General features: G+C 73.5%; 104 protein-coding genes and 2 pseudogenes (1 of these 106 only partly in view). 48 read left to right on the forward strand and 58 right to left on the reverse strand.

All coding sequences use genetic code 11. From position 1 onward, the window contains the following. From ACF08B_RS02750 to ACF08B_RS02765, 4 genes are all read right to left on the reverse strand, one after another. Positions 1–163, reverse strand: the 5' end (the start) of a protein-coding gene (locus tag ACF08B_RS02750; protein ID WP_392315712.1) for a class I SAM-dependent methyltransferase. 620 nt of this gene lie to the left of the window's left edge; the window shows 163 of its 783 coding nt (coding positions 1–163); its start codon is at positions 161–163; its stop codon lies off the left edge, out of view. Further along, positions 163–303, reverse strand: a complete 141-nt coding sequence (locus ACF08B_RS02755) for a hypothetical protein (protein WP_392315713.1) — start codon at positions 301–303, stop codon at positions 163–165. Before ACF08B_RS02755 ends, ACF08B_RS02750 begins: the two co-directional genes overlap by 1 nt. A 312-nt stretch (positions 304–615) precedes the next feature. Further along, positions 616–3,537, reverse strand: coding sequence for a BTAD domain-containing putative transcriptional regulator (locus tag ACF08B_RS02760; protein ID WP_392315714.1), 2,922 nt, complete (start codon positions 3,535–3,537; stop codon positions 616–618). A gap of 300 nt (positions 3,538–3,837) precedes the next feature. Continuing rightward, positions 3,838–4,806, reverse strand: coding sequence for a GlxA family transcriptional regulator (locus ACF08B_RS02765; protein ID WP_392315715.1), 969 nt, complete (start codon positions 4,804–4,806; stop codon positions 3,838–3,840). Between the two features lie 636 nt (positions 4,807–5,442). Between ACF08B_RS02765 and ACF08B_RS02770 the strand changes: the two genes are divergently transcribed. Beyond that, positions 5,443–8,202, forward strand: a complete 2,760-nt coding sequence (locus ACF08B_RS02770; protein WP_392315716.1) for an AAA family ATPase — start codon at positions 5,443–5,445, stop codon at positions 8,200–8,202. A 100-nt stretch (positions 8,203–8,302) separates the two neighbouring features. On the opposite strand, the gene ACF08B_RS02775 is transcribed toward ACF08B_RS02770, so the two are convergent. The 5 genes from ACF08B_RS02775 to ACF08B_RS02795 form a co-directional block, all read right to left on the reverse strand. After that, positions 8,303–9,268 (reverse strand): pirin family protein, encoded by a 966-nt coding sequence (locus ACF08B_RS02775; protein WP_392315717.1) that lies wholly within the window; start codon positions 9,266–9,268, stop codon positions 8,303–8,305. 132 nt (positions 9,269–9,400) lie between these two features. Continuing rightward, complete coding sequence (locus ACF08B_RS02780) at positions 9,401–9,751, reverse strand: hypothetical protein (RefSeq protein ID WP_392315718.1); 351 nt, start codon at positions 9,749–9,751, stop codon at positions 9,401–9,403. After that, a complete protein-coding gene (locus ACF08B_RS02785; RefSeq protein ID WP_392315719.1) occupies positions 9,748–10,425 on the reverse strand; it encodes an RNA polymerase sigma factor in 678 nt (225 codons plus the stop codon). Before ACF08B_RS02785 ends, ACF08B_RS02780 begins: the two co-directional genes overlap by 4 nt. A 63-nt stretch (positions 10,426–10,488) precedes the next feature. Then, positions 10,489–10,986 carry a hypothetical protein gene (locus ACF08B_RS02790; RefSeq protein WP_392315720.1) on the reverse strand — a complete coding sequence of 166 codons (498 nt, stop codon included), beginning with the start codon at positions 10,984–10,986 and terminating at the stop codon, positions 10,489–10,491. 117 nt (positions 10,987–11,103) lie between these two features. After that, on the reverse strand, positions 11,104–11,799 hold the full coding sequence (locus tag ACF08B_RS02795; RefSeq protein ID WP_392315721.1) for a type 1 glutamine amidotransferase domain-containing protein: 696 nt from the start codon (positions 11,797–11,799) through the stop codon (positions 11,104–11,106). Between the two features lie 145 nt (positions 11,800–11,944). Here ACF08B_RS02795 and ACF08B_RS02800 point away from each other — a divergent pair, with 145 nt between their 5' ends. Further along, positions 11,945–12,850, forward strand: coding sequence for a LysR family transcriptional regulator (locus ACF08B_RS02800; RefSeq protein WP_392315722.1), 906 nt, complete (start codon positions 11,945–11,947; stop codon positions 12,848–12,850). Between the two features lie 25 nt (positions 12,851–12,875). Here ACF08B_RS02800 and ACF08B_RS02805 read toward each other — a convergent pair. Both ACF08B_RS02805 and ACF08B_RS02810 read right to left on the reverse strand, forming a co-directional pair. Next, positions 12,876–13,232: pseudogene (locus ACF08B_RS02805) on the reverse strand (GNAT family N-acetyltransferase); the annotation flags it as partial. A gap of 14 nt (positions 13,233–13,246) precedes the next feature. Then, positions 13,247–13,462 carry a hypothetical protein gene (locus ACF08B_RS02810; RefSeq protein ID WP_392315723.1) on the reverse strand — a complete coding sequence of 72 codons (216 nt, stop codon included), beginning with the start codon at positions 13,460–13,462 and terminating at the stop codon, positions 13,247–13,249. Between the two features lie 139 nt (positions 13,463–13,601). On the opposite strand from ACF08B_RS02810, the gene ACF08B_RS02815 reads away from it, so the two are divergent. After that, entirely contained in the window at positions 13,602–14,264 is a 663-nt protein-coding gene (locus tag ACF08B_RS02815) for a hypothetical protein (protein ID WP_392315724.1), read from the forward strand. Between the two features lie 196 nt (positions 14,265–14,460). Next, complete coding sequence (locus ACF08B_RS02820; RefSeq protein WP_392316025.1) at positions 14,461–14,817, forward strand: cupin domain-containing protein; 357 nt, start codon at positions 14,461–14,463, stop codon at positions 14,815–14,817. A gap of 60 nt (positions 14,818–14,877) precedes the next feature. Here the strand turns inward: ACF08B_RS02820 and ACF08B_RS02825 are convergent, their stop codons facing one another. The 5 genes from ACF08B_RS02825 to ACF08B_RS02845 all read right to left on the reverse strand — a co-directional run bounded on the left by ACF08B_RS02825 (position 14,878) and on the right by ACF08B_RS02845 (position 20,222). After that, positions 14,878–15,849 (reverse strand): NAD(P)-dependent alcohol dehydrogenase, encoded by a 972-nt coding sequence (locus tag ACF08B_RS02825; protein ID WP_392315725.1) that lies wholly within the window; start codon positions 15,847–15,849, stop codon positions 14,878–14,880. A 119-nt stretch (positions 15,850–15,968) separates the two neighbouring features. Continuing rightward, positions 15,969–16,943, reverse strand: coding sequence for a pyridoxal-phosphate dependent enzyme (locus ACF08B_RS02830; protein WP_392315726.1), 975 nt, complete (start codon positions 16,941–16,943; stop codon positions 15,969–15,971). A 79-nt stretch (positions 16,944–17,022) separates the two neighbouring features. Further along, positions 17,023–17,856 (reverse strand): class II glutamine amidotransferase, encoded by an 834-nt coding sequence (locus ACF08B_RS02835; RefSeq protein ID WP_392315727.1) that lies wholly within the window; start codon positions 17,854–17,856, stop codon positions 17,023–17,025. A 159-nt stretch (positions 17,857–18,015) separates the two neighbouring features. Beyond that, positions 18,016–19,311, reverse strand: coding sequence for a VWA domain-containing protein (locus tag ACF08B_RS02840; protein ID WP_392316026.1), 1,296 nt, complete (start codon positions 19,309–19,311; stop codon positions 18,016–18,018). A 53-nt stretch (positions 19,312–19,364) separates the two neighbouring features. After that, entirely contained in the window at positions 19,365–20,222 is an 858-nt protein-coding gene (locus ACF08B_RS02845) for a MoxR family ATPase (RefSeq protein ID WP_263279403.1), read from the reverse strand. Positions 20,223–20,419: 197 nt separating this feature from the next. Between ACF08B_RS02845 and ACF08B_RS02850 the strand changes: the two genes are divergently transcribed. The 4 genes from ACF08B_RS02850 (at position 20,420) to ACF08B_RS02865 (ending at position 23,446) form a co-directional block, all read left to right on the forward strand. Beyond that, the gene (locus tag ACF08B_RS02850; protein WP_392315728.1) at positions 20,420–20,992 is read left to right on the forward strand and encodes a TetR/AcrR family transcriptional regulator; all 573 of its coding nucleotides are present in this window, start codon (positions 20,420–20,422) and stop codon (positions 20,990–20,992) included. A 170-nt stretch (positions 20,993–21,162) separates the two neighbouring features. Continuing rightward, entirely contained in the window at positions 21,163–21,843 is a 681-nt protein-coding gene (locus ACF08B_RS02855; protein ID WP_392315729.1) for an ABC transporter permease, read from the forward strand. After that, on the forward strand, positions 21,840–22,511 hold the full coding sequence (locus ACF08B_RS02860) for an ABC transporter permease (RefSeq protein WP_392315730.1): 672 nt from the start codon (positions 21,840–21,842) through the stop codon (positions 22,509–22,511). The genes ACF08B_RS02855 and ACF08B_RS02860 overlap by 4 nt, the downstream gene beginning before the upstream one ends. Continuing rightward, positions 22,508–23,446, forward strand: coding sequence for an ABC transporter substrate-binding protein (locus tag ACF08B_RS02865; protein WP_392315731.1), 939 nt, complete (start codon positions 22,508–22,510; stop codon positions 23,444–23,446). The genes ACF08B_RS02860 and ACF08B_RS02865 overlap by 4 nt, the downstream gene beginning before the upstream one ends. Before the next feature lie 6 nt (positions 23,447–23,452). On the opposite strand, the gene ACF08B_RS02870 is transcribed toward ACF08B_RS02865, so the two are convergent. The 7 genes from ACF08B_RS02870 to rhaI form a co-directional block, all read right to left on the reverse strand. Then, a complete protein-coding gene (locus ACF08B_RS02870) occupies positions 23,453–24,607 on the reverse strand; it encodes an ATP-binding cassette domain-containing protein (RefSeq protein WP_392315732.1) in 1,155 nt (384 codons plus the stop codon). Positions 24,608–24,696: 89 nt separating this feature from the next. Continuing rightward, positions 24,697–25,338: a lactate utilization protein C gene (locus tag ACF08B_RS02875; protein ID WP_392315733.1), complete on the reverse strand. Its 642-nt coding sequence runs from the start codon at positions 25,336–25,338 to the stop codon at positions 24,697–24,699. After that, positions 25,335–26,822: a LutB/LldF family L-lactate oxidation iron-sulfur protein gene (locus tag ACF08B_RS02880; RefSeq protein ID WP_392315734.1), complete on the reverse strand. Its 1,488-nt coding sequence runs from the start codon at positions 26,820–26,822 to the stop codon at positions 25,335–25,337. The genes ACF08B_RS02875 and ACF08B_RS02880 overlap by 4 nt, the downstream gene beginning before the upstream one ends. After that, a complete protein-coding gene (locus ACF08B_RS02885; protein ID WP_392315735.1) occupies positions 26,819–27,574 on the reverse strand; it encodes a (Fe-S)-binding protein in 756 nt (251 codons plus the stop codon). The genes ACF08B_RS02880 and ACF08B_RS02885 overlap by 4 nt, the downstream gene beginning before the upstream one ends. Before the next feature lie 71 nt (positions 27,575–27,645). Next, entirely contained in the window at positions 27,646–29,115 is a 1,470-nt protein-coding gene (locus ACF08B_RS02890) for a rhamnulokinase family protein (RefSeq protein WP_392315736.1), read from the reverse strand. Next, on the reverse strand, positions 29,112–31,151 hold the full coding sequence (locus ACF08B_RS02895) for a bifunctional aldolase/short-chain dehydrogenase (protein ID WP_392315737.1): 2,040 nt from the start codon (positions 31,149–31,151) through the stop codon (positions 29,112–29,114). The genes ACF08B_RS02890 and ACF08B_RS02895 overlap by 4 nt, the downstream gene beginning before the upstream one ends. Positions 31,152–31,265: 114 nt before the next feature. Next, positions 31,266–32,426 (reverse strand): L-rhamnose isomerase, encoded by a 1,161-nt coding sequence (gene rhaI, locus ACF08B_RS02900; RefSeq protein WP_392315738.1) that lies wholly within the window; start codon positions 32,424–32,426, stop codon positions 31,266–31,268. Positions 32,427–32,694: 268 nt separating this feature from the next. On the opposite strand from rhaI, the gene ACF08B_RS02905 reads away from it, so the two are divergent. The 8 genes from ACF08B_RS02905 (at position 32,695) to ACF08B_RS02940 (ending at position 42,144) form a co-directional block, all read left to right on the forward strand. After that, positions 32,695–34,212 (forward strand): sugar ABC transporter ATP-binding protein, encoded by a 1,518-nt coding sequence (locus ACF08B_RS02905; RefSeq protein WP_392315739.1) that lies wholly within the window; start codon positions 32,695–32,697, stop codon positions 34,210–34,212. Between the two features lie 742 nt (positions 34,213–34,954). Further along, on the forward strand, positions 34,955–36,025 hold the full coding sequence (locus ACF08B_RS02910; protein ID WP_392315740.1) for an ABC transporter permease: 1,071 nt from the start codon (positions 34,955–34,957) through the stop codon (positions 36,023–36,025). Continuing rightward, positions 36,018–36,992 carry an ABC transporter permease gene (locus ACF08B_RS02915; RefSeq protein WP_392315741.1) on the forward strand — a complete coding sequence of 325 codons (975 nt, stop codon included), beginning with the start codon at positions 36,018–36,020 and terminating at the stop codon, positions 36,990–36,992. The genes ACF08B_RS02910 and ACF08B_RS02915 overlap by 8 nt, the downstream gene beginning before the upstream one ends. A gap of 123 nt (positions 36,993–37,115) precedes the next feature. Next, positions 37,116–38,195, forward strand: coding sequence for a rhamnose ABC transporter substrate-binding protein (gene rhaS / locus ACF08B_RS02920; RefSeq protein WP_392315742.1), 1,080 nt, complete (start codon positions 37,116–37,118; stop codon positions 38,193–38,195). A 17-nt stretch (positions 38,196–38,212) separates the two neighbouring features. Then, positions 38,213–38,533 carry an L-rhamnose mutarotase gene (locus tag ACF08B_RS02925; RefSeq protein WP_392315743.1) on the forward strand — a complete coding sequence of 107 codons (321 nt, stop codon included), beginning with the start codon at positions 38,213–38,215 and terminating at the stop codon, positions 38,531–38,533. Between the two features lie 273 nt (positions 38,534–38,806). Continuing rightward, complete coding sequence (locus tag ACF08B_RS02930) at positions 38,807–39,832, forward strand: LacI family DNA-binding transcriptional regulator (protein WP_392315744.1); 1,026 nt, start codon at positions 38,807–38,809, stop codon at positions 39,830–39,832. Positions 39,833–39,930: 98 nt separating this feature from the next. Beyond that, on the forward strand, positions 39,931–41,232 hold the full coding sequence (locus ACF08B_RS02935; protein WP_392315745.1) for an alpha/beta fold hydrolase: 1,302 nt from the start codon (positions 39,931–39,933) through the stop codon (positions 41,230–41,232). Positions 41,233–41,301: 69 nt separating this feature from the next. After that, entirely contained in the window at positions 41,302–42,144 is an 843-nt protein-coding gene (locus tag ACF08B_RS02940) for a pentapeptide repeat-containing protein (protein WP_392315746.1), read from the forward strand. Between the two features lie 280 nt (positions 42,145–42,424). On the opposite strand, the gene ACF08B_RS02945 is transcribed toward ACF08B_RS02940, so the two are convergent. Next, the gene (locus ACF08B_RS02945) at positions 42,425–43,951 is read right to left on the reverse strand and encodes a cytochrome P450 (RefSeq protein WP_392315747.1); all 1,527 of its coding nucleotides are present in this window, start codon (positions 43,949–43,951) and stop codon (positions 42,425–42,427) included. A gap of 118 nt (positions 43,952–44,069) precedes the next feature. Here ACF08B_RS02945 and ACF08B_RS02950 point away from each other — a divergent pair, with 118 nt between their 5' ends. Both ACF08B_RS02950 and ACF08B_RS02955 read left to right on the forward strand, forming a co-directional pair. Beyond that, positions 44,070–44,675 carry a TetR/AcrR family transcriptional regulator gene (locus tag ACF08B_RS02950; RefSeq protein ID WP_392315748.1) on the forward strand — a complete coding sequence of 202 codons (606 nt, stop codon included), beginning with the start codon at positions 44,070–44,072 and terminating at the stop codon, positions 44,673–44,675. 92 nt (positions 44,676–44,767) lie between these two features. Further along, positions 44,768–45,493, forward strand: coding sequence for a DUF2470 domain-containing protein (locus tag ACF08B_RS02955; protein ID WP_392315749.1), 726 nt, complete (start codon positions 44,768–44,770; stop codon positions 45,491–45,493). On the opposite strand, the gene ACF08B_RS02960 is transcribed toward ACF08B_RS02955, so the two are convergent. From ACF08B_RS02960 to ACF08B_RS02980, 5 genes are all read right to left on the reverse strand, one after another. Then, positions 45,461–46,690, reverse strand: coding sequence for a lactonase family protein (locus tag ACF08B_RS02960; RefSeq protein ID WP_392316027.1), 1,230 nt, complete (start codon positions 46,688–46,690; stop codon positions 45,461–45,463). The genes ACF08B_RS02955 and ACF08B_RS02960 overlap by 33 nt on opposite strands. Positions 46,691–46,823: 133 nt before the next feature. Continuing rightward, positions 46,824–47,903 carry a hypothetical protein gene (locus ACF08B_RS02965; protein ID WP_392315750.1) on the reverse strand — a complete coding sequence of 360 codons (1,080 nt, stop codon included), beginning with the start codon at positions 47,901–47,903 and terminating at the stop codon, positions 46,824–46,826. Positions 47,904–47,952: 49 nt separating this feature from the next. Continuing rightward, on the reverse strand, positions 47,953–49,203 hold the full coding sequence (locus ACF08B_RS02970; RefSeq protein ID WP_176985480.1) for an aromatic acid exporter family protein: 1,251 nt from the start codon (positions 49,201–49,203) through the stop codon (positions 47,953–47,955). Positions 49,204–49,393: 190 nt separating this feature from the next. Further along, positions 49,394–49,888: an FBP domain-containing protein gene (locus tag ACF08B_RS02975; RefSeq protein WP_392315751.1), complete on the reverse strand. Its 495-nt coding sequence runs from the start codon at positions 49,886–49,888 to the stop codon at positions 49,394–49,396. Positions 49,889–50,028: 140 nt separating this feature from the next. After that, positions 50,029–50,676, reverse strand: coding sequence for a PAS domain-containing protein (locus ACF08B_RS02980; protein ID WP_392315752.1), 648 nt, complete (start codon positions 50,674–50,676; stop codon positions 50,029–50,031). Positions 50,677–50,953: 277 nt separating this feature from the next. Between ACF08B_RS02980 and ACF08B_RS02985 the strand changes: the two genes are divergently transcribed. Both ACF08B_RS02985 and ACF08B_RS02990 read left to right on the forward strand, forming a co-directional pair. After that, positions 50,954–54,133, forward strand: a complete 3,180-nt coding sequence (locus ACF08B_RS02985) for a cytochrome P450 (protein ID WP_392315753.1) — start codon at positions 50,954–50,956, stop codon at positions 54,131–54,133. A 205-nt stretch (positions 54,134–54,338) separates the two neighbouring features. Next, a complete protein-coding gene (locus ACF08B_RS02990; protein ID WP_392315754.1) occupies positions 54,339–55,628 on the forward strand; it encodes an ROK family protein in 1,290 nt (429 codons plus the stop codon). A 31-nt stretch (positions 55,629–55,659) separates the two neighbouring features. Here ACF08B_RS02990 and ACF08B_RS02995 read toward each other — a convergent pair whose 3' ends face one another. Beyond that, entirely contained in the window at positions 55,660–55,908 is a 249-nt protein-coding gene (locus tag ACF08B_RS02995) for a hypothetical protein (protein ID WP_392315755.1), read from the reverse strand. 30 nt (positions 55,909–55,938) lie between these two features. After that, positions 55,939–56,970 carry an SDR family oxidoreductase gene (locus ACF08B_RS03000; protein ID WP_392315756.1) on the reverse strand — a complete coding sequence of 344 codons (1,032 nt, stop codon included), beginning with the start codon at positions 56,968–56,970 and terminating at the stop codon, positions 55,939–55,941. A gap of 182 nt (positions 56,971–57,152) precedes the next feature. Between ACF08B_RS03000 and ACF08B_RS03005 the strand changes: the two genes are divergently transcribed. Next, positions 57,153–58,025, forward strand: a complete 873-nt coding sequence (locus tag ACF08B_RS03005; protein ID WP_392315757.1) for an alpha/beta fold hydrolase — start codon at positions 57,153–57,155, stop codon at positions 58,023–58,025. A 255-nt stretch (positions 58,026–58,280) separates the two neighbouring features. Here the strand turns inward: ACF08B_RS03005 and ACF08B_RS03010 are convergent, their stop codons facing one another. After that, the gene (locus ACF08B_RS03010; protein ID WP_392315758.1) at positions 58,281–58,937 is read right to left on the reverse strand and encodes an HAD family hydrolase; all 657 of its coding nucleotides are present in this window, start codon (positions 58,935–58,937) and stop codon (positions 58,281–58,283) included. A gap of 15 nt (positions 58,938–58,952) precedes the next feature. Continuing rightward, entirely contained in the window at positions 58,953–60,020 is a 1,068-nt protein-coding gene (locus ACF08B_RS03015) for a PHP domain-containing protein (RefSeq protein ID WP_392315759.1), read from the reverse strand. Between the two features lie 159 nt (positions 60,021–60,179). Here ACF08B_RS03015 and ACF08B_RS03020 point away from each other — a divergent pair, with 159 nt between their 5' ends. From ACF08B_RS03020 to ACF08B_RS03030, 3 genes are read left to right on the forward strand one after another with little or no spacing between them, the layout of a single operon-like run. Further along, complete coding sequence (locus ACF08B_RS03020; RefSeq protein WP_392315760.1) at positions 60,180–60,983, forward strand: SDR family oxidoreductase; 804 nt, start codon at positions 60,180–60,182, stop codon at positions 60,981–60,983. A gap of 4 nt (positions 60,984–60,987) precedes the next feature. Beyond that, positions 60,988–62,013, forward strand: coding sequence for a DNA topoisomerase IB (locus tag ACF08B_RS03025; RefSeq protein ID WP_392315761.1), 1,026 nt, complete (start codon positions 60,988–60,990; stop codon positions 62,011–62,013). A 35-nt stretch (positions 62,014–62,048) separates the two neighbouring features. Beyond that, positions 62,049–62,297, forward strand: coding sequence for a hypothetical protein (locus tag ACF08B_RS03030; protein ID WP_392315762.1), 249 nt, complete (start codon positions 62,049–62,051; stop codon positions 62,295–62,297). A gap of 9 nt (positions 62,298–62,306) precedes the next feature. On the opposite strand, the gene ACF08B_RS03035 is transcribed toward ACF08B_RS03030, so the two are convergent. Next, the gene (locus ACF08B_RS03035) at positions 62,307–63,539 is read right to left on the reverse strand and encodes an RICIN domain-containing protein (protein WP_392315763.1); all 1,233 of its coding nucleotides are present in this window, start codon (positions 63,537–63,539) and stop codon (positions 62,307–62,309) included. 94 nt (positions 63,540–63,633) lie between these two features. Then, positions 63,634–64,191 (reverse strand): VanZ family protein, encoded by a 558-nt coding sequence (locus ACF08B_RS03040; RefSeq protein WP_392315764.1) that lies wholly within the window; start codon positions 64,189–64,191, stop codon positions 63,634–63,636. Between the two features lie 244 nt (positions 64,192–64,435). On the opposite strand from ACF08B_RS03040, the gene ACF08B_RS03045 reads away from it, so the two are divergent. From ACF08B_RS03045 to ACF08B_RS03070, 6 genes are read left to right on the forward strand one after another with little or no spacing between them, the layout of a single operon-like run. Beyond that, positions 64,436–64,630, forward strand: coding sequence for a hypothetical protein (locus ACF08B_RS03045; protein ID WP_392315765.1), 195 nt, complete (start codon positions 64,436–64,438; stop codon positions 64,628–64,630). Then, positions 64,627–65,079, forward strand: coding sequence for an MrpF/PhaF family protein (locus tag ACF08B_RS03050; protein ID WP_392316028.1), 453 nt, complete (start codon positions 64,627–64,629; stop codon positions 65,077–65,079). Before ACF08B_RS03045 ends, ACF08B_RS03050 begins: the two co-directional genes overlap by 4 nt. 48 nt (positions 65,080–65,127) lie before the next feature. Then, a complete protein-coding gene (locus tag ACF08B_RS03055; RefSeq protein ID WP_392315766.1) occupies positions 65,128–65,391 on the forward strand; it encodes a hydrogenase subunit MbhD domain-containing protein in 264 nt (87 codons plus the stop codon). After that, complete coding sequence (locus ACF08B_RS03060) at positions 65,388–66,125, forward strand: MnhB domain-containing protein (protein WP_392315767.1); 738 nt, start codon at positions 65,388–65,390, stop codon at positions 66,123–66,125. The genes ACF08B_RS03055 and ACF08B_RS03060 overlap by 4 nt, the downstream gene beginning before the upstream one ends. A 10-nt stretch (positions 66,126–66,135) precedes the next feature. Further along, positions 66,136–66,483: a sodium:proton antiporter gene (locus ACF08B_RS03065; protein WP_392316029.1), complete on the forward strand. Its 348-nt coding sequence runs from the start codon at positions 66,136–66,138 to the stop codon at positions 66,481–66,483. Next, positions 66,483–68,249 (forward strand): complex I subunit 5 family protein, encoded by a 1,767-nt coding sequence (locus ACF08B_RS03070; RefSeq protein WP_392315768.1) that lies wholly within the window; start codon positions 66,483–66,485, stop codon positions 68,247–68,249. Before ACF08B_RS03065 ends, ACF08B_RS03070 begins: the two co-directional genes overlap by 1 nt. On the opposite strand, the gene ACF08B_RS03075 is transcribed toward ACF08B_RS03070, so the two are convergent. Further along, the gene (locus tag ACF08B_RS03075; RefSeq protein ID WP_392315769.1) at positions 68,250–68,909 is read right to left on the reverse strand and encodes a DUF4230 domain-containing protein; all 660 of its coding nucleotides are present in this window, start codon (positions 68,907–68,909) and stop codon (positions 68,250–68,252) included. It abuts the gene before it with no gap. Positions 68,910–69,097: 188 nt separating this feature from the next. On the opposite strand from ACF08B_RS03075, the gene ACF08B_RS03080 reads away from it, so the two are divergent. Beyond that, the gene (locus ACF08B_RS03080; protein WP_392315770.1) at positions 69,098–70,042 is read left to right on the forward strand and encodes a ribose-phosphate diphosphokinase; all 945 of its coding nucleotides are present in this window, start codon (positions 69,098–69,100) and stop codon (positions 70,040–70,042) included. 6 nt (positions 70,043–70,048) lie between these two features. Here ACF08B_RS03080 and ACF08B_RS03085 read toward each other — a convergent pair whose 3' ends face one another. Beyond that, positions 70,049–70,429 carry an anti-sigma factor antagonist gene (locus ACF08B_RS03085; RefSeq protein WP_392315771.1) on the reverse strand — a complete coding sequence of 127 codons (381 nt, stop codon included), beginning with the start codon at positions 70,427–70,429 and terminating at the stop codon, positions 70,049–70,051. A gap of 119 nt (positions 70,430–70,548) precedes the next feature. Next, positions 70,549–71,499: an NADP-dependent oxidoreductase gene (locus ACF08B_RS03090; RefSeq protein WP_392315772.1), complete on the reverse strand. Its 951-nt coding sequence runs from the start codon at positions 71,497–71,499 to the stop codon at positions 70,549–70,551. Positions 71,500–71,621: 122 nt separating this feature from the next. Here ACF08B_RS03090 and ACF08B_RS03095 point away from each other — a divergent pair, with 122 nt between their 5' ends. Continuing rightward, positions 71,622–72,467, forward strand: a complete 846-nt coding sequence (locus ACF08B_RS03095; protein WP_392315773.1) for a hypothetical protein — start codon at positions 71,622–71,624, stop codon at positions 72,465–72,467. A gap of 4 nt (positions 72,468–72,471) precedes the next feature. Here ACF08B_RS03095 and ACF08B_RS03100 read toward each other — a convergent pair whose 3' ends face one another. Both ACF08B_RS03100 and ACF08B_RS03105 read right to left on the reverse strand, forming a co-directional pair. Next, on the reverse strand, positions 72,472–74,097 hold the full coding sequence (locus tag ACF08B_RS03100; RefSeq protein ID WP_392315774.1) for an amidohydrolase: 1,626 nt from the start codon (positions 74,095–74,097) through the stop codon (positions 72,472–72,474). A gap of 16 nt (positions 74,098–74,113) precedes the next feature. Next, complete coding sequence (locus ACF08B_RS03105; RefSeq protein WP_392315775.1) at positions 74,114–75,616, reverse strand: APC family permease; 1,503 nt, start codon at positions 75,614–75,616, stop codon at positions 74,114–74,116. 126 nt (positions 75,617–75,742) lie between these two features. Between ACF08B_RS03105 and ACF08B_RS03110 the strand changes: the two genes are divergently transcribed. The 3 genes from ACF08B_RS03110 to ACF08B_RS03120 are packed head-to-tail and all read left to right on the forward strand — an operon-like array spanning position 75,743 to position 77,414. Continuing rightward, positions 75,743–76,462 (forward strand): TetR/AcrR family transcriptional regulator, encoded by a 720-nt coding sequence (locus tag ACF08B_RS03110; protein ID WP_392315776.1) that lies wholly within the window; start codon positions 75,743–75,745, stop codon positions 76,460–76,462. A gap of 43 nt (positions 76,463–76,505) precedes the next feature. Beyond that, positions 76,506–76,970 carry a pyridoxamine 5'-phosphate oxidase family protein gene (locus ACF08B_RS03115; RefSeq protein ID WP_093472630.1) on the forward strand — a complete coding sequence of 155 codons (465 nt, stop codon included), beginning with the start codon at positions 76,506–76,508 and terminating at the stop codon, positions 76,968–76,970. Between the two features lie 51 nt (positions 76,971–77,021). Beyond that, complete coding sequence (locus tag ACF08B_RS03120; protein WP_093472629.1) at positions 77,022–77,414, forward strand: VOC family protein; 393 nt, start codon at positions 77,022–77,024, stop codon at positions 77,412–77,414. Between the two features lie 103 nt (positions 77,415–77,517). Here the strand turns inward: ACF08B_RS03120 and ACF08B_RS03125 are convergent, their stop codons facing one another. Continuing rightward, a complete protein-coding gene (locus ACF08B_RS03125) occupies positions 77,518–77,820 on the reverse strand; it encodes a DUF4235 domain-containing protein (protein WP_392315777.1) in 303 nt (100 codons plus the stop codon). Between the two features lie 51 nt (positions 77,821–77,871). Continuing rightward, positions 77,872–78,888, reverse strand: coding sequence for a glutathione S-transferase family protein (locus ACF08B_RS03130; protein WP_392315778.1), 1,017 nt, complete (start codon positions 78,886–78,888; stop codon positions 77,872–77,874). 219 nt (positions 78,889–79,107) lie between these two features. Between ACF08B_RS03130 and ACF08B_RS03135 the strand changes: the two genes are divergently transcribed. Continuing rightward, positions 79,108–80,121: a cation diffusion facilitator family transporter gene (locus ACF08B_RS03135; RefSeq protein ID WP_392316030.1), complete on the forward strand. Its 1,014-nt coding sequence runs from the start codon at positions 79,108–79,110 to the stop codon at positions 80,119–80,121. A gap of 81 nt (positions 80,122–80,202) precedes the next feature. On the opposite strand, the gene ACF08B_RS03140 is transcribed toward ACF08B_RS03135, so the two are convergent. Further along, positions 80,203–80,652, reverse strand: coding sequence for a nitroreductase family deazaflavin-dependent oxidoreductase (locus ACF08B_RS03140; protein WP_392315779.1), 450 nt, complete (start codon positions 80,650–80,652; stop codon positions 80,203–80,205). Positions 80,653–80,954: 302 nt separating this feature from the next. On the opposite strand from ACF08B_RS03140, the gene ACF08B_RS03145 reads away from it, so the two are divergent. Genes ACF08B_RS03145 through ACF08B_RS03155 form a run of 3 tightly spaced genes read left to right on the forward strand, consistent with a single transcriptional unit; the run spans position 80,955 to position 82,976 of the window. Beyond that, on the forward strand, positions 80,955–82,184 hold the full coding sequence (locus ACF08B_RS03145) for a cytochrome P450 (protein ID WP_392315780.1): 1,230 nt from the start codon (positions 80,955–80,957) through the stop codon (positions 82,182–82,184). Positions 82,185–82,196: 12 nt separating this feature from the next. Beyond that, the gene (locus ACF08B_RS03150; RefSeq protein WP_392315781.1) at positions 82,197–82,397 is read left to right on the forward strand and encodes a ferredoxin; all 201 of its coding nucleotides are present in this window, start codon (positions 82,197–82,199) and stop codon (positions 82,395–82,397) included. Positions 82,398–82,442: 45 nt separating this feature from the next. Beyond that, positions 82,443–82,976: a flavoprotein gene (locus ACF08B_RS03155; protein WP_392315782.1), complete on the forward strand. Its 534-nt coding sequence runs from the start codon at positions 82,443–82,445 to the stop codon at positions 82,974–82,976. A 43-nt stretch (positions 82,977–83,019) separates the two neighbouring features. Here the strand turns inward: ACF08B_RS03155 and ACF08B_RS03160 are convergent, their stop codons facing one another. After that, on the reverse strand, positions 83,020–83,826 hold the full coding sequence (locus ACF08B_RS03160) for an endo alpha-1,4 polygalactosaminidase (RefSeq protein ID WP_392315783.1): 807 nt from the start codon (positions 83,824–83,826) through the stop codon (positions 83,020–83,022). A 184-nt stretch (positions 83,827–84,010) separates the two neighbouring features. Here ACF08B_RS03160 and ACF08B_RS03165 point away from each other — a divergent pair, with 184 nt between their 5' ends. Continuing rightward, complete coding sequence (locus tag ACF08B_RS03165) at positions 84,011–84,979, forward strand: aldo/keto reductase (RefSeq protein ID WP_392315784.1); 969 nt, start codon at positions 84,011–84,013, stop codon at positions 84,977–84,979. Positions 84,980–84,983: 4 nt separating this feature from the next. Here ACF08B_RS03165 and ACF08B_RS03170 read toward each other — a convergent pair whose 3' ends face one another. Then, positions 84,984–85,805, reverse strand: coding sequence for a phytanoyl-CoA dioxygenase family protein (locus ACF08B_RS03170; protein ID WP_392315785.1), 822 nt, complete (start codon positions 85,803–85,805; stop codon positions 84,984–84,986). A gap of 63 nt (positions 85,806–85,868) precedes the next feature. Between ACF08B_RS03170 and ACF08B_RS03175 the strand changes: the two genes are divergently transcribed. Next, positions 85,869–86,768, forward strand: a complete 900-nt coding sequence (locus ACF08B_RS03175) for a helix-turn-helix domain-containing protein (RefSeq protein ID WP_392315786.1) — start codon at positions 85,869–85,871, stop codon at positions 86,766–86,768. A 240-nt stretch (positions 86,769–87,008) separates the two neighbouring features. Beyond that, a complete protein-coding gene (locus ACF08B_RS03180) occupies positions 87,009–88,916 on the forward strand; it encodes an RICIN domain-containing protein (RefSeq protein WP_392315787.1) in 1,908 nt (635 codons plus the stop codon). Position 88,917: 1 nt separating this feature from the next. Here ACF08B_RS03180 and ACF08B_RS03185 read toward each other — a convergent pair whose 3' ends face one another. From ACF08B_RS03185 to ACF08B_RS03205, 5 genes and pseudogenes are all read right to left on the reverse strand, one after another. Next, positions 88,918–89,412 (reverse strand): universal stress protein, encoded by a 495-nt coding sequence (locus ACF08B_RS03185; RefSeq protein WP_093472613.1) that lies wholly within the window; start codon positions 89,410–89,412, stop codon positions 88,918–88,920. 43 nt (positions 89,413–89,455) lie between these two features. Further along, positions 89,456–90,747, reverse strand: a pseudogene (locus ACF08B_RS03190) (SLC13 family permease). Between the two features lie 23 nt (positions 90,748–90,770). After that, positions 90,771–92,012 (reverse strand): hypothetical protein, encoded by a 1,242-nt coding sequence (locus ACF08B_RS03195; protein ID WP_392315788.1) that lies wholly within the window; start codon positions 92,010–92,012, stop codon positions 90,771–90,773. Positions 92,013–92,209: 197 nt separating this feature from the next. Then, positions 92,210–92,908, reverse strand: a complete 699-nt coding sequence (locus ACF08B_RS03200) for a DUF4232 domain-containing protein (RefSeq protein WP_392315789.1) — start codon at positions 92,906–92,908, stop codon at positions 92,210–92,212. A gap of 152 nt (positions 92,909–93,060) precedes the next feature. After that, a complete protein-coding gene (locus ACF08B_RS03205; protein ID WP_392315790.1) occupies positions 93,061–94,458 on the reverse strand; it encodes a serine/threonine-protein kinase in 1,398 nt (465 codons plus the stop codon). 47 nt (positions 94,459–94,505) lie between these two features. Here ACF08B_RS03205 and ACF08B_RS03210 point away from each other — a divergent pair, with 47 nt between their 5' ends. After that, entirely contained in the window at positions 94,506–95,054 is a 549-nt protein-coding gene (locus tag ACF08B_RS03210) for an RNA polymerase sigma factor (protein ID WP_093472605.1), read from the forward strand. Between the two features lie 49 nt (positions 95,055–95,103). Here ACF08B_RS03210 and ACF08B_RS03215 read toward each other — a convergent pair whose 3' ends face one another. After that, positions 95,104–97,485: a SpoIIE family protein phosphatase gene (locus ACF08B_RS03215; protein ID WP_392315791.1), complete on the reverse strand. Its 2,382-nt coding sequence runs from the start codon at positions 97,483–97,485 to the stop codon at positions 95,104–95,106. A 265-nt stretch (positions 97,486–97,750) separates the two neighbouring features. On the opposite strand from ACF08B_RS03215, the gene ACF08B_RS03220 reads away from it, so the two are divergent. Then, positions 97,751–100,843: a glycoside hydrolase family 2 TIM barrel-domain containing protein gene (locus tag ACF08B_RS03220; protein ID WP_392315792.1), complete on the forward strand. Its 3,093-nt coding sequence runs from the start codon at positions 97,751–97,753 to the stop codon at positions 100,841–100,843. 59 nt (positions 100,844–100,902) lie between these two features. On the opposite strand, the gene ACF08B_RS03225 is transcribed toward ACF08B_RS03220, so the two are convergent. After that, positions 100,903–101,625, reverse strand: coding sequence for a 2OG-Fe(II) oxygenase (locus ACF08B_RS03225; RefSeq protein WP_392315793.1), 723 nt, complete (start codon positions 101,623–101,625; stop codon positions 100,903–100,905). Between the two features lie 20 nt (positions 101,626–101,645). Continuing rightward, complete coding sequence (locus ACF08B_RS03230; RefSeq protein ID WP_392315794.1) at positions 101,646–102,155, reverse strand: methylated-DNA--[protein]-cysteine S-methyltransferase; 510 nt, start codon at positions 102,153–102,155, stop codon at positions 101,646–101,648. 188 nt (positions 102,156–102,343) lie between these two features. Here ACF08B_RS03230 and ACF08B_RS03235 point away from each other — a divergent pair, with 188 nt between their 5' ends. The 3 genes from ACF08B_RS03235 to ACF08B_RS03245 all read left to right on the forward strand — a co-directional run bounded on the left by ACF08B_RS03235 (position 102,344) and on the right by ACF08B_RS03245 (position 105,240). Next, the gene (locus ACF08B_RS03235; protein ID WP_073890979.1) at positions 102,344–102,583 is read left to right on the forward strand and encodes a hypothetical protein; all 240 of its coding nucleotides are present in this window, start codon (positions 102,344–102,346) and stop codon (positions 102,581–102,583) included. A 3-nt stretch (positions 102,584–102,586) separates the two neighbouring features. Next, the gene (locus tag ACF08B_RS03240; RefSeq protein WP_392315795.1) at positions 102,587–102,964 is read left to right on the forward strand and encodes a toxin Doc; all 378 of its coding nucleotides are present in this window, start codon (positions 102,587–102,589) and stop codon (positions 102,962–102,964) included. A 539-nt stretch (positions 102,965–103,503) separates the two neighbouring features. Continuing rightward, positions 103,504–105,240, forward strand: a complete 1,737-nt coding sequence (locus ACF08B_RS03245; protein ID WP_392315796.1) for a ricin-type beta-trefoil lectin domain protein — start codon at positions 103,504–103,506, stop codon at positions 105,238–105,240. Between the two features lie 49 nt (positions 105,241–105,289). Here ACF08B_RS03245 and ACF08B_RS03250 read toward each other — a convergent pair whose 3' ends face one another. Then, positions 105,290–106,459 carry a lactate 2-monooxygenase gene (locus ACF08B_RS03250; RefSeq protein ID WP_392315797.1) on the reverse strand — a complete coding sequence of 390 codons (1,170 nt, stop codon included), beginning with the start codon at positions 106,457–106,459 and terminating at the stop codon, positions 105,290–105,292. 221 nt (positions 106,460–106,680) lie between these two features. After that, complete coding sequence (locus tag ACF08B_RS03255) at positions 106,681–107,256, reverse strand: hypothetical protein (RefSeq protein ID WP_392315798.1); 576 nt, start codon at positions 107,254–107,256, stop codon at positions 106,681–106,683. A 325-nt stretch (positions 107,257–107,581) separates the two neighbouring features. Here ACF08B_RS03255 and ACF08B_RS03260 point away from each other — a divergent pair, with 325 nt between their 5' ends. Next, complete coding sequence (locus ACF08B_RS03260; protein WP_392315799.1) at positions 107,582–108,016, forward strand: protease inhibitor; 435 nt, start codon at positions 107,582–107,584, stop codon at positions 108,014–108,016. A gap of 206 nt (positions 108,017–108,222) precedes the next feature. Here the strand turns inward: ACF08B_RS03260 and ACF08B_RS03265 are convergent, their stop codons facing one another. Genes ACF08B_RS03265 through ACF08B_RS03275 form a run of 3 tightly spaced genes read right to left on the reverse strand, consistent with a single transcriptional unit; the run spans position 108,223 to position 110,092 of the window. Continuing rightward, positions 108,223–108,381 (reverse strand): CDGSH iron-sulfur domain-containing protein, encoded by a 159-nt coding sequence (locus ACF08B_RS03265; RefSeq protein WP_371127846.1) that lies wholly within the window; start codon positions 108,379–108,381, stop codon positions 108,223–108,225. Positions 108,382–108,403: 22 nt separating this feature from the next. Next, complete coding sequence (locus ACF08B_RS03270; RefSeq protein WP_392315800.1) at positions 108,404–109,078, reverse strand: HemK2/MTQ2 family protein methyltransferase; 675 nt, start codon at positions 109,076–109,078, stop codon at positions 108,404–108,406. Further along, entirely contained in the window at positions 109,079–110,092 is a 1,014-nt protein-coding gene (locus ACF08B_RS03275; RefSeq protein WP_392315801.1) for an iron-containing redox enzyme family protein, read from the reverse strand. Positions 110,093–110,148: the final 56 nt, after the last annotated feature.

Genomic DNA, 110,148 nt, shown 5'->3' on the forward strand with positions numbered 1-110,148 from the left:
CGACATCCAGCAGCCGGGCCTGTGGCGTTCCCAGTGCGGTCGCCAGTTCGTCGAAGACGGCGTCCGGGCGGCCGTCGGCGAACACGTCGGTGCTGCGCGCATCGCTGAAGTAGCCGCCGAACCGCTCGGCCACCCGGGAGTAGAACTCCGCGTCCATCGTCATCAGTCGTGCACCTCCTCCTGGGCCACGGTCGAGAAGAGGCTCCGGTGCGCACGCACCGCTTCTCTCGTGCCGCGCCGCGATTCGGTATTCGGGACGCCGAACGCGGCGGGTGTCGCCGCGTCCCGGGTCACTACGGTCATTCGGACCACTCCTTGAGGGCTGTCCCCCCGAAGGGGCGCCGAGGTCGGCAGGACCCACTTTCCGGTGTCGCCCTATCGGCACGGCATCACGGCGCATCCACGGCCCGGACAGGGCCGGGATAGGGCGGTGATAGCGCGGTCATGCGGCCGCGATGGGCACCTGGTTCACGCTGGTGTCAGCGACCGCCCGGACCGACCGCCGAACGGGTCGCGGAGCAAGGAGAACCGAGATGGCCATCAGGAAGTCGCCGGCCGGCGAGACACCCGCCCCCAACACGCCGTGGACGTGACGGACCCGTCCGCCTCCCGGTGTCAGCCGACGGACGTCATGGGCCTGCCCAGGACGGCAACGATGTCGGACCGCACGGCGGCAGCCCCGCTGTGGTCCAGGATCCGCTCCCGGATCTTGGCCGACAGCGAGTAGTACTGGACGGCCTGTTCCCTTCGGTGCAGGTGGGCATTGACCCGGCCGAGGTCGTGCAGCACATACCCCTCGCCGACCAGGTCGCCGCTCGCCCTGACCATGGCGAGGACCTCGAGCAGGGTGTGTTCCGCGGCCTCGTAACGTTGCTGGTACGTCAGCATCTGGCCCAGCCGCCGCAGTACGAGGGCCTGGCCCCGGTCGAAGCCGGCCGACCGGCAGATGCCGAGGGCTTCGTCGAGATGGGAACGGGTTCGCGTGAAGTCCGCGCGCCGCATCGTGATGTGTGCCATCTCGCCGAGCACGTACGCCCGTCCGATCACGTCCCGCGCCCGCAGGAAGCCGCGCTCGGCGCGCGTGTAGAGCGCCAGTGCCCGATCGTCGTCACCACGGTGTCGCTCGATGCGCGCCAGGTCACGCAGGCACAGCGCCTGACCGCGTACCTCACCGATCCGCTCGAAGATCTCCAGAGCGGTGCTGAGGTAGGGGCCCGCCGCCTCGTGTTCGCCGCGGTACAGGTGCAAGGTCCCGAGCGAGCCGAGCACCGCCGCCTGGCCCCGTTCGTTGCCCGCTTCCTGCACCGCGGTCAGCGCCACCTGATGGGTGCGCTCCCACAGGTCGGGATAGCCGCGGGCCTCGAAGAGTGTCACGAGGGTCGTGGCCAGCTCCCAGCATAATTCGTCCAGGCCCGACCTGGCCGCCAGCTCGACCGCGTTCAACAGGTTGGTCTGCTCGCTCTCCAGCCACCCGAGCGGGTCGCGCACGCACCGCTGGACATGGCTTTCCGACGGATGCCATCGCTCGCCCCGGCCCGTCACGATGGTGCACGTACCGCCGTAGACCTCTCTGTGCGCCCTCTCCGCGAGCGCCATCCAGCCGCCGACCATGCGCCGCACCGCGCCGGCGCGATCCGCCTCGGTGATTTCCGCCGGGAGCCGTTCGTGCGCGAACATCCTGACGATCTGGGACAGTCCGCATCGGAAGTCCCCGCCCTGATCCATGGCGGTGATGCCGAGGAGCCGCATGTCGATGAGGGGTTCCAGCAGGTCGGTGGAGTGCGGCGTGCGGTCGTCGACGAGGGCGGCACCCAGCCAGCTCGGGACCTCCGTCCCCTCGGCCAGGCTGAGCAGGCACAACAGGCGACGGTCGGCCGCCGCCAGGCCGTCGTAGCTGAGGGAGAGACTTGCCCGGATCGACAGTTCGCCGTGCGCCAGCTCGTCCAGTCGGCGGTGCTCGTTCTCCAGCCGCTCCCCCATGGAGGCCAGCGACCAGTGCGGCCGCGCGGCCAGGCGGGCGCCGATGATCCGCAGAGCGAGGGGCAGCCCGCCCACCAGATGCCCGAGGACCCGCGCCGCCTCCGGCTCGCTCTCCACCCGGTGCTCTCCGATGATCCGCCCCAGGAGCTGGACGGCCTGTTCCGGGTTCAGCGGTGCCACGCCGAATCGGCGTGTGCCCGGCAACGCCGTGAGCTGGCCGCGGCTGGTGACCAGCACGCCGCTGCTGCTGGTTCCCGGCAGCAGCGGCATCACCTGCGACTCGCTCACCGCGTCGTCCAGCAGCACCAGGGTCCGGCGACCGGCCAGCAGACTTCGGTACATCTCCGCGCGCTCGTCGAGCGCGTCGGGTATGGCCTGGCCCGGCACGCCCAGCGCCCGCAGGAAGCGCCCCAACGCCTCTGCGGGGCCGACCGGTTGTCCGCCCGGCCCGCGAAGGTCGCAGTAGAGCTGTCCGTCCGGGAAGCGCTCGGTCGCCACCCGGTGCGCCACATGCCTGGCCAACGTGCTCTTTCCGACACCAGGTCCGCCGAGCACCAGGACCACGTTCAGTCGCCCCTTGTCCTGGCCCTCGGCGACGGCGTCGCAGACCGCTGCAACGAACCGGCCGTCCGCCACCAGGTCGCCGGTGTCCGCGGGAAGTTGCCTCGGGGTCACGACCGGGTCGGGATCGGCGCTTCGTTCTTGAGCCGCCTCGGAGAACGGCGTCGCCACGACAGGACGTGGTTCGGCCGGCTCGGCCAGGGCCAGGGCCAGGTCGGGGTCGTGGGTCAGGATCGCCTGCGCCAGGTCGCGCAGCTCCCGCCCCGGGTCCAGGCCCAGTTCCTCGGTGAGGATCGCGCGGCCCTGGTGGTAGACGTCCAGCGCCTCCGCCTGCCGGCCCGAACGGTACAACGCCACCATGAGGTGACTCCGCAGCCGCTCACGCAACGGATGGCAGGCGACAAGCTGCATCAGTTCGCCGACCAGGTGCTCGTGACGGCCGAGTTCCAGCAACAGCCCCATGCAGGTCTCCACCGCCTCCAGGCGCCTCTCGTCCCACTGCGCCGCCATGCCGGCCAGGACCTCGCTGGGTACACCGGCCAGGCACCGCCCTCGCCACAGGCCCGTCGCCGCGCGAAGCTTCTCCACCGCGGGCATCTTCAGACCGTCACGGGCCAGGGCATGCGCCTCGGCCACCAGGCGACGGAAATCGCCGATGTCGGTCGCGTCCTGCGGCGCCCTCAGCACGTATCCGCGGGGACGGGTCTCGATGGTGGCGTCCACGCCTCCCAACGTAAGTGCCTTCCGGAGCCGGGAGATGCAGATCTGCACCTGGGCCCGTGCGGTCTTCGGCGGACCGTGATCCCAGATGAAGTCGATCAGACGGCTCGTTTCCACCACCCGGTTCAGTTCGAGCACCAGCGCCCCGAGGACGATCTCCTGACGCCCCGGAGCCACGGGGACGAACCCCTGCTCGCCGCTCACCTCGATCGGACCGAGCACCCGGAAGGGAGCTGCCGCCCCGACGGTGCTGTTGCTGTCTGAAGAGACTGTCATGCCTATCCTGCTTCTGTGGTGTCAGCCAGGCGGTGCGTCCGGCTTGCGAGGGGGACGGAACTCGTACCGGCCTGACTGCTCAACCGACACCGGGGCCGTGGTGTGCCGCGTCGTTGATCGGGAACGTGCGCTCCAAGTGCTGTGTCTGGTGCCGATGCCTGCCGAGGACCTGCCGTCACACGACCGGGGCGGTGGTCGGCGGGGACGGTTCCAGCCAACCCGCGATGCCCGAAGGCGTCCAAGGGGACGCGCCGGTTGCGCTCGGGCTCGTCACTGCGGCGGCCAGGTGCGAGCGCTGCTTCACCCTGTTCTGGAGAAGTGGTGGCGGTACTGCCCCGGTGTGACGCCCAGGGTGTGCTTGAAGCGGCGGTGCAGGGTCTCGGCGAAGCCGAAGCCGCACAGCCGGGCGATCGCGTCGATGGTGGTGTCCGTCGTCTCCAGCAGAGCCCGGGCGGCCTCGATGCGTACGGTCTCCACATAGGCGGCCGGAGTGAGTCCGGTCTCGGCGCGGAAGACCCGGGTGAAGTTCCGCTCGCTCATGCCGGCCCGATCGGCGAGCATCCGGACGGTCAGATCGTCGGCGAGGTGGTCGGCGACCCACGCCTGCACGTCCCGCAGCGGCTTGCGCGTGGGCCGCTGCGCGGCGAGCTGGATGCTGAACTGTGCTTGACCGCCCGGACGTTGGACGAACATCACCAGCATCCGTGCCACGGCTCGGGAGACCTCGGGCCCGTGGTCCTCCTCGACCATGGCGAGCGCCAGGTCCATCCCCGCCGTGATGCCTGCCGAGGTCCACACCGACCCGTCGTGTACGAAGATCTGGTCCGGGGTGACCGTGACGTCCGGGTGCGCCCGGGCCAGCCTTTCGCAGGCCACCCAGTGCGTCACCGCGCGCCGCCCGTCGAGCAGCCCGGCCCGCGCGAGCAGGAACGCGCCCGTACACACGGAGGCGACCCGCCGGGCCCGGCCGGCCGCCTCCCTGAGCCAGCCGACGAGCTCTTCGTCGTCAGCCGCCTCCCGATCGCCCGGTCCGCCCACGACCACGAGCGTGTCCAGCGGACCCTCGCACTGCTGGACGCCGCTGCCGGCCGCCACGTCCATTCCGTTGCAGGCGCGCACCGCTCCGGCCCGGCCCGCGACGATCTCGACGGCGTAGCCCTCACCCTCGGGCACCCACCGTTCCGTCTGCGCGAACACCTCGTGCGGTCCCGCCAGGTCGAGCACCTGAAACTGCGGAAAGACGAGGAAGACGACGCGCCGTTGTGTCATCCGATCATCCTTGTCCGCCCTGCCGTTTGGCGGCAAGGACACAGAGCTGACGATCTCCGCCACATGGCCGGTTCCAGGCTTCGCCTTCGGCGGGTACGGCTGCCGGCGGGTCACCGCCCTGCGGTGAGGGTCATCGCCCAGCGCCTGTGTCCGCGCCTTCGGTTCCCGCGGTTCGTCGTCGGCGTGCGTCGTCCACGCCGCTCGGAGGCACGACACATCGGTCCGGCATCTCGGCTGACGCGTTTTCACCACTCGGGCGAGCCCCGTCACGGGAACCCGGGCCCGCGGCACGGCGGTGCCGTGTGGCGTACCGGCGTGCGTCATCCGGATTGAGTTGAGCACCCTGTCTCCCTGTCTGCGAACCCGCCACTTCTGTGGGGCCAGAGGCGGGTGGCGCCTCTTCACCCTCTTGCGACCCTCGTGACCAGCACAATCGTGGAGTACCACGACACGGACCACGAGATCGGCAGGCAAGATCCACGACACTGGGAACGTGATGGCGTACGCGACATTCCGGTTCCGCCGCACCGGTGCGCGATCATGGTGGTTCTTCTCACGGTGCGGGTCACGCCACCGAGGCAGGGCGCACGCCGTCCTCGTCCATGAGGACGCCCACGTCCACACGAGGAGGCAGGAATGTCCCGAACGGCACGTGCACCACGGGATGCGGCACGGCTGCTGGCCGCAGCGGCCGAGCGCGCCCGTGCGGGCACCGGTCGTCTGGTCCTGCTGCGCGGTGCCACCGGCACGGGCCGCACCACCGTTCTGGAGGCCGCCGCCGAGGACGCCGCCGCCCGTGGCATGCAGGTGATGCGTGCCCGTTGCTCCGCCGGCGACTCCGCGTTCCCCTTCGCCGCGATCCTTCAACTCTGCTGCTCCGGCGCCGATTTACCCGATCCTTCTGGGGACGGCGATGAACGCAGGACCGGCGCCGGGCTGCGGAAGGTGCTGCGCTCGCACGCCGAGCGGTCACCGCTGCTGATCACCGTGGACGATGTACACCTGGCCGACGCGGCGTCCCGCCGCTGGCTGGTGGAGTCCGCCCGGCTCATGGACCGTCTGCCGATCATTCTGGCGGTCACCGAGCGCAGCCAGTACGACGTCGACCCGCCCGCACAGAGCCTCGCCCACGGTCTTTCTCCTGCCCTGGTCACCACTCACACCCTGACCCCGCTGTCCCGCGGTTCGGCTGTGGCAGAGGTCCGTTCGGCCTTCCCCGAGGCGGACGACTCCTGGATCGAGGACTGTGCGCGGGCCGGGGCGGGCAACCCCCTGCTGCTGCGCGCCCTGCTGGACGACCTCTCCGACGGCAGTCACCCGGTCGTGCCGGACACCTCGGCCGCGCTGTACCCCGGAGCGTTCTCGGCGGCCGTCCAATGGTGGCTGGACTGCGCCGGGCCGGGTACCGCGGAGGTGGCACGGACACTGGCGATCCTGGACGAGGGCTGGGACCACGGCCCCGCCCCCAGCACGGGGTTCCCGGTCCTCCACATCCCCTCGCTCCTCTCCGAACTCACCGGCGCCGACCCGACCCGGATCTCGGGCTGGATCACCGCGATGACCGGCCTCGGCCTGCTTCGCCTCGACGGCATGGGCCGCGCCCGCTACGCCCATCCGCTGCTGAGGGACGCGATACTCATCGGCGTGCCCGCGGCCCGGCGGCGCGCCGCGCACCGGACGACCGCCGAGTCGATGCTGCACCGTGGTGTCGCGAGCGAGATCGTCGCCCGTCAACTGCTGCTCACCGACGCGGTGGACGCGCCCTGGGTGCTGCCGGTGTTCCAGGAGGCCGCGTCGCTGGCACTGCGTGAGGGGCAGAACGAGGACGCGGTGGCCTTCCTGCGCCGCGCTCTGGAGGAACCCCTCTCCGATGAGGGCAGACAACGCCTGCTGACCGAACTGGGTTCCCTGGAGTACGCGATACCCGGCTCCTCGGCCGCGATCCTGAGGCTCACCGAGGCACTGCGGCTGCCGGGGCCGCCACAGGAACGCGTGCGCGCCGCAGTCGCTCTCGGGACGGCGCTGACCGGCCGTGGCAGAACCCGTGCGGGCGTCGAGGTGCTGCGCTCGCTGTACGACGCGCTCGCCGACCGACCCGACCTGATACGCATCCTGCGGCAGGCGTTCCTGCAACTGTCCGACAAGGAACTGCTGGTGCGGCAGGAGGCGTACAAACGGCTGGTGGAGACTGCCGAGCGCTCGCCGGAGTCGATCAGCCCGGCCGGTCACGCGTTCCTGGTCAAATACGCGGTCATGGCGGGTCGGAGCTCGGCGAAGGACGCGATGCTGCGCCTGCGGGGACTGCTGTCGGAGCCGGCCGACCCGCTGTCCGAGCCCTACCTGCTGGGGACGGCCGCCGCGGTCGCCCAGTGGGCCGACGAACTCGACGAAGCCGAACGGCTGGTGGAGCGCGGCCTGGCGGGGCAGCGCCCCGACGTTCTGCACCCCATGCAGGAAGCGCTGCTCGACACCCGTTTGGACATCATCGCGGCACGAGGCGACTTCACGCGCCTTCTGGCCCACCCGCTGCCCGCCACCGCGACGCCGAGGAACGCCCATGCCCACGCGTTGACGGCACTCGTGGAGACGGGCCGTGTCACCGACGCCGAACGTCTTGCCGAAGCCTTCGACCTGCGGACGGCGCCGGAGTCCTGGGAGCTGAACCGGTTCCTGTACGCGCGCGGGCGACTGCGCGCCGCGAACGGTGACCTGGCGGGCGCCCTGCACGACTTCCTGGAGTGCGGCCGCCGCCAGTCGGCCCGGGAGGTGTTCAGCCCGGTCGTCACGCCCTGGCGCACTGCCGCCGCCGAGTGCCATCTGGCCATGGGGGTGCCGCGCGAGGCGCTCGCCCTGGCGGAGGAGGAGCTGCGCCTGGCCGGGGTGTGGAACACACCCCGCACGATGGGCCGGGCACTGCGTGTCCTCGGCACCGCGACCGGCGGACGCCGGGGTCTGGACCTGGCCGAGGAGGCCGTACGGCTGCTGCGCTCCGGCCCGGCCGGACCGGAGCTCGTGTCAGCGCTGCTGGCCGTGGGCCGCCAGTTGACCGCCTCGGGCGAGTCCTCGCGCGCCCGAGGCATCCTGCGGGAGGCGGCCGGGCTCGCCGAACGCCTGGGCGCAGTACGGCTGCGGGACCTGGCGGAGGAGGCGCTGCGTGCGAGCGGCGCCCGCCGTCCGACGACGCGCATCGGCGCCGCCTCGCTCACCGACAGCGAGCGCCGGATCGCCGAACTGGCCGCGGAGGGACGCACCAACGCGGAGATCGCGGATCTGCTGCATCTGGCCCGCCGCACCGTGGAGACCCATTTGACGCACAGCTACCGCAAGTTGGGCATCCGACGGCGCAGCGCCCTGAGCACGGCCCTGACCGGCGGCACCCGGCGCACGGAGTCCTGACAGGCGGCAGGGACACGTAGGGCGAGCACGGATCTTCGGAGCGCGTTTCCGGAATCGGAGGTGCCAAGGGGAACCGCTCGCGGCTGAGGCTGCTGGAAGGTCAGCGCACCCTTCCGCGTGGTTTCAACGGCATCGGCGGCAGCTCGGGTGCGGCCAACGGAGCCCCGTCGTACCCCTTGACCTCACCGAAGCGGCTGCCGGACAGCCAGTCCGCGCGGGCCTGTTCGATGTCCTGCTGGGTGCGGCCGACGAAGTTCCACCACATGATCAGCTCCTCGGCGAACGGTTCGCCGCCCAGCAGCATGATTCCCGCGTCCGACTCCGCGCGCAGCGGCAGTTCGGTCCGCCCGCAGCCCAGATAGAGCATCGAGCCCGGCAGCACCGGCACCCCGTCCACGTGCACCTCGCCGGACATCGCCAGCACGCCGTACTCGAAGTCGGGCTCCAGGGGCAGGCGGACCTCGGTGCCCCGCGCGAGGGCGAGGTCGGCGCCGACGATCGGGCTGTACGTCGTACCGGGGGAGCGGGCGCCGTCCAGTTCGCCCAGGATCACCGTGGCCGTCAGACCGGGTGCGCCGGTGGACGGCAGTTCCGGGTGGAACTCGAAGTCCGGCTCGGTGTGGCGGTGTTCGTCAGGCAGCGCCACCCACAGCTGGGCGCCGTGCAGGAAGCGCGCGTGCGGGCGCGGGCTCTCCTCGGAGTGGCTGATCGCGCGGCCGGACGTCATCAGACCCAGCTGGCGGGGCCGGATCGTCTGCAGGCTGCCCGTGGAGTCGCGGTGCAGCACCTCGCCCTCGTGCAGCCAGCTGACCGTCTGCAACCCGGTGTGCGGATGCGGCGGGACCTGCATGCCGGGCTCGTCGGCGATGTCGTCCGGACCGTAGTGGTCCACGAACGCCCACGCGCCGATCATGCGGCGACCCAGGTTGGGCAGCAGCCGGCGCACCTCCGTCGACTCGCCCAGCTTCACGTGACGGGGGCTCAGCAGCTCGCGGACCGGCTCGGCGACGACGAATCCGCGGCCACCGCAGACGCTGGGCACGGGCGCGCGGTCAAGGTTGCTCATGCTGCTCAACCTAGCGGTGCCGGCACCGGGGGGTGAGCACGGAAACCCGGCATTTTCCCGGACCGGGTCAACCGGCCGACGCCACCGCTCCACCCCCGGGTGAGGGGCGCGCGTCCCCGTTGCCGGCCGGCGTCACGGCTGCGGCGTGCTCGGAGACGGCCGGACGGCGGAGGGGGTCGCCGAACTCGGCACCGGCGACGGGGTCCCGACGGCCGGCCCGGGCGGCCGGGGCGGGCGGGCCGGTTCGGCCGGGCGGTCCGGTCCGCCGCGTACGGTGAAGAACACCAGCGCCGCCACGGCCGCCAGGGCCAGGATCCCGACCGCGGCCCGGCGCAGCAGCACCCTGGTGGACCGCACCGCCCGGGGCGGCGGGGCGAGGGGGCGCAGGTCGGCCGGGCCGACGGACTGCGCCCGAGCGGCCAGGGCGGCCCGCAGCCGTTCCTCGACCCGCGTGCCGGCGGTCCCGGTACCGGACTCGTTCATCGCAGCCCCTCCAGACGTCGGCCGAGCGCGTCCAGGGCCCGGCTGGCCGTGGACTTGACGGCACCCCGCGACAGGCCGAGCGTCGCCGCTATCTCGGCCTCGGTCAGATGCGACCAGTAGCGCAGCACCAGCACCTCCCGCTGACGCCTGGTCAGCGTGCGCAGCGCGGCCAGCACTTCCCGGTGGTCCTCGTGCAGCAGTACGTCCTCCTCGGGAGCGGGCGCGTGCCCCTCGGCGTGGGGTACGTGGGCCCGTACGGTCCTGCGCCGCCGCAGCACCGAGCGGGCGCCGTTGACGACACTCGTCCTCAGGTACGCCTCCGGGTCGTCGAGTGAGGCGAGACGGCTCCCGTGCCGGCGGAACAGCGCGGTGAAGGCGTCCTGCACGACGTCCTCGGCGGTGGGCAGGTCGTCCACCAGCAGCAACGCCAGCCGCACCAGGGACAGCCGGCGGTGGTGGTACAACGCCTCGATGTCCGGCGGCCGGACGGGCTCGGCGAGGCCGGGGGCGTCGGTGCCGGCCCGGTTGCCGGGCGTCGCGGCCGACGTGCCGGTGCGCGCGAGGACCCGGTCCCGCAGGGTCTGCGCCAAGCGCCGCCAGGGTGCGGCGCGCCGGGGAACGCGGGGCCGGTAGTCCCAGGGCAGGGCCGCCGCCGGTGGTGTCGCTGTCGTCATGGGTCTCCCGGGCCGGGAGCGGGGGAGCAGCCGCGCGACGGCTCCCCCGCTCCCGGCCTTGCCTCAGTGGTGCCGCGGAGCCGGCGCGGGTGCGGGGTGGCCGTGGTGCGGGGCCGGCGCGGGCCTGGCCGTGCGGGCCTGCGAGGGTACGGCCGACGGGGTGGCCGAGCGCGGCACCGGGGAGGGCTCGGCCGTCGAAGGGACGGGCGAGGGTGTCGCCGTGCGGGACACCGGCGAGGGCACGGGGGAGGGGGTGGCCGAACGCGACACCGGCGAGGGGACCGGGGAGGGGGTGGCCGAACGCGACACCGGCGAGGGGACCGGGGAGGGGGTCGCGGAGCGGGGCGGTGAGGGCACCGGGGAGGGGGTCGCGCTGTCGTGCGCTGAGGCCGGGGCCGGTGCGGTGGCGGTGCCGGGGTGGGCCGGGGAGTGGCCGCCGTCCTGGGCGGCCCGGGCGGTCATCGTGCCGGCAACGGCCAGCGCCGCGCCGACGGCGGAGACCCCCAGGACTGCACGCAGCCTGCGGGCGCGGTTCGGGCGGGGGGAATGCTGTGCGGACATGGGTTCCTTCGGTGGTTCGGGGTCGGACATCTGGTCGAAGTGGAGGCCTCCACCCCGACAGACGTCCGGCCCCGGCCGAGGTTGCAGGTGATGCCCGGGAATTTTTCCCCCGGCCGCTCAGCCCAGCTGCTTCAGGAGTTCCTCGGCGACCGTGGCCGAGGAGGCCGGGTTCTGGCCGGTGACGAGGTTGCGGTCGACCACCACGTGCGGTGCCCACGGCTCGGCCGCGCGGACGTCGACGCCGGCCTCGGTGAGCCGGTCCTGCAGCAGCCACGCGGCCCGGCCGGCCAGACCGCCCTGGATCTCCTCCTCATTGGTGAAGGCCGCCGCCCGGTAACCGGCGAAGGCGTTGGTGCCGTCGGCGCGCACCGCCGCCAGCAGCGCGGCCGGTCCGTGGCAGACCACGGCGAGCGGCCTGCCCGAGTCGAGGGCGGCCACGAGCAGCCGGCCGGACTCGGCGTCCACCGCCAGGTCCTCCATGGGCCCGTGTCCACCGGGGTAGAAGACGGCCGCGAAGTCGGCGAGGTCCACCTCCGCGAGCTTCACCGGCGTGCCCAGCTCGGTCATCTCCTCCAGTGCGCGGGCCAGCTCGTCGGCCTTCTCCTGGCCGCCGTTGACCTCGGCGGCCAGGCTCGCCCGGTCCACCGGCGGCACGACACCGCCCGGCGTGGCCACGACGACCTCGTGACCGGCGGCCTTGAGCGCCCGGTAGGGGACCACGGCCTCCTCCGCCCAGAAGCCGGTCGGGTGCGGGGTGCCGTCGGCGAGCGTCCACCGGTCGGCGCCGGTCATCACGAAAAGGATCTTCGACATGGGGTATCTCTTCCTCTCCCGGAAGGGTGGGTCTGCCTGGTGAACGTAGGCGAGCCGACCCATAGGCAGCCAATGAAACGACGCATGGCCGGTATAGGGCTGCCTATGGGTGACCGGGAATAGCGGAGCGGTGATACTCGGACGCGTGGAGACCGCTTCCCTGGACCTGAACCTGCTGCGCACCTTCCTGGCCGTGTACCGCTCCGGCTCCTTCACGGGCGCCGCCCGCCTGCTGGGCCTGTCGCAGCCGACCGTGACGACGCAGATGCGCGCGCTGGAGCGCCAGACAGGCCGTGAACTGTTCGAACGGCTGCCCCGCGGTGTCGCGCCGACCCCGGTGGCCGACGAACTCGCCGTACGGATCGCCGCGCCGCTGGACGAACTGGCAGCCGTCGCGGGTCCCACCCCACCTGCCGGCGCCCGCGCGGAGCCCGTCCATCTGGCCGGCCCGGCCGAACTGCTCTGCACCACCGTCCTGCCCGCCCTCGCCCCGCTGGTCGCCGAGGGCGTACGGCTGCGCGTGGCGACCGGGCTGACCGATCCGCTGCTGGAGGAGCTGCGCGCCGGACGGCACGATCTGGTGATCGCCACCACCCGCCCCCGCGGCCGTACCGTGCACGCCGTGCCCCTCGCCGACGAGGAGTTCGTCCTGGTCGCCGCACCGGTCTGGGCCGGGCGGGTGGCGGACCGGACGGCCGTCGAGGGGCCGGCCGCCCTGCAGGATGTACCGCTGATCACCTACGCGGAGGATCTGCCGATCACCCGCCGCTACTGGCGCCACGTCTTCGGCCGGCGGCTGTCCCGTACCGCCGACATGACCGTGCCCGACCTGCGCGGGGTCCTCGCCGCGGTGGCCGCGGGCGCCGGTTTCGGCGTGCTGCCCCGCTACCTCTGCCAGGAACTGCTCGACTCCGGCGCGCTGGTGGCCCTGCTGGAGCCGGAGGACCCGCCGATCAACACCGGCTTCCTGGTCCAGCGGCCCGGCGCCCCGGACAATCCCGACGTGGCCCGGGTCCGGACGTCGCTGCTGCGAGCGGCACGCACCTGGTGACACGAGCGGCACGCGCGCCCAGGACTCAACTCCCTTGCACCGCCCCGGCCGTGCCGCCCGTCCACTCCGGGGCCAGGACCGACCAGATCTCCTCGTCGTGCCGTTCGCCCCGGTACAGATGACTCTCCCGCAGGACGGCGTCCTTGCGCATGCCGAGGCGCCGGGCGACCGCGATGCTGGGGGCGTTGCCCGCCGACACCCACCACTCCACGCGGTGGACGCCCCGCTCCCGGACCGCCCAGTCGATCAGCACCCGCACCGCCCGCGTCACCAGTCCGCGGCCCACCGCGGCGGGTTCCAGCCAGCAGCCGGCCTCCGCCGTGCCCCGGGCCGCGTCGAACCGCCGCAGGATCACCGCCCCGGCCAGGGTGCCGTCGAGCGAGCTCGCGTACATGGTCACCTTCGGGTGCGGGGGTGGGACACCTGGTACGCCGGCCTACGGTCGGCGCCCTCCCCGATCCGCGTGAGGGTCTCGTCCAGTTCCAGGAACGACTCCCACGGCGTCCGCCCGTCGACGGCGGCCAGCCGGGCCATCACCAGGTCCTCCACACCGATGCCGGGTGCCGTCCACGACGCGTGGGTGCCGGCGAAGCGGGCGAGGTGGGCCGGCACGCCGCGCGGCGGCGGCCCGCCCGGGGGCGCAGATCCGGATCCCCGGTGTCGCCCGTCGCGATGGAGGCTGTGTCGACGGCTGTCACCGTGCCAGAGTAATCACCCAGGCAGACAAGGCAGTTGAGTGGCGGAGGTGGGGATGGAGACGGTGCACACGGCGTTTCTGCTCGGCACGGGCGGCTTCTGGACCGTGGCCTACGTGCTGCTGATCCGCACGGGCCTGCGGGAGCGGACCTTCGGCATGCCCGTCGTCGCGTTCGCCACCAACATCAGCTGGGAGTTCATGTTCGCCTTCGTGCGGCCGCCGACGGGGGTGATGCACGTCGTCAACATCGTCTGGTTCTGCTTCGACGTCGCCATCGGCTACACGCTCGTACGTTTCGGGCGGGCCGAATTCCCCTACCTCCCCCGGTCGTTGTTCCTGCCCGCGCTCCTCGCGCTCCTCGCCCTCGCCTATCCGGGGATGAACTACGCGTCCGAGCGGTTCGACGAGGGCGCCGGCGCCGTCACGGCGTTCGGCAGCAACCTGGCGATGTCCGGCATGTTCCTCGCGATGCTCGCCGCCCGCCGCGGTACCCGCGGCCAGTCCCCGGGCATCGCGCTGGCCAAGCTGCTGGGCACGGTCTGCGCGTCCCTGTCGATGCTCACCGATCCCGGCCTGGAGCCCCGCCACGACAACGCCCTCATGTACTACCTCTACGTCGGCTGCCTCCTGCTGGACGCCGCGTATCTCGGCGCCGTGCTCGCCGTGCGCCGTGCGGAGCGGGCGGTCGCACCGGTCACGGTGACCGTCCCCGCCTGACCGCCCCCCGGTCCGCCGCGGCACCGGTGATCACCCGTCCGTCCCCGGGTTGCGGCTGGCGCCCCCGAGTCGCGGGATCCACCATGAAGTGGTGGGGCGCGGCCGCCGCCGGAACACCGGTGCCGTCCGATGCCACCGGGGACGGAGGCCGGCCCCTGGCCGCGGTCGGCGGCCGGGAAGGGAGGACACCGTCATGATGCTGGAAGTGAAGACGGTCGAGAAGCCGGACGAGCGGCGCGACTTCCCTCGCGGTCATCTCGAAGCGGTCCACCTGACGGGGCTCGACTTCGCCGTGGGCACCTTCGAGCCGGGCTGGCGCTGGTCGGAGTCGGTGGCGCCGATCGCGGGCACCGCGAGCTGCCGGTTCCCGCACAGCGCCTACGTCGTCCAGGGACGGATGCACTTCCGGATGGACGACGGAGGAGAGGGCGAAGTGGGCCCCGGTGACGTGTTCATGTGCCCGCCCGGGCACGACGCCTGGGTCGTGGGCGACGAACAGGTCGTCGTGTACGACTTCGCCGGACCCACCGCGCAGGACTACGCGAAGGCCTGAGGGAGCCGCCTCGCCCGTCCCCCGCCCCGCGGCGCCCGTCGCCGCGGGGCTCTCACCCGGCTACACGGTGACGACGATCTTCCCCCGCGCGTGCTCCTCCTCCAGGTGCCGAATGGCCTCCGGCGCCTCGGCCAGCGGATACGTCCGGTCGATCACCGGGGCGAGCTTCCCGGACTCGGCCAGGTCCCGCAGATCGGCCAGCATCGCCTTGCTGGGCGCCGGTCCGATGAGCGGGCGCAGCCGCTGGCGCACGAACGGGGACAGCGCCGCGCCCTTCAGGATGAGGACGGGCGCCCCGAGGAACTGCCCCGAGCGGCCACCGCTGCCGAGGACCAGAGTCCCGGTGGGGGTGAGGGCGCGCCGGAGGGCGGAGATCCCGTGGCCGGCCACGAGGTCGAGGACGACGTCGTACCGCCGCCCGGCGCGGGTGAAGTCCTCCCGCGTGTAGTCCACGACGTGGTCCGCGCCCAGCGTCCGGACCAGATCGGTGTTCCGCGTGCTGCACACTCCGGTCACCTCCGCGCCGAGCGCCTTGGCGATCTGCACGGCGAAGGTGCCCACTCCGCCGGAGGCGCCGTTGACCAGTACGTGCCGGCCCGGCCGCAGCCCGGCCACGTCCCGCAGTCCGCGCAGGGCCGTGGCCCCGGCCAGCGGCAGCGCCGCCGCCTGCTCGAAGGTCAGGGCGGCGGGCTTGCGCTCCACCCAGGCGTCCGGGACGCACACGTACTCCGCGAACGTGCCGTCGACCTCGCCGAACACCTCGTCGCCCGGCCCGAGGCCCCGCACGTTCCGGCCGGCCGCCGTCACCACGCCGGCGAAGTCCCGGCCGCGGATCCGGGCGCGGGGACCGCGCACCCCCAGCGCGAGCCGGGCCACGTACGGGTCGCCGCGCATGAGGTGCCAGTCGTACGCGTTCAGCGACGCCGCCCGCACCCGCACCAGCACCTGGCCGTCGGCCGGTACCGGTTCGTCCACGTCCCTCAGCTCCAGCACGTCCGGTGAGCCGTACCGGTCCTGGACGACCGCCTTCATGGCCCTCTCCCCCCTGCCGTCTACGGGCAGGTTACGGCGGCACCTCCCGGCCGGACATCGGGGAAGAGCCGTAGTCCCGGGGAACGACGACGGCCCTTGTGTGTAAGGGGCCGACGCCGTCAGCCGTCGTGGCCGACGGCGCCGTCCTCGGCGAACGCGACGGCGTCCGCGTGGCCGAAGAGACCGGGGAGTCCGCCGGTGTGCACGAACACGGTCTTCTCGCCCGGCCGTACACCGCCGTCCCGGACGGCGGCGGCCAGCCCGGCCAGGGCACGTCCCGTGTAGGTGGGGTCGAGGACGATCCCCTCGGTGCGGGCGGCCAGCCGCAGCGCCTCGGCCACCGGACCGGTCAGCGCCGCGTACCCGCTGCCCACCTGGTCCCGGCGCACCCGCAGCCGGTCCGCGGTGACCTCCTCGCCGGTGTGCGCGCCCGCGAACTCCACTACGGCCGCCGCCGGGTCGGCCAGCGCGCCGACGTCCACGCCCAGCACCGACCCGGTACCCAGGGCCGCGACCAGCCCCGCCATGGTGCCGCCCGAGCCGAGCGCCACCACCGCGGTCCGCAGCCCGGGCACCTGCTCGCGCAGTTCCTCGCCGCAGCGCACATAGCCGCGGGCGCCCAGCACGCTGGAACCGCCGAACGGGATCAGTGCGGGGCGGGCACCGGCCGTCCGCAGCCCGGCGCAGACCTCCGCGGCCGCCGCGTCCAGCCCTGCCTGGTCCACGTCCCCGGCCCAGACGAGCCGCGCCCCGAACAGCCCGTCCAGGGCGAGGTTCCCCGACCGTGAGACGCCGGGCGAGCCGCGCAGCACGAGGACGACGTCCCGCCCGAGACGGGCGGCGGCCGCGGCGGTCAGCCGGGCGTGGTTGCTCTGCGGGGCACCGGTCGTCACGACCGTGTCCGCGTCCTCGGCGAGGGCCGCGCCGAGCGTCCACTCCAGCTTGCGGATCTTGTTCCCGCCGCCGCCGAGGCCGGTCAGGTCGTCCCGTTTGATCCACAGGTCGTCCGGGCCGAGCCCGAGCGCGGCGGCGAGCCGGGGTGCCGGTTCGACGGGGGTGGGGAACGTGCCGAGTGGCACGGGCAGCTGGCTCATCCGGAAGGTCCTCGTCAGCGGGCGAACGGGAGACCAGTCGATCACACCGGCGGTCCCGCGTCACACCCCCGGAGGGCGGTCACACGTCCCGCGGGGCGAACTCGCTCAGATAGTCCCCCTGCGGCCGGATGACGCCGTAGCTGCTCTCCGGCACCTCGTTCCAGGCACCGGGCAGGTCGCCCAGGGGTTCCGACACGACCAGGCGGGTGTCGTCGGAGACGTCCCGCAGGAAGTCGACGTCCGGGTGCAGCGCGCGCAGATCACCGATCCTGGAGCTGTAGTAGAGCGAGCGCGCCGGGCCCCGGCTGGCGTACCGGAACGCCCACAGTCCCTCGCCATCGGCCACGGCGACCGTCATCTGGACGGGATCGGGCACCCCGTGCTCGCGTCCGACGCGTTCCACGAGGCCCGTCATCCGGGCGACGGCGCCCGGAGGGTCGTCGTCGAGCCCGAAGGTGAGCGCCAGATAGAACATCACCTCGGAGTCCGTGGAGCCCTCGATCGACAGGAACAGGCCCGGATCGACCGCGAGGACGAGGTCGCGGCGCAGCTCGTGGAACCCGGCGATCGCGCCGTTGTGCATCCACATCCAGCGGCCGTGACGGAAGGGGTGGCAGTTCGTCTGCTGCACGGCCGTCCCGGTGGACGCCCGGACATGGGCGAAGAACAGCGGCGAGCGGACGTGACCGGCGATCTCCCGCAGGTTGCGGTTGCTCCAGGCCGGGCCGATGTCGTGGAACACGGCCGGGGTGTCGGTGTGCTCCTCGTACCAGCCGATGCCGAAGCCGTCCCCGTTGGTCGTCTCCACACCCATGCGCGCGTGCAGGCTCTGGTCGATCAGGGAGTGCTTCGGCCGGTACAGGACCTCGTCGAGGAGGACGGACGTACCCGAGTAGGCGAGCCATCGGCACATGAGACCGCCTTCCGGTGCGGGACGGGCGCTGCCCCGCCACCGTAGGGCGCCGGGCGGCCGGTGTGCTCACCCGCCGGGGGTGAGGCCGCCGGTACCGGCCCCGGTCCGGCCGCCGGCCGGTGTGCGCCGACGAGGTGTCCGCGCGCCGAGCCCGCCGCCCTAGGCCGGCAGCAGCCGCTCCGCCAGCGTGCCCAGTTGCCGGGCCGTGCGGCACTCGTGCATCTCGACCAGCTCGGCGTACGCCGGTGCCGCCGAGTCGCCGGTGCCCCACTGGGCCCGCGACTCCGGGTTCAGCCAGCACACGCGCCGGGCCCGGCCTGCCAGCTCGCGCACGGCGGCCAGGTTGGGATCGCTCATGTTCGTCCGGGCGTCCCCGAGGACGAACACCGTCGTGCGCGGGCCGACCGCGTCGCCGTACCGTTCGGTGAACTCGCCCAGGGCCACGCCGTAGTCGCTGCTGCCGTGCCAGCCGGTGAGCGTGGCCTCCGCGCGGATGCGGGCGCCGAGCCCGTCGGGGTCGGCGCGGCCGTGGTCGAGGAGGTCGGTCACCTCGTCGAGCCGGTTGACGAAGGCGAACACCCGGACCTTGCTGAACTGGTCGTGCAGCGCCTGCACCAGCAGCATCGTGAAGTCGGAGAAGCCCGACACCGAGCCCGACACGTCGCAGAGCAGGACCAGTTCGGGCCGGCCCGGACGCCGCCGGCGCAGCACGGGCCGCATCGGCACCCCGCCGGTGGACAGCGAGGAGCGCAGGGTGCGGCGCAGGTCGATCGTGCCGCGCGCGGCCCTGCGGCGGCGGGCGGCGAGCCGGGTGGCCAGCTTGCGCGCGAGCGGCCGTACGGCCCGGCGCAGCTCGGCGAGTTGGTCCCGGTTCGCGAACAGGAAGTCCACCCGGTCCGCGGTCGGCCGGACGCCGCGCCGCGCGATCTCCTCGCGGCCGCGCCGCTCGGCGACCCGGCGCCGCGCCTCCGCGCCGACCATCCGCCGGAACTCCTCGATGCGCTGCCGGATCTCGTCGTCCAGCAGCCGGTCCGCGAACCCCGACCCGTTCCCGTCACGGCCCCGGACATCGGCCCGCACCCGCGCCAACAGGGTCTGCGGACGCAGCCGTTCCAGGGTCTGGTACGCCGACCAGCCGTCCGACTCCGGCGAACTGCCGTATCCGCCCAGTCCGTCGACCGCCTCCGCCGCCAGCCGGGCCAGCAGCGCCCGGTCGTCCGCGGCCAGCGCCTCGGCCAGCCGGTCGCGCAGCGCCTCGCGGTCCGTGGGGGCGCCGTCCGGGCCGCCGACACCGCGCGGGAAGTACAGGTCGAAGACCGGGTCGAACACCGCCCGTTGCCCCGGGCCGTGCAGCAGTGTCGCGGCCAGTCCCTCGCGCAGCAGCTCCCGGTCCGCGAACCCCAGCGCCTCGGCCGCGCGGGCCGCGTCCACGGTCTCGCCGGTGCCGATCCGCATCCCGTGCCCGCGCAGCGCGCCGACCAGCCCGGTGATCCGCTCGGCGGCACCGGTCACAGCGCGTCCAGGTCGAGCTTCGCGGCCGCCTTCAGGATGTCGTCCTGATGCTTGAGGATCACTCCGAGGCTGTCCCGTACGACCGTCTCGTCCAGGGTGCCGGCGCCCAGGGCCAGCAGGGTCCGCGCCCAGTCCACGGTCTCGGCGACGGACGGCGGCTTGCGCAGGTCCATGGCGCGCAGCGCCCCCACGACCCGGACCACCGACGCGGTCAGCGCCTCGCCGAGGCCAGGCACCTTCAGCCGGACGATCCGCCGCTCCAGCTCCTCCTCCGGGAACCCGATGTGCAGGAACAGGCAGCGGCGGCGCAGCGCCTCGGACAGTTCGCGGCCGGCGTTGGAGGTGAGGACGACGAAGGGGCGGCGGGTCGCGGTGACCGTACCCAGCTCCGGGACCGTGATCTGGAAGTCGCTGAGCACCTCCAGCAGCAGGCCCTCCATCTCGACGTCGGCCTTGTCGGTCTCGTCGATGAGCAGCACCGTCGGCTCGTCGCCGCGGATGGCGGTCAGCAGCGGGCGGGGGAGCAGGAACTCCTCGCTGAAGATGTCCGTCCGGGTCTCGTCCCAGCTCTCGTCGCGGCCGGCGCTGATCCGCAGCAGCTGCTTGGCGTGGTTCCACTCGTACAGCGCCCGGGACTCGTCCACGCCCTCGTAGCACTGGAGGCGCACCAGCCGGGCGGCGGCCACCTGGGCGACGGCCTTGGCCAGCTCGGTCTTGCCCACCCCGGCGGGCCCCTCCACCAGCAGCGGCTTGCCCAGGCGGTCGGCGAGGAAGACGGTCGTGGCCACGGCGGGGGAGGCGAGGTAGCCGGTCTCGGCGAGGCGGGCGGCGACGTCGTCGACGGACGTGAACAACGGGGCCTCCGGCGGGGTCGGGGGTACGGGTCCGCACTGCTCCGGCCGTCCGTTCCGACGGCCGCCTCACTATCTAAGCGCTTGTTCAGTCCTCCTGTCACGCGGAAACGGGGGACGGGGGCGGCCGGTCGACCACGGTGCCGAGCGGAATACACCGATCGGTTTCCTTTCGTCCGCGGCGCGGTTATCCTCGCCGCATGGCCTCCACCGACAAGCTCTCCCCGCGGGACCGGCTGCTCGACGCCGCGGCCCGGCTGTCCTACCGCGACGGCGTCTCCGTCGGCGTCGAGGCCCTGTGCCGGGAGGCCGGCGTCTCCAAGCGGTCCATGTACCAGCTCTTCGACAGCAAGGACGAGATGCTGGCCGCGAGCCTGGAGCGGCGGATCCCCTGGTACGAGGCCCGCTTCAGCCACCCCGACGCGGCGGCGGCGTCCCCCCGCGAGCGCATCCTGTACGTGTTCCGGCGGCTGGAGAAGGCCTCCGTCGAGACGGACTACCACGGCTGCCCGTATCTGGCGGCCCTGGTCGAGCTGAAGGACCCCGGGCACCCGGCGAGCCTGGTGGCCCGCGGGGTCAAGGACCGCCTGGCGCGGACCTTCCGCGCCGAGGCCGAGCGCGGCGGCGCCCGCGACCCCGAACGGCTCGCCCGGCAGCTGGTCCTCGTCTTCGACGGCGCCAGCGCGCGGGCCGGCGCCGGCGTCGAGAGCCTGGAGGACGGCCTCGCGACCTCCACGGCGACCGCCCTGCTCGACGCGGCCGGCCTGACGTGAACCGCCCGCGGGCCTGACACGAGCCGCCGGGGACCCCGCGGTGAAGCGCCCTGGCGCCCGACGTGAGCCGCGCGGGCCACCGACGTGAACCGCCCGCGGGCCTGGGGTGACCCACCTGTACGGGTCACCACAACGCGACGAGCCGGCCGGCCGGCCGGTGCAATGGTGGCGTGACCGCGCCTCCCGACGACTGCCTCGCGCGCAACGAGTGGATCTGCGGCGCCTACCTGCGGACCCGCCGGGAGGTCCTGCTCGACGCGGTCCTCCAGCACCTCCAGCTGACCGTGGTGTCCGTCCTCCTCGCCCTGGTCGTCGCCGTGCCGCTCGCGGTGCTGGCCCGCCGCTGGGGCTGGGCGGCCGGACCGGTGCTCGCGGTGACGACGATCCTCTACACCATCCCCTCCCTGGCGATGTTCTCCCTGCTCCTGCCCCTCTACGGCCTCTCCGCCGGCCTCGTCGTCGCCGGGCTGGTGCTGTACTCGCTCACCCTGCTCGTCCGGAACCTCCTCGCCGGCCTGCGCGCGGTCCCGGAGGAGACCCGGCAGGCCGCCCGCGGCCTCGGCTTCGGCCCCGTCCGGCTCCTGCTCACCGTCGAACTGCCCCTCGCGCTGCCCGCCGCGATGGCCGGGCTGCGCATCGCGACCGTCTCCGCGGTGTCCCTGGTCACCGTCGGCGCGATCGTCGGCTTCGGGGGCCTGGGCAACCTGATCTACTCCGGAATGAACACCTACTTCAAGGCGCAGGTCCTCACCGCGTCCGTGCTGTGCGTGGTGATCGCCGTCGCCGCCGACCTGCTCCTGCTGGGCGTGCAGTGGCTGATCACCCCCTGGGCGAGAGCGGCCCGCGGATGAGCACCCTCGGCGCCACCTGGGACTGGCTCACGGACCCCGCACACTGGTCCGGCGCCGACGGCATCCGGCACCGGCTGCTCCAGCACCTGCTGCTGACCGTCGTGTGCCTGCTCGTCAGCTGCCTGATCGCGCTGCCCGTCGCCCTGGTCCTCGGCCACCTCGGCAGGGGCGGCCCGCTCGCCGTGAACATCTCCAACGTCGGCCGCGCCGTTCCCACCTTCGCCGTCCTCGTCCTGCTGCTCCTCACCCCGGTCGGGAACTGGGGCGAAGGCCCCACGGTCGTCGCCCTCGTGCTGTTCGCCGTGCCACCGCTGCTCACCAACGCCTACGTCGGCATGCGCGAGGTCGACCGCGACGTCGTCCGCGCCGCCCGCGGCATGGGGATGACCGGCCGGCAGACGCTGCTTCGGGTGGAACTCCCCCTCGCGCTGCCCATGGTCATGAACGGCGTGCGGATCGCCGCCGTCCAGCTCGTCGCCACCGCCACCATCGCGGCGCTCGCGGGCGGCGGCGGCCTCGGCCGGATCATCACGGCGGGCTTCAACCTCGCCAGCACCCCCCAGGTGGTGGCCGGCGCCCTGCTCGTCGCCGCCCTCGCCCTGGTCGTCGAAGGAGTCTTCGAGATCGCGGAACGGACGGCACCGGCGTGGGCCAGGGGCGGCCGGTGAGAGGCCGCGCCGCCCTGACGGCCGTCCTGCTCACCCTCACCGCCTGCACCACCGGCCCCTCCCTGGAGGACCGGGGCCAGGTCACCGCACCGCCCGGCGACAGCCGCCACCTGACCATCGGCTCGGCCGGCTTCACCGAGAGCGACCTGCTCGCCCAGATGTACGCCCAGCTGCTGAACCGGGCGGGCTACCGCACGTCCGTCCTGACGGTCGCCAACCGGGAGCTGTACGAACCGGCCCTGGAATCCGGCCAGATCGACGTCGTCCCCGAGCACGCGGCCACCTTCGCCGACTGGCTGGCCGCCAAGACCCACGGCGCCGACGCGCCACCGGCCGGCTCGCCCGACCTCGGCGCCACCATGAAGGCGCTGCGCGCCCTCGCCGCACCCCGCGACCTCACCGTGCTGCCCGCGGGCCGGGCCGTGGACCAGAACGCCTTCGCGGTCAGTGCCGACTACGCCCGCGAGCACCGGCTGAAGACTCTCAGCGACCTCGGCGCCTCGGGCCTGAAGGTACGGCTCGCGGCCGGTGACGAATGCGTGCAGCGGCCGTACTGCGCACCGGGACTCGAGAAGGTGTACGGCATCGACGTCACCGGGGTCGATCCCAAGGGCGTCGGCACCACCCAGGCCAAGCGCGCCGTGCAGGACGGCCGGGACCAGATGGTGCTGACCACCACCACCGACGCCACGCTCGACCAGTTCGGGCTGGTCCTGCTCGCCGACGACAGGCATCTGCAGAACGCCGACTACGTGGTCCCGGTCGTCAACCGCTCCCGCGCGGGCGGCACCGGCGTCGCCAAGGCGCTGGGCAGGCTCGACGACGTCCTGACCACGGCCGACCTGGCCCGCCTGAACGAACAGGTCGACAGCTGGCGGCGGCTGCCCGCCGACGTGGCGCGCGGCTACCTGACGGACAAGGGTCTGCTGAAGTAGCCGGCGTCAGGCGTCCGACACCGAGTCGAACGCCACCTGCCCCCGCGCCACGCCCCGGGCGTCCGCGTCCACCGAACGACGCAGCGCCTCGTGCAGCTTCGCCGGGGTCAGCACCCCCAGGAAACGCGCGCCGTCCAGCACCGCCACCCACCCGGCGTCGTGCTGGAGCATCACCCCGAACGCCTGCTTCAGCGGCGCGCCCACCGGCACCCAGGCGGTCATCCGGTGCGCGAGGTCCCCGACTGTCCCGCCCGCCGCCAGCTCGTCGATGCCGGCCCAGCCGTGCAGGTCGCCCCGCCCGTCCAGGACGACCGCCCACCGGGCGCCCTCCGCCCGCAGCCGCTCCGCCGCCCGCCCGGCGGGCTCGTCCGGACGGGCCACCGGGGGCTGCTGCAGATCGTCCGGCTCGATCGCGGTGACCGACAGCCGCTTCAGGCCCCGGTCCGCGCCCACGAAGGAGGCGACGAACGGCGTCGCCGGCGTCCCCAGGACCGCACCGGGGGTGTCGAACTGCTCGATGCGGCCCTGCCCGTACACGGCGATGCGGTCGCCGAGCCGCACCGCCTCCTCGATGTCGTGCGTGACCAGCAGGACCGTCTTGCGCACGGCGGACTGCATCCGCAGGAACTCGTCCTGCAACTGCTCGCGCACCACCGGGTCCACCGCGCCGAACGGCTCGTCCATCAGCAGCACCGGCGGATCCGCCGCCAGCGCCCGTGCCACCCCGACCCGCTGCCGCTGCCCGCCGGAGAGCTGCTCCGGGTAGCGCGGCCCGTACGTCCTCGGGTCGAGCCCGACCAGATCGAGCAGCTCCGCCGCGCGGGCCCGGGCCCGCGTCCGCTTCCAGCCGAGCAGCGCGGGCACGGTCGCGGTGTTGTCCAGTACCGTGCGGTGCGGGAACAGGCCGACCTGCTGGATGACGTACCCGATGCGGCGGCGCAGCCGCACCGGGTCGACGGCCGCGATGTCCTCGCCGCCGACGAGGATCCGGCCCGAGGTCGGCTCGACGAGCCGGTTCACCATCATCATGGTGGTCGTCTTGCCGCAGCCCGAGGGGCCCACGAGAGTGACGAGTTCGCCCTCCGCAACCTCGAAGGAGAGGTCGTCCACGGCCGTCGTACCGTCCGGGTACCGCTTGGTGACCTGCTCGAACCGGATCATCCCCTCACGCTACGGCGGGGCCGTCCGGGCGTCATCCGCCGTGGCCCGAGTGGCGGACACCGGCACCGGGCCGGGGACGGCCCGTCCGGTCAGCCGAGCAGGATCACCTCCAGGGTGCGCGGCCCGTGCACGCCCTCGACCCGGTCCAGCTCGATGTCGCTGGTGGCCGACGGGCCGGAGATCCACGTCAACGGGCGGGCCGGGTCGAGCCGTTCGAGGGCCTGCGGAACGGAGGCGACGACCTGGTCGGGCACCCGGACCACACAGATGTGGTGGTCCGGGATCAGCGAGATCCGGCGCCGGCCCTGGTCGGGGGAGCCGTCCAGGACGATCGTGCCGGTCTCGGCGACGGCCACGGCACACCCCGTCACCACGCTGCCCACCCGGTCCAGCCGGTGCGGCGTGCTCTCCGCCCGGTCGTGGATCCGCACCGGGTCCGCCGCCGCCAGCCACCCGGGCGGCAGCCCCGGCGGCACCAGCACCTCCTCGGAGCCGCGCGCGGCCAGCAGCCGCATCACCAGCAGCGGCAGCTCCTCCGCGTCACAGCGGTGCACGATCGCGCGGTAGTCCGCCAGGTTCTCCGCGAGCAGCTCCACCGTCTCCTCGGCCGTGCGCTCCCCGTGCTCGCGCGCGTAGTCCCGCGCCACGGCCCTCTCGTACGGCTCCTCGTCGGGCGTGACATCGGCGAGCGCCCGCCGCACCCGGCCCAGGATCCTCTCCCTGCTGCTCACTTGACGTCGTCCTTTCCCCCGCGGGTCCGCTGCCACCAGTCCCGGAACGGCTCGGCCGGCACCGCCGGCAGATCCCGGCTGCCGCTCCACGCCCGGCCCGGGCCCGGCAGGGTACGGGGGTGCAGCCGGCGGGTGCGGGAGGCGAGCCGCTGGCCGGTGCGCAGGGCGCCGGGGTGGGCGAACGCCCAGCGCGCGGCCCGCATGGCCGCCCGTTCGGCCGCGTGCCCCCTGGCGGGCTTGAGCACGACCCGGTTGCCCTCCCGGACCGCCGGTCCGCCCTCCACCACCCGCTCCCGCAGGTGCACCAGCACCTCGGGGATGTCGATGGCGACCGGGCAGACCTCGTAGCAGGCCCCGCACAGGGACGAGGCGTAGGGCAGCGAGGCGTCGATCTCACTGGCCGTGCCCCGCAGTTGAGGGCTGAGGATGGCACCGATCGGGCCCGGGTAGACCGAACCGTAGGCGTGCCCGCCGGCCCGCTCGTAGACCGGGCAGACGTTGAGGCAGGCCGAGCAGCGGATGCAGCGCAGGGCCTGGCGGCCGACGGTGTCGGCGAGGGTGTCGGTGCGCCCGTTGTCGAGGAGCACCAGGTGGAAGGTGTCCGGCCCGTCTCCGTCGGTGGTGCCGGTCCACATGCTCGTGTACGGGTTCATGCGCTCGGCGGTGGAGGAGCGGGGCAGCGTCTGGAGGAAGACCTCCAGGTCCCGCCAGGTGGGCACCACCTTCTCGATGCCGACGACCGAGATCAGCGTCTTCGGCAGGGTCAGGCACATCCGGCCGTTGCCCTCGGACTCCACCACGACGAGCGTGCCGGTCTCGGCGACCATGAAGTTCGCGCCGGAGACGCCGACCTTCGCGCGCAGGAACTTCTCCCGCAGGTGCAACCTTGCGGCCTCGGCGAGTTCGGCGGGTGTGTCCGTCAGACCCTCGGGCGCCGGGCGGCCCCACGCCTCCATCTCACTCGCGAAGATGTCCCGGATCTCGCCCCGGTTGCGGTGGATGGCCGGCACCAGGATGTGCGAGGGACGGTCCTTGCCCAACTGGACGATCAGCTCGGCGAGATCGGTCTCGTAGGCGCGGATGCCCTCGGCCTCCAGGGCCTCGTTCAGCCCGATCTCCTGCGTGGCCATCGACTTGACCTTGACGACCTCCGACTCGCCGGTCGCCCTGACCAGTTCGGCCACGATCCGGTTGGCCTCCTCGGCGTCGGCGGCCCAGTGGACCGTACCGCCCGCCGCCGTCACGGACTCCTCCAACCGCACCAGATACCGGTCGAGATGGCGCAGCGTGTGGTCCTTGATCCGGCGGCCCGCCTCCCGCAGCTCGGCCCAGTCGGACAACTCGCCGACCGCCCGAGCACGTTTGGTCCGGATGGTGTGGGTGGCGTGTCGCAGATTGGCCCGCAGGGTGGCGTCGTGCACGGCCTCGCGCGCGGCCTCGGGAAAGGCCGGAAACGCGGGCATGCCGACGAACGTGGCGCTCATACGGCCGGTTCCTCCTTCGTGCTCGCCAGGATCTCCGCGATGTGGACCGGCCGCATGCCGGTCCGCAGCCGGCTCATCGTGCCGCCGATGTGCATCAGACAGGAGTTGTCGGCCGCGCACAGCACGTCCGCGCCCGTCGACTCGGCGTTGCGCACCTTGTCCGCGCCCATCGCCGCCGACACCTCCGCGTTCTTCACCGCGAACGTGCCGCCGAACCCGCAGCACTCCTCCGCTCCCGGCAGCTCCACCAGTTCCAGACCCCCGACCGCCGTCAGCAGCCGCCGGGGCCGGTCGCCGAGCCCGAGCCCGCGCAGCCCGTGGCAGGTGGGGTGGTAGGTCACCCGGTGCGGGTAGTACGCCCCCACGTCCGTCACCCCCAGCACGTCCACCAGGAACTCCGTCAGCTCGTACGTCTTCGGCACCACCGGCGCCAGGGTCGCGGCCAGCGAGCCCCCGCGGCCCTCCGCGCGTGCCCGCTCGCCCATCCGCGGGTACAGCTCCCGCACCATCGCCCCGCAGGACCCCGAGGGGGTCACGATCGCCTCGTAGTCCCCGAAGACCTCGGCGAAGTGCCGGGCGAGCGGCTCCGCCCCGTGCCGGTAGCCGGTGTTGTAGTGCGCCTGCCCGCAGCAGGTCTGGCCCATCGGGAAGTCGACGTCGACGCCCAGCCTGGTCAGCAGTCTCACCACGGCGCGGCCGGTGTCCGGATAGAGCGTGTCGTTGACACAGGTCAGGAACAGGGCGACACGCATCGCGGCTCCTAGGGTTCGGTCGTCGGACGAGTGCAGGGTAGTGGGCGGGTACCGTCCGTCGGAGAGCGCTGTCACCGTGCGGCGAGCCGCGCCTCGGCCTCGCGCCAGCGGGCGCCGTTCCCGCGCGGCCTGTACCGGGTCGGCGGCTGGGTGCGGACGAGCAGCCGGCGCATGTCGGCGAGATCGCCGACCAGACCGTGCGCGCGGGCCTGGACGAGGACGTTGCCGAGGGCGGCCGCCTCCGTCGGGCCCGCCACCACGGGCAGTCCGCAGGCGTCGGCCGTCAGCTGGCAGAGCAGCGCGTTGCGGGTGCCACCGCCCACCACGTGCACCACGTCCACCAGATGCCCGGCGAGCCGCTGCGCGTCCTCGACGGCCCGCCGGTGCGCCAGCGCCAGCGAGTCGAGGATGCACCGCGTGGTCTCCGCGCGGGTGCCGGGCACGGGCTGCCCCGTCGCCCGGCAGGCCTCGGCGATCCGCTGCGGCATCCGCCCCGGCGCCAGGAACGCCTCGTCCCCCGCGTCCACCACCGAGCGCAGCGGCGGCACGTCGGCGGCCTCCCTCAGCAGCACGTCCAGATCCGGCTCGCCCCAGGCCCGTACGCACTCCTGGAGCAGCCAGAGGCCCATGATGTTGCGCAGGTAGCGGACGGTGCCGTCCAGCCCCAGCTCGTTGGTGAAGTTGGCGGCCCGGCTCTCCTCGGTGAGCACCGGCGCGGTCAGCTCCAGCCCGGCCAGCGACCAGGTGCCGGTGCAGATGTAGGCGAAACGCTCGCCGGTGGCGGGGACGGCGGCCACCGCGGAGGCGGTGTCGTGCGAGGCGACGGCCGTCACCGGCACCGGACCGGCGAGGCCCGTCTCCTCCAGCACCTCCGGGCGCAGCTGCCCCGCCGGATCGCCCGGCTGCCGCAGCGGCGGGAACAGGCCGAGGTCGATGCCCAGCCGCTCGGCGACCTCGTACGCCCACGTCCGCGTCCGGGGATCGATCAGCTGGGTGGTCGAGGCATTGGTCAGCTCGGTCCCCTGCTCCCCGGTCAGCCAGTACGTGAGCAGGTCGGGGACGAGCAACGCCCGTGCCGCCCGGGCGAACTGGACGGTCGGGCGGGCGGCCACCAGCTGGTACAGGGTGTTGAAGGGCGCGTACTGCAGACCGGTGGCCGCGTACAGCTCCGCGGCCGGCACGGTAGCCCACACCTTCTCGGCGACGCCCTCCGTGCGGGCGTCGCGGTAGTGCACCGGGTTGCCCAGCAGCGCCCCGTCGGCGTCCAGCAGGCCGTGGTCGACGGCCCAGCCGTCGATGCCGACGGAAGCGAGCCGTCCACCGCTGCGGGTCCCCGCCGCCCGCAGCCCGTCGAGCACCCCCCGGTGGAGAGCGAGGATGTCCCAGCGCAGCCCCTCCGGGAGGCGCACCGGCCGGTTCGGGAACCGGTGCGCCTCGCTCAGCTCCAGCGAGTCCGGGCCCACCCGGCCGACCATCACCCGGCCGCTGGAGGCCCCGAGGTCGACCGCGGCGTACGACCGTACGCCCGCGTCCGCGCTCATCGCAGGAACGCGGCCGCCACACCCGCGTCGACCGGGATGTGCAGACCGGTGGTGTGCGTGAGCTCGCCGCCCGTGAGCGCGAACACCGCGTTGGCGACGTGCTCGGGCAGCACCTCCCGCTTGAGGAGCGTGCGCTGGGCGTAGAACTCGCCGAGCCTCTCCTCCGGCACCCCGTACACCGCGGCCCGCTGGGCGCCCCAGCCGCCCGCGAAGATCCCGGAACCGCGCACCACACCGTCCGGGTTGACGCCGTTGACGCGGATGCCGTGCTCGCCCAGCTCCGCGGCGAGGAGCCGCACCTGATGGGCCTGGTCGGCCTTGGTGGCCGAGTAGGCGATGTTGTCGGGCCCGGCGAACACGGCGTTCTTGGAGGCGATGTAGACGATGTCGCCGCCCAGTCCCTGCGCGGTCATCACCCGGGCCGCCTCCCGCGACACGAGGAAGGACCCGCGGGCCATGACGTCGTGCTGGAGGTCCCAGTCCCGGGCGGTGGTCTCCAGCAGCGGCTTGGAGATCGAGATCCCGGCGTTGTTCACGACGAGGTCGACCCCGCCGAAGGCGAGCACGGCCGCCCGGAACGCCTCGGCGATCCGCTCCTCCGACGTGACGTCCACCTGCACAGCGACCGCCCTGTCCGGCCCGCCGAGCTCCTCGGCGACCCGGGCCGCGCCTTCCGCGTCGAGGTCCGCGACCACCACGCAGGCGCCCTCACCGGCCAGCCGGTGCGCGACGGCCCGCCCGATCCCGCTGCCCGCGCCCGTCACCAGGGCCACCCGGGTCGCCAGCGGCCGGGGCCTCGGCATCCGCCGCAGCTTGGCCTCCTCCAGCGCCCAGTACTCGATGCGGAACTTCTCCGACTCCTCGATCGGCGCGTACGACGACACCGCCTCCGCCCCGCGCATCACGTTGATCGCGTTGACGTAGAACTCGCCGGCCACGCGCGCGGTCTGCTTGTCCTTGCCGAAGGAGAACATGCCCACGCCGGGGACCAACACGATCGCCGGGTCGGCGCCGCGCATGCCGGGGGAGTCGGGCAGGGCGTGCCGCCGGTAGTAGGCGGCGTACTCCTCGCGGTAGGCGCCGTGCAGTTCCGTCAGCCGTGCGAGGGCCTCCTCCAGCGACGCCGTGGGCGGCAGGTCGAGCACGAGCGGCCGGACCTTGGTGCGCAGGAAGTGGTCGGGGCAGGAGGTGCCCAGCGCGGCCAGGCGCGGGTGCCCGGCACGGGCCGTGAAGTCGAGGACGGCCTGCGAGTCGTCGAAATGCCCGACCTGCGGCCGGTCCCGGGAGGCGAGGGCGCGGACGTACGGCGCCAGCGCGGCGGCGCGCTCGCGCCGCTCGGCCTCGGGCAGCGCCTCGTACCCCGCGATCACCGGTCCGAAGGGCTCCGCCTTCCCGCGCTCCGCCAGGAACGCCTCGGCGGTGCGGATGATGTCCAGGGAGTTGCGCTCGCACTCCTCGGAGCTGTCGCCCCAGGCGGTGATACCGTGCCCGCCGAGGATGCACCCGACGGCCCGCGGGTTGGCCTTGCGGACGGCGGCGATGTCCAGCCCGAGCTGGAAGCCGGGCCGGCGCCACGGCACCCACACCACGCGCTCCCCGAAGCACTCGGCGGTCAGCTTCTCCCCGTCGGCGGCGCAGGCGAGGGCGATGCCGGAGTCCGGGTGCAGATGGTCCACGTGCGGGGCGTCCACCAGTCCGTGCATCGCGGTGTCGATGGAGGGCGCGGCCCCGCCCTTGCCGTGCAGGCAGTAGTCGAACGCTTCGACCATCTCGTCCTCGCGCTCGACACCGGGGTACACGTCCACCAGGGCCCGCAGCCGGTCCAGCCGCAGCACGGCCAGCCCGGCCCCGGTCAGCGTGCCCAGGTCGCCGCCGGACCCCTTGACCCACATCAGCTCCACGCCACCACCGGTGACGGGGTCGGTGCCGGTGCCCTTGGCGGAGGCGTTCCCGCCGGCGTAGTTCGTGTTGCGGGGATCGGAACCGAGCCGATGGGACCGGGCGATCAGTGCGGCGGCTTCGGGATGGGTGGACATGGAGATTCCTCAGCTCCTCGGAAGACAGGGGGTTCGAAGGGGGACGCGGGGGCCCTGACGGCCGGAACCGTCCGGCGCGCGGCCCGCGAGTCGACAGGGTTGCCGGACGTGCGCCTACGCGCCCCAGCCGGCCTGCCGCCCCCCGACCCGCTCGGCGACGACCTTCTCGGCCCACCCCGACCGCCGGTACGCGGCCAGCGGATCGGGGTCGAGCCCCATCTCCTCGCGCACCTCCCGCAGCAGCGGCCGTACATCGGTGTTGTAGGCGTCCATCAGCACGGCGTTTGCGTCGAGGACCTCGCCCGCGGCCTGAGCCGCGGCCAGTGCCGACCGGTCCACCAGCAGCGCCTTGGCCGTCGCCTCCTGCACGTTCATCACCGAGCGGATGATCGCCGGGATCTTCGCCTCGATGTTGTGGCACTGGTCGAGCATGAACGCGACCCGCGCGGTCAGCCCGCCGCCGCGCACCACCTCGTACATGATCCGGAACAGCTGGAAGGGGTCGGCGGCCCCCACCATCAGGTCGTCGTCGGCATAGAACCGCGAGTTGAAGTCGAAGCCGCCGAGCTTCTCCTCCCGCAGCAGCGTGGCCACGATGAACTCGATGTTGGTGCCGGGTGCGTGGTGTCCGGTGTCGACGACGACCTGCGCCTTCGGCCCGAGCTTCAGGCAGTGCGCGTACGCCGTGCCCCAGTCCGGTACGTCCGTCGTGTAGAAGGCCGGCTCGAAGAACTTGTACTCCAGCAGCATCCGCTGTCCGTCGCCGAGCCGTGCGTACACCTCGGCCAGCCCCTCCGCGAGCCGGTCCTGCCGGGCGCGGATGTCGTCCTGGCCCGGATAGTTGGTGCCGTCCGCGAACCACAGCTTCAGATCGCGGGAGCCCGTGGCGTCCATGATGTCCACGCACTCCAGCAGGTGGCCGAGCGCCTTGCGGCGCACCGCCGCGTCCGGATGGCAGAGGCTGCCGAGCCGGTAGTCGTCGTCCTGGAAGGTGTTGGAGTTGACGGCGCCCAGCCGTACACCGCGCTCCTCGGCGTACTTCGCCAGTGCCGTGTAGTCGTCGACCCGGTCCCAGGGGATGTGCACGGCGACGGTCGGGGCCACGCCCGTGAACTCGTGCACCTTGGCGGCGTCCTGGAGTTTCTCCTGGGCCGTGCGCGGCACACCGGCCTGGGCGAACACCTTGAAACGGGTTCCCGAGTTCCCGTACGCCCACGACGGCGTCTCGACGGCCTGGGTCTTGAGCGCGGCCTTCACCGCGGCGAGGTCGGTCACTTCAGGGCTCCTGTGAGGTCAGGCGGAACGACTGAGCTTGTGAAACGATTCAGAACGGAAGCTAGGTGTCGTTCCGGAGGGTGTCAAGCGCTCCGGCCCACACGATTGCCTGTGACTCCGCCGTGACCTTCCGGCGTGGAAAGTTTTTCGCCACGGACCCATTGACGTGACCCAGCGGTGATGCCTACGGTCCCGGCAATCCATTTGAAACCTTTCACGACGCCGTGGAGGCCCCCGGCCCGTCCGGCGGTGTCGTCGAGGAGTCCCCATGACCCACCCGCCTGACACGGGACCGGCCCCGGTGCTGGCACTCGCGGGCGTCTCCAAGTCCTTCGGTGCCGTGCGCGCCCTCCGGGACGTCTCGCTGGAGCTGCTGCCCGGCGAGGTGCACGCCCTCGCCGGTGAGAACGGCGCGGGCAAGTCGACCCTGATCAAGACCCTCGCCGGCGTGCACCGGCCGGACGCCGGCCAGGTGCTGCTCGACGGGGCGCCGGTCGTCTTCCACGGCCCCGGCGATGCCCGTGACGCCGGCATCGCCGTGATCTACCAGGAGCCGACGCTCTTCCCGGACCTGTCGATCGCCGAGAACATCTTCATGGGCCGCCGGCCCCGGCGGTCCCTCGGCCGCATCGACCACAAGGCCACCCACGGGGCCACGGCCGCCCTGATGAAACGCCTCGGCGTCGATCTCGACCCCGACCGGCCCGCCCGCGGTCTGTCCATCGCGGACCAGCAGATCGTGGAGATCGCCAAGGCGCTCTCCTTCGACGCCCGGGTCCTGATCATGGACGAGCCGACGGCCGCCCTGACCGGCAGCGAGGTCGCCCGGCTCTTCGGAGTCGTGCGCACCCTGCGCGAACAGGGCGCCGCCGTGCTGTTCATCTCGCACCGGCTGGAGGAGATCTTCCAGATCTGCGGGCGGGTGACGACGCTGCGCGACGGCGCCTGGATCGCCGGCGAGCCGCTCGACAAGATGACCGAGGACGACCTGGTCCGCCGGATGGTCGGCCGCGACCTGGACGAGCTGTATCCGAAGCAGGGCGTCACCCCCGGGGAGACCGCGCTCAGCGTCCGCCGGCTGACCCGTGAGGGCGTCTTCACCGACGTCTCCTTCGAGGTGCGGCGCGGCGAGATCGTCGGCCTCGCCGGGCTGGTCGGCGCCGGCCGAACCGAGGTCGCCCGCGCCGTGTTCGGCGTCGACCGCTGGGACGCCGGGGAGGTCGAGGTCGGCGGCCGCCGGCTCACCAACGGGGCCCCCTCCACCGCGATGGCCGCGGGACTCGCCCTGGTACCCGAGGACCGGCGCGCCCAGGGCCTGGTGATGGACATGTCCATCGAGCGGAACATCGGCCTGACCGGGCTGCGCACGACCGTCACGGCCGGACTGATGAACCCGCGCGCCGAACGCAGCCGTTCACTGGACTGGGCGGTGAAGCTCCAGGTGAAGTACGCCCGGATCGCGGACGCCGTCTCCACGCTGTCCGGCGGCAACCAGCAGAAGGTCGTCCTCGCCAAGTGGCTCGCCACCCGCCCCGAGGTGCTCATCGTGGACGAGCCGACCCGGGGGATCGACGTCGGCACCAAGGCCGAGGTGCACCGGCTGCTGTCCCAGCTCGCCGCCGACGGTGTGGCGGTGCTGATGATCTCCTCCGACCTGCCCGAGATCCTCGGCATGGCCGACCGGGTGCTCGTCATGCACGAGGGCCGGATCACCGCCGAGATCCCGCGCGCCGCGGCCACCGAGGAGAGCGTGATGGCGGCGGCCACCGGGAGGACGGCCGCATGACAGCCGCAGCGCGGGCCATCTGCCGGACGGCGACCGCGGAGGGGGCTGTCTGCCGGATGGCAGCCGCCGAGAGGGCCGCTTGCCGGAAGGCGGCCGCCGAGGGGGCTGTCCGCCGGACGGCGGCCGCCGGGGGGACTTCCCGCCGGACGGCAGCCGTAGCGGGGGCCGCTTGCCGGAAGGCGGCCGCCGAAGGGGCTGCCCGCCGTATGACAGCCGTAGAGGCTGTCCGCCGGACGGCGGCCGCCGAGGGGACTTCCCGCCGGACGGCAGCCGTAGCGGGGGCCGCTTGCCGGACGGCGGCCGCCGAGAGGGCTGCCCGCCGTGCGGCAGGCGTAGAGGGGGTCGCCCGCCGCATGACAGCCGCAGCATGGGCCGCCCGCCGGACGGCGGCCGCCGAAGGGGCTGCCCGTCGTACGACAGCCACAGGGAGGGCTGCCTGCCGTATGACAGCCGCCGAGTGGGCTTCCCGTCGTGCGGCAGTTGCAGAGCGGGCCGCTCGCCGGACGGCAGCCGCCAGGGGGACGTCCCGTCGTACGGCAGTCGCAGCGTGGGCTGCCTGCCGGACGACAGCCACAGAGAGGGCTGTCCGCCGGACGGTAGCCGCTGAGGGGGTTTCCCGCCGGACGGCAGCCGTAGCGGGGGCCGCTTGCCGGAAGGCGGCCGCCGAAGGGGCTGCGCGCCGTATGACAGCCGTAGAGAGGGCTGCCCGAATGATTCCGACCGCCGACCGGAGGGCCGCCGTATGACGGTGACCACCCCGAACCCGACCCCCGTCGCCGACGCGCCCCGCTCCAGTGGCACCCGGCTCGTGGACCGCGTCTTCAAGATGCGCGAACTCGCCATCCTGGTCGTCTTCCTGGTGATGATCGCGGTCACCCAGGCGGGCAACAGCCAGTTCCTGTCCGAGCAGGGCATCAAGGACCTGCTGCTCAACGCGACGATCCTGGTGCTCGTCGCCACCGGGCAGTCCCTCGTCGTCATCACCCGCAACGTCGACCTGTCGGTCGGCTCCACCCTCGGGATCAGCGCCTTCGCCGCCGGCTCCTACCTCCAGGGCGGCGGGAACGCGGTCGTCGCGATCCTCCTCGCCGTCCTGCTCGGCATCGGGTTCGGACTGCTGAACGGCCTGCTCGTCAGCCTCGGCCAGGTGCCCGCGCTGGTCGTCACGCTCGGCACCCTGTACATCATCCGCGGGATCGACTCGATCTGGGTCGGCTCACGGCAGATCACGGCGGCCGATCTCCCGGGCGGCTTCGTCGACTTCGGCTCCGCGGGCGTCTCGGCGGTGCCCTGGCTGGCCGTCATCGCGCTGGCGGCGCTGGTCGCGACCGCGTACTTCCTCAAGCACTACGACAGCGGGCGGGAGCTGTACGCCCTCGGGTCCAACCCGGAGGCCGCGCGGCTCGCCGGCATCCCCGTGCGCAAGCGGCTCCTGGCCGCCTACACCTTCTGCGGCGCCCTCGCCGGACTCGCGGGCGTCCTGTACCTGGCCCGGTTCGGCAACGTCGACTCCGGCACCGGCAACGGCTACGAACTCACCGTCGTCAGCGCGGTCGTGGTCGGCGGCATCGCCTTCACCGGCGGAGCCGGCAGCGTCTACGGCGCCGCCCTCGGCGCCCTGCTGCTGACCTCCATCAACAGTGTGCTGCCCGCGCTCGGCGTCAGCTCCGTGTGGGTGCTCGCGATCAACGGCGTCCTGCTGCTGCTCGCCATCGCCGTCGACCGGGTCGTGGCGCTGCGCGTGGCCGCCGCCCTGAAGAAGAAGTCGGCCCTGAGGAGGACCGCCATGGCGAAGGAGACCTCCGGTGCCTGAGTCGCTCACCCGCGCGATCCGCTGGGACACCGTCGTCGGCGCCCTCCTGATCGTCCTGCTGCTGCTCTCCTTCGGGTTCGTGGACGGTTTCGGCAACGCCCTCAACCTGTCGTTCCTGCTCGGCAACACGCTCCCGATCGCGCTGATCGCCCTGCCGATGACCCTGCTCGTCGTCGCCGGCGAGATCGACCTCTCGGTCGCGTCCACGGCCGGGCTGTCCGGTGCCGTGATGGGCAGGCTCTGGAACGAGGGCATGGCCATCGAGACGATCGTCCCGCTGTGCCTGCTCCTGGGCGTGGTCTGCGGGCTGGTCAACGGACTGCTCGTCACCCGGCTCGGGCTGCCGTCCCTCGCCGTCACCATCGGCACGCTCGCCGCCTACCGGGGCATCGCACAGATCGTGCTCGGCTCCGACGCGGTGACCGACTTCCCCGTCCAGTACCAGCAGTTCGCGGCCGGCCGCCTCGGCACGACCTTCCTGCCGCAGGCCTTCCTGCCCTTCCTGGTCCTGCTCGCCGTCGCGGTCGTCGTCCTGCACGCGACCCCGTTCGGCCGGTCGCTGTTCGCCATCGGGGCGAGCGAGGAGGCGGCACGGTTCGCGGGCGTCCGCGTCAAGCGCGGCAAGCTGGTCCTCTTCGTCGCCACCGGCCTGATGTCCGCGCTCACCGGCGTCTTCTGGGCGCTGCACTACGCCAGCGCCCGCTACGACAACGCCACCGGGCTGGAGCTCTCCGTCGTGGCCGCCGTGCTGCTCGGCGGCATCGACTTCGACGGCGGCAGGGGGACCCTGGGCGGCGCGATCGCCGGTGTCTTCCTGCTGGGCGCGCTGCAGAACGTGATGAGCCTGCTCAACGTCTCCGCGCAGTCGCAGATCGTCGTCACCGGCGTGCTGCTGGTGATCTCCGTCCTGGCGCCGCGGGTCGCGCGGCAGATCTCCCTCGCCCGGGCGGCCGGCTCCAGCGGTTAGGCCGTCCGCCGGCCGCGGGCCCACCGCGGCAGGCGGACGTCTCCCGCCGCGGAGCCGGATGTTCCGTCCAGTCCCGCGCCCCCGACGGGGCGCCACCCCTCCTCCTGCAAAGGAAGCGCCATCATGCGTAGTTCGTCCCTTCGCCGCGCCTGCGCCGCCCTCGCCGCCGGCACCTCCCTGGCCCTCGCCCTCACCGCCTGCGGCGGCACCACCAAGAACGACGTCAAGGACGACAGCGGATCCGCCGCCTCCGCCGGCAAGGCCGACCCGAACGCGGCCACCAAGAAGGGGCTGACCGTCGGCTTCCTGCCCAAGCAGGTGAACAACCCGTACTTCACCACCGCCGACAAGGGCGGCGAGCGGGCGCTCGCCGAACTCGGCTCGACGTACAAGGAGGTGGGCCCGTCCAGTGCCACGGACACCTCCGGCCAGGTGAGTTACGTCAACACGCTCACCCAGCAGCGGGCCGACGCCATCGCCGTCTCCGCGCAGGACCCCGGTGCCCTGTGCACCGCGCTGAAGCAGGCCATGACGAACGGAATCAAGGTCGTCACCTACGACTCCGACACCAACCCCGGCTGCCGCAACGCCTTCGTGTCGCAGGCGTCCGCCGAGGACCTGGGCCGTACCGAGGTGCAGCTGCTCGCCGAACAGATCGACTACAAGGGCGAGATCGCGATTCTGTCGGCCGCGCAGACCGCGACCAACCAGAACACCTGGATCGGCTACATGAAGGACGAGCTGAAGGACCCGAAGTACAAGGACGTCAAGCTCGTCAAGATCGCGTACGGCAACGACGACGCCCAGCAGTCGTTCCAGCAGACCCAGGGCCTGCTCCAGGAGCACCCGAACCTGAAGGGGATCATCTCCCCGACCACCGTCGGCATCAAGGCCGCGGCCCAGTACCTGTCGGGCTCCAAGTACAAGGGCAAGGTCAGGCTGACCGGCCTCGGCACCCCGAACGACATGCGCAAGTACGTCAAGAACGGCACCGTCGAAGGCTTCGAGCTGTGGGACCCGGCGAAGCTCGGCGACCTCGCCGCGCGGACCGCCGTCGCCCTGGCCTCCGGGCAGATCTCCGGCAAGGAGGGCGAGACCTTCAAGGCCGGCGGGACGACGTACACCCTCGGCAAGGACGGCGTGATCAACCTCGGCAAGCCCACCGTGTTCAATGCCAAGAACATCGACCGGTTCGACTTCTGAGCGGACAGGGGCCGTCGATGCAACGCGTGTGCTTCCTGCTGAAGGTCAGGGCGGACCGCCTCGACGAGTACCGTGAGCGGCATGCGGCCGTCTGGCCGGAGATGCTCGGCGCCCTCGGGGCGACCGGCTGGCACAACTACTCGCTCTTCCTGCGTGAGGACGGCCTGCTCGTCGGCTACCTGGAGACCGAGGACTTCGCCGCCGCCCGGGCCGGCATGGAGGCCACCGGCGTCAACGCGCGCTGGCAGGCGGAGATGGCGCCGTTCTTCGAGTCGCCGGACGGCGCCCGGCCCGACGAGGCCATGAAACCGCTCGCCGAGGTGTTCCACCTCGACTGAACGGCCGGAGCCGGCCACGTGCCGGCACGGCGTGCGGCCGGCGCCCCGGCCTTCGCCACGGGCGCGCGACCGAGGACACGGCCGCCCCGGCTCCTCGGCCACGAGCGAGGGCACGACCCGGCCCGGCCGCCGGGCAGGGAAGGCCGAGCGGCACGCCCTCGGCCTTCCCCGTCGCCCGCCCCGCGCCCCCTACGACCACTCTTTCCGGGCGGCGGTGCCGGTAATGTGAAGGCCCGCCCACCGCCCCTCGTCATCCTGGAGGTCCGAAGCCCGATGGCCCAGTCGGTGGGTATCAAGGACGTCGCCCGCGCCGCCGGAGTGTCGGTGGGCACGGTGTCCAACGTCATCAACCGCCCGGACACGGTCGCCGACGAGACCCGCGCACGCGTGCAGTCCGCGATCGACCGGCTCGGCTACGTCCGCAGCGAGTCCGCGCGCCAGCTCCGTGCGGGCCGCAGCCGGATCATGGGGCTGCTGGTGCTCGACATGGGCAACCCGTTCTTCGTGGACGTGGCGCGCGGTGCCGAGCGTGCGGCCCGGGAGGCGGGACTCGGCGTGATGGTGTGCAACAGCGCCCAGAACGCTGCCGAGGAGGCCGACTACCTGTCGCTCTTCGCCGAGCAGCGGGTGCGCGGCGTGCTGCTCACCCCGGCGGACGCGACCGGCCGCAACATCGAGTCCTTCCGGCGGCACGGCATCCCGTTCGTCCTCGTCGACCGGGTCGCCGAGGGTGCCACCGAGTGCTCGGTCTCCGTGGACGACGTGGCGGGCGGTGCCCTCGCGGTCCGCCATCTGGTGGACGCCGGGCACCGGTCCCTCGCCTACGTCAGCGGCCCGCCCGGGCTGAACCAGGTCCGCGACCGCCGTACCGGCGCCCTGAACGCCCTCGCCGAAGCCGGGCTCGGCCCCGACGCGCTGCGCGAGCTGCTCACCGAGCGCCTCGACGTCGCCGCCGGCCGGGACGCCGGCGCCCGGCTGCTCGGCCTCGCGGAGCGCCCCACCGCCGTCTTCTGCGCCAACGACCTGCTCGCCCTCGGCGTCCTGCAGGCCCTGTACGCGGCGGGCGTCACCGTCCCGGACGACCTCGCCATCGTCGGCTACGACGACATCGAGTTCGCCGCGGCCGCCGCCGTACCGCTGACCTCGGTGCGGCAGCCCGCCGTCACCATGGGGGCCCTGGCCGCCGAACTGCTGCTGGAGGAGACCGAGCAGGGGGAGGGGCGGCGGGTCCACGAACACCGCCGGGTGGTGCTCCAGCCGGAGCTGGTCGTGCGCCGTTCCAGCCTCGCGTCCCGCTGACCGGAAGTTCAGTAACAATCCATGATCCCGGGGGTCGGCCCGCACCCGGTCATGTGCTGAACTGGGACGCGTCCATCCCATCCGTCCCGGGAGACCCGTTGAGCCTCAGCTACCGCCAGCCGGGCGTCGTCCTCACCGACCGCCGCTTCACCGTGCCCCTCGACCACGCCGACCCGGGCGGCGAGACCATCGAGCTGTACGCCCGCGAGGCGGTCGCGAGCGACAAGGCGGACCAGGACCTGCCCTGGCTGCTGTACCTGCAGGGTGGACCCGGCTTCGGGGCGAATCGTTTCGTCGGACGGCAGGCCTGGCTCGACCGGGCCCTGAAGGAGTACCGCGTCCTGCTGCTGGACCAGCGCGGCACGGGCAGCTCCACGCCCGCCACCCGGCAGACGCTCCCGCTGCGCGGCGGCCCCGCCGAGCAGGCCGGCTATCTCGCCCACTTCCGGGCCGACGCCATCGTCCGCGACTGCGAGGCCATCCGCCCGCAGGTCACCGGCGGCGCCCCGTGGACCGTGCTCGGCCAGAGCTTCGGCGGCTTCTGCACGGTGTCGTACCTCTCCCTCGCCCCCGAGGGCCTGGAGACGGCCGTGATCACCGGCGGGCTGCCCTCGCTCGACGCCCACGCCGACGACGTCTACCGCGCCGCCTACCCGCGCGTCGAGCGGAAGGTCGGCGCGCACTACGCCCGCTATCCGCAGGACGTCGAGCGGGCCCGCCGTGTCGCCGACCACCTCCTCACCCACGACGTGGTCCTGCCGAACGGCTACCGCCTCACCGTGGAGGCCTTCCAGTCCCTCGGCCTGATGCTCGGCGCGAGCGACGGCAGCCACCGGCTGCACCACCTCCTGGAGGACGCCTTCGTGCGCACCCCCGGCGGGCCCGACCTCTCCGACGCGTTCCAGGAACAGGTCCAGGCGCTGCTGTCGTACGCGGGCCACCCCCTGTACGCCCTCGTCCACGAGTCGATCTACGGTCAGGACGGCCGCCCCACCGACTGGGCCGCCGAACGTGTCCGCGCCGAGTTCCCGCAGTTCGACGCGGCGAAGGCGCTCGCGGGCGACGCCCCCGTCCTGTTCACCGGCGAGACGGTCCACCCGTGGATGTTCGACGCCGACCCGGCCCTGCGCCCCCTGCGGGAGACGGCGGGCCTGCTCGCCGCCCGCACCGACTGGCGGCCGCTGTACGACCCCGCGCGCCTCGCCGCCAACGACGTCCCGGTGGTGGCCGCCGTCTACCACGACGACATGTACGTCGACACCGCCCACTCCCTGCAGACGGCCCGCGCGATCCGGGGACTGCGCACCTGGGTCACCGACGAGTTCGAGCACGACGGCCTGCGCGCGGGCGCGCCCCGCGTCCTCGACCGGCTGCTGGCGCTGGCCCGCGACGAGGTGTGACGCACGGGGGGCGCCGACGGGTGCCGTACGGGGTTCGGGGGCGGTTCGCAGGTCAGTAGGGTGGGGTGCATGCCGGACCACACGATCGACCCCTCCGACCTGCGCGGCGACTGCGCACAGTGCTTCGGGCTGTGCTGCGTCGCCCTGCCCTTCGCCCGCTCCTCCGACTTCGCGCTGAACAAGCCCGCGGGCACGCCCTGTCCGAACCTGGGGTCCGACCACCGCTGCGGCATCCACGCCGACCTGCGCGGCAAGGGCTTCACCGGCTGCACGGTCTACGACTGCTTCGGCGCCGGTCAGAAGGTCTCGCAGGTCACCTTCGGCGGGCAGGACTGGCGGACGGGCGCGAAGAAGGACGCGCGGCGGATGGTCGACGTCTTCCCGGTCGTCCGGCAGCTGCACGAACTCCTGTGGTACCTGGCGGAGGCGCTGCGCATGCCCGCCGCCCGGCCCGTCCACCCCGAGCTGCGGCGGGCCCTGGAGCGGACCGACGCGCTCACCCGGCAGGGCCCCGAGGAACTGGCGGCCCTCGACGTGGCCGCGCACCGCCAGGAGATCAACGTCCTCCTCCTGCGCACCAGCGAGCTGGCCCGGCCCGGCGCCACCAGGAAGGGCGGAAAGGGCGGCGGCAAGGACCGCAGGGGCGCGGACCTCATCGGCGCCCGCCTCAGGGGCGCCGACCTGCGGGAGGCGAGCCTGCGCGGTGCCCTGCTCATCGCCGCCGACCTCACCGGTGCCGATCTGCGCGGCGCGGACATGATCGGCGCCGATCTGCGGGACGCCGACCTGTCCGACGCGGACCTCACCGACGCCTTCTTTCTCACCCAGCCCCAACTCGACGGTGCCCGGGGCAACGCCGCCACCAGACTCCCCGAGGCACTCGCCCGCCCGGCCCACTGGGCGGCGGGCTGACCCGGGACGGCCGTGTGCCGGCTCGGCGTGCCGGGCGGCGGACCGAGCCGCCGGTGCCTGCGGCGGGCTGAGTGCCTGCCGTTGTCACTCGGCCGTCCGATGCACCAGGCAGCGGGCTGACCGGGTGGGGCCGTCCCGGGACCGGCCCGTGTCCGCCGCCCGCACGGCGCAGCCGATGAGCGGTGCTGTCCGGCGACCGCGGCCGGTCGCCCACCCGCCCTGTCCACCCGGCGGCGGACCGGTCCGCCGGAGCCGTCCCCCCGGATCGGGGCCGCCCGCGTCAGTCGTCCGTTCGGTGTACCGGGCAGCCGGCCGGTCCGTCGGCGCCGTCCGGGACCGTGACCGGTAGCGCCGGGGCGGACGCCGGGGTGGGGCGCCGGTCCAGCCGGAGCCGCAGACCGTCCGGCATCAGGGTCAGCCGCTCGGTGACCGCCAGCCGGTAGCCCGGGTCGATCCCCAGGTCGTAGCGGCGCAGCAGCAGGCCGAGGACCAGGGTCGCCTCGTGCAGGGCGAACTGGCGGCCGATGCACGCGCGGGCCCCGGTGCCGAACGGCTTGAAGGTGTGCGGCGGCCGGGCCCGCACGGCCTTGGCGTCGAACCGGTCCGGGTCGAACCGCTCGGCGTCGTCGCCCCACACCTCCGGCTCGCGGTGCAGCATCGGCGTGAGCACCAGCGCCCACGCGCCCCGCCGCATCGGATGCTCACCGGCGAGCACGGTGTCGTCCCGGGCCTCCCGGGCGAAGGCCGGTGCGGTCGGCCAGAGCCGCAAGGTCTCGTCCAGCACCCGGCGGACGTAGCGCAGCTTGGCGACCTGCTCGTAGCCGGGCTGCGCGGTGCCGCCCCAGACCCGGTCCACCTCGGCGCGCGCCCGGGCGGCGATCTCGGGGTGCCGGGCGAGGTAGTACAGGGCGAAGGAGAGCGCGCCCGAGGTGGTCTCGTGGCCCGCCACCAGGAACGTGATCACCTGCTTGCGGACGTTCTCCGCCGACAGCCGTTCGCCCGTCTCGGGGTGGGCCGTCTCCAGCATGCGGTCCAGCAGGTCCCCGCCACCGCCCCCGGACCGGCTCCGGTCGGCCACCAGGCCGTCGACGGTGCGGTTGAGGCAGGCCATGTCGGCCGCGTTGCGCCGGGCGGCGGTCCGCAGCAGCAGCGGCGCCAGCGGTCCGGGCACGCTGTTGAGCCGCTGCGCGTAGGTGAGCGTGCCGACCATCGCCGAGACGAAGGGATGCGGCCGGTCCCGCTCGAAGGAGCCGAAGTCGTGCCCGAACCCGGTGCGCGCGATCGTCTCCAGGGTCAGCTTGGTCATGTCCCCGGGCGCGTCCACCGTGCGTCCGGCCGCCGTCTCGCGGTCCCAGTGGTCGGTCAGCCGGCCGGCGACCGCCAGCATCATCCCGTGGTAGGTCTCCATGGCCTCACGGCTGAACCCGGGCGCCAGCACGTCATGGGCGAGCTGCCAGTTCGGCTCGTGGTTGTAGGCGGTGAACAGACCGTCCCCGGCGATGGGCCGCAGATTGGCGATGCCCAGACCGACGTGCTTGGCGAACCGGGCCTCGTCCGCGATGTCGGCGGCGAGCGGCGCGCCCCACACGAACACGAATTCCTTGCCGAAGGCCCGCCGCCGGAAGATCGGCCCCAGCTCGCGCGCGTACCGCATGGAGTCCTGGACCGGCCGGCGCCGGTCGGCCCCGAGTACATCACCGAGGAGCGGCACACGGTGCGGCGGATGCGGGATGCGGTGCAGCTCGGGCCAGCCCTGCTCGGCGCTCCGGAAACCCTTCGGCAGTCCGGACTCCCTCGTCTCCGCCATGACGCGATCTCCCTTGACCCAGCGGACCGTTGAACCTGTGCGCGTGTGTTGTACGTGAGTTCAATAGCGGGTTTCAGTGTGGTCCGCCTGTTGAACCGACGTCAAGTAAGGTGACGGCATGTCCGCGAACCAGGGGGAGCGCGCCCGGCGCAGACTCAGCACCGCAGAGCGCCGTGAGCAGTTGCTGTCGGTCGGCGCGAAGCTGTTCTCGGAGAGTCCCTACGACGAGGTGTGGATCGAGCAGGTCGCCGAGATCGCCGGGGTCTCCCGCGGGCTGCTGTACCACTACTTCCCGACCAAACGGGACTTCTTCGCCGCCGTCGTGGAGCGGGAGAGCGAGCGGATGCTCCGCATGACGGCGGCCCTGCCCGGCGTGCCGGCCCGGGAGCAGCTCACCGCGGGCCTCGACACCTGGCTCGCATACGTCCAGGCCCATGCCCACGGTTTCCGCGCCTTCCACCGCGCCGACGCCGCGGGGGACCAGGCCGTGCGACGGGTCTACCAGCGGTCCCTGGCGGCGCAGGAGCGGCAGATCCTGGCCGCGCTCGCGGCCGACCCCGAGTTCGGGCCGGACTTCTCGGCCCTCCCGCGGGTGCGGCTGGCGGTCCGCGGCTGGCTCGCCTTCACCACGGCGGTGTGCCTGGAGTGGCTGCGCGAGGGGGAGTTGACCCTGGAAGAGGTGCGCGACCTGTGCGCCCGCGCGCTGCTGGGTGTCATCGCCTGAGACCGGCTCCCACGCCGTCGCCGGTGGCGCGTGGTTGGCGTGCGCCCCGATCTTCGATAGGTTAGGCAAGGCTTACCTAAGGAGGTCCCGGCATGGGTGACACGCAGGACTGGACGGCCGCCCCCGGCGCGGCGGAGCGGGCGCGATCGGTGCTGGCCGCCGCGTGGTCGTGCGCGGTGACCGCGGACGGCGCCCGCGAGGAGTACGTCGGCGCGCACACCGTGACCGACGAGGGCGAGGTCCGGCTGACCGTGCCCGACGACAGCGCCCTGATCGGGGCGGTCCTGTGCGCACCGCGCCAGGAGCCTTCGGCGGTGCTGGAGTTCGCCGACGTCGCCCCCGTGCCCGTGCGCAACCGCGTCCGCGCCCGGCTCTGGCTCTCCGGCTGGTTCGAGCCCGCAGACGGCTCCCTGGTGCTGCGGCCCCACCGGATCCTGCTGCGGCAGTCCGACGGAGCCGTGGTCGTGGACCTCGACGAGTTCACCGCCGCCCGGCCCGACCCCCTCGCCCATGCCGAGTCCGGGCTGCTCACCCATCTGGCGGACGCCCACCCGGACGCCGTCGAGCGGCTCACCCGCCTGGTCCGGCCGGAGAGCCTGCACGCCGCGACGAGGGTGGCACCGCTCGCCGTCGACCGGCACGGGCTGACCCTGCGCATCGAACGCACCCGCGCCCACGGCGACGTACGGCTGCCCTTCCACGCGCCCGCGGACGGGGTCGCCGAGCTCACCGAGCGCATGCACGTCCTGCTGGCGCAGGCGAGTGCCGCCGGCTGCCCCCGGACGCTACAGCGGCAGCGCGCAGACGGCGACGGGTGACGCGAACGGCTCACCGGCCGGGCGGAGTTCGCCGCCCACCGGGTCGACGCCGAAGACGGTGACCGTGCCGGACCGCTGGTTCGCCGCGAACAGCAGCCCGCCGTCGGGCGAGAACGCGATCTGCCGCGGGAAGTCCCCGCGCACCGGCACCGTGCCGAGCAGCCGCAGCCGGGCCCCGTCCGCCTCGACGGCGTACCGCGCGATGCTGTTGTCGCCCCGGTTGGCCAGGAAGGCGTACGCGCCGTTCGCCGTCACCAGCAGCTGTGCCGGGTAGTTGGTGCCGGCGCCCGATCCCGTCGACTGCGGCTCGCCGATCGTCAGCCGGCCGGTCCCCGGGTCGTAGGCGCAGACGGTGACCGTGTCGTCCACCTCGTTGGCCAGGTACGCGTGGCGGCCGCCCGGATGGAAGGTCAGATGGCGCGGCCCCGCGCCGGGCCGGGTGCGCACCCGCGCCACCTCGGTGAGCGTGCCGGCGCGGTCGTCGAGGCGGTAGGTGTGGACGCTGTCGGTGCCCAGGTCGACGGCGAGGGCGTGACCGCCGTCCGGGCTGCTGAGGAACTGGTGCGCGTGCGGGCCCTGCTGGCCCGGACCAGGGGGCGGCGAGGTGTGCGTGACCAGGTCGGTGCGCTCGCCGAGGGCTCCCGACGGCGCGATCGGGTGCACGGCGACGCTGCCCGACCCGTAGTTCGCGCTCAGCAGCCAGCGCCCGCCGGGATGCACGGACAGATGGCAGGGACCCGCCCCGCCCGTGCTCCGGGTGCCGAGGACCCGCCGGTCCGCGAGGCGCACGGCCGTCACGCCACCGTCCTGCCGCTCGTTCACCGCGTACAGCGTCCGGCCGTCCGGATGCACGGCGAGGTACGACGGATCCGGCACCCCGGTGAGCGTTCCGGACCCGGTGACACGGCCCGTCGCCGGGTCGTACGAGGCGAGGCCCACACCGGTGCCGCCGCCCTCGGCGGAGGTGTAGGTGCCCAGGTACAGCGCATGGGGGCCGGCGGCCCGCCGGGGCGGCGCGGACGCCGGGCGCCGCTCCTCGGCCGGCCGGCCGTCGGAGGGCGGGGCCGCCGGGGACGGCACCGCCACCACGGCCGCCGTGCCCGCCGCGACACCGACGAACCGGCGTCTCGTCCAGCCGCCCCCGGGCTCCCGGGACCGCTCCGGGCGAGGAGGCCGCCGTGCCGCCCCTACCTCCATGTCCATGCCGTACCTCAACTCGTCGGTCGCCCCGGTCGTGACAGCCACCTTGGCCCCGGCCCGCCGCCAAGGGCAAGCCGGGCAAGTGGCGTTGCACGGGGCGCAACCGAACCGGCGCTTTTCGACCCCTGCCCTACCAGTCCCCGTCCTCGACCGGTGTGCCGGGCGCGTCCTTGAGCGGCTGCACCTGACCGGGCGAGGGCGCCTGCCACGGGTCCAGGTCGTCCCCGAGCCAGTCGCCCACCGGCTTGACCGTGCCCAGGGTGTCCGTGGGGGCGAGGTCCTCGCCGTCCGCGTCGTAGTAGTCGAACCAGGGCAGTCCCGCCCGGGTGTACGCGGCCCGGTCCACCGGGGACGGCGGGGGAGCCTCGCCCGTGATGCGCCGCCACTCGGGAGGCGTGACCAGATGCACGAAGATCCGCCCCGCCGGGTTCGCGGACCACTCCTTGAGCGGCCGGTCGTCCTGGTAGACCTCCTGGCGCATCGAGCCGCCGACGCCCAGCCCCATGGCGGCCGCGGCCCGGGGAGCCGCACCGGGCGCCCGGGGTGCCGCGCCCGGAGCCGGCGGCGGCAGGGCCGAGCCGGGCGCGGCCATCATCGGCTGCGCCGCGCCGTAACCGCCGACCGGTCCGGCCGCCATCCGGGTGCGCCGCTCCCGCTCCAGACGCTCCTCCTCCCGGCGCCGCCACTCGGCCAGCACGTCGTCCCGCAGCGGGAAGGACTGGAGCTGGACGCCTCCCCACACCTCCTCGCCCGTGACCTGCCCCTCCACGGTCGCGCCCAGACCCAGCGGCACGGCGACGAACTGGCGGACCGTCCCCTTGCCGCTGTTGATGCCGTCCAGCCAGGGCTGCCGGGGCAGCACCACGTAGTTCTGCGGGCGCCGGGCCAGCTTGCCGCTCCACCGCTTGCCGGACACCGCGCACACCTTGCCCACGCCGACCTGGAGCGCGGCCGGTTCCGTCGTACCGGCGAAGCTCAGCCACATCGCCTCGCGGAGGTACACCGGCAGCATCACACCGCCGCGCGCCAGCCACTCCGCCGGAACCGTGTCCGGGTAGTCCGAGACCCGCCGGACCGGGAACTCGCCCAGCCCCGGGGGCAGCGCGTGCGTGCCCTTCTCGGGCAGCCGCAGCGTACGGATGAACCGCACCGCCACTCCGCCCGGCAGCCTCAGGGTGTTCCCGTCGATCCGTACCGCCGCACCGCTCATCCGACCGCCCCCTCGCATCACGGCGCCGGCCCGTCTCCCGGCACCTTCCTCACCGAGAACGCTCGCCGAACCCCGCACGGTTCCACAGTTCCTCCTGGACGCCGAGGCGTTCGCGCAGCCGGGTCATCCGCGGCAGCTTCGCCCGCTGCTCCTGGGACACCCGGTCCAGCTCCTCCAGCAGACGGCGGGTGCGGTGCTCGGTGTTCAGCTCGTCGATGATGCGCGTGGTCTCGGTCAGCACGGCGCCCATGAGCTGCCAGTTCGCCCAGTCCTTCCGGATCTCCTCCTGGAGCAGCTCGGCCAGCCGGTCACGGGTGCCGGCGGCCGTGTGCAGCTCCGCCGTCAGCCGGGACTCCGCGGACTCGGCGTTCTCGCTCAGATCGGTGGTCACCAGCACGGCGAAGCTGACGACGGCGTCGGCGATCTCCGACAGCAGTTGCTCCACGGTCTCGCCGATCCGCGAGGGGAACAGCTCCTCCGAGCCGCGGGCCTTCGCCAGGTCCGTGAACGACCTCGCCAGCACCCGCAGGACCACCGTGCAGATCTCCAGGGTGTCCAGTCCGGTGCGCAGCACGACCCGGTGCAGCAGGCCCTCCTTGACCCGGGGGTTGAGCCGCAGGCTGTCCTCGGCCTGCCGCAGCGCCGCGTCCACCCGGACGATGTCGTGGTCCAGCCGGCGTGCCTCGTGCAGCCGCGCGGCCGCCTGCTGCCAGGGGATGCGGTCCGCGGCCTCCTCGCCCATGCGCAGCATCAACTGCCGCACCCGGCGTGCCAGGTCCTCGATCGACCGGCCCGCCTCGTCGACCCACACCGGTGGTGGGAGCAGCAGGTTGCAGGCCGTTCCGACGACCGCGCCGATCAGCGTCTCCACGATCCGCGCCCAGGCGGTGAAGCCGACGGTGGTCACCCCGAGCACCAGCATGGCGCTGATCGCCACCTCGGCCACGTACTCGTCGACACGGACCAGGTGGCCGACGGCCAGCGACGCCACGATGAGCAGGGCGAGGCTCCACCAGGTCAGTCCCACGAGCACGCTGAAGGCGATGGCGACCAGCACACCGGCCACCACCGAGTTCACCCGGCGGATGCCGTTGGTGAGCGTCGCGAAGAAGGTCACCTGGACGACCAGCAGGGCGGTCAGGGGCGCGGTCAGGGGGGCCGGCTCCGGGCTGAGCCGCAGCGCGATGACGTAGGCCACCGTCGCCGCCGCGGCCGACCGCAGCGTCTGGACGACCACCGGCTCCCGGTACCGCTTCACCAGGCGCCACAGTCCCGAGGTCCACTTCTGTGCGTCGTACATCCCTTGGCCTGTTCCCGTTCCTCGGGTAGGTCGAACGTGACCGATCGAGGACTGTTCCTGACCGCAAGGAGAGCCTTGGAGGCGTGGACCGGCGGGTTTCAGGGATTTTGCACGGATCGGCTTTCCGCCATCCGGCGGGGGAGCGGAGGTACGGCGGCGGGCGCCCGCCGGCCTCCCGGCCCCTTCGGCGTCAGGCGTACAGCTTGTCGACGAACGCCGACAGGTTGGCCGTCGTGCGGGCGATCTGCTCCTCCAGCGTCAGGCTCTCCCCGAAGCGGGAGCCCGACTCCGGCACCTTCTTGCCCCGCACGTACAGCGAGCACGCCAGGTCGGTGCACATGTACAGGCCGACCGAGTTGCCCTCGCGGCCCGCCGCCCCGGCCTTCCGCGCGGTCATCAGCGACACCCCGCCGCCGGGATGCGTGGTCAGGCAGAGCGAGCACATGCTGCGGTGCAGGAACCCCCGCTGCGAGGACGGGAAGCGCAGCGCCACGCCGACGAGCCGGCCGTCGCGCACGGTGACCAGGCAGCTGCGGTCGGGCGCCCCCGGATCCCGCCAGCCCAGGAAGTCCAGATCGGCCCAGGGGCGCTCGGCGAGGTCGCGCGGCACGCTCATCCGCTTGGCCTCCCCCTTGGAACAGTTGACGAACGAGTCGCGGATGTCCTGCTCGGTGATCGCTCTCACGGGAGGTCCCTCCAGATGCCTGCGCCAGGAACCTAGGGTCCCTAGGTTCCTGGCTAGCGTAGATAGCCGAAAGGCGAAGGTGCGAACGGATTTTCCGAAGGGGTCGTCCGGCTCGCGTTCCCGCGCCCCCGGCCGGCGTCTCAGCCCGTTCCGTCCGGCCTCGTCTCCGGTGGCCACACCCCCGGGACGAGCACGCCCAAGGCGTAGGCGCGGGCGACCAGTTCCGTGCGGTTGGCGGCGCCCCAGCGGGCCGACAGGCGCCGTAGGTGGTAGTTCACGCCGTCCACCGTGAGCCCCAGCTCGCGGGCGGCGCGGGCACCGGTCGCACCCCCGGCCAGCAGCGCCAGCACCCGGCCCTCCACGGACGTGACCGGCGCCGGCCCGGGCTCCGCGGGCTCGGCGGCGCACTCGCCCCGCACCCGCAGCATCACCAGCAGGGCCGGCGTGTCCTCCACGGTGTCGCTCACCGGGTCCGCCGTCAGCTCGCCGTACCGCCCGCTCCCGCAGGGCGCACGCCAGCACACCGACACCTGGTAACGGGACCGGCGGCGCAGCCGCAGCGCCTCCACGATCCGCTCCACCTGCGTGACCTCCTGCGGGCGGAACAGCTCCAGCACCTGCCGGCCGCGCAGCCGCCCGGGTGTCGTACCGCACTCCGCCGCCATCGCCGGATTGGCCAGCACCACCAGGCCCTCCGCGTCGCACACCGCGACCGGCACCGACACCCGGTCGAACAGGGTCATGGCGCGGTTGCGCCAGACCACGGCGTCGCCCTGCCGCATGTCCATGCGCACCGCCCCTCCGCGTCGCCCTCGCGATCGTCTGCCCGGCGATCGTGGTGCCGCACGATCGTCATGGCACACGATCGTCATGCCCACGATCCAAGACGAAGGGCCAGGTCAGCGGCAACCTCACCGCCCGCGGGCGCGACGGGCGGCCGGCGCGCAAGCCCCCGGGAGCGGCTTTCCACTGCACGAACGTGTAGTGCGGATGCGTCCGGCCCCCTCGGTGCCGGACCACCCTGGAGCGGAGTACTCCGTTACCGCGAAAGGCAGTTGTCGCGCCATGCCCCCCACCGCACCGCACCCCGAGCCGGCCGGCACCCTCCCCGCCGTGCCCGTCGTCGACATCACCGCCACCGGACCCGGCCGCACCCCCATCCAGCAGGTCATGGAGCTGATGCGCGCCCACGGGCCGGTGCTGGTGCGCCGGCTGCACGGCCGGGACGCGCTGTTCGTCGCCGACACCGACCTGGTCGCCGACCTCGCCGACGAGGACCGGTTCGCCAAGCACGTCGGACCCGCCCTGGAGAACGTGCGCGCCTTCACCGCCGACGGTCTGTTCACCGCGTACAACGACGAACCCAACTGGGCCAGGGCCCACGACATCCTGATGCCCGCCTTCGCGCTCGGCTCCATGCGCACCTACCACCCCGTGATGCTCCGGGTGGCCCGTCGCCTCATCGACGCCTGGGACCGGGCGGCGTCGGCCGGGCGGCCCGTGGACGTGCCCGACGACATGACCCGGATGACCCTCGACACCATCGGACTGGCCGGATTCGGCTACGACTTCGGCTCCTTCGAGCGGCCCGAGCCGCACCCCTTCGTCGAGGCCATGGTCCGCTGCCTGGAGTGGAGCATGACCAGCCTGGCCCGCACCCCGGGCACGGACCACACGGCGGCCGACGAGGCCTTCCGGGCGGACGCCGACTACCTCGCCGGCGTCGTGGACGAGGTCATCGCCTCCCGCGCCGGGACCGACCAGAGCGGTGCCGAGGACCTGCTGGGCCTGATGCTCAGCGCGCCGCACCCCGGCGACGGCACCACCCTGGACCCGGCCAACATCCGCAACCAGGTCATCACCTTCCTGATCGCCGGTCACGAGACGACCTCGGGCGCCATGTCCTTCGCCCTGCACCACCTCGTCGAGAACCCGGCCGCGCTCCGGCTCGTCCAGCGCGAGGCCGACGCCCTGTGGGGCGACACCGCCGACCCGGAGCCGACGTACGACGACATCGGCCGGCTCACCTACACCCGGCAGGTGCTCAACGAGGCGCTGCGGCTGTGGCCGACCGCCGCCGCCTTCAGCCGGCAGGCCCGCGAGGACACCCTGCTCGGCGGCCGGATCCCGCTGCGCGCCGGACAGGCCGTCACCGTGCTCACCCCGATGCTGCACCGCCGGCCCGTGTGGGGCGACAACCCGGAACGGTTCGACCCCGAGCGGTTCACGCCCGAGGCGGAGGCCGCCCGCCCCCTGCACGCCTTCAAGCCCTTCGGCACCGGTGAACGCGCCTGCATCGGGCGGCAGTTCGCGCTGCACGAGGCGACCATGCTGCTCGCCATGCTGGTCCACCGCTACCGGCTGCACGACCACGCGGGCTACCGGCTCAGGGTGAAGGAGACCCTCACCCTCAAGCCCGACGGACTCCCCCTCACCCTGACCCCGCGCACCACCGCCGACCGCGTCCACGCGCCGCTCCCGGGCGCCGACTCCCGTTCGGGCGCGGAGAGTACGGCCGCGGGCGCCCTCCCGGCCCGGGTCCGCCCCGGCACCCGGGCCCTCTTCCTGCACGGCAGCAACTACGGCACGTGCCGCGCCTTCGCCGCCCAGCTCGCCGACGAGGCCGCCGCCGTCGGCTGCGGCACCGAGGTGGCCGCCCTGGACGCGTACAGCGGCGAACTGCCCACGGACCGGCCCGTCGTCATCACCGCCGCCTCCTACAACGGCCGCCCCACCGACGACGCCGCCGCCTTCGCCGCGTGGCTCGACGGCACGCCCGATCTGACCGGCGTGACCTACGCCGTCCTCGGCGTCGGCGACCGCAACTGGGCCGCCACCTACCAGCAGGTCCCCACCCGCGTCGACGCCCGCCTCGCCGAACTCGGCGCCACCCGCCTCACCGGGCGGGCCGCCGCCGACGCCTCCGGCGATCTCGGCGGCACCGTCCGGGACTTCACGGCCCGCCTGTGCACCGCACTGCTCCAGGAGTACGGCGACCCCGACGCCGTGCACGGCACCTCGGCCGAGCCCGCCCACGCCTACGAGGTCCGCCCGGTGACCGGCGGACCGCTGGACGCCCTCGCCGAGCGGCACGGACTCGTGCCGATGACGGTCACCGAGGCGTACGACCTCACCGCGCCCGGGCACCCGCGCGCCAAGCGGTTCCTGCGCGTCGCCCTGCCCGAGGGCGTCACCTACCGCACCGCCGACCACCTCACCGTGCTGCCCGCCAACGCCCCGGACCTGGTGGACCGGGCCGTCGCCGCGTTCGGCCTGGACCCCGACGCCGTGCTGGACATCCGGGCCACCCGCCCGCGCCGCGACGGCCTCGCGGTGGACCGCCCGGTCCGGGTCCGGGAACTCCTCACCCACCACGTCGAGTTGCAGGAGCGGCCGACCTCCCGGCAGCTGGCGCTGCTCGCCGGGGCCAACTCCTGCCCGCCCGAGCGTGCCGCCCTCGCCGCCCTGGACGGGGACGACCCCCGCACCCTGGTGGAACTCGCCGAGGACCACCCGGCCCTGCGCGGCGCCCTCGACTGGGCGCTCCTGCTCGACCTGCTGACCCCGCTGCGGCCCCGGCACTACTCCCTGTCCTCCTCGCCGGCCGCCGACCCCCACCACGCGGACCTGATGGTCTCCGTGCTGGACGCCCCCGCCCGCTCCGGGAAGGGCCGCTACCGGGGCACCGGCTCCGGCCATCTCGCCTCCCTCCGCCCCGGCGACACCGTCCACGCCCGCGTCCAGCCCTGTCGCGAGGTCTTCCGTGTCGACGGCTCGGCACCGGTGGTCATGGTGGCCGCCGGCACCGGCCTTGCGCCGTTCCGCGGTACCGTCGCCGACCGGGCCGCCGCCCGGGAGCGTGGCGTGGAACTCCCGCCCGCGCTGCTCTACTTCGGCTGCGACGCCCCCGACGCGGACTACCTGCACGCCGGGGAACTCCGCGCCGCCGAGGCGGCCGGCGCGGTCCGTCTGCGTCCCGCCTTCAGCGCCGCACCCGAGAACGGCGCCGCCTTCGTGCAGCACCGCATCGCCGCCGAGGCCGAGGAGGTCTGGCGGCTGCTCGGCGCCGGGGCCCGGGTGTACGTCTGCGGCGACGGCGCCCGCATGGCACCCGGGGTCCGCGACGCGTTCCGTACCCTGTACCGGGAACGCACCCCCGGCACCGACGAGGCCGCGGCCCAGCGGTGGCTCGACTCGCTGGTGGCGGACGGGCGTTACGTAGAGGACGTGTACGCGGCGGGCTGAGCCGCGGGGGAGGGGGCGCCGTGCCGGACCCGGCGCCCCGGCGCCCGGCACCGGGCGTGCTCGTGGCCAAGCGGAACGCCTCCCTCGGCGGGAACCGGTGTCCCCGTCTTAGCTCATAGCGTGAACTAAGGGTTGTGCGAATGTCGCGCCCGGGCTGCCCGAAGGGGTATGTTGCAGGTCGGGCAGGGTTCGTGAAGGGAGCCGCATGGCGGGGCGGAACGGACGCACGGTACGCGACCTGAGGCGGGGCAACCGCACGGCGGTGCTGCAACGGCTGTACTTCGACGGCCCCCTGAGCCGATTCGAGCTCGGGCCGGCCACCGGCCTGAGCTCCGGCTCGGTCAGCAACGTGGTCGCGGACCTCGTCGCCGACGGGCTGGTCGAGGAGGCCGGCAGCGTCGACTCCGACGGCGGCCGGCCGCGCACGCTGCTGCGGGTGTCCCCGCACAGCGGACAGATGATCGGCGTCGACGTCGGCGAAACCCGTGTCCGCGTCGAGCTGTTCGACCTGGCGCTCACCGAGCTCGCCCGCACCGAGCGACCGTTGACGCCCCAGGGCTACGACGTGGACGTCATCGTCGGCCACATCCGCGACGGTATCGCCGAGGTCCTCACCTCCGAGCAGGCCGTGCCCGAGCGGCTGCTCGGCGTCGGCGTCGGCGTCCCCGGCATCGTCGAGCACACCCCGGACCGGGGTGCCGTCGTCCACGGTCAGACCATCGGCTGGGACGCGGTCCCGCTGGAGCGGCTGCTCCGCGCCACCTCCCCGCTCCCGGACGAGGTGCCGTACGTCATCGACAACGGCGCCAAGACCCTCGGCCAGGCGGAGATGTGGTTCGGCGCGGGACGCGGTGCCCGCAACGCCGTCGTCGTCCTCTTCGGCTCCGGCGTCGGCGCCTGCCTCGTCACCCCCGAGGTGGAGCACGGGCGGGCCGTCGAATGGGGCCATCTGACGGTCCGGGTCCGCGGACGCCGCTGCCGCTGCGGCGCGCCCGGCTGTCTGGAGGCGTACGCGGGCGCGGAGTCCCTGCTGGCCCGCTGGCGCGAGGAGGGCGGCCGGCCGCCGGAGGGCACCGACGAGGAGACCGCTCTCACCGCGATGCTGGCCGCCGCGTACCCGTCCGAGGGCACCGCGCCCGACCCGGTCGCACTGGCCGTCCTGGAGGAGACCGCCGAGTACCTGGGCGCCGGCCTGTCCGACCTGATCAACCTCTTCCAGCCCGAGCGGATCCTGATCGGCGGCTGGGCCGGGCTCCAGCTCGGCACCCGCTTCCTGCCCGCGGTCCGCCGGCACGCGACGACGTACGCCCTGCGCCACCCGGCCGACAAGGTGATGATCGACCTCGGCCGGCTCGGGCCCGACGCGGTCACCGTCGGCGCGGCGATCCTGCCCCTGGCCGACTTCTTCGCGAGCGGCGGCCGGCGCCCCGAACCGCTCGGCGAGGACCGCCTGCCGGCCTGGCGCGCGGCGCTGGAGGAACGCGCCCCGCGCTGACGGTGCGGGCGGCAGCCCCGTGCCGCCCGTCTCAGGCCGTCGGCTCGTCCGGTGTCGGGTGTTCCGGGTGCACGGTGCCCGAGCGCGGCGCCCCCCTGGGGCCGCTGCCGGCCTCGTCGGTGTCCGGCATGCCGTCCCCGTCCGGCTCCCCGGACAGGGTGTCCCGCCCGTCCTCGTCCCGGTCCTCGTCGGGCCGGGCCTGCTGGTCGGGCATGTCCCGGGGCACGGGACGGTCCTCGGCGCCGGGCCCGGTGCCGGACTCCGGCTGCTGTTCGGCCATCACGTTCTCCCTCGCCTCGCGGTACCGCACTCAGCCGACCTTCCGCCCCCGCATCGGCTCGGTCTCCATCCCGCCACCCTTGCGCAGGCCGTCCAGGAACTCCTGGATCACCTCCGTCGCCGACCATCTGGGCTGCCAGCCCAGCTCGGTCTTCGCCCGGGCGCAGTCCATCAGGGGCAGCCGCAGCACGGCGTCGAAGAGGTGCGGGGAGGCCGGCAGCAGATGCAGCCCCCAGGCCGCGGCGATCGCCGACCGGGCCGCCGCGCGCGGCAGCCGTACCTGACGGGTGCCGAGCAGCCCGGCGAGCACACCGGCGTCGAGCGGCGGATCGGCGGCCAGGTTGAAGGCACCGCGGGCGCCCTCCGTGTGCACCGCGAGCCGGTAGGCCTCGGCGGCGTCGTCCGTGTGCAGGGCCTGCACCCGCAGGCCGGGGACGTCCGGCAGGAACGGCAGCAGGTCGGGGCGGGCGAGCGGCCCGGGCAGGAACCGCCCCCCGAAGATGCGGCGCTGTTCGCTCGCCGACTCCCACTTGAACAGGAAGGCCGGACGCATGCGCACCACCCGCACCTCGGGGTGGTCGCGCTCGAACACGTCCAGGGTGCGCTCCAGGTAGGCCTTCTCCCGGCAGTACGCGGCGTCCGGCCAGCCGTGGGTCGGCCACGACTCGTCCACCGCGTGGTCCTTGGGGCCCGGCGAGTAGGCGCCCACGGACGAGGCGTGCACCAGCACCGGCACCCGGGCCGCCGCGACCGCCTCGAACACCCGGATGCTGCCGAGCACGTTGCTGCGCCAGGTGGTGGCCGGATCATGGGTCGGCTGGAACGCCCAGGCGAGGTGTATCACGGCGTCGGCGCCCTCGAACCGCTCCGCGAGGTTCGCCTGCTCCGAGGCCAGGTCCACGGCGGCCCACTCGGTCTTCGGGGGCGACCAGCCGGGCGTCCGCCGGGCGAGTCCCCGCACCGACTTGATCCCGGGATCCTCCGAGAGCAGGCGCACCACGCTCGTCCCGACATTGCCGGTGGCGCCGGTCACGACCACCCTGCTGCCCGCTGAGCTGCTCACCTTCGGCTCCTTCCGTCCTCGCGGCGGAGGCTGCGACGACCGGCCGGGTACCCGGGCGGCGGTCCGGCACACGCGGCATGACGTCCGGGGTAATCGACCGCGCGGGCCGGTCGGCGGCAGCATCCGGGGTGCAGAGAACGGCGGACGGACCGTCCGGCCGGACCCCCACCGAGGAGGCAGTCATGCCGTACTTCGAGAGCCCCGTCGACGGAACCCGTCTGCACTACGTCGACCACGGTCCCGCCGACGGACCGGTCGCCGTCTTCGTCGCGAGCGCCTACCTGGGCCACGAGATGTGGGAGTACCAGATGCTGCCCCTCGCGGAGGCCGGCCACCGCTGCGTCGCCCTGGACCGGCGGGGCCACGGCCGGTCCGACGACAGCTGGTCCGGCTACGACCTCGACACCCTCGCCGACGACCTGAACGGCCTGTTCGGCCATCTCGACCTGCGCGGCGTCACCCTCGTCGGGCACTCGGTCGGCACGGCCGAGGTGATCCGCTGCCTCACCCGGCACGGCAGCGCCCGGGTGGACCGGGTCGCGCTCGTCGCCGGTGTCAGCCCCGGCCTCGTCCGCTCGCCGGGGATCCCCGACGGCGTGGACCCGGCGGCCGTGCGCGCCGACGAGGAGCTGTTCCGGCGCGACCGGGCCGCGTGGTTCACCGCCTTCGCGGACGACTTCTTCGCGGTACGGCAGCCGGGCAACGACGTCTCGCCCGCCTACGTCCGCCACATGATCGACCGCTGCCTGGTGGCCACTCCGCGTGCCGCGACCGGCATCCGGGCCGTCGTCGCGACCCTGGACCTCACGGCCGAGCTGCCCGCGCTGGACGTCCCGGTGCTCGTCGTGCACGGCACCCACGACACCTCGGCGCCCCTCGCCCTCACCGGCCGGCGGCTCGCGAAGTCCGTCCCGGACGCGACCCTGAAGGTGTACGAGAACGGCGGTCACGGCCTGTTCGCGACGCACGCGGACCTGCTCACGGCGGACCTGCGGGAGTTCCTGGCCGGCGGACGGCGGACGCGGGAAACCGTCGAGGCGGCCGCGGCCCGGTAGCCCGGGCGCACAGCGGCGGACAGGGAAGAGCCCCGGTCGCGACGGGGGAATCACGACCGGGGCGGTCAGGGGTGGGCACGCATGGCGGTCGCCTCTCGGCGAAAGGCTCCACAGGGCTTCAGCCGAACGATCGTCCCTGTGGGCGGATGGTGAGGCCCGGGGACACTGTCCCATCCGCACCCACGGCTTGTTCAACGGGCAACCACCCCGTGCTGTTCCGGTCATCCGAGTGACCCGTGTCACGCACGATGAAACTCAGCCCAGCGCGGTTTCGGCGAGCCGTCCCAGAAGGTCCGCGGGATCGGCGTACACCGCCTCCGCCCCCGCCTCCTCCAGGTCGGCCCGCGGAATCCCGCCGCACAGCAGCCCGAGGCAGCGCACCCCGGCCTTGCTGCCGGCCTGCATGTCCCACACGGTGTCCCCGACGAACACCGCCCGCGAGGCCGGGACCCCGGCCAGCTCCAGGGCGTGTTCCACGGGCTCCGGGGCGGGCTTGCCCTCCGCCACGTCGTCGGCGCTCGCCGTGTCCTGGATCGCGTCGTCCGCATCGATCGCCCGGCGCAGCGCGCCCAGCTCGGCACCGCTCGCCGAGGTGGCGAGGACGACCGTCCAGCCGTCCCGGTGCAGCCGGCGCAGCAGCTCGCCGGCCTTCGGCAGGGCGGGGAGCCGGTCGAAGTACTGGCCGTAGAGAGCCTTGTGCGCCGCACTCAGCGCGGCGTCCCGCTCCGTGTCCCGGTCGTCGCCGAGCAGGTGCGCGACGAGGTCGGTGGAGCCCAGTCCGACGGCCCGGTGGACGGCGTGCATGGGCACGTCGTGGCCGGCCTGCCGGAACGCCTCCCACCAGGTCACGACATGCAGGTGATTGGTGTCGACGAGGGTCCCGTCGACGTCGAAGACGGCGGCTCGGTCCATCCGGGGTCCTTTCTCTCACTGCCCGGACCGGGTACCACGCCCCGGAGCCGTCACGCGTGCCGGTGTCCGGCCCTCACGCGTCCAGGTCAGCAGCTCGTCCGCGGACCACGTCGTCACCACCCGCTCGGCCGGCACCCCGCACTCCTCCGCGCGGGCGCAGCCGAGAATCTGCCAGTCCAGCTGGCCCGGCGCGTGCGCGTCGGTGTCGACGGCGAACAGCACCCCGGCCGCCACGGCCGTGCGCAGCAGCCGCCGGGGCGGGTCGAGGCGTTCCGGACGGCTGTTGATCTCCACCGCCGTGCCGGACTCGGCGCACGCGGCGAACACCTCGTCCGCGTCGAACTCCGACTCGGGCCGCCCCCGTCCGGTCACCAGGCGCCCGGTGCAGTGGCCGAGGACGTCGGCGTGCGGATCGCGGACGGCGGTCACCATCCGGCGGGTCATGGAGCGGGCGTCCATCCGCAGCTTGGAGTGCACGGAGACCACGACCACGTCCAGCCGGTCGAGCAGCTCCGGCTCCTGGTCCAGCGAGCCGTCCTCGAGGATGTCGCACTCGATGCCGGTGAGCAGCCGGAACGGCGCCCAGCGCGCGTTCAGCTCCGCGACCACCGCCAGCTGTTCGCGCAGCCGCTCCGGGGACAGCCCGCGGGCCACGGTCAGCCGCGGCGAGTGGTCGGTGAGGACGGTCCACTCGTGTCCGAGGTCCGCCGCGGTGCGCCCCATCTCCTCGATCGGGCTGCCCCCGTCGGACCAGTCCGAGTGGGTGTGGCAGTCCCCGCGGACGAGCGCCCGCAGACCGGACCCGGGACCGGAGGGGGAGGCACCGGCCTCCGCCTCGTCCTCCAGCTTGCGCAGGTACCCGGGCACCTCCCCGGCCAGCGCCTCGCGCGCCACCTGGGCGGTCTTCGGCCCGACCCCCTTCAGGGACTCCAGCGTCCCGTCCGCGGCCCGCTCGGCCACCTCCCCGGCGGGGAGGGCGGCCAGCACCCGGGAGGCGGTACGGAAGGCCCGTACCCGATAGGTGGGCGCCAGCGACCGCTCCAGCAGGAAGGCGATCCGGTCCAGCGCGGCGACGGGTTCCATGCACACCAGGGTCCGACAGGTGCCCCGAAGGGGCGCGGGGAACCGTGCGACGAGCCACGCGGCAGCCGCACGAGGACCCCGCTCCAGGCCCGCCCGTTTGCCCGACGGGCCCCCGGGTACTGCGGAGCACCACACGCGACCGGAGCCAGGAGGACGCCCATGCCCGCCGAACCCGCGCAGCGCACCGCGTTGATCACCGGCGCGGACAGCGGCATCGGCCGTGCCACCGCCGTCCGGCTGGCCGAGGCGGGCCTGGACGTCGGCATCACCTGGCACTCCGACGAGAAGGGCGCCGAGGAGACGGCCGAGGAGGTCCGCGGCAAGGGGCGCCGCGCCGCCGTCGCCCGGCTCGACCTGACCCGGCTGCCCGGGGCCGCCGACACCGTCGACGAGCTGTGCGAGGAACTCGGCCGGCTGGACGTGCTGGTGAACAACGCCGGGACCGGCACGATGACCCCGTATCTGGACCTGACCCTGGCGGACGTGCGCCGGGTGCTGGACGTCGACCTGGTCGGCCCGTTCCTGTGCGGCCAGCGGGCGGCCCGGCACATGATCCGGCAGGGCGACGGCGGCCGGATCGTCAACGTCACCTCCGTCCACGAACACCAGCCGCGGGTCGGCGCGGCCCCCTACTGCGCGGCGAAGGGCGGGCTCGGCCTGCTCACCCAGGTGATGGCCCTGGAGCTGGCCGAGTACGGCATCACCGTGAACGCGGTGGCGCCGGGCGAGATCGCCACCCCGATGACCGGCCAGGAGGACACCGACGTGCACACCGAGCGCCGCCCCGGCGTGCCGCTCGGCCGGCCCGGCGACGCCCGGGAGGTGGCCGCCGTGATCGCCTTCCTGGCGAGCCCGGACGCCTCCTACGTCACCGGCGCCTCCTGGAGCGTGGACGGCGGCATGCTCCGCATGGGCCCGCAGGCGGGATCCCATCTGACCAGCGACGACTGGCGCCGGCCCTGAGCCCATGAGACTGCGGACCGGCTCCCACGACGGCCCCGGCTTCCGGCGCGTCCGCTGTTGCCGGGGCTCCCGCTACGCCGACACCACCGGCGAGCCCCTCACCGACGCCGGACAGCTCGCCCGCGTCCGCGCCCTCACCATCCCGCCCGCCCGGCGGGACGTGTGGATCTGCCCCTGGCCCAACGGCCACCTGCAGGCCGTCGGCACGGACGACGCGGGACGCCGCCAGTACCTGTACCACGAGCAGTTCCGGGCCGAGCAGGAGAAGGCCAAGCACGAGCACGTGCGGCAGGTCGCGCGGACCCTGCCCGAGCTGCGCGCCGAGATCGCCGGCGACCCGGCGGGACGCGGACTGAGCCGGGCCCGGGTCACCGCCTGCGCGGTCCGCCTGCTCGACCTCGGCTTCTTCCGCGTCGGCAGCGACCGGCACACCCGTACCAGCGAGACCTACGGCCTGACGACCATGCTCCGCGGGCACGTGACCTGCGCCCGGGACCGGATCACGTTCAGCTTCCCGGCCAAGGGCGGTGTCGAGACGGTGCGGGCCCTCGTGGACGACCAGGTGGGGACCGTCGCCCGGGCCCTGCTGCGCCGCGCGCGCGGCGGCGACCGCTTCCTGGTCTTCCACGAGGGCGGGCACCGGCACGACCTGCAAGGCGACGACCTCGACGAGGCGCTGCGCCGGCTGTCCGGCACGGACGTCACCGCCAAGGACTTCCGCACCTGGCACGCCACGGTCCTCGCCGCCGTGGCGCTCTCCGTCGTCGACGGCACCGCCCGCGCCTCCCGGACGGCCCGGCGCCGGCAGATCACCCGCGCCGTCCGCGAGGTCAGCCACTACCTGGGCAACACCCCGGCGGTGTGCCGGGCCTCCTCCATCGATCCGGCGGTCTTCGAGCCGTTCGACCAGGACGTGACCGTCGCCCCCGCGCTCACCCGGCTGGGCGAACACGGGGACTTCGGCCGTCCGGCCACGCAGGGCGCGGTCGAGGCGGCCGTACTGGATCTCCTGGACGGCAGCCGTGGATGACCCGTCCGCCCGGGTTGCGTTCTACGCTGAATTGCATGACCGAACAAGCAGCTCCTCACATCTCCCAACCGCGGATCCTGGTGCTCGGGGTGTGCCCGGGAAAGCCCGGCGAGCCGCCCTTCCGGATCATGGAGATCGACGGCCAGGTGGTCGGTCAGGCCAGGACCGTCACCGACGTCCTGGAGAAGGCCGCCTCCTTCGGCATTCCGATCCACGACCTGGACGACCCGGACGTGGTCCGCTTCGTCGGCGGTGACAAGTACACCTGGACGGTCCGCCACTGAGCGGACGGCTCAGCCGACCGTCCACTTCTGGTTGGCGCCCCCGGTGCAGGTCCAGATCTGCAGCCGGGTCCCGTTCGCCGCGTTGTTCCCGGTGACGTCGAGACATTTGTTCGCCTGCGGATTGACGATGTCGTGCGCCCCGGTGACGGTCCACTTCTGGTTGGGGCCGCCGGTGCAGTCCCACAGCTGGACGGTCGAGCCGTCCGCGGTGCCGTTGCCGGTGACGTCGAGGCACTTGCCGAGCGCGCGGAGCGTGCCGTCCGAGCCGGCCGTCCACGCCTGTGCGCCGGTGCCGTTGCAGTCGTAGAGCTGGACCGGGGTGCCGTTCGCCGGGTTCGCGCCGGCCACGTCCACGCACTTGCCGGCGAGGCCCCGGACCGGCACCCCGGCCGCGCTGCCGCTCGTCGTCACCGACACGGAGTCGACCACCAGTTGCTGCGGGAACTGCGTGGAGCCGTCCGGGTCGCCGGGCCAGTAGCCGCCGACCGCGAGGTTCAGGATGAGGAAGAACGGCTTGTTGAACACCCAGGTCCTGCCGCCCAGGTCGGCGGGGGTGCGCCGCTGGTAGACGTTGCCGTCCACCGACCAGGTGAGCGAGTCGGGCGCCCAGTCGACGGCGAAGGTGTGGAAGGCGTCGGCGAAGGCCTGGCCGTTCGGCAGCGAGTAGCCGGCGCCTATGCCGCCCGAGCCCGAGTAGCCGGGGCCGTGGATGGTGCCGTGCACGGCCGAGGGCTCGAAGCCGACGTTCTCCATCACGTCGATCTCGCCGGAGTCCGGCCAGTTGACCGGCGTGCCGAGCATCCAGAACGCCGGCCACATGCCCTGCCCGCGCGGGATCTTCATGCGCGCCTCGACATGGCCGTACTGCGCGGTGAATTTGCCCGCCGTGTTCAGCCGGGCCGAGGTGTACTGGCAGCTGCCGTACCAGCACTGGTAGCCGGCCGGGTTCTCCTTGCGGGCGGTGATGACCAGGTGGCCCTGTCCGTCCAGGGCCGCGTTCTTCGTGCCCGAGGTGTAGTACTGCCGCTCGTGGTTGTTGACGTTGTCACCGGTCTCCAGCGTCCACTTCGAACCGTCGACCCCCGAGCCGGCGGGACCGTCGAAGGTGTCGGAGAACGTCGCGGCGGCCGCTGCCGCCGGGGCGGCGGACTGGGCCCGGGCGGGCCCGACGGCGGCGGAGCCGACCAGTACGGCGGACAGGGCGGCGAGGAGACATCTGCGGAGCAGGCGTGGGGAGGCCATGGCTCTCCGTTCGGCGTGGGGGGTGAGATGCCTCTTGATTTAAGGAGTGAGATAAGAACCCGTCAATACCCTGGTACGGACCAGTTGCTGACGATCACTCGGCCGCCGGCCGTCGTACGCGCCGGTGTACCCCGCGCCCGAGCCGCCGTCCCAGCAGCAGCCAACCGAGCAGCGCCCCGGCGGTGTTGAGGATGACGTCGTCGATGTCGAAGGCCCGCCCGGTCACCAGCGCGCCCTGCGCCAGCTCCACCATGAGCATCACCAGCGCCGTGAGCACCAGCACCTGGAGCATCCCCCGGGCGCGCGGGGCGAGCACCGGCACCAGCACCCCGAACGGCACACCGAGCAGCACGTTCCCGCCGATCTGCTTGACCGCGTCGCGGAACGGCGCGAACTCCACGTAGGCCTTCAGTGAACGGCCGGGATGCAGATTGCTGTGCGTCAGCGACACCGACGCCGGGGACGGCTGCAGCGTGAGCCGGGCCAGTACGACCGCGAACGCCACCATGAACGTGAAGGCGACCAGCATGGCCAGCAGTCGTACGGGCAGGGCGAGCGCGTGCCGTTCGGCCGGTGGGCGCGGCGCCTCGGCCCGCTCCCGTTTCCTCGGAGCGCGCAGCAGTGCGGGCAGACGCGAAGCGGTACGGGCCATGCGGTCCTCCAGGTCGTGAACTTCCCCGATTTCCCGAGCGGTTACCCGCAGTCCGGCCCGGGATGCCGCCGCCCGGGCCGTTATCGGGGGCGCATCGCCGGTTTCCGTTCACGCTCCCGGGGCACTCCGGGTACCGACCCGCGCGCCGCCGCCCCGCCGCGGGCCCGGCGGTGCTTGGATGCCCCGAGCGGCGCAGGGGACGAAGCACCCCACCCATGGGCGAAGCGGACCGAGGAGGTGGCGGATGACCCGGCGACCGGCCACCCGCACTGTCCTCCTCGCCGCCGGCGAACTCCTCGCCTGGTGGGCGGCCCTGGCACTGCTGTGGCTGGTGCTCGTCTCCACCGTCGACACCCTCGAGCGGATCGTCGGCGCGAGCTGTGCCGCGCTGGGCGCGCTGCTGGCCCGGGCCGGCCGGCGGGCGGTGACATGGCGGTGAACGGCTGGATCCTCGCGGCGACCGTCGAACTCGGCGGGGGAGGGGCGGCCGCCGTCTGGGGCGTGACCACCGGCCCGCTCGCCCGCCGGGTCGTCGCCCAGAACCTGACCACCTCGGTCGTCTGCCCGGCCCTGCTGCTCCTCTCCCAGGGCTACGGCCGCCCGGCCTACGTCGACCTCGCCCTGCTGCTCGCGCTGCTCGGCCCCGTCGGCACCCTCGTCTTCGCCCGGCTCCTCTCCGACGAACTGGAGCGCGGGGAGGCGGGCGCCCGGGGGCTGACCTGGGCCGCCGCCGGGCTGGGCGCGGCCGTCGTGATCGCGCTGTGCGTGGCCGGCGGACCGGGCCGGGCCATGGTGAAACTGCTGGTGATCGGCGTCCTGCTGATCGGCGGCAACCTGATCGCCTCACGCGCGCTGGCCGGCGGCATCCAGGGGGTGCGCGGTGGCTGACGCGCGCCGGGCGGGAACCCCGGCCGGCGCACCGCCGGGAGGTGCCGGATGTCCGACGCGCTGATCGTCGTCACCCTGCTCCTGGTGGCCGCTTCCGCCACCGCGGCCGTCGTCCAGCGCGACCCGGCCCGGCAGGCACTGGTGCTCTCCGTGCTCGGGGTCGTCCTCGCCGCGCTGTTCACCGTGCTCCAGGCCCCCGACGTCGGCCTGTCCCAACTGGCCGTCGGCGCCGCGCTGACCCCGCTGCTGATCATGCTCTCGGTGCGCCGGACCCGAAGGCGCCGCACCCCGGACAAGGACGGCACCCGGTGAACCGGCTGCGGCTGTGGCTGCTCGCCGTCGGCGGCACCGGCCTGGCGGCCCTGCTGGCGGCGGCCTGCCTCGACCTGCCGGACTTCGGCGGCCGATGGCACCCGTACGGCGAACGGGCCGTCCGCGCCTCCCTCGACCGGCACACCGCCAACACCATCGCCTCCGTCAACTTCGACCAGCGCGCCTACGACACCCTCGGCGAGATGAGCATCCTGTTCGCCGCCGTCCTGGGCTGCGTGGTGCTGCTGCGCCAGGCCCGCGACGAGCACCGGGCCCGGCCCGAACCCGCCGAGGTGGCCAGGCCGGTCCGCCGCTACGCCCTGCTCGTGCTCCCCGTCGCCCTGGTCACCGGCCTGTACATCGTCGCGCACGGCCAGCTCAGCCCCGGCGGCGGCTTCCAGGGCGGAGTCGTCGCCGCGACCGCCCTGCACCTGCTCTACCTCGGCGCCGACTACCGCGCCCTGGAGCGCGTCCGCCCGCTCGGCGTCTACGAGGTCTCCGACGCGGTCGCCGTCTCCTCCTACCTCGTGCTCGGTCTCGCGGGGATCCTGGCCGGCACCGCGTTCCTGGCCAACACGCTGCTGCCGTACGGCACCTTCAACACCCTGTCCTCCGGCGGCACCGTCCCGCTGCTGAACGCGGCCATCGGCATGGAGGTGGCGAGCGCGGTGGTCGTCCTGCTCGCCAACTTCCTCGACCAGGCCGTCGAGATCGAGGAGGAGCAGGGGAGTTGAGAACACCGTGATGCACGTCCTTCCGTACCTGACCGCCGCCTACGTGTTCCTGGTGGGCTGCTACGGCCTCGCCACCAGCCGCAACCTCGTCCACGCGGTCGGCTGCCTCGCGGTCTGCCAGTCCGCCACGTACGTCCTGCTGCTGGCGGTCGGCTACCGCGACGGCGCCACCGCGCCCGTCTTCTCCGACATCCGGCCCGGCTCCCGGCCCGTGGTCGACCCGGTCGTGCAGGCCCTCACCCTCACCGACATCGTCGTCGGCGCCACCGTCACCGCGCTGCTGCTCGCCCTGGTGCTGCAGATCGCCAAGCGGCACGGCACCGTCGACCCCGACGAACTCCGGGAGCTGCGCGGCTGATGCACCATCTGCTCCCGCTGCTCGTCGCGATCCCGCTGCTCGGCGCGGCCTTCCTGGTCGTCGCCGGCCGGCGGCTGCCCCGGATCGCCGCCGAGATCACCGGTCTCGTGGTCTCGGGCGGCACCGCCGTCCTGGCGCTGCTCCTGCTGGCGTCCTCCGTCCCGCCGATGGTCGAGTGGGTCGGCGGCTGGCTGCCCGTCGGCGGCGAGAGCGTCGGCATCGTCGTGATCGGGGACGGCCCGGCGCTCGGCATGGCCACGCTGGTCTCGCTGCTGACCCTCGCCGCCCTCGCCTACTCCTGGCGGTACTTCGACGAGCCCCCGCACGGTCACCGCGGCGCGTTCACCGCGCTGATGCTGGTGTTCCAGGGCGCCATGTGCGGATTCGCCCTCGCCGGCGACCTGTTCAACGCGTTCGTGTTCTTCGAGCTGATGAGCGTCACGGCCTACGCGCTCACCGGCTACCGCATCGACGAGCCCAAGGCCGTCCAGGGCGCCCTGACCTTCGGCGTCGTCAACTCCCTCGGCGCGTACGCCATGCTGATGGGCATCGCCCTGCTGTACGCGCGCACCGGTGAACTCGGCATGTCGAAGATCGGGCGCGGCCTCGACACCGCGGCCGGGAGCGGCGGTCCGGACGCGCTGGTCCTCGCCTCCTTCGTGCTGGTCCTGACCGGCCTGCTGGTGAAGGCGGCCTCGCTGCCCTTCCACTTCTGGCTGCCGGACGCGCACGCCGTCGCCCCCACCCCGGTCTGCATGCTGCTGTCCGGGGTGATGGTCGAACTCGGCGTCTACGGCGTCTGGCGCGTCTACGGCACCGTCTTCGCCGGGCCCGGCGGCATCCCGGCCGCCGACCTGACCCGGGCCCTGGTGACGCTCGGCACCCTCACGGCCGCGGTCGGCGCCGTCATGTGCTGGTACCAGCGGCACATCAAACGGCTGCTCGCCTACTCCACCGTCGCCCACACCGGCCTGTTCCTCGTCGGCATCGGCGTCCTCACCCCGGAGGGCGACGACGGGGTCGCGCTGTACATCATCGGGCACGCCGGGGTGAAGGCCGCGCTGTTCGCCTGTGCGGGCGTGCTGCTCGACCGGTTCGGCAGCGTCGACGAGCACGCGCTGCACGGCCGGGCCCGCCGGCTGCGCGTGACCGCGGTGCTGTTCGCCGTCGGCGGCCTGGGCCTCGCGGGCCTGCCGCCGTTCGGCACCGGACTGGGCAAGGCGGTGACCGAGGAGGCGGTCGGCGGCCCGCTCACCGTCGTGTTCGTGGCCGCGTCCGCGATCACCGGCGGCGCGGTCCTGCGGGTCACGGCCCGGGTGTTCCTCGGACTCGGGCCACGCCCGCGGGACGCCGAGTACGAGACGAGCGGCTCCGACGAGGAACCCGAGACCGGCGGTCTGCTGCGCCGGATCCCGGACACCATGACGACGGTGCCCGCCGTGCTGCTCGCCGGGGCCCTCGCCGTCGGCACCGTCCCCGGCTTCGGTGACCTGGTGGCCCGCTCGGTCAACGAGACGGGCTCGGGCGGCGCCCAGGTGTCCGTGCACTGGACGCTCCACGGCGCCCTGCTGGGCCTGGCCGCCACCGTGCTGGCGGTGGCCCTCGCCGCCCTCGCCGTGACCCGCCCCCGGTGGGTGGCCGCCCCCGACCGGGCCGCGCCGCTGCGCCGGCTGCAGTCCGGGCACGTGGGCGACTACGTGGCCTGGCTGCTGGTCGGCGCCACGGCGCTGGGACTGCTGGCCCTGCCGGGCGTGCTGGGCGGCTGATCAGCCCGTTCGCGTGCCGTAGGTGACGCGCACCTCCTTGAAGCCGAGGGAGCGCAGCAGCCCCTGGAGCATGGCGGTGGTGTTGCTCTCGGCGCGCGCGGTCAGCCCGCTGCTCCGCGCCGCGCCGCCGATGTGGCGCACGGCGACCTTCTGCACGGCCTGCTCGCTGTTGGGGTTGTCCGAGAACAGGTCGCCCAGCCGGTCCAGCAGACCGCGCTGCTTGGAGACGGCGTAGGAGTGGTCGGGGTCGAGGGCGGGTTTGCCGAGCGCGGCGTGCGGCAGCCGGATCGTGGCGGACGTGCGGTCGCCGTTGACGGTCACGTCCTTCTCCCCGACCCGTCCGAGGTCGACGTAGGCGTCCACGGTGCCGGCCCCGACGTACAGGGTGCGGGTGCCGCGGATGGCGTCGGGCAGGAACTTGGCGTCCTTGTCCAGGTCCACGACGACCTGGAAGTTGCCCGAGGCCGCGTCGTAGCGGCTCATGTCCTGGATGGACCTGAGGAGCGCGGGTCCGGAGCGGTCGTGCGTCTCGGTGCCGAACAGGTCCTTGATGCCCGGCAGCACGGCCAGCCGGATCCCGGCGAACAGCACCGCGAGCACCAGGACGAGGGCGGCCACGGCCTTGACCCAGCCGGGCACGCGTCTGACGGAAGTCCCCATCGCGACGGTCCTCCTTCCTTGTGTCCGGATGCCCGCCAACCGCCGTACCAGACAACTGCGTTCGCCGAACGTCCGGACTGTCGGGCGGCTCGCGCCCCGGCCTGATCGTGCCGTCGCCGCCGGGCGGGTGCGGTGGGGCGCCAGTAGCATGGCGGCCCAGCCCCTGCCGATCATGCGAGGAGCGGATCGTGCGAGACATCGCCGTGTTCAGCGGCAGTGCCCACCCCGGCCTGGCCGAGGAGGTCTGCGCCCACCTCGGGGTGCCGCTCAGTCCCACCCGGGTGAGCCGGTTCGCCAACGACTGTCTGGAGGTGCAGCTTCAGGCCAACTGCCGGGAGCGGGACGTCTTCCTGATCCAGCCCCTGGTCACGCCGGTGCAGGAGCATCTGGTGGAGCTGCTGCTGATGTGCGACGCCGCCCGCGGCGCCTCGGCGGGCCGCATCACCGTCGTCATGCCGCACTACTCCTACGCGCGCTCCGACAAGAAGGACGCCCCGCGCATCTCCATCGGCGGACGGCTGGTCGCCGACCTCATGGTCGCCGCGGGCGCGAGCCGGGTGCTGGCCATGACCCTGCACTCCCCGCAGGTGCACGGCTTCTTCTCGGTGCCGGTCGACCATCTGCACGCCCTGCGCGAACTGGCCGCGCATTTCGGGCAGTACGACCTGACCCGCACCACGGTCGTCTCGCCGGACCTCGGCAACGCGAAGGAGGCCGCCGCGTTCGCCCGCCGGATCGGCGCCGGCGTGGCGGCCGGCGCCAAGCAGCGCTACGCGGACGACCGGGTGACCATCAGCTCCGTCATCGGCGACGTCGCCGGACGGGACGTCATCGTGCTGGACGACGAGATCGCCAAGGGCAGCACCGTGCTGGAACTGCTGGACCGGCTGCGGGAGTCCCGGCCGCGGTCGATCCGGGTGGCGTGCACGCACGGTCTGTTCGCGGCGGGCGCGCTGAAACGGCTGAGCGAGCAGCCGGACGTCCTGGAGATCGTCTGCACCAACACCGTGCCGATCCCCGAGGGCGAGCACACGGAGAAGCTGCGTGTGCTGTCCATCGCGCCGGCCCTGGCCGAGGCCGTGCGCCGGATCCACGACGGCGAATCGGTCAGCGCCCTGTTCGAGGAGTCGTAGCCCGCGTCACAGGGAGCCGGACGCCGCCTCGGCCTCGGCCAGGGCGGCGTCCGGCGTGGGATGCGGTGGCAGCAGCCGGGTGAGGCCGGTCAGCCGGAACACGCGCAGGGTCAGCGGGTGCGTGCACACGAGGTGCAGCCGCCCGCCGCGCTCCAGCACCCGCATCCGCGCCCGGTGCAGCAGGCGCAGCCCCGAACAGTCGAAGAACTCCACGAGCCGCAGATCGATCAGGATCCGTTCGCCGGGGCGGCCCGTGACCAGGTCGAGGACCGGCACGATCTCCGCCGCCGCGGCGATGTCGATCTCGCCCCGGAACTCCAGGACCGTGTGCGCCCGGTAGGCGTACACACGCACATGCCGTGTGAGAGGTACAGGTTCGTTTCGCACCCCGCCACCACCTCCCACCCGTTCCCGGACGCCGGTGTCCCGATCGTCAAGTTACCCTCGATGGAAGGAATTTGAGCATGTTCGATTGACATATGTCTTCGAGTTTGGCGCGTGTCGTGTCAGTCGACGATCAGCACCAGCTTGCCCGTCGTGCGCCCGGTGTCCCCGAGCTCGTGCGCCTTGGCCGCCTCGGCCAGCGGGAACGTCCCGGCGACCGTGGCGCGCAGCCTCCCGGACCCGGCCAGCTCCGCGACCGCCCGCATCCCGCCCCGGTCCGCGTCGACCAGCATGCGCACCGCCCGCACACCGAGCCGCTCGGCCTCCTCGAAGAAGTCCGCGGAGCCCACCGGCAGGATCGACACCACGATCCCGCCCGGCCGCAGCGTCCGCAGGGACCGCACGGAGGTGTCGCCGCCCAGCGTGTCCAGCACGACGTCGACGTCCCGCACCACCTCCGTGACGTCCGTGGTGCGATAGTCGACCGGCTCGTCCACCCCGAGCTCCCGCAGGAAGCCGTGCTTGCCCGCGCTCGCCGTGCCGATCACGTACGCGCCCCGCTCCTTGGCGATCCGGACGGCCACATGGCCGACCCCGCCGGCCGCCGCGTGGATCAGCACCCGCTGCCCGGGCCGTACGTCGGCGTGCTCGGTGAGCGCCTGCCAGGCCGTCAGGGACACCAGCGGCAGCGCGCCCGCCTGCACGTGGTCGAGCGAGGTCGGCTTGCGCGTCAGGGCGCGGACCGGGGCGATCACGTACTCGGCGTGCGAGCCGTGGCCGTACGGATAGGGCAGCATGCCGAAGACCTCGTCACCGGGCCGGAAGGCGGCCACGCCGATCCCGGTCGCGGCGATCTCGCCGGACACGTCCCAGCCGAGGACGAAGGGGGGCTCGCCCAGGAACCCGCCGGTCGCCCGGTGCTTCCAGTCGGTGGGGTTCAGCCCGGCGGCCCGCACCCGCACCAGCACCTGGTTCGGGCCCGGCTCGGGCCGCTCCACACGTACTTCCCGCAACACCTCGGGACCGCCGAGGACGTCCTGGCTGATGGCTCGCATCGTGGTCACATCGCTCATGGTCACCCAGCCTGCCCCGATCGGCGCGCCCGGAGAACGCCACGCGCCGCCGGCCGTGCGAACGTTCCCGCCCGGATCGGCGTCGAAGGACCGCACACGGCACCGGAGAAGAGGGGCGGGACATGCGCGGAGGACTCGTGGCGTTGGCGGTACTGACGGCTGTGGCGGCGGTGGGGTGCGACGACGGCCCCCGGCCCGACCTGGTGTTGAAGGGCACCCCGCCGGCGGCCCCGTACAGCGGTCGGCTCGACGTGCCCACCCGGGAGATCGACGAGAGCGGCCCCCGGGCGCTCCTCCTGGCCTCCGGGGCCGCGGGCCGGGCGCTGGAGTGCGACGGGGAGATCTTCGACGGCTCGGGACCCGACGGCTGGAGCAGGTCCGACGGGGGAGCCACCCCGGAGGAGGGGCTCGCCCTCCACTTCGACATGTTCCAGCCGGAGGAGCCGGACCACGGCTACCGCGTGGAACGCAAGGAGCGGGACCGGGTGCTGTACTCCTACGACGTCGACGGCCGGACCAAGGTGGCGGTCGTGGTGGCCAGGGACCAGAAGGACCGGCCCGGCTGGGGCCCCGAGACCAGCGCCGCCTGCGACCCGGCCGAACTCCCCGAGAGCTTCACCGCCACCACCGACTGGCAGATCTGGACGGACCGCGCCGGCCGCAGGGTCCCGGTGAGCAGGCTGAGCAGCTCGGCGGGACCGGAGCACTGCGGCTGGCAGTCGGCCTCCTTCCTCCAACTGGACGACCGGACGTACGCCCGCGACCCCGACGGGGTGCTCCACCGGGACGGCCTGCTCCCGAAGCCGTACCGCGCGAAGGTCCGCATGCCCGCCGGCGCCCACGACACCGGCTACCACCACCGTGGCCGGCGGCTGTGGCTGACGGACGACCGTGCGACCGCGTACGTCCGCACGGCCGCCGGAGTGGAGGCGTGGCCGCTGCTGAAGGAGGGCGTCGGCTGCGACTGAGCGGTCACCCGGCCGCGTACACCCGCTCGCCGCCGACATAGGTGTGGGCCACGGCCGTCTCCGCGATCGCCTCCGGCGGCCCGGCGAACGGGTCGCGGTCCAGGACCACCAGGTCGGCGAGCGCCCCGGCCGCCACCCGGCCGGTGTCGTCCAGATGGTTCACGTACGCCGAACCGGCCGTGTACGCCGTCAGCGCGTCCCCGAGGGTCAGCCGCTCGTCCGGCAGGAACACCGGCCGCGAGCCTCCCGGTTCGACCCGGTTGACCGCGACATGGAGGCCCTGGAGCGGATCGGGGCTGCTCACCGGCCAGTCGCTGCCCGCCGCGAGCCGTGCCCCGGAGCGCAGCAGCGCGCCGAACGGGTACTGCCAGGCGGTCCGTTCCGGTCCGAGGAAGGGGATCGTCAACTCGTCCATCTGCGGCTCGTGCGCGGCCCACAGCGGCTGGATGTTGGCGGTGGCCCCGAGCCGGGCGAACCGGGGCACGTCCTCGGGGTGCACCACCTGGAGATGGGCGAGGTGCGGCCGGGTGTCGCTCGGCCCGTTGGCCGCACGGGCGGCCTCGACGGCGTCCAGGGCGTCCCGTACGGCCCGGTCGCCCAGCGCGTGGAAGTGGCACTGGAAGCCGAGCGCGTCCAGCTCGGTGACGAAGGCGGGCAGCCGCTCCGGGTCGATGAAGCTCTTGCCGCGGTTGGCGGTGGCGCAGCCGCACCGGTCCAGGTACGGGTCCAGCAGCGCGGCCGTGTGGTTCTCGGCGACGCCGTCCAGCATCAGCTTCACCGTGCCGGCCCGGAACCGTCCCCGGCCCAGCGCGTCCCGGCGGGCCACGAGTTCGGGGATCTGCTCGGCCCCGCGCTCGCGGTCCCACCACAGGGCGCCCCGGACCCGGGCGGTGAGCGTGCCCTCCTCGGCGGCGGTGCGGTACGCCTCGGCCGGGTCGTCCATGCCGAGGAAGTCGCCGATCAGCGCGTCCTGCCAGGCGGTGACGCCGAGCTCGTGCAGGTGCCGCTGGGCGTGCAGCAGCGCGGCAAGCCGGTCCGCGGGGGTGGCGGCCGGCGTGAGCCGGCCCACCAGCTGCATCGCGCCTTCCTGGAGCGTGCCGCTGGGCTCGCCGGAGGCGTCCCGCTCGATCCGCCCGTCGGCCGGGTCGGGGGTGTGCCGGTCGATCCCGGCTAGCTCCAGCGCCCGGCTGTTGACCCAGGCGCCGTGGTGGTCCCGGTTGGGCAGGTACACCGGCCGGTCCGGGACCGCCGCGTCCAGCAGCTCCTTCGTGGGAACGCCGCCGGCGAAGGCCTCCATGGACCAGCCGCCGCCGAGGATCCACGTGCGGTCGGGGTGGGCCTCGGCGTAGGCGCGGACGGCGGCCACGGTGTCCTCGGCCGTCGTCGTGCCGCTCAGGTCGCACTGGGACAGCTCCAGACCGGCCGGCACCGGGTGGACGTGCGCGTCCTGGAAGCCCGGCAGCAGCAGCCGCCCGGCGAGGTCGACCACCTCCGTGCGGGGCCCGGCGAGTTCGTGTACCTCGGCACGGCCGACGGCGGTGATCCGGTCGCCGGTGACGGCGACGGCGGTCGCCGTACGGCCCTCGGGGGTGAGGACGGGGCCGCCGGTGAAAAGGAGATCAGCGTGCATGATGTCTTTCCTCGGGTCAGTTGGAGGTGGTCAGGAGCTGCGGGGAGTCGGCGTCGGTGCCCTCGCCGGTGCGGAAGTACGCCGATCCGCGCACCCACTTGGCCCACGCGGCCGCGAGGACCCCGGAGAGGATCATGACCAGCGGCATGAGCAGCAGGAACCAGCCGTTGTCCGCGCTGACCTCGAAGTGGTCGGCGGAGGTGTAGAAGGACCAGCCGAGGTACCCGCCGAGGCCCAGCAGGGCGAGGGCGCTGAGTGCGGGCAGCACCACCGCCCGCACACCCTGGCGGACGTCCTCCCGCAGCAGCGAACGGAAGCGGGCCGCGGCCGCGAGCGCGGTGAGCGCGTACGACAGTGCGACGACGATCCCCACGGCGTTCACCGTCGCCATGATCATGTCGGCGAGGCGCGGGATCACCAGGGCGAGCACCGCCACCACCGTGGCGAGGGCGCCGATCAGCAGCGTGCCGGCCGCCGGTGTGCCGTACCGGGGACTGATCCTGGACCACACCGGCCCGAGGGTGCGGTCCCGGCTCATGGCGAACATCCCGCGCGCCGTCGGGATGACCCCGGCCTGGAGCGAGGCCACCGCCGAGAACATCAGCGCCACGAGGGGCAGGGCGGCCAGCGGCTGCGCGGCGAGCCGGTCGCCGAAGTACGCCAGCCCCTCCGCCCCGTGTCCGGCCAGCTCGGGCTCGGACAGCACCCGCTGGAAGGCGACCGAGCCGAGCAGGAACAGCCCCAGCATCGTGACCAGGGTGATCAGCCCGGCCCGGGAGGCGTCCTTCGGGTCCCGCACCTCCTCGTTCACGGTGAACGCCGTCTCGAAGCCCCAGTAGCAGAACACCGACAGCAGCAGCCCCTGCGCCAGCGCGCTCGCCGAGGGGATCGCGAACGGATCGAACCAGGAGAGCCGGAAGGGATGCGGGCCGGTGACGATGCCGTAGCCGCAGAAGCCCAGCAGCACGGCGTACTCGAAGACCAGCAGCCACGACTGCAGCCTGGCCGCGGTGCGCACACCGGTCACGGCGGTGAGCGTGACCGCGACCAGGACGACGATGCCCACCAGCGTCGTCTGCGCGGTCGAGCCCGGGTCCAGGGCGAGCGAGCCGATGCGGTGCACCCCCGCGTCCCCGGCCAGCTGCAGCAGCGCGGACCCGGTGACCGCCGTGGTGTAGGCGAGGAAGGCCACGCTCGCCACGATGTTGACCCAGCCGACCGTGAAGCCCAGCCAGGGGCTCAGCGACCGGCCCACCCACACGTAGCCGTTGCCCGCGTTCGGTTCCACCCGGTTCAGCCGGGAGAAGGCGCCGGCGATGCCGAGCACCGGCAGGAACGCCAGCAGCATGATGGCCGGCAGATGCAGGCCGACCACCCCGGCGGTCACGCCGAGGCCTATGCCGATGCTGGTGGTCGCCGCCGTGCTGGACGCGGCGACCGCGATGCCGTCCAGCACGCTCAGGGACCTGCGCAGCTCGGGCCGCGCGGGGGGATCCACACCGAAGGGGCTGTCGCTCATGGCCGGCTCTCCGCTCGCACCAGGGGGCCCGGACGGGCCCCGGTGACCGCAGATGAAACCGTCCGGCCGCTTCACAGGTCAACGGTGTTGTCATAAGGTTCCGGGCAACCACGAGGGAGGCCGCCCATGAGCGAACGCGTCGTCCCGCCCGCCGAACGCCGGCGCAGGCGGCCCACCAAGCAGGGCGTCGTCCTCTCCGAGGAACTGATCGTGCGGACCGCGCTCCGGCTGATCGAGGAGCACGGCGCCGACGCGCTCTCCGTGCGTCGGCTCGGCCGGGCGCTCGGCGCCGACCCCAGCTCCCTGTACCGGTACTTCCGGCACACGGACGACCTGATGCTGGCCGTCGCCGACGAGCTGATCGGCCGCACCCTGCGCGCCTGGCGGCCCACCGGCGACTGGGCGGCGGACCTGCGCGACCTCGGGCTGCGCATGCATGCCGGAGCCCTGGCTCACCCCCGCGCTGCCGTGCTCGGCGCGCACCGCGTCACCGGGCGCACGCACGAGATCCAGGCCGTGGAGAGCATCCTGCGTGTGCTGCGCCAGGCCGGGTTTCCCGATCCGGAGGCGGTGCGGATCTACCACGCGTTCGTGGACCAGGCCCTCGCCTTCGGCGCCCTGGACTCCGCGGGCACCTCGCTGCCCCGGGCCGCCCGCGACGCCGAGACCGAGGTGTGGCGGACGACGTACGGCCGGCTGCCCGCCGACACCCATCCGCACATCGCGGCCACCGCCCGCCACCTCGCCGCCACCATGCGGCGCAGCTCCTACCCGGCCGCCCTGGAACTCCTCCTCGTAGCCGCCCGGACACGCCTTGATCACCTCCGTGCGGAGACCGGAGGGTGACGGACACACTGGTAGCCATCCGCACCCGAGGAGGCCGTACGCCATGACCGAAGCGCCCGCCCGCTCCGCCGAACAGCGCAAGAAGGACACCCTCCACCGGCTGGAGCACGACGTCGACGCCTGGGTCGCCACCGCCGGCCCCGACGGCGGCGCCCCGTACCTCGTCCCGCTGTCCTTCGTGTGGGACGGCACCGTCCTGCTGATCGCCACCCCTGCCGAGAGCCCCACCGGCCGCAACCTCGTGGCCACCGGCACCGCCCGCCTCGGCATCGGCCCGACGCGCGACGTCGTCATGATCGAGGGGACCGTCCGCGCGGTGACGCCCGAGGACCTGCCCGAGGAGGACGCCGAGGTCTTCGCCGGGAAGACCGGCTTCGACCCGCGTCAACTGGCCACCCGCTACCTGTACTTCACCGTCCTGCCGCAACGCGTCCAGGCCTGGCGGGAGGCGAACGAGCTGCCGGGCAGGGAGCTCATGCGCGACGGGCGGTGGCTGCTCGCCGACTGAATCCGGGGGCCCGGGATAAGCGCAGGGAAGAGGAGACCCCCGGGAGGAAGCATGGCACTGGTGAAAGCGGGCGTCCTGATCCTGGACTGCGCCGAACCCGAGAAACTCGCCGAGTTCTACAAGGAGTTGCTGGAGGGTGAGCAGACGCACGCGTCCGCCAACCTCGTGGAGATACAGGGTGCGGACGGCGTCCGGCTGGCCTTCCGCCGCGACGTCAACGCGACCCCGCCCAGCTGGCCCCGCCCGGAGAACTCGCTCCAGGTCCATCTCGACTTCCTGGTCGAGGACCTGGACGAGGCGGAGCGCCGGGTGGTGGGGCTCGGCGGCCGGCCCATCGAGGCACGGGACGCGGCCGGCCCCTACGAGGAGCGCGGCTACTCCGATCCCGCCGGGCACTCCTTCACCCTGCGCATGGTCCCCAACAGGGCGCCCAAGCAGGGGTGACGGGCGCCGGGCTCGGGGTGACGCCCCCGAGCCCCGCCGGACGGAACAAGGGGGGCGCCTCCCGGCCGTGACCACGGACCGGAAGGCGCCCTTCGCGCGAGGCTCAGTCCCGGCCGCCCTTGTCGGACGACGGCCACACACCCGTCGACCGCTCGATGGCCTTCGCGCCCGTGCGGTCCACGGCGCTGCGCACCACCGCGAAGATCGCGCCCTGGACCGCCGCCGCCAGCAGGATCTCGCCCCAGCCCCGGTCCGGGTCCAGGGCGTCCGGAGCGTCGTCCTCGTGCCGGATCGCCTTCCACGCCTGCCGGAACGCCATGCCGGCCAGCGCGCCGCCCGCCCAGCTGAGCGCGAACCCGACCGGCTTGTAGGCGAGAGGGAGTTTGTTCTTCTTGTTCTTGGCCATGTCTGACTCCTTCCTCGTCATGCCGCCCTCATGTTCCTCGTCGGGCCGTCTTCATGCGGGCCGTCCCTCCGGAGCGACTCGTTCGCCCTTGGGCACCGGACCCGGCGCCGTACCGTCGCCGAACGGCCGGCCGCCCAGCTCCTCCCGGTGATGGGGGCTCAGCCAACCGGCGAGATCGGGGCCGAGCGGCACGATGCCGGTGGGGTTGATGCCGCTGTGCACCTGGTAGTAGTGCCGCTTGATGTGGTCGAAGTCGACGGTGTCGCCGAACCCGGGCGTCTGGAACAGGTCCCTGGCGTAGGCCCACAGCACCCGGTTCTCGGCCAGCTTCCAGCGGTTGCACTTGAAGTGGCCGTGGTAGACGGCGTCGAACCGGACCAGCGTGGTGAACAGCCGGACGTCCGCCTCGGTGAGGGTGTCGCCGACCAGGTACCGCTGCCCGGCCAGCCGCTCCGCCAGCAGTTCCAGCCGCCGGAACAGCGCCGTGCACGCCTCCTCGTACTGCTTCTGCTCGTTGGCGAACCCGGCCCGGTACACCCCGTTGTTGACGTCCCGGTAGACGTCGGCCATCACCTCGTCGATCTCGTCGCGCCGGGACGCCGGGTACAGGTCCGGCGCGCCGTCCCGGTGCAGGGACGTCCACTCGGTCGCCAGGTCCAGGGTGAGCTGCTGGTAGTCGTTGGTGACCAGCCGCCCGCTCGGGACGTCCACGACCGCGGGCACGCTCACCCCGCCCGGGTAGTCCGTCTCCCGGCGGTCGTAGGCCTCGCTCAGGAAGCGGATGCCGAGCACCGGGTCGCGGCCCTCCGGATCCAGGGTGAACCGCCAGCTGCGGTCGTCCTGGATCGGGTCGGCCACCGCCATCGGCAGGGCGTCCTCCAGACCGAGCAGCCGGCGCGAGACCACCGCCCGGCTCGCCCACGGACAGGCACGGGAGACCACCAGCCGGTACCGGCCCGCCGTCACCGGCCAGCCGTCCCGGCCGTCGGCGGTGATGCGGTCCGTGAAATGGCTTCTTGACCTGGAGAACGTCGTGTGGCCGTATGCGCTGTTGCCGTCGCCGCCCATCGCTCCTCCTCGCGGGCCGGGGGCTTTCGGTGCAACGCGTTCCCCGTTTTCGGCCGGTCGCACGGTGTGATCCGCAGCCACGGGGGCAGTCGGCGAAGGGTGAGTGGGACATCCTCGGAACGGGAGACGGCCGCACGGACGGCCGAGGAGCACGACACGGCACCCGAGCGCCCCCCGGCGCCCGGCGAGGCCGGGAGGCCGGACGGCACGGGCGGGGACGTGGGAGCGGCGCCGGACGGCGGCACGGCCGCGGCGGACGGCGGCACGGGCCCCTCGAAGGACGACCGGCACACCAAGGTGACCGTCCTCGTGGCGCTGGCCGCCAACCTGGTCATCGCCGTGGCCAAGGCCGTGGGCGGTGTCCTCGCCGGCTCGCCCGCGCTGCTGTCGGAGGCCGCGCACTCGGTCGCCGACAGCCTCAACGAGGTGTTCCTGCTGGCCGCGCTGCGCCGCAGCCGCCGCCCCGCCGACGAGCGGCACCCCTTCGGCTACGGCAAGGAGCGCTTCTTCTGGTCGCTCCTCGCGGCCGTCGGCATCTTCGTCATGGGCGGCTGCTTCTCCTTCTTCCAGGGCTTCGAGGCGCTGCACGCGAACACCGAGGAGAAGTTCAGCGGCTACGTGGCCGGACTGATCGTGCTCGGTGTGGCCCTGCTCGCCGAGGGCGCCTCGCTGCTGCGCGCCCTGCACCAGGTGCGCCGGCAGGTCGGGGGGCTCGGTGCGATGCGCGACCCCGCCCTGCGCACCGTGGTCGCCGAGGACGGCACGGCGGTCCTCGGCGTGACCCTCGCGATCATCGGAATGGCCCTGCACATGGTGACGGGGCAGGTGGTCTGGGAGGCGTCCGCCTCGCTGGCCATCGGTGTCCTGCTGGTCTACGTCGCCTACCGGCTCGGCCGCGACGCCCGCGACCAGCTCATCGGTGAGGCCGCCGACCCGGAGCAGAGCGGAAGGATCCGGTCGCTGCTCGACGCGCAGCCCGAGATCGACAGCGTGGAGGCGCTGTTCACCATGAAGATGGGCCTCGACTCCACCCTGGTGGCCGCGCGCATCGACCTGATGCCGGGGCTGGACAGCGAGCGGGTGGAAGAGGTGTCCGTCCGCATCAAGCGGTCCCTGTCCCGGACCTTCCCGGAGGCCGACCAGATCTTCCTCGACGTGACCGACCGCACCGACGGCGACGCACGGGAAACACAGAAGGGCCCCGCCGCGACGGGGGAACGCGGCGGGGCCTGAACCACGGGTGCCCGCCCGGAACCCGCTTCACACATCCGGCGGGCACGGATTTCTCCGCGACGGACGGGCACCGCACCCCGCTCAGTGCGCGCCGGTGCGCTCCAGCACGAAGACGGGGATCTCCCGTGACGTCTTCTCCTGGTAGTCGGCGTACGGCGGGTAGGCGGCGACGGCCCGCTCCCACCACTCGGCCTTCTCCTGCCCGGTGACCTCGCGGGCCCGCATGTCCTGCTTGACCGGGCCGTCCTGCAGCTCGACGTGCGGGTCGGCCTTGACGTTGAAGTACCAGACCGGATGCGTGGGCGCCCCGCCCTGGGAGGCGACCACGGCGTACGCGCCGTCGTGCTCCACCCGCATCAGCGGGGTCTTGCGGATCTTCCCGCTCTTCGCACCCCGGGTGGTCAGCAGGATCACCGGCAGCCCGGTGTCGAGCAGGGTCGTGCCCCGCGTCCCGCCGGAGCTCTCGTACAGCTCGACCTGCTCGCGCACCCACTGGGCCGGGCTGGGCTCGTACTCGCCCTCAAGAGGCATGGAATCGGTCTCCTTCGTCGGTCCGACCTGCGTCCGTCACCAGTTTTGACATCCGTGACCCGGGAATCATCCGTTACGCGGGTCGCTTCGGCCGACCGGGTGACGCCTCCCCGGGGTGGTCACCCCTGCCGACCGGGCCCGTCCCCGCACCGGGACCTGGCCGGTTCCGGACCCCGCGGGCTCCGCCCTTCGGCCAGATCCCGCGGATCACCGAAGTGGCCGAACTTGCCGTCGCCCCTTAGGTGCCCGGGGCATCTAATGAAGATCGGCACGACGCACTTCTTCGTCTGCGAGGTCTTTCCATGACGGAACTGACGGACAGCACCGGCCCGGCGACCGCGGCCGCCCCCGTCGCCTTCCCCCAGGACCGCACCTGCCCCTACCACCCGCCCACCGGGTACGACCCGTTGCGCGACGGACGATCCCTGTCGCGCGTCACCCTCTACGACGGCCGCGAGGTGTGGCTGGTCACCGCACAGGCCACCGCCCGCTCCCTGCTCGCCGACTCCCGCCTCTCCACCGACCGCAGCCACCCCGGCTTCCCCATCCCCACGGAACGCTTCGCGGGCGCCCGGGACCGGCGGGTGGCCCTGCTCGGGGCGGACGACCCCGAACACCAACGGCAGCGGCGGATGATGATCCCGTCGTTCACCGTCAAACGGGCGGTCGCCCTGCGGCCCTGGATCCAGCGGATCGTGGACGAGCTGCTGGACGCCATGATCGCGCAGGGCCCGCCCGCCGAACTGGTCTCCGCCTTCGCGCTGCCGGTGCCCTCGACGGTGATCTGCGGCCTGCTCGGAGTGCCGTACGCCGACCACACGTTCTTCGAGGAGCAGTCCCGCAGGCTGCTGCGCGGGCCGACGGCCGCCGACACCCAGGACGCCCGCGACCGTCTGGAGGAGTACCTCGGCGGGCTGATCGACCGGAAGGCCGAGGCGGCCGGCCCGGGCGACGGCATCCTCGACGACCTCGTCCACCACCAGCTCCGCGACGGCACGCTGGAGCGCGCCGAACTCCTGTCCCTTGCCCTCATCCTGCTGGTCGCGGGCCACGAGACGACCGCCAACATGATCTCCCTGGGCACCTACACCCTGCTGCGGCACCCCGCCCGCCTCGCCGAGCTGCGCGCCGACCCCGAACTGCTGCCCACCGTCGTGGAGGAGCTCCTGCGGATGCTGTCGATCGCCGAGGGGCTGGCACGCGTGGCCCTGGAGGACATCGATGTCGAGGGCACCACGATCCGGGCCGGGGAGGGCGTGCTCTTCTCGACCTCCGTGATCAACCGGGACGCCTCCCTCTACGAGGAGCCCGACAGCCTGGACTTCCACCGCTCCGTCCGCCGCCACGTGGCGTTCGGCTTCGGCATCCACCAGTGCCTCGGCCAGAACCTGGCCCGGGTGGAGCTGGAGATCGCCCTCGGCGGCCTGCTGGCCCGGCTGCCCGGGCTGCGGCTGGCCGCGCCCGCCGAGGAGATTCCCTGGAAACCCGGCGACACGATCCAGGGGATGCTGGAACTCCCCGTGACCTGGTAAGAGGCTCAAGCCATGCACATCGAGATCGACAGGGACGTCTGCATCGGCGCGGGACAGTGCGCGCTGGCCGCGCCGCGCGTGTTCACCCAGGACGACGACGGATACAGCACGCTGCTGCCCGGCCGCGAGGACGGCGCGGGCGACGCGATGGTCCGCGAGGCCGTACGCGCCTGCCCGGTACACGCCATCACCCTGCCGGAGACCGCCGGCTGACCGCCCGCCGGGCCGCTGCCCCGGCACCCTCAGTAGGGTTCCCGGATGACCGAACGCACCGAGAAGCCCTTCCTGTACGTCGTCGTCTGCGCGGCCGGGATCGCCTCGGGCGTGCCCGAGCTGATCCGCGCCGCCCAGGCACGGGACTGGGCGGTCGGGGTCATCGCCACACCGGTCGCGATGGGCGGGTTCTTCGACGCCGACGCGGTCGAGGCGCGCACCGGCCGGCCCGTCCGGTCGGCGTGGCGCTCCCCGGCCGATCCCCGCCCGTTCCCGCCCCCGGACGCCGTGGTGGTGGCGCCCGCCACCTTCAACACCCTCAACAAGTGGGCCGCCGGCCTCGCCGACACCCTCGCCGTCGGCACCCTGTGCGAGGCCGCGGGCCTGGGCGTGCCGATCGCCGTGCTGCCCTGCGTGGCCGACGCGCTGGCCGCCCATCCCGCCTACCGGGAGAGCCTGACCCGGCTGCGCGGGATGGGCGTGCGCTTCGGCGAGCCCTTCACCGGCGAACCCGGACCGGACGGCGGGCACCCGCGGTTCGCCTGGGAACGGGCACTGGACCTGCTGGACGCGGCCTGACGGGAGAACGGCGGCGATCGTGTGCCGGCCCGGCGGGCGTGGGCTAGCGCGTCCTGCGGACGTACCCCGCGCTGCCCGGTGTGGAGACGTCCCGGTCGCGGCGGACGATGCTCAGCCGGCCGCCCCAGTGGGCGAGGGCCGAGCGCAGGCCGCCGTCGGTGTACTCGATGTCCACGACCCGGTCGTCGAACGCCTTCGCGTACACCCCGCACTCGTCGTACTGCCCGCACTCCTCCGCCACCGCGAAGTCCAGCCCGGCGCGCTCGCTCCGCCCGGCCAGTTCGGCGGTGTTCTTCTGCGCGACGGCCAGGTGCCGGGTGTGCGCGTGCCGGGAGACCAGCGCCATGAACGCGGTGGCGTCCCGCGCGGTGAGCAGGCCGTCGGAGCGGGTGTAGCTGTCGTAGTTGTCCGGCTCGACGGCGTCGAAACCCTTCTCCGCGCAGCCGTCGACCCACCGGCCGACCCGCCGCGCCACCCGCTCCCGCTTCTGCGGGGTGCGCAGGTCGAGCAGCGGCTCGTGCCAGTCCTCGTCGATGACGACCCGGCCGCGCGCGTCGCGCAGGAGCAGGTCGGCCGGCCAGGACGCGCGCTCGGCGGGCTGGGCCTGGAAGGCGTTGACGTAGCAGATGTTGTACAGACCCGGCGCGGGGGAGTCGGACCGGTCGCGGCTGACGATCCGCACGCCCTTCGGCGGGGGATAGGCGCCGCCGATCTGGTAGTCGAACCCGGCGCCGCGCGGCGGCAGCCGCACCGCGGCGGGCGCGGCCGGTCCGCCCTTCCCGTCACCGCCGAAACCGCACCCGGAAAGGAGCGGGACGGTGACGGCCAGAGCGGCCCACAGGGCACCCACGGACGTCCGGGAGACCGTGGCGCGAGAAGCACCCTTCGGGGGCAAGTCTGCTCCGTCCTGCCCACGCCGGGCGGCGCGGCACGTGTCAGGATCAAATCGCCCGCGCGCGCACACCGTCAAATCGGCGCCGGACCGGGTCGTAGGCTCGGCGGTGACCATCGTCCCGAAGGCAGGAGCAGCAACGATGCAGTACGTGAAGCTCGGTTCGACGGGCCTGGACGTCTCGCGGATCTGTCTGGGCTGCATGACCTACGGACTTCCGGACCGCGGTACGCACGAATGGACCCTCGACGAGGAGGCCTCCCGCCCGCTCATCCGGCAGGCGCTGGAGGCCGGCGTCAACTTCTTCGACACCGCGAACGTCTACTCCGACGGCACCAGCGAGGAGATCGTCGGCAGGGCCCTGCGCGAGTTCGCGAACCGCGACGAGATCGTGCTGGCCACCAAGGTCAACGGCCGGATGCGGCCCGGCCCGAACGGCGCCGGACTGTCCCGCAAGGCCATCATGAGCGAGATCGACCACAGCCTGCGCCGGCTCGGCACCGACTACGTCGACCTCTACCAGATCCACCGCTACGACCACGCGACCCCCGTCGAGGAGACGATGGAGGCGCTGCACGACCTGGTCAAGGCGGGCAAGGTCCGTTACATCGGGGCGAGTTCGATGTACGCGTGGGAGTTCTCCAAGGCGCAGTACACCGCCGAGCGGCACGGCTGGACGAGGTTCGCGACCATGCAGAACCACTACAACCTGCTCTACCGCGAGGAGGAGCGGGAGATGCTGCCGCTCTGCGCGGACCAGGGCGTCGGCGTGCTGCCGTGGAGCCCGCTCGCCCGCGGCCGGCTGACCCGCGAGTGGGGCGAGGTCACCGAGCGCAGCGCCACCGACGACTTCGGCGGCCGCCTGTACCTGGAGAGCGACCGCGCCATCGTCGAGACCGTCACCCGCATCGCCGGCGACCGGGGCGTGCCCCGCGCCCAGGTGGCCCTCGCCTGGCTGCTGCACCAGGACACGGTCGCCGCGCCGATCGTCGGCGCCGCCAGGCCGCAGCACCTCCAGGACGCGGTGGCCGCCGTCGAACTCCGCCTGAGCGAGAAGGAGATCGAGGAGCTGGAGCGGCCCTACACCCCGCGCGCCATCAGCGGCCACTGATCCGTCAGTGCGGTCCGTGCGGCGCGAACTCCGTGCCGCACGGACCGGCGCCCCCGCTCTCCGCCAGCTCCACCCGCTCCCCGGACATGGTGAGCGTCCGGTAGTACGCCCCGATGCGCAGGGCCGAGCGGCCCACGTAGTGCCCGATGAACGAGCGCCGGAAGCGGTCCGCGCTCGGGTTGGGCCCCGAGCCGTGCACCAGGCTGCCGTTGAAGAACAGCACGTCGCCCGGGCCCAGTTCGACGGGCACCGCCACCAGACCGGGCGGCGGCGGAACGTACTCGCGGGCGAACGACAGCTCCGCGTCGGCCTCTTCGGGGCAGAACAGGTCCATCCGGTGGGTTCCCGGCACCACTTCCAGGCCGCCGTTGCCGCGGTCGATGGGCTCGCAGGCCACCCACGCGGCCACGCACGTGCCCGGCTCGGCCCGCAGGTAGAAGTTGTCCTGGTGCAGCGCCTGCCCACGCGCACCCGGCGGTTTGAAGTAGAACATGCTCTGCGCGGCCAGCACCTCCTCCCCGAACAGCACCTCCAGCACGGCCCGCAGACGGGAGTCCAGGAGGAACTCGCGTGCCAGGGCGTTGAACTCGTGCGGCTGCATCACCCGCGGGAACCTGCGCAGCGGATCGGACGCGGCCGGTTCGGGCGCGAAGTGGCCGGGCACGGCTCCGGCCGCGTGCAGCGCGGCGAACTCGGCACACAGCAGCCGGACTTCGCCGCGGCGGAACAGCCCGCGCACGACGGTGAATCCGTCCTCGGCGAAGCGCCGTCGCAGCGTCTCCCGCCCGACGGGGGCACCCGGGGCGCCGTTGTCCGTGGCCGTCATGGATCCACCCCTCGCGTCCGCCGTCCTCTTCCGTCACGCTAGGCCGAGCCGCCCGACGGGAGGATGACCGTGCGTGCCGAGAACCTGCCCGTGACTGCCACGCCCGGCGACCCGTCGCCGCCGCCCGGCCTCGTGGTGACCGGCCGCTACGACCAGGGGCCGGGTTACGGCGTCAACCGGCCCCAGGGATCGTTGAGCTGGCTGTTCACCTTCACCACCGGCGGGCGCGGCCAGATCCGCCAGGGCACCGCCCGCGCCCGGCCCCGAGCCGGGGACCTGGTGGTCCTGGCCCCCGGTGTCGGACACCGCTACACCGTCGCGCCGGATGCCGGGCACTGGCGGTTCTGGTGGGCGCACTGCCAGGCCCGGCCGGCCTGGACGTCCTGGCTGGCGCCCCACGCCCGCGCCGACGGCCTGTACGCGGTCCCGGTCCGGTCCGGCCCCCTGCGCCGGCGGGTCGAGGCCGCGTTCGGCCGGATGGCCGCCGACTCCCGGGGGCCAGCCGCGAAGCCGCCGCACGGACCGGACCCGGTGGTCGTGGCGGAGGGCAGCCTGACCCGGGAACTGGCGCTGTGCGCACTGGAGGAGGTCGTCCTGCTCGCCGCCGCCGGCGCCCGACCGGCCGCAGGCGAGGTGGGTGCCGACGCCCGGGTGCGCCGCGCCGAGGAGCTGATCGCCGCCGACCCCGGCGCCCCGCACACCGTACGGTCGCTCGCCGCAGGCGTTGCCCTCTCCCCTTCCCGGTTCGCCCATCTGTTCACCCTGCGGACCGGCCGGTCCCCGATGCGGGCCGTGCGCGAGGCACGGCTGCGGCACGCGGCACGGCTGCTGGAGGTCACCGACCTGACGGTGGAACGGGTGGCCGCGGCCGCCGGGTTCCCGAGCCCGTTCCACTTCAGCCGGGTCTTCCGGACGCGCTACGGCGTACCGCCCGGCGCCTACCGGGCGAGGGCGCGGCCGTAAATGAGGGAAAGGGATTTCATCGACGAAATGTCAATAGGCAATGCGCTCTCCCGGAATGGCGATAATCTTGTTCCGGTGTGCGGAGCTGTGTAAAAATGCGCGCTGTCGGTGCGCGGTCGCGAAAACATTTCCGCGGTACGTGCCGGGCCGTTCCCCGTACACCCTTCACGCTCCAAAAGAGCTGCGCCAGGTGGACGTCCGGGTCGCCCATGACCTCGCCGAACGCTTTGGTACGGACTAATGTCGCAGCACGCCCGGAGGAATGCAGCCGTGAATGAGGCAGGCCTGTCGGACGAACAACTCAGTGCCGAACTGAAGAAGTGGACGGGGGCCACGCCTGCCCTCCATCCGGTCGGGGAACTCCTCGACCGGCACTGGGAGGCGGCCTTCGCCTACGCCCGGCTGTGCACCGACAACCCGCGGGCCGCCGGGATGCTCACCACCGCCGCCTTCACCCGGTTGTTCGGCGCGTCGATCCGGCAGGGCGGCCCTACCGCGGCCTGGCGGCCCCACGTGCTCGTCACCATCCGCCGGATCGCCTCCGAGTGGGCCTCCGACGGCCGCCAGGAACTCCTCCACCCGGGCCTGCGGTCGGCCGACGGCACCGGCGGTCGCGCCGCCGCCCGGCTGCTGCCGCCGTCCGGCCGGCGGCTGCTGTCCGGCGCCTTCCAGCGCGTGCCCCCGACCTCCCGTGCCGTCCTGTGGCACACCGAGGTCGAGGCCGAACCCCCGGCGGTGCCGGCCGCCCTGCTCGGCCTTGAGGAGGACGACGTCCGGGTCGAACTGCGCCGGGCCCGCGAGCGGTTGCGCGAGGAGTGCCTCCAGGTCCACCGCGAACTCGCCCCCGAGGCCGAGTGCGGACGCTATCTGCGCATGCTCGACGTCACCTACCGGCGCGGCGGCGCGGAGGTCGACCCCGACCTGCGCGAGCACCTGTCCCGGTGCACCCACTGCAGCCGTACCGCCGACCAGCTCGCCCGGTTCAACGGGGGGCTGGGGCTCGCGCTCGCCGAGGCGGTGCTCGGCTGGGGCGCCCGCCCCTACGTGGAGTCCCGGGCGTACGGCGCGGAGGCACCGGCCGCACCGGTCCCCGCCCCCGCCTCCGTCATCGCGCCCCCGGCCGGCGAGTCCTTCACGGCCGCCGAAGCGGCGATGTCCGACGGATCCGCGATCCCCGCCGTCGCCACGACCTCCGCCGAATCCGCCGCGCCGGCCGGCCCGAACGGCACCGGATCCACCGCGCCCGCCGGCCGGACCGCCGCCGGTGAAACCTCCGTGTCGCCCCGTTCCGCGCACCGTGCCGCCCGCCGCGCCCGCCGCCGCAACCTCACCCTGGCCGTCGTCACCGTCAGCGGCCTCGTCGCCCTGCCCCTGGTGCTGTGGGCGGTGCTCGGCTCCGGTGACTCCCCGGACCCCCACCCCGGCGGCACCCCCTCCCGGACGCCGGGCAAGGACTCCGCGTCCCCGGACACGTCCTGGGCCGCCGCGCCCGCCACCGGCCAGGGCGCCCTGCACGGCGCGCTGCACAACGTCGCCTCCGGGCTGTGCGTCGGAGTCGTCGGCGGCAAGGCCGTCAAGGGAGCCGAGACCGAACTCACCGCCTGCTCCGCGACACCGGAGCGGCAGTGGACGTACGAGACCGACGGACTGCTGCGCAGCGACGCCGATCCCGGCCTGTGTCTCGACTCCCACCTCGGCTACTCGGTCCGTCTCGCCCCCTGTACGGCCACCGGCCGCTCCGGCAGGAACATCCGCTACGACTTCACCCTCCAGGGAGCCCTGGTCCCGCGCTGGAACCAGGAGCTGGCCCTCACCCCGGCCGCCACCGACGGCTCCGGCGCCCTCGTCCTCAAGACCCGCGCCACTGGCGACGCACAGCGCTGGACCATCGACACCGTCAAGCCCGAACTGCGGATGCAGAACGTCAACTGGGGTGACGACGAAGACCCTTCGCGCACCCCCGCCCCCCGGCCCACCACCTCCGGGAGCACCCGGAAGACGGCGTCACCGAGTCCGACGCCCACCCCGAGCCGGTCCACCCCCACCCCCACGCCGACGGCGTCCACGTCCCCCGACCCCTGTGCCGCGCACCCCTACTACTGCGGCGGGGGCGGGGACTACGGCGGCGGCAGACGTCACCACCGCTGACTCAGTGGGGGTGGTGCGGCGGTGGCGGCGGGATCGTCGCCAGCCCGGGAGCCGGTTCCGGCCACACCAGCAGCACCGGGCAGGGCGCGTGGTCGACCGCGAACCGGACGGCCGGGCCGAGACTCTTCGGACCGAGCCGCGACCGGTCCCCGTCCCGGGCCAGCACCAGCAGATCGGCGCCCTCGGCGGCGTCCACCACCTCCCGCTCGACCCGGCCCGCCCGCTCCTCGCGCACACAGGGGCGGCCGAGCCGGCCGGCCGCCGCGTCGAGGAGTTCGGCGGCCGAACTCCCGCCGAGGGCCTCGACCAGATCCCCGGGATCCCGCTCCGGGTGGCCGCGGCCGAGCAGACCCGCGAACGCGCCGTGCGCGAGCCCGGGCACGTCGGGACCGCTGACGTGCAGCAGCACCACCTCGGCGGCCGGCGGCGCGTGCGTGCGCACGGCGTCCACGCAGGAGGGCCAGGTGCCCTCGACGAGCCAGGCGATCACACGCATCCGGACGGCCTCCCTCGAACCGGCGAAGGCCCGCGAAGAGCCCTCAGAGAATCTGCAGCGACCCCCACAGTGCCACCACCGCGACCGCGAGGGAGGAGGGCACGGCGATCAGCCCCAGCCGGGTGAACTCCCCGAGGTCCACGCCGTGCTCGTGCTGGTGCACGATCCGCCGCCACAGCAGCGTGGCCAGCGACCCGGCGTAGGTCAGATTGGGGCCGATGTTCACACCGAGCAGCACCGCCAGCACCGCGCCCGGCCCGACCGGCGCGGCCAGCGGGAGCAGCACCAGCACCGCCGGCAGATTGTTGATGAGGTTCGCGAGGACGGCGGCCAGCGCGGCGATGCCGAGCAGCGCGGGCAGCGTGGTGCCGTCCGGCATGACGTTCCCGAGCACGTCGGCCAGGCCGTTGTCGACGACCGCCCGCACCACGATGCCGAGCGCCAGCACGAACGCCAGGAAGGACGGGGCCGCCGCCCGTACGACGGTCAGCGGGGTCGCCCGGCGCCGCAGCAGCGCCCGCCCGGCCAGCACCAGGGCGCCCGCCGCGGCCACCCAGGCGGGCTCCACGCCGAACGCCGAGGCCACCACGAACCCGGCCAGCGTGCAGGCCACGGTCACCAGCGCGAACAGCGGCAGCCGCGGAGCCTGCCCGCCGTCCGCGCCCGCCGGGGCGGCCGCCGCGAGGTCACGGGCGAAGAACCGCCGGAACACCACGTACTCGGCCCCGATCGCCACCAGCCACGGCAGCAGCATCAGCGCCGCGAACCGGGCGAAACTCAGCCCGCTCGCCGCGAACGCGAGGAGGTTCGTCAGATTGGACACCGGCAGCAGCAGCGACGCGGTGTTCGACAGATGGGTGCACGCGTACACATGCGGCTTGGGCCGTACGCCCGTCCGCGCGGCCGTCGCGAACACCACCGGGGTGAGCAGCACGATCGTGGCGTCCAGGCTCAGCACGGCGGTGATCGCGGACGCGAGCGCGAAGACCGCCGTCAGCAGCCGCACCGGGCGGCCCGCCGCCCAGCGGGCCATCCAGGCCCCACACGCCTGGAACAGCCCGTCCACGTCACAGAAGTGGGCCAGCACCAGCACGGCCGCGAGGAACCCGACGACCGGCCCGAGCCGCTCGGCCTCAGCCCGGGCGTGGTTGAGCGGGATCGCCCCGGTCGCGATCGCGATCCCGGCGGCGGGGACCGCCAGCACCGCCTCGGGCCACCCGAAGGGCCGCACGACGGCCCAGGCGAGCACGGCGGCGAGCAGGACGGCGGACAGCGCCTCGGCGAGGGGGGTGTTCAGGGCGGGTCCTCCGGTCGATCACGTCGGTGCCCGCCCATCAAAACAGACGATGCCGTGCGGGCTACGACGACCGGGTGCCCGCCGCGCCCAGGAACTCCTCCCAGCCGCCCGCCGGGACCTGACCCGGCGTGAGCGTCCGCAGCTTGCGCAGCACCGCCGGATCCTGCGCCTCCAGCCAGGCCACCAGCTGCTTGAACGACACGAACCGCACGTCGTCGTGCTCGGCCATCCGGCCGATCGCCTCCTCGACGGCGTCCATGTAGATGCCGCCGTTCCAGCGTTCGAAGTGGTTGCCGATGAAGAACGGGGCGCGGTTGCCCTCGTAGGCGCGGCGGAAGCCGGCCAGGTAGGTGTCCCGGGCCTGCGTGCGCCAGGAGTCGTACTGGGCGCGGTCACCGAGGGGGTTCCCGCCCGACTGGTTGAACATCATGTTGTAGTCCATCGACAGCACCTGGAAGGAGTGGCCGGAGAACGGTATGGACTGCAGCGGGAAGTCCCACACCTTCCCGCCCTGCACCTTGGCCGGCCAGATCTGCAGGCCGCCGGAGGAGCTGGCGTCGTACTTCCAGCCGAGCGCGGCGGCCGTGGGCAGCAGGTTGGCCTGCCCCTCGAGGCAGGGGGTGCGGCCGCCGGTCAGTTCCTTGCGGTAGTCGAAGGGGAGCGGTTCCAGGTCGGTGAAGCCGGTGTTGGTCTTCCACCGCGTGACGAAGGCCGTGGCCTGGTCGATCTCGCTGCGCCATTCGGCGGGGGACCAGTTGCGCACGCCGGTCGCCCCGCAGAAGTGCCCGTTGAAGTGGGTGCCGATCTCGTGGCCCTCCAGCCAGGCGGCGCGCACCTGTCGGAGCGTGGCGTGGATGTGCCGGTCGGCGAGATAGCCGATCGCGGAGGCGCCGACCGGGTGCTGCGGCGGGTGGTACAGGTGCTTCTTGGACTCGGGCAGGGTGTAGATGCCGCTGAGGAAGAACGTCATCTTCGCGCCGTGGTCGGCGGCCACCTTGCGGAACCGGGAGAACAGCTTGTTGCTCACCTCGCCCGCGCCGTCCCAGGAGAACACCACGAACTGCGGGGGCTTGCGGCCCGGCCGCAGCCGGTCCGGCTCCGGCTGGTGCGGCTGGGGGCCGGTGTCCGCGGTGGAGCCGTCGCCGATCGGCTTCACCGGCCGGGCCTGTGCCGTCCCCCTGCCGTCCGCCGGCTCCGGTCCGCCGACCCGGAGGCCGGTGCCGGAGGAGCAGGCGGCCAGTGCGCCCAGGGCGCCCGCCGCCGCTCCCGCCGTCAGCATCCGCCTGCGTGAGATCCCGCTCATCGTCTCCCCGGTTTCCTCGTCGGGGCCCCGGTGCGGGGCCCGCTCTTCGTGCGGTCTGGGGGTTCGATGACGGGGTCCGGAAGAAAGATCGCGGCTTTCGGCGCCTGTTGCCGTCCTGTGACAGTTGTGGCGCGTTCATGACGAACCCCGCTGCCGCGGGTGCGGGCAGCGGGGTCGCCGGGAGCGGGGCGTGCGGGTCAGGGGCCGGTGCCGGGGGCGAGGACGGAGAGGGAGACGGACGAGGAGTTTCCGGACACCGGAACCGGTCCGCCCGACCAGGCCACCGTCAGGTGGTCCAGCTCGTCCGGCGGCGTGAGGAGCAGGGAGGCGGGCGCGCCCGTCTTCGCCCCGCTGATCTCCGGGTTCGAGAAGGTCAGTCCGGCCCAGGCGCTCTGCCCCGGCTTGAGGGTGACCGTCACCGGCGAGCCCGGCTCCCGGCGGGGGTCGGGGCCCAGCTGGGTGCCCGAGCCGTCGACGAAGGCCGCACCGGGATAGCCGCGCAGGGTGCAGGTCCGGGCGGACTTGTTGGTGAGGACCAGCGGGAAGTTCTCCTGGCCGGCGCCCGGGTCGTTGCGGCCCACGGAGGCACCCAGTTCGGAGGTGTGGCAGCGGGAACCCGCCGCCGCCGTGGTCTTCCCGCCGCCCGGGGACGCGGTCGCCGCCGGGGCCGACGACGCGGAGGAGCGGGTGGGCGTGGAGGCCGCGGCGGACGTGCCGGACGTGGCGGAGGCCGGGCTCTTCGAGGCGTCCGTCGCGGGCGCGGCGGTACCGGACGCCGTGACGGGCGGATCGCTCTGGACGTCCTTGCCGTTGCCGCAGGCGGTCAGGAGGCCCAGCACGGCGACCGTGCCCACGAGCAGGGCCCCGTGCCGCGTGGACCGGGGGGTGTACACCATGTCGCTCAACACTCCTGGTTGTTCGGGGCGAGCGGCGCACCGCGTGCCCGCGGCGCCGGGTGCGCCGTCATGACAATCCGATGCGCCGGACGCGGGAAAAGTTCGGGACACGCAGGGATCTTTTCCCGGACTTGACCGTCCATCCGCGTCTTTCAGGACACCCGCAGCGAACGGAGTATGCCGTCGGTGGCGTCCCCGGCACCCCGCTGCCGCACCTGCACGTACACCTGCGGCCCCGCCGCGCCGCCCGCCGGGGACAGCGCGGACTCCGTGACCGAACCGCCGTCCGGGCAGCCGCTCCAGACCCGGACCGGCCCGTGCCAGTCGGCGTCGGCGAAGGTGCGGCTGCCGGAGTAGCGGCAGCCGGCGTGCGTCAGGGCCTTCACCTCGGCGGCCACGTCGCCGTGCCGGCTCACCCCGACGAACACGCCGTCGACGGCCGCCTTCAGATCCGGCCAGCGGGACAGGTCGTCGGCCACCACCAGACCCGGCTGGTGGCCCGCCTTCAGGCCGAGCGCGCGCGGGTCCCAGCCGGAGTCGCGCAGCTCCCGGCCCCAGCCGGCGGGTACCCGGACGGCGACCTCGCCGGTGGCGTCCGTGACCCGCACCCCGTCGTCCGGCGCGCCGCCGTCCCGCTGGACGAACACGGTGACGGCCACCGCCGCGGCGGTGGCCGCGAGGACCGCGGCGACCGCCAGCGTCACGGCGTTCAGCCGGCCGCGCACCCCGTCCAGCCGCCGCGCGGGGCCCACCGCGGGCGGCCCCGCCGCGAGCCGGTCCAGCTCGTGCGCGAACGCCTGCGCGCCCGGCCAGCGTCGCTCCCGGTCGGGCTCCAGCGCGCGCGAGAGCACCCGCTCCACGTCCTCGCCGAGGTCCGGCCGCAGCCGCCGGGGCGGCACCACTTTCCCCGGCGGCCCCGGCACCGTCCCGGTGACCAGTTCGTAGCCCACCGCACCCAGGCTGTAGACGTCGGCCCGCTCGTCGATGCCCTCGCCGGGCTCGGCCTGCTCCGGCGGCTGGTAGCCCGCCGAGCCCGCCGCCAGGGTCAGTACGGAGGCCTGCGCGAGGCTCTTCGCCAGGCCCAGGTCGGCCAGCAGCACCCGCCTGGTGCCGTCCGGGGCGGTGTGCAGCAGCACGTTGGTCGGCTTGATGTCCCGGTGCACGATGCCGGCCTCGTGCAGCGCGGCGGCGCTGCGCGCGGCCTCCGCCGTCAGCGCCAGCGCGTCCGGCACCGGCAGCGGTCCGCCGCGCAGCAGATCGGCCAGGGTGCCGCCGTCGGCGTACTCCATCACGAAGTACGGTCGGCCGTCCGGGAGTTCACCGATGTCGTAGACCTGCACCACCCGGTTCGAACCGGCCCGCCGCAGCAGTCGCGCCTCGGACAGGAACCGCTCCCGGATGTCGAGCCGGTGCGCCCAGTTCTCGGCGAGGACCTTCACGGCGACCGGGGCCTGCAGCTCGGGATCGTGGGCGAGCCACACCGTGGCGAAGGCGCCGGTGCCCAGCGGCCGTTCGAGGCGGTAGCGGCCGATCCGCTCCAGGGAGTGCATACGACTATCATGCCTGCCCTGAGATCGACTTGGAGGGGGACCCTTCGGTGCAGGACCAGGCGCCCATGGAGGACCTCGCCCGGCGGGCCGCCGCGGGCGACAGCGCAGCCCTGGACCGGCTGCTGACCGAGATCCGGCCCGAGGTCGTGCGCCGCTGCGCGCGCTTCCTGCCGTGCCGGGAGGACGCCGAGGAGGCCGCCCAGGACGTGCTGCTCCAGGTGGCCCGGCACGTCACCGCCTTCGAGGGCCGCAGCCGCTTCGGCACCTGGCTGTACACCGTGGTCGCCAACTGCTGCCGGCAGAAGTACCGCGAGCTCAAGCGGCGGGCCGCCGAACAGCCCGCCGCCATCGAGCCCTCGCACGCCGTCGACCCCCGCACCACCAGCGTGATCGCCGGTTCCCGGGTGGACCTGCTGGAGGCGCTGGACCGCCTGGAGCGGGAGCATCCGCACCTGGTGGCGCCGCTGGTCTACCGGGACATCTGCCAGCTGGACTACGCCGAGGTCGCCGAGCGCGTCGGCATCCCGCTCGGCACCCTCAAGTCCCGCCTGCACGAGGCCCGCAAGCAGGTACGGCCCTGGCTGACGGCCTCCTGAGACCCGCGCCGACCTTCCCCCGAGGCCCGCGCCGACGTCCCCGCGAGCGCTAGAAGTCCTCTTCGTACAAAGGCAGTTCGGCCCAGATCGTCTTGCCGTCGGCGGTGTGCCGGCTGCCCCACCGCTGGGTGAGCTGGGCGACCAGCAGCAGACCCCGGCCGCCCTCGTCGAAGATCTTCGCCCGGCGCAGATGCGGGGCGGTGTGGCTGGTGTCGGAGACCTCGCAGATCAGCGTGGCGGCGTCGTGGATCAGCCGCAGCCGGATCGGGTGCGAGCCGTACCGGATAGCGTTGGTGACCAGCTCGGAGACCACCAGCTCCGCCGTGAACGCGGCCTCGCTCAGTCCCCAGGTGTCCAGCTGGTCCACGACCTGCTTGCGGATCGGCGCGACCAGCGCGGGGTCGGCCGGGATGTCCCAGGTCACCACCTGCGACGGCGGCAGGCCCTGGGTGCGGGCCAGCAGCAGCGCCACGTCGTCGGCGGCGCCGCCCGACGGCAGCAGGCAGTGCAGCACGTGGTCGCAGGTCTGGTCCAGGGAGTCCGTGTGCCGTGCGAGCGCCTCGTACAGCCGCTCACGGCCGCTGTCGCCGTCCCGGTCCCGGGACAGCACCAGACCGTCCGTGTACAGGGCGAGCACCGTGCCCTCGGGCAGTTCCAGCTCGGCGGACTCGAACGGCAGCCCGCCCAGGCCCAGCGGGGGCCCGGCCGGCAGGTCGAGCAGCTCCGGCCGGCCGCCCGGCAGGACCAGCACCGGGGGCGGATGCCCGGCGCGGGCCAGGGTGCAGCGCCGCGACACCGGGTCGTAGACGGCGTACAGGCAGGTCGCGCCGACCTCACCCGGGCTGCCCTCAACGCCGGACTCGTCCGACAGCCGCAGCACCAGATCGTCCAGGTGGGTCAGCAGTTCGTCCGGGGCCAGGTCGATGTCCGCCAGGGTGCGCACGGCGGTGCGCAGCCGGCCCATGGTGGCGGAGGCCTGGATGCCGTGCCCGACGACGTCCCCGACGACCATGGCCACGCGCAACCCGGACAGCGGGATCACGTCGAACCAGTCCCCGCCGACCCCGGCGCGCGCGGCCGGCAGATAGCGGGAGGACGCCTCCAGCGCGGCCGTGCGCGGGAGGTTGCGGGGGAGCAGGCTGCGCTGGAGGGCGAGGGCGGTCTCCCGCTCCCGCGAGTAGCGGCGGGCGTTGTCGATGCAGACGGCGGCGCGCGCGGTGATCTCCTCGGCCAGCAGCACGTCGTCGGCGCTGAACGTGTCCGGGCGCAGGTGCCGGGTGAGGACCGCCACCCCCAGGGTCAGCCCACGTGCCTGGATCGGCACGGACATCGACGAGTGGATGCCCAGCGTCCGCACCCGCTCGGCGCGCGTCGGGTGCCAGCTCAGCCACTGGTCCATGTCGCCCGCGGCGACCGAGGTGGTGATCGTGCGGCCCGCGGTCAGCGAGTCGGCCTGCGGTGAGAGGGCGGGGTACGCCTCCGCCCGACCCGGCTCGATCACCGCCTCGGGGATGCCGCGCAGCACCGACTGGTGGGCGGTGCGGCGCAGACTCACCGGGGCGGTGATGCGCGCGGGGGGCTCGCCGCCGTACTCCTCGGGATCCAGCAGGTCGACGGTGACGAAGTCGGCGAGCGCGGGCACGCACAGGTCCGCGAGCTCCTGCGCCGTGCGGGTGACGTCGAGGGTGGTGCCGATGCGCACGCTCGCCTCGTTGACCAGTTGCAGCCGCTGGCGGGCCCGGTAGTTGTCGGTGACGTCGTGCGCCGCGAGGGAGACGCCCCGTACCCGGCCCTCCGCGTCCAGGACCGGTGCCATCCGGGCGAGCCAGGCGTGCGCGCTGTCCCCGCCGCCGGTGCGCAGAAAGGCCTGCATGTCCAGCGGCCGGCCCGAGGTCAGCACCCGGAGCATGCCCAGTTCCAGTTCCTCGCTCTGCGGCTTGCCCCCGATCTCCGCGAGCCGCAGACCGCGGACCCGTTCTTCGGGCAGGTCCACGACGGAGGCCATCGCGTCGTTCATCCGGCGCAGCCGCAGCTCGTCGTCGTACACGGCGAGCGCGCACGGTGACTGGACCAGGCCGGCCGCGGCGAGCGGATCGTCCGTGGCGGGCGGCCGGTCGCCGGTGAGCGGGGTGACCACCAGCCAGCCGCCGCGGTGGTCGTCGTGCGCGGGCCGCCGGTGGGCGAGCAGCCACACGGGGACGGTGTGCCCGTCCCGATGGCGCAAACCGACCGTTCCCTCCCAGCGGAAGCCGTCGGGGAGGGCCGGTGGACGGTCGTCGGCCAGCAGATCCGCGGCGGGACGGCCCACGACGGCGTCCGCCGGGTGGCCGAGCAGGCGCCGCGCGCCCTCGTTCCACTCCAGCAGCGTTCCGTCCTCATCGATGACAGCCCGGGCCGTCGCCGCCTCGTCGAACGGATAGACCCGGCTCATCGTCGCCGCTCCCAAGCGCACACTCACAGTGAACAGGTGGCACCACTTGTGTTCCAGCGTAGTGCTTCCCACCCGCGCGTGGACCGCGACTCCCCCCTCTCCGGTCGATGGGTCGAACAAGGTCAAGGGGCGATTTCGGCCGATCTCTCGTTGCAGGCGCTCGCCCGTGTCCGGACCCTTGACGATCGTGCGTGGCGCGACGTCAGAATCTGTTTGTTCACGATCAGTTGTGAGTACTTCTGGGACTTGATGAGGGAGGGCCGTCATGACGGTCACACGCAGATCGGTACTGGTCGCGGCCACCGCGACGCCCGCGGCCGGAGCGCTCCTGGGCATTCCCGCGGCTCCGGCCGCCGTCGCCGCCGGGAACGGTGCCGGTGGCCGCCACACGGTGCCCCTGCGTGACGGCTGGCGCTTCGCGCTGGTCGACCCGGGCGGCATCACCGACCCGACCGGCGCCTTCGCCGACGCCGCGGACCCCGCCCACGACGACTCGGACTGGCGCGAGGTCGCCGTCCCCCACGACTGGTCGATCGAACAGACCCCCACGACCGAGCACGGCACCACCAGCGGCACCGGCTTCCTGCCGGGCGGCCTCGGCTGGTACCGGCTCGCCTTCACCCTCCCGCCCGAGTACGCCGGCAAGCGGATCTCGGTCGAGTTCGACGGCGTCTACATGGACTCCACCGTCTACTGCAACGGCATCGAGGCGGGCGGCCACCCCTACGGCTACACCGGTTTCGCCCTGGACCTGACCGACCTCGTCCACACCGACGGAACCACCCCCGACGTGCTCGCCGTCAAGGTCCGAAACCAGCTCCCGAGCAGCCGCTGGTACTCCGGCAGCGGCATCTACCGCGAGGCCCGTCTGGTGATCACCGAGCCGGTGCACGTGGCCCGCTGGGGCACGTACGTCACCACCCCGGAGATCTCCGCCGACCGCGCGCTGGTCCGGGTGCGCACCACCGTGCGCAACGAGACCGGCACCGCCGCCGACGTCCGGGTGCTGTCCCTGATCACCGGCCCCGACGGCCGCACCGCCGCCCGTACGGCCGGCACCGTGACCGTCTCCGACCAGGCCGAGGAGACCCACGAGCTGACCGTCCCGAAGCCCCTCCTGTGGGACTTCGCCACCCCGGAGCACCGCTACACCCTGCGCACCGAGGTCCGCGTCGGGGGCCGCACCACCGACACGTACACCACACCCTTCGGCATCCGCGCCCACCGCTTCGACCCGGACGACGGCTTCTCGCTGAACGGCGTCCCCGCCAAGATCAAGGGCGTCGACCTCCACCACGACCAGGGCGCCCTCGGCGCCGCGATCAGCGTCGACGCCGTCCGGCGGCAGATGCGCATCATGAAGTCGATGGGCGTCAACGCCCTGCGCACCTCGCACAACCCGCCCTCGCCGGAGATGATCCGGGTCTGCGAGGAACTGGGCATCGTGATGATGGTCGAGGCCTTCGACTGCTGGCGGACCGGCAAGACGCGCTACGACTACGGGCGGTTCTTCGACGAGTGGTGCGAGAAGGACGCCACCGAGATGGTCCTCGCCGCCCGCAACTCGCCCGCGGTGGTGCTGTGGTCCATCGGCAACGAGATCCCCGACTCCACGTCCACGGCCGGCCTCGCCATGGCCGACCGGATCATCGGCGCGATCCGGGCCGCCGACGGCACCCGCCCGCTCGTCATCGGCTCCGACAAATACCGGCGCCTGCCCGCCAAGGGCTCCGCGGCCGACCTGATGCTCGCCAAGATCGACGGACTGGGCCTCAACTACAACACCGCCAAGTCGGTGGACGCCCTGCACGCGGCCTACCCGCACCTGTTCCTCTTCGAGTCCGAGTCCTCCTCGGAGACCTCGACCCGGGGCGCCTACCAGGAGCCGGAACACCTGAACACCGGCGAGAACCACACGCCGGGCGGCCGGGCCACCTCCTCCTACGACAACAACCTCGCCTCCTGGACGATGAGCGGCGAGTACGGGCACAAGAAGGACCGGGACCGGAAGTGGTTCGCCGGGCAGTTCCTGTGGTCCGGCATCGACTACATCGGCGAACCCACCCCGTACGACGTCTTCCCGGTCAAGGCGTCCTTCTTCGGCGCGGTCGACACGGCCGGCTTCCCGAAGGACATGTACCACCTCTTCAGGAGCCAGTGGACGGCCGAGCCCATGGTCCATCTGCTGCCCATGAGCTGGAACCACGAAGAGGGCGACACCGTAGAGGTGTGGGCCTACGCCAACGTGCCCTCCGTCGAGCTGTTCCTCAATGGAAAGTCCCTGGGAACACGGGAGTTCGACGTCAAGCGGACCACCGACGGACGCACCTACCTGGAGACCACCGAAGCCACCGGCGACGACAAGACCTTCACCGACGGCCCCCACCCGGGCAGTTACACGAGCCCCAACGGCAGTGCGGGCAGGCTGCACCTGGCGTGGCAGGTGCCGTACCGGCCGGGTGAGCTGAAGGCGGTCGCCCGCCGGGACGGCGAGGTGGTCGCCACCGACGTGCTGCGCACCGCCGGTGCCCCGCACGCCGTCCGCCTGACCGCCGACCGCGAATCCGTCCCCGCCGACGGCCGTTCGCTGCTCTTCGTGACCGCCGAGATCGTCGACGCGCACGGCGTGGTCGTGCCCGGTGCCGAGCACCTCGTCACCTTCGACGTCAGGGGCGGTTCCCTCGCCGGGGTCGACAACGGCCGCCAGGAGAGCGCCGAGCGCTACCAGGCGAGCACCCGGACCGCCTTCCACGGCAAGGCCGTCGCGATCGTCCGCTCCGGCGGCGAGCCGGGAACGCTCGCGGTCGGGGCGCGCGTGGACGGACTGCGCACGGGCAGGACGGCCGTGCGCACCACCCCCGCCCGCGACGCGGTCCGCACCACCGCCCCCGAGTTCCCGCCCGACCACCCGGCCCCGCGCGTCCACCCGTACGCGGACGCCGGGTACTCGGGCCGCCCGGACACCCTGCCCGCCGCCATGCTCGACGGCGACCCGGCCACCGGCTGGTCCAACGCCTTCGCCAAGCCGGCCACCGCACTGCTGCCCGCCTTCTCCGGTGCCCGCGCGAAGGACTGGGTGTCGGTCGACTTCGGACGGAACCGGACCATGGACCGGGTGGCGGTCTCCTTCACCGTCGACGCCACGCACACGCTTCCCGCGAAGGCGGAGGTGGCCGTGTGGAACGGGCACACGTACGTGCCGGTCACCGGCGCCGAGGTGGAGTGGGCCACGGTGTCGGACGCCCCGAGCGTGATCCGCTTCGACGCGGTGCGCGGCTCGCGGCTGCGGCTGACCCTCACGAGCGCCCACCCGGGCGAGGACCGGGGCGCCGTGCGCATCAGCCGGCTCGACGCCTGACCGGGCCGGCGGGGCGGACGGGAGGCCGCCCCGGCGGCTGCCCGTCCGCGCGCCTCCGGTCAGGCGGCGTCGTGGAACACCAGCCCCAGCGTGCGCCGCCGCCCGGACCGCACGGTGCTCACCCCGTGCCGCATCGCCCCGGCCGACCAGCCGCGGCGCGTGCGCACGGGGTGGTCCCGGGTGGTGAACACCAGGCCGTGCCCCTGCCGCAGGACGGTCGCCGTACCCCGCGACTGGGCGCGCGGCCGCTGTTCCACCATCAGGAACTCGCCACCGGTGTAATCGGTGCCGTACTCGTCCAGGGCGATCACCACCTGGAGCGGGAAGAGGAGTTCGCCGAAGACGTCGCGGTGCAGGGCGTTCCAGTCGCCCGGCCCGTAGCTGAGCAGGATCTGCGCCGACCGGTCCTGGCCGGCGGCGTGGCAGCGCTCCAGCCAGTCGCCGAGCGAGTCGGGCCAGGGGGCCGCCCGGCCCAGGCGGGCCGCCCAGTCCCGGGCCACCGGCAGCAGCCGAGGGTAGAGCGCGGCGCGCAGCGCGGCCACGGGAGCGGGCAGGTCATGGGTGAAGTAGCGGTACTCGCCGGATCCGAACCGGTGCCGGGCCAGGTCGACCGTGGTCCGGAACAGTTCCGGCTTCTCGTAGAGAGCGGCCAGGTCGGCGCACTCGGCGGCGGTGAGCAGCGGGCCGGTGGGGGCGCTGCCGAGCTCGTCCAGCCCGGCCGAGAGCGCGGGCCAGTCCGTGCGGGCGGCCCGGCGGCGGGCCTCGGCCAGGGTGAAAGTCATCGTCGTTCCTCCTCCGGAACTCACAGCAGGGCCGGCTGCAGGGCACCCTCGTGGGTGAGCAGCCACATCTTGTTCCCGACCCCGCCGGCGTACCCGCGCATCGAGCCGTCCGCGCCGATCACCCGATGGCAGGGGCGGAGCAGCAGGAGCGGATTCGCGCCGAGTGCCCGGCCGACCGCGCGGATCTCGGAGCGGGGTACGCCGAGCCGGGCCGCCAGTTCGCCGTACGTGGTCGTGGTGCCGTACGGGATGGCGTCCAGGGCCTGCCACACCCTCTGCTGGAAGGCGCTGCCCGGCGCGGAGAGCGGCAGGTCGAAGCGGGTCGGGCGGCCCGCGAAGTACGCCTCCAGCTGCCGGTGCGCCTCGGTGAACGGCCGGTCGTCGCGGTCCTCCGGACGAACGGCCGGCGCGTCGGGCCCACCGGGCAGGGACAGCGAGGAGACGGCGTGGCCACCGGGCCCGACGGAGGCGGTCAGCAGCAGATCGCCGAGCGGGCTCGGGTGGACGGTGTGAACGGTGCGCGTATGCATCGGTGCTCCCTCGGATACCTCCGTGCCGCCTGTGCGTGCGGCCTTCGCGTGCTGTCGAGTCTGCTGCGCCCGGGGCCCGGTGACCGGCGGAAAACGGACACAGCCCTGCGGCGCCGTGGGTACCGCGCCGCAACCGATCCGACCTGTGGATATTTACGCGTGAGTACCCGGGCGGTACCGTGAGGGTCATGCCAGCTCTCAACGTGGAGTTCAGCGAACGGGAACTAGAGGACCTGCGGCAGATCGCCAAGGAGCGCGGTACGTCGATGAAGGCCCTCGTGCGTGAGGCGGCCGCCGCCGACATCGCCCGGCACCGCGCCCTGCAGGAGGGCGCCGAGACCTTCCGGCGCTTCTTCGCCGCCCACGCGGAGGAGTTCGCCGCCGCGTTTCCCGACGACGAGCCCCCCGCCAAGGGCGAGGCCGCCTGAGTCATGTCCTCCGTCCTCCACATCGACGTCCCCTGGCTGCTCCAGCGGCACGAAGAGGTGCTGCCCGACCAGCCCGCCGTGGACGACTTCTCCGCGCTGGTCGCCGCCGTGGCCCGGCACCGTGTGGACCCGCCGCGGCTCGGCGTCGACTCCGACGCCGCCTGGCGTGCCGCCGCCCTGCTGCACACCCTCGCCGTGCTCAAGCCGCTGCCCGCGGCCAACGCCCGCTTCGCCTGCTCGACGGCGGTGGCGTACATGTTCGTCAGCGGTGCCGGCATCGATCCGCCCTACGGCGCCCTCGTCGACCTGGCCCGCGACCTGATCTCCGGCAAGACCGACGTGTACGGGGCGGCGGACCGACTGCGTTCCTGGCAGATCTGAACGACGCCTCGTGGGGCCGGACCGACCTGACGCCCACTCACCGGGCCGGACCCGGCCGGCCGGGCCCGTTCCCGGGTGAGCCCGTCCACGGTCGGCGGGGGAAGCCGCCGGGGCCGCCGGCCGAGGGCGGGAGGAACAAGGCCGGCGGCCGGTCGCGCGCGGGAGAGCCGCCGTTCCGCGCGGGGCCTTCCGAGAGGGCCGGTCCCAGTCCACTACCGCTCCCGGGGCCCCGGGAGCGTGCGCGTCCCACCGGCGCGTGCGCACACTTCACACGGGGCGCACGGGAATACGAAAGCCGCCTCGCCCGACCAGGCCCGGACCGAGTATTTCTGACTTTCTTTCAACAAGGCCGATGTCCTACGGGCGCCTTGTTGCCCGTGTGGAAGTTGTGCAAGGGTTGCAGCGCCCGTGCGGGGGGCATAGTCCAGGGTTCTTTCGGCAGTTGCGGAACCGGACCGGCCGAGCGCCGGTGAATTCCCGTTCCCCGCGCGCACCCAGAGGCTCGCACCTACGCACCACGCACCAAAGGAATCCGCTCCGTGCCCACCCCCCACCCCCCTCGTCCCCCCTTTCCGCCACCCGGCGGGGAACCGGGGGAATCCGACGAGTCCCTCGCCGGCCCGCTGCGCGCCGGCTCCGACGCGGAGGCCTCCCGGTCCACCGCCCTCCTGATGTCCCGGCACTGGCAGCCGGCACACGACTACGCGGTGATATGCCTGGCCGCTCCCGGGCCCCTGGCCCACATGGCCACCGCCACCGCCTTCCACCAGGTCCTCGGCCGGCTCGCCCTCGGCGAACCCGGCGAGGCGTTCCGTCCCCGCCTGCTCGTGGCAGTGCGGGACACGGTCCTCAACTGGTCCTCCACGGACCGGATCACCGCCGTACTGCCCGGACTCGGAAAACCCGCCGGGGGCCGCGGTATGCGCAACGCGAAGACACTGATACCGGAAAACCGCGCGCTCTCCGACCGTTCCTTCCTCGGACTTCCCCGGCTGGAACAGACGTTGCTGTGGCACACCGAGGTCGAGGCCGAGCCGATAAACGCGCCCGCCGAACTGCTCGGCATCGACACCGAGAGCGCGGCGATCGCACTCGAACAGGCTCGCGAGAAATTCCGGGAAGGCCTGGTGCGCGCGCACCGGGAACTCGCTCCCGGCACGGAGTGCCGTTACTACAACCGCCTTCTGGACGTCCCGATACGGCGGGGTGGAAACCTGCTGCCCGACGTCCAGGAGCACCTGGCGGCCTGTGTCCACTGCCGGCATGCCGCCGAGCAACTCGGCAGCTCCGAGGCCGCCCTGGGCGTCCTGCTCGCCGAAGCCGTCCTCGGCTGGGGCGCCCGCCGCTACCTCGACTGCCGTCCCGGCCGCCGCCCCGGCCCCGCCCGCGGCGGCTCCCGGGGCCCGGGCGGGCGCCGACGCGGGGGTGGGAAGCCCGGACTGTTCCTCCGGACCACCTCCTCGCGCGCCGGGGCCCGCGAAGGCGGCGAGCCGGAGCCGCGGTCGCTGGGCACGGGGTCGCGCGGCCGACGGCGCGGCACACCCGGACCGTTCGCCCGGACACCGTCGCCGCCGGGTGGTACCGGCGTCGCCGCCGTAGGGTCCACGCGGACGCTGCTCACCGGCGTCGGCGTGGCGTCCGTCGTGCTGCTGGCGACCGTCGTCGCCCTGGGTGTGTGGCCGGACGGCGGATCCGGTACCGGTCCCGTCGCCTCCACGAGCGCCGTGCCCGGCACCGACGCCCGGCACCCGCGCGCCTCCGGCACCGCGCCGGACACCGCCGGTCTGCCCGCCACGGGCCGTCCCGGCAGGCTGCGCAACGTGGCCGCCGGCCTGTGCCTGGACGTCCGGGGCGCGCCCGTGTCCGGTGCCGCCGCGGTGCTCGCCGTCTGCTCCACGACGGCCGGACAGCAGTGGACGTACGACGCCGACGGGCAGTTGCGCAGCGCGGCTGGCACCGGACTGTGCCTGGACTCGCACGCCGACGCCGGTGTGGTGACCCTCGGCAGCTGCGCCGGGGCCGGCTCGCAGCGGGCCGACGACGTGCGCTACGACCTCACGGTGCAGGGCGAGTTGCTGCCCCGCTGGGACCGGACCGTGGCCCTCGCCACCGCCGGTGAGGAAGCCGGGTCCGACGTCGTGGTCAAGGTCCGCGACCGGTCCGCCGGACAGCGCTGGCTGTCCGACTCGCCTACGGCGAGCCCGGGTTCACTGTCGATCGCCGGCTCCGACGGGCCGGCCGCCCGGCCGGCGGAGGATTCCGGGAAGGACGCCTGAGGGACCGCCGTGTCCGGGGGCGGCAGGACCGCCCCCGGACACGGCGGACTCAGGCGGGGTCCGTGACGAGATCATCTGCGCCGACCGTGCCCGGACCGGTGTGCCCGGACAGTGCGAGCGTCAGGTCCAGTTCGGCCAGCAGGCACCGGACGACGTGCTCGACCCCGGCCTGTCCGTCCAGTCCGAGCCCGTAGACGTAGGGACGGCCCAGCAGCACCGCCCGGGCGCCGAGGGCCAGGGCCTTGAACACGTCGTCGCCGGTGCGCACCCCGCTGTCGAAGAGCACCGTCAGCCGGTCGCCGACCGCGTCCGCGACCCGGGGCAGCGCGTCGGCCGCCGCGACCGAGCCGGCCACCTGCCGCCCCCCGTGGTTGGAGACCACCACGCCGTCCATGCCCGCGTCCGCGGCGAGCCGTGCGTCGTCCGGGTGCAGGACGCCCTTCAGCACGATCGGGCCGTCCCAGTGCTCCCGCAGGAACGTCAGGTCCGGCCAGGTGTGCCCCGGGTCCCCGAACAGGCCGAGGAAGTGCAGCACGGCCGCGTTGGGATCCTCGTGCACCGGCTTGGCCAGCCCCGCCCGGAAGGCCGGGTCGGTGAAGTAGTTGGCGGTCCCTACCCCGTGCAGGAACGGCAGGTACGCCTGGTCCAGGTCGCGGGGGCGCCAGGACAGCAGCGGGGTGTCCAGCGTGACGACCAGGACCGAGAACCCGGCCGTCTTCGCCCGGCCGAGGAAGCTGCGGGTCACCTCCCGGTCCTTGCCCCAGTACAGCTGGAACCAGCGCTCGGCGTCCCCCATCGCCTCCGCGACCTGCTCCAGGGGCGTGCTGGACGCCGACGACAGGATGTACGGCACGCCCTGCGCGGCGGCGGCCCGGGCGGCGGCGGACTCCGCGTCCGGGTGCATGATCGACAGCACTCCGACGGGGGCCAGGGCCAGCGGCGCGGGCAGAGGCCGCCCCAGCACCTCCGTCGACAGGTCCCGCTCCCGTACGTCCCGCAGCATGCGCGGCACGATCCGGCGCCGGGCCAGGGCGGACCGGTTGGCGCGGGCGGTGCCGCCGTCGCCCGCGCACCCCGCCACGTAGCCCACCGGGCCGGGGCCGAGCCGGTGTTCGGCCAGCTCCTCCAGCCGGGTCAGGTCGGTGGGCAGCCGGGGCACGGAGCCCGTCATGCCGTTCAGATAGATCTCGTACTGGAAGTCCGCCCAGTGCTTCGCCATCCGGCCGTCCCGCCTCTCGTCGCTGAGTACGCGTGCAGCCCGACGATACTGGCGGGTAGCCGCAGGTCGGCAGGCCCCCTCACGGGCGGCGACCGCGCCGCCCGTGACGGGGCGGGACGGCGCGCACGGGGCCCCACCCGTGAACGACGGTCACAGGAGCGGCCGGCAGCGACAGGAACGAGCCGATCTGCGGTGCACGCGCGGCGATCCGCGCGGCGGAATCATCCGTCGTCGTCGCCGTCCCCGCCGTCGTCGGCGGGGGAGTCGGCCACCTCCTCGGCGTCCGGGCCCTGCGCCCGTACCCGCTCGACGTGTTCCAGGGACTCGCGCAGCTCGGTCAGCCAGTCGTCGGTGTGGCGCCGGACCAGGCGCACGCACCAGGCGAGGGCGTCACTGCGGCTGCGGGCGACGCCGGCGGCGATGAGGGTGTCCAGCACCTGTCGCTCGGGCTGGCGCAGCCGGGTCATCACCGGCGCGGCCACATGGGTGAACAGCGCCCGTTCCGTCCCGCACACCACACCCCAGGAGACCTTGCGGCCGAAAAGGTGCTCCGCCTCGCGGGCCACCTCCATCCTGGCCCCGCGGGTGCGTTCCCGGAACTCCTGGATCCGGGCCCGCAGGGCGGCGTCCCGCTCGGCGGCCGGGGCGTCGTCGGTGAGCCGCGGTGCGGGGACGCGCCCGGTCACGGTGATCTCCTCGCGGTCCGCGGTCACCTCGACCAGTTCCGTGAAGAGATCGTCGGGCAGCCGGCCGGCGAACCAGCCGCGCAACTCGGCTCTCTGCTCTGCTGTAATCATGTAATCAGGCTTACGCCCTCGGTTTCATGAACACAAGGCGTCACGAAGGGGTTCGCTGCGGGCAAAGTCGGAATGTTTCAGGCCGATTAACGAAGAGGTGTTTTTCGGCCATCCGGCCGGTTCCACCGATCAAGAACCGCTCAGTTCCGCGGTCGACGTGTTCGAATTCCGTAACTTCACGCCACTGATTGAACACCGAAGGTTACTGAAACCCATGGGTGCGATGTGAGTTTCGCCGGTGGACTCGGCAGAGTGGCGCTCGCCGCCCGGTGCCCGACCGGACCCGGGCCGGCACCCCCGATGTTCGAGCGGAAGGAAGCACACAATGCGTACCACCGCGCGCTGGGCAGCGGCCCTCGGCCTCACGGCCGCCGCCGTTTGCGGACCCCTGACCGGGGCCGCCGTCGCTGCACCGGACGCCGCCCCGTCGTCGCTCTACGCCCCGTCGGCCCTGGTGCTCACCACCGGCCACGGCAGCGAGGCGGCCACGGCGACCCCGGAGCGCGCCGTCACCCTCGTCTGCGCCCCCGGCGCCTCCGGCACGCACCCCGCCGCGGCTCAGGCCTGTGCCGAACTGCGCGGCGCCGCCGGTGACTTCGACGCCCTGAAGGGCCACGCGGACGCGTTCTGCACCAAGATCTACGACCCCGTGGTCGTCACGGTCCAGGGCGTCTGGCAGGGCAAGCGCGTCTCCTACGAGCGCACCTTCGGCAACAACTGCGTGAAGGACGCGGCCACCGGCAGCGTCTTCGCGTTCTAGGACCGGGATCGCGCGGTTCCCCGACACACCGGATCAGGACCGTAACTGGGGAGTGCGGCCCCGGGAGTGGGGAACCTGCGATCTCGCGCCGGAGCCGACGGGCGGAGTGGGGCCATCCGTCGGTCTCCGGGCACACAGCCGCTCCCCGGGCAGGCCCGTGGGGGGCCTCCCGGGGAGCGGCGAAAAACCAACGGTTTCAACGGCGTTCAGGCCTTGCGGCGATGACTCGTGTCACACCACGGAAACCTGCGACTGCGCCGGCATGTGCACAGAGCGACACGGAATCGGTCCGACGACACCGTGGTGCCGTCCTCCAGTTCGATCTCCACCGGTCCCTCGACCAGCAGCGGCCCGCGCCGCGGCATGGTGATCCGGCGGGCGCGGTCGTCAGCTGACTCGTTCGGCACGGATGACCACCAGTTCCTCCCTGTCGTCGGACGCCCCGAGCAGCCCGCTCCGGCGCAGCCACTCCTCCCGGGAGCGCAGCACGGGGCCGAACGCGATCCAGCGGCGCCGGACCACCGCGGCCTTGAGACCCGCCGCCCGCAACTGCTCCACGGTGCGCTCCGGATCGCTCAGCGCGGAGTGCACGATCAGCAGGACGCCTCCGACGCGCAGCAGCGCGGGGGCGTCCCGGCATATCCGGTCCAGCACCAGCCGCCCGTCCCGGCCCGCGTCCCACGCCCGGGAGCGGCCGCTCGGGCCGCGCCCGGCGTCGGGCGCCGGCACGTAGGGCGGGTTCGCGAGGATGAGGTCGTAGGTCCGGTCCCCGACCGGGCCGAAGAGATTGCCGCGGTGGATGCGTACCGGCAGCCGCCTCAGCCAGGCGTTGAGCCGCGCCGTCCACACCGCGCACCGGGAGACGTCCACCGCGGTCACCTCGGCGCCCCGGCGGGCGGCCTCCAGCGCCAGCGCCCCGCTGCCGGTGCCGACGTCGAGCACCCGGGCGCCGGGCGGCGGACTCTCCTCGCGGAGGGCCTCGGCCAGCAGCTCCGTATCGTCCTGAGGGGCGTACACGCCCGGAAGCAACAAAGCGATCACCTCGCGCGGGTACCCCGACATTCAGGATGTATGGGCCATTTCGCTGCTCAAGGGCGTTCGCAGGGACGAGCGCCCCGCCCGCCAGTCGGACAGCAGCCGCCGAGCCAGCCGGTCCTCGAGGTACTCGGTCGCGTCGATCCCGAAGGCGATGTCACCCGCCAGCTCGGGCTCCTCCTCCAGCAGTCCGCCGATCACGTCGTGGCGCACCACCTGCTCGTGCACCGCGTCCGCCTCCACGTGCTCGTCGTAGAAGAACTCCGCGGCGGGACCGGCGCCGGTGCGGCGCATCGCCTCGGCGAGCCGTCGGGACCCCGGTGAGGAGGTGATCTCCACCTCGGCGAAGTGCCCCACCAGCGCGCCGCGCAGCGCCCGGTGGAGCCCGAACAGGGACATCAGGTTGACGACGGCCAGCATCTGGGCCGGCGCCGCGTCCAGGTGGCGGCCGTAGGCCGTGTCCAGGCCCAGGTCCGTCATCAGGTCGGCGAACAGGCGGGCGTGGACCCGCTCGGGCCGGCCGCCGCCGAACTCGTCGAACTCCACCGCCGCCATCGCCGCCTTCGCCCGGCCCCACAGCCGCGGCAGCACCCAGGCGTGCGGGTCGGCCTCCTTCAGGTGGTAGAGCGAACGCAGGGCCGCGTACTCGCGCAGATGCCACAACTCGCCCTCGTCACGCAGGAAGTGGCTGACGCCCGTGCCGTCGACGGGTTCGACCAGAAGCGCGCCGAGCGCGTCGTCGAGGCTGTCGTGCACCGGGGTGTCGGCGCGCAGAGCGGACAGGAAGCGCTGTTCCAGCGCGCCGCGGACGCGCAGCAGCTCCGGGTCCCATTCGCGCTCCGGGCCGACGCCGGCGAAGCCGCGGTAGTGCAGCTCGTAGCAGAGGTAGAGGGCGAGCTGGAGGTCGTCGCCGTACGGGTCCGCCTCCTCGGCGGCCGCCGGGCGGGGGAGGGGGCCGGTGCCACCGAGATACCCGGTGACCGCGGCGGACAGCGGTCCTCTGGACGGGGGCAGCTGAGGTCCTCGCAGGTGGTGGCTCATGCGGCCCGGGTACCCGGGCCGCGGGAAAGCACCAGTGATCCATTGCGCGCCGAAGA

This window comes from Streptomyces sp. NPDC015139 (genome assembly GCF_043079785.1).
GTDB classification, from domain to species: domain Bacteria; phylum Actinomycetota; class Actinomycetes; order Streptomycetales; family Streptomycetaceae; genus Streptomyces; species Streptomyces albidocamelliae.

What these genes read in the sequence shown, in the direction of transcription:
- ACF08B_RS02755 (WP_392315713.1), bottom strand. Translation starts at nt 303, where the DNA reads ATGACCGTAGTGACCCGGGACGCGGCGACACCCGCCGCGTTCGGCGTC.
- ACF08B_RS02760 (WP_392315714.1), bottom strand. Translation starts at nt 3,537, where the DNA reads ATGACAGTCTCTTCAGACAGCAACAGCACCGTCGGGGCGGCAGCTCCC.
- ACF08B_RS02765 (WP_392315715.1), bottom strand. Translation starts at nt 4,806, where the DNA reads ATGACACAACGGCGCGTCGTCTTCCTCGTCTTTCCGCAGTTTCAGGTG.
- ACF08B_RS02770 (WP_392315716.1), top strand. Translation starts at nt 5,443, where the DNA reads ATGTCCCGAACGGCACGTGCACCACGGGATGCGGCACGGCTGCTGGCC.
- ACF08B_RS02775 (WP_392315717.1), bottom strand. Translation starts at nt 9,268, where the DNA reads ATGAGCAACCTTGACCGCGCGCCCGTGCCCAGCGTCTGCGGTGGCCGC.
- ACF08B_RS02780 (WP_392315718.1), bottom strand. Translation starts at nt 9,751, where the DNA reads ATGAACGAGTCCGGTACCGGGACCGCCGGCACGCGGGTCGAGGAACGG.
- ACF08B_RS02785 (WP_392315719.1), bottom strand. Translation starts at nt 10,425, where the DNA reads ATGACGACAGCGACACCACCGGCGGCGGCCCTGCCCTGGGACTACCGG.
- ACF08B_RS02790 (WP_392315720.1), bottom strand. Translation starts at nt 10,986, where the DNA reads ATGTCCGCACAGCATTCCCCCCGCCCGAACCGCGCCCGCAGGCTGCGT.
- ACF08B_RS02795 (WP_392315721.1), bottom strand. Translation starts at nt 11,799, where the DNA reads ATGTCGAAGATCCTTTTCGTGATGACCGGCGCCGACCGGTGGACGCTC.
- ACF08B_RS02815 (WP_392315724.1), top strand. Translation starts at nt 13,602, where the DNA reads ATGGAGACGGTGCACACGGCGTTTCTGCTCGGCACGGGCGGCTTCTGG.
- ACF08B_RS02820 (WP_392316025.1), top strand. Translation starts at nt 14,461, where the DNA reads ATGCTGGAAGTGAAGACGGTCGAGAAGCCGGACGAGCGGCGCGACTTC.
- ACF08B_RS02825 (WP_392315725.1), bottom strand. Translation starts at nt 15,849, where the DNA reads ATGAAGGCGGTCGTCCAGGACCGGTACGGCTCACCGGACGTGCTGGAG.
- ACF08B_RS02830 (WP_392315726.1), bottom strand. Translation starts at nt 16,943, where the DNA reads ATGAGCCAGCTGCCCGTGCCACTCGGCACGTTCCCCACCCCCGTCGAA.
- ACF08B_RS02835 (WP_392315727.1), bottom strand. Translation starts at nt 17,856, where the DNA reads ATGTGCCGATGGCTCGCCTACTCGGGTACGTCCGTCCTCCTCGACGAG.
- ACF08B_RS02840 (WP_392316026.1), bottom strand. Translation starts at nt 19,311, where the DNA reads ATGCGGATCGGCACCGGCGAGACCGTGGACGCGGCCCGCGCGGCCGAG.
- ACF08B_RS02850 (WP_392315728.1), top strand. Translation starts at nt 20,420, where the DNA reads ATGGCCTCCACCGACAAGCTCTCCCCGCGGGACCGGCTGCTCGACGCC.
- ACF08B_RS02860 (WP_392315730.1), top strand. Translation starts at nt 21,840, where the DNA reads ATGAGCACCCTCGGCGCCACCTGGGACTGGCTCACGGACCCCGCACAC.
- ACF08B_RS02870 (WP_392315732.1), bottom strand. Translation starts at nt 24,607, where the DNA reads ATGATCCGGTTCGAGCAGGTCACCAAGCGGTACCCGGACGGTACGACG.
- ACF08B_RS02880 (WP_392315734.1), bottom strand. Translation starts at nt 26,822, where the DNA reads ATGAGCGCCACGTTCGTCGGCATGCCCGCGTTTCCGGCCTTTCCCGAG.
- ACF08B_RS02885 (WP_392315735.1), bottom strand. Translation starts at nt 27,574, where the DNA reads ATGCGTGTCGCCCTGTTCCTGACCTGTGTCAACGACACGCTCTATCCG.
- ACF08B_RS02890 (WP_392315736.1), bottom strand. Translation starts at nt 29,115, where the DNA reads ATGAGCGCGGACGCGGGCGTACGGTCGTACGCCGCGGTCGACCTCGGG.
- ACF08B_RS02895 (WP_392315737.1), bottom strand. Translation starts at nt 31,151, where the DNA reads ATGTCCACCCATCCCGAAGCCGCCGCACTGATCGCCCGGTCCCATCGG.
- ACF08B_RS02905 (WP_392315739.1), top strand. Translation starts at nt 32,695, where the DNA reads ATGACCCACCCGCCTGACACGGGACCGGCCCCGGTGCTGGCACTCGCG.
- ACF08B_RS02910 (WP_392315740.1), top strand. Translation starts at nt 34,955, where the DNA reads ATGACGGTGACCACCCCGAACCCGACCCCCGTCGCCGACGCGCCCCGC.
- rhaS (WP_392315742.1), top strand. Translation starts at nt 37,116, where the DNA reads ATGCGTAGTTCGTCCCTTCGCCGCGCCTGCGCCGCCCTCGCCGCCGGC.
- ACF08B_RS02925 (WP_392315743.1), top strand. Translation starts at nt 38,213, where the DNA reads ATGCAACGCGTGTGCTTCCTGCTGAAGGTCAGGGCGGACCGCCTCGAC.
- ACF08B_RS02930 (WP_392315744.1), top strand. Translation starts at nt 38,807, where the DNA reads ATGGCCCAGTCGGTGGGTATCAAGGACGTCGCCCGCGCCGCCGGAGTG.
- ACF08B_RS02940 (WP_392315746.1), top strand. Translation starts at nt 41,302, where the DNA reads ATGCCGGACCACACGATCGACCCCTCCGACCTGCGCGGCGACTGCGCA.
- ACF08B_RS02945 (WP_392315747.1), bottom strand. Translation starts at nt 43,951, where the DNA reads ATGGCGGAGACGAGGGAGTCCGGACTGCCGAAGGGTTTCCGGAGCGCC.
- ACF08B_RS02950 (WP_392315748.1), top strand. Translation starts at nt 44,070, where the DNA reads ATGTCCGCGAACCAGGGGGAGCGCGCCCGGCGCAGACTCAGCACCGCA.
- ACF08B_RS02955 (WP_392315749.1), top strand. Translation starts at nt 44,768, where the DNA reads ATGGGTGACACGCAGGACTGGACGGCCGCCCCCGGCGCGGCGGAGCGG.
- ACF08B_RS02960 (WP_392316027.1), bottom strand. Translation starts at nt 46,690, where the DNA reads ATGGAGGTAGGGGCGGCACGGCGGCCTCCTCGCCCGGAGCGGTCCCGG.
- ACF08B_RS02965 (WP_392315750.1), bottom strand. Translation starts at nt 47,903, where the DNA reads ATGAGCGGTGCGGCGGTACGGATCGACGGGAACACCCTGAGGCTGCCG.
- ACF08B_RS02970 (WP_176985480.1), bottom strand. Translation starts at nt 49,203, where the DNA reads ATGTACGACGCACAGAAGTGGACCTCGGGACTGTGGCGCCTGGTGAAG.
- ACF08B_RS02980 (WP_392315752.1), bottom strand. Translation starts at nt 50,676, where the DNA reads ATGGACATGCGGCAGGGCGACGCCGTGGTCTGGCGCAACCGCGCCATG.
- ACF08B_RS02985 (WP_392315753.1), top strand. Translation starts at nt 50,954, where the DNA reads ATGCCCCCCACCGCACCGCACCCCGAGCCGGCCGGCACCCTCCCCGCC.
- ACF08B_RS02990 (WP_392315754.1), top strand. Translation starts at nt 54,339, where the DNA reads ATGGCGGGGCGGAACGGACGCACGGTACGCGACCTGAGGCGGGGCAAC.
- ACF08B_RS02995 (WP_392315755.1), bottom strand. Translation starts at nt 55,908, where the DNA reads ATGGCCGAACAGCAGCCGGAGTCCGGCACCGGGCCCGGCGCCGAGGAC.
- ACF08B_RS03005 (WP_392315757.1), top strand. Translation starts at nt 57,153, where the DNA reads ATGCCGTACTTCGAGAGCCCCGTCGACGGAACCCGTCTGCACTACGTC.
- ACF08B_RS03010 (WP_392315758.1), bottom strand. Translation starts at nt 58,937, where the DNA reads ATGGACCGAGCCGCCGTCTTCGACGTCGACGGGACCCTCGTCGACACC.
- ACF08B_RS03015 (WP_392315759.1), bottom strand. Translation starts at nt 60,020, where the DNA reads ATGGAACCCGTCGCCGCGCTGGACCGGATCGCCTTCCTGCTGGAGCGG.
- ACF08B_RS03020 (WP_392315760.1), top strand. Translation starts at nt 60,180, where the DNA reads ATGCCCGCCGAACCCGCGCAGCGCACCGCGTTGATCACCGGCGCGGAC.
- ACF08B_RS03025 (WP_392315761.1), top strand. Translation starts at nt 60,988, where the DNA reads ATGAGACTGCGGACCGGCTCCCACGACGGCCCCGGCTTCCGGCGCGTC.
- ACF08B_RS03030 (WP_392315762.1), top strand. Translation starts at nt 62,049, where the DNA reads ATGACCGAACAAGCAGCTCCTCACATCTCCCAACCGCGGATCCTGGTG.
- ACF08B_RS03035 (WP_392315763.1), bottom strand. Translation starts at nt 63,539, where the DNA reads ATGGCCTCCCCACGCCTGCTCCGCAGATGTCTCCTCGCCGCCCTGTCC.
- ACF08B_RS03040 (WP_392315764.1), bottom strand. Translation starts at nt 64,191, where the DNA reads ATGGCCCGTACCGCTTCGCGTCTGCCCGCACTGCTGCGCGCTCCGAGG.
- ACF08B_RS03045 (WP_392315765.1), top strand. Translation starts at nt 64,436, where the DNA reads ATGACCCGGCGACCGGCCACCCGCACTGTCCTCCTCGCCGCCGGCGAA.
- ACF08B_RS03055 (WP_392315766.1), top strand. Translation starts at nt 65,128, where the DNA reads ATGTCCGACGCGCTGATCGTCGTCACCCTGCTCCTGGTGGCCGCTTCC.
- ACF08B_RS03065 (WP_392316029.1), top strand. Translation starts at nt 66,136, where the DNA reads ATGCACGTCCTTCCGTACCTGACCGCCGCCTACGTGTTCCTGGTGGGC.
- ACF08B_RS03070 (WP_392315768.1), top strand. Translation starts at nt 66,483, where the DNA reads ATGCACCATCTGCTCCCGCTGCTCGTCGCGATCCCGCTGCTCGGCGCG.
- ACF08B_RS03075 (WP_392315769.1), bottom strand. Translation starts at nt 68,909, where the DNA reads ATGGGGACTTCCGTCAGACGCGTGCCCGGCTGGGTCAAGGCCGTGGCC.
- ACF08B_RS03090 (WP_392315772.1), bottom strand. Translation starts at nt 71,499, where the DNA reads ATGAGCGATGTGACCACGATGCGAGCCATCAGCCAGGACGTCCTCGGC.
- ACF08B_RS03095 (WP_392315773.1), top strand. Translation starts at nt 71,622, where the DNA reads ATGCGCGGAGGACTCGTGGCGTTGGCGGTACTGACGGCTGTGGCGGCG.
- ACF08B_RS03100 (WP_392315774.1), bottom strand. Translation starts at nt 74,097, where the DNA reads ATGCACGCTGATCTCCTTTTCACCGGCGGCCCCGTCCTCACCCCCGAG.
- ACF08B_RS03105 (WP_392315775.1), bottom strand. Translation starts at nt 75,616, where the DNA reads ATGAGCGACAGCCCCTTCGGTGTGGATCCCCCCGCGCGGCCCGAGCTG.
- ACF08B_RS03110 (WP_392315776.1), top strand. Translation starts at nt 75,743, where the DNA reads ATGAGCGAACGCGTCGTCCCGCCCGCCGAACGCCGGCGCAGGCGGCCC.
- ACF08B_RS03115 (WP_093472630.1), top strand. Translation starts at nt 76,506, where the DNA reads ATGACCGAAGCGCCCGCCCGCTCCGCCGAACAGCGCAAGAAGGACACC.
- ACF08B_RS03120 (WP_093472629.1), top strand. Translation starts at nt 77,022, where the DNA reads ATGGCACTGGTGAAAGCGGGCGTCCTGATCCTGGACTGCGCCGAACCC.
- ACF08B_RS03125 (WP_392315777.1), bottom strand. Translation starts at nt 77,820, where the DNA reads ATGGCCAAGAACAAGAAGAACAAACTCCCTCTCGCCTACAAGCCGGTC.
- ACF08B_RS03130 (WP_392315778.1), bottom strand. Translation starts at nt 78,888, where the DNA reads ATGGGCGGCGACGGCAACAGCGCATACGGCCACACGACGTTCTCCAGG.
- ACF08B_RS03140 (WP_392315779.1), bottom strand. Translation starts at nt 80,652, where the DNA reads ATGCCTCTTGAGGGCGAGTACGAGCCCAGCCCGGCCCAGTGGGTGCGC.
- ACF08B_RS03145 (WP_392315780.1), top strand. Translation starts at nt 80,955, where the DNA reads ATGACGGAACTGACGGACAGCACCGGCCCGGCGACCGCGGCCGCCCCC.
- ACF08B_RS03150 (WP_392315781.1), top strand. Translation starts at nt 82,197, where the DNA reads ATGCACATCGAGATCGACAGGGACGTCTGCATCGGCGCGGGACAGTGC.
- ACF08B_RS03155 (WP_392315782.1), top strand. Translation starts at nt 82,443, where the DNA reads ATGACCGAACGCACCGAGAAGCCCTTCCTGTACGTCGTCGTCTGCGCG.
- ACF08B_RS03165 (WP_392315784.1), top strand. Translation starts at nt 84,011, where the DNA reads ATGCAGTACGTGAAGCTCGGTTCGACGGGCCTGGACGTCTCGCGGATC.
- ACF08B_RS03170 (WP_392315785.1), bottom strand. Translation starts at nt 85,805, where the DNA reads ATGACGGCCACGGACAACGGCGCCCCGGGTGCCCCCGTCGGGCGGGAG.
- ACF08B_RS03175 (WP_392315786.1), top strand. Translation starts at nt 85,869, where the DNA reads ATGACCGTGCGTGCCGAGAACCTGCCCGTGACTGCCACGCCCGGCGAC.
- ACF08B_RS03180 (WP_392315787.1), top strand. Translation starts at nt 87,009, where the DNA reads ATGTCGCAGCACGCCCGGAGGAATGCAGCCGTGAATGAGGCAGGCCTG.
- ACF08B_RS03185 (WP_093472613.1), bottom strand. Translation starts at nt 89,412, where the DNA reads ATGCGTGTGATCGCCTGGCTCGTCGAGGGCACCTGGCCCTCCTGCGTG.
- ACF08B_RS03195 (WP_392315788.1), bottom strand. Translation starts at nt 92,012, where the DNA reads ATGAGCGGGATCTCACGCAGGCGGATGCTGACGGCGGGAGCGGCGGCG.
- ACF08B_RS03200 (WP_392315789.1), bottom strand. Translation starts at nt 92,908, where the DNA reads ATGGTGTACACCCCCCGGTCCACGCGGCACGGGGCCCTGCTCGTGGGC.
- ACF08B_RS03205 (WP_392315790.1), bottom strand. Translation starts at nt 94,458, where the DNA reads ATGCACTCCCTGGAGCGGATCGGCCGCTACCGCCTCGAACGGCCGCTG.
- ACF08B_RS03215 (WP_392315791.1), bottom strand. Translation starts at nt 97,485, where the DNA reads ATGAGCCGGGTCTATCCGTTCGACGAGGCGGCGACGGCCCGGGCTGTC.
- ACF08B_RS03220 (WP_392315792.1), top strand. Translation starts at nt 97,751, where the DNA reads ATGACGGTCACACGCAGATCGGTACTGGTCGCGGCCACCGCGACGCCC.
- ACF08B_RS03225 (WP_392315793.1), bottom strand. Translation starts at nt 101,625, where the DNA reads ATGACTTTCACCCTGGCCGAGGCCCGCCGCCGGGCCGCCCGCACGGAC.
- ACF08B_RS03230 (WP_392315794.1), bottom strand. Translation starts at nt 102,155, where the DNA reads ATGCATACGCGCACCGTTCACACCGTCCACCCGAGCCCGCTCGGCGAT.
- ACF08B_RS03235 (WP_073890979.1), top strand. Translation starts at nt 102,344, where the DNA reads ATGCCAGCTCTCAACGTGGAGTTCAGCGAACGGGAACTAGAGGACCTG.
- ACF08B_RS03240 (WP_392315795.1), top strand. Translation starts at nt 102,587, where the DNA reads ATGTCCTCCGTCCTCCACATCGACGTCCCCTGGCTGCTCCAGCGGCAC.
- ACF08B_RS03250 (WP_392315797.1), bottom strand. Translation starts at nt 106,459, where the DNA reads ATGGCGAAGCACTGGGCGGACTTCCAGTACGAGATCTATCTGAACGGC.
- ACF08B_RS03255 (WP_392315798.1), bottom strand. Translation starts at nt 107,256, where the DNA reads ATGATTACAGCAGAGCAGAGAGCCGAGTTGCGCGGCTGGTTCGCCGGC.
- ACF08B_RS03260 (WP_392315799.1), top strand. Translation starts at nt 107,582, where the DNA reads ATGCGTACCACCGCGCGCTGGGCAGCGGCCCTCGGCCTCACGGCCGCC.
- ACF08B_RS03265 (WP_371127846.1), bottom strand. Translation starts at nt 108,381, where the DNA reads ATGCCGCGGCGCGGGCCGCTGCTGGTCGAGGGACCGGTGGAGATCGAA.
- ACF08B_RS03270 (WP_392315800.1), bottom strand. Translation starts at nt 109,078, where the DNA reads ATGTCGGGGTACCCGCGCGAGGTGATCGCTTTGTTGCTTCCGGGCGTG.
- ACF08B_RS03275 (WP_392315801.1), bottom strand. Translation starts at nt 110,092, where the DNA reads ATGAGCCACCACCTGCGAGGACCTCAGCTGCCCCCGTCCAGAGGACCG.